The organism is Spirochaetota bacterium (assembly GCA_034190085.1).
GTDB lineage: Bacteria > Spirochaetota > UBA4802 > UBA4802 > JAFGDQ01 > JAXHTS01.
Window position 1 is genome coordinate 38,896 of record JAXHTS010000048.1, and the last position, 89,886, is coordinate 128,781.

Annotated in this window: 81 protein-coding genes, 4 tRNA genes and 1 other RNA gene; 27 read left to right on the plus strand and 59 right to left on the minus strand. The window is 37.1% G+C overall.

The window, feature by feature from the left end; all coding sequences use genetic code 11:
* Positions 1-283: 283 nt before the first annotated feature.
* From SVZ03_08280 to SVZ03_08305, 6 genes are all read right to left on the minus strand, one after another.
* On the minus strand, positions 284-1,501 hold the full coding sequence (locus SVZ03_08280; GenBank protein ID MDY6934205.1) for an acyl-CoA dehydrogenase family protein: 1,218 nt from the start codon (positions 1,499-1,501) through the stop codon (positions 284-286).
* Positions 1,502-1,783: 282 nt separating this feature from the next.
* Positions 1,784-2,899, minus strand: coding sequence for an acyl-CoA dehydrogenase family protein (locus SVZ03_08285; protein ID MDY6934206.1), 1,116 nt, complete (start codon positions 2,897-2,899; stop codon positions 1,784-1,786).
* 189 nt (positions 2,900-3,088) lie between these two features.
* The gene (locus SVZ03_08290) at positions 3,089-4,303 is read right to left on the minus strand and encodes an acyl-CoA dehydrogenase family protein (GenBank protein MDY6934207.1); all 1,215 of its coding nucleotides are present in this window, start codon (positions 4,301-4,303) and stop codon (positions 3,089-3,091) included.
* A 149-nt stretch (positions 4,304-4,452) separates the two neighbouring features.
* Positions 4,453-5,007, minus strand: coding sequence for a GTP cyclohydrolase I FolE (folE, locus tag SVZ03_08295; GenBank protein MDY6934208.1), 555 nt, complete (start codon positions 5,005-5,007; stop codon positions 4,453-4,455).
* Between the two features lie 23 nt (positions 5,008-5,030).
* Positions 5,031-5,396, minus strand: a complete 366-nt coding sequence (gene queD / locus SVZ03_08300; GenBank protein ID MDY6934209.1) for a 6-carboxytetrahydropterin synthase QueD — start codon at positions 5,394-5,396, stop codon at positions 5,031-5,033.
* 176 nt (positions 5,397-5,572) lie between these two features.
* Complete coding sequence (locus SVZ03_08305) at positions 5,573-7,021, minus strand: CoA-binding protein (GenBank protein ID MDY6934210.1); 1,449 nt, start codon at positions 7,019-7,021, stop codon at positions 5,573-5,575.
* 290 nt (positions 7,022-7,311) lie between these two features.
* Here SVZ03_08305 and SVZ03_08310 point away from each other — a divergent pair, with 290 nt between their 5' ends.
* Positions 7,312-8,016 carry a hypothetical protein gene (locus SVZ03_08310; protein ID MDY6934211.1) on the plus strand — a complete coding sequence of 235 codons (705 nt, stop codon included), beginning with the start codon at positions 7,312-7,314 and terminating at the stop codon, positions 8,014-8,016.
* Positions 8,017-8,019: 3 nt separating this feature from the next.
* Here SVZ03_08310 and SVZ03_08315 read toward each other — a convergent pair whose 3' ends face one another.
* Positions 8,020-9,087, minus strand: a complete 1,068-nt coding sequence (locus SVZ03_08315) for a sugar phosphate nucleotidyltransferase (GenBank protein MDY6934212.1) — start codon at positions 9,085-9,087, stop codon at positions 8,020-8,022.
* Positions 9,088-9,209: 122 nt separating this feature from the next.
* Between SVZ03_08315 and ssrA the strand changes: the two genes are divergently transcribed.
* Positions 9,210-9,565, plus strand: a transfer-messenger RNA (tmRNA) gene (ssrA, locus tag SVZ03_08320).
* Between the two features lie 11 nt (positions 9,566-9,576).
* On the opposite strand, the gene SVZ03_08325 is transcribed toward ssrA, so the two are convergent.
* The 8 genes from SVZ03_08325 to SVZ03_08360 all read right to left on the minus strand — a co-directional run bounded on the left by SVZ03_08325 (position 9,577) and on the right by SVZ03_08360 (position 18,738).
* Entirely contained in the window at positions 9,577-10,212 is a 636-nt protein-coding gene (locus SVZ03_08325; GenBank protein MDY6934213.1) for a hypothetical protein, read from the minus strand.
* Positions 10,213-10,324: 112 nt separating this feature from the next.
* Positions 10,325-10,409, minus strand: a tRNA-Leu gene (locus SVZ03_08330).
* A gap of 138 nt (positions 10,410-10,547) precedes the next feature.
* Positions 10,548-10,964: a DUF3795 domain-containing protein gene (locus SVZ03_08335; GenBank protein ID MDY6934214.1), complete on the minus strand. Its 417-nt coding sequence runs from the start codon at positions 10,962-10,964 to the stop codon at positions 10,548-10,550.
* A gap of 115 nt (positions 10,965-11,079) precedes the next feature.
* Positions 11,080-11,427, minus strand: a complete 348-nt coding sequence (locus tag SVZ03_08340) for a transcriptional regulator (GenBank protein MDY6934215.1) — start codon at positions 11,425-11,427, stop codon at positions 11,080-11,082.
* 188 nt (positions 11,428-11,615) lie between these two features.
* A complete protein-coding gene (locus SVZ03_08345) occupies positions 11,616-14,741 on the minus strand; it encodes an efflux RND transporter permease subunit (protein MDY6934216.1) in 3,126 nt (1,041 codons plus the stop codon).
* A gap of 3 nt (positions 14,742-14,744) precedes the next feature.
* Positions 14,745-15,854, minus strand: coding sequence for an efflux RND transporter periplasmic adaptor subunit (locus tag SVZ03_08350; protein MDY6934217.1), 1,110 nt, complete (start codon positions 15,852-15,854; stop codon positions 14,745-14,747).
* Positions 15,855-15,871: 17 nt separating this feature from the next.
* Complete coding sequence (locus SVZ03_08355; protein MDY6934218.1) at positions 15,872-17,227, minus strand: TolC family protein; 1,356 nt, start codon at positions 17,225-17,227, stop codon at positions 15,872-15,874.
* Positions 17,228-17,955: 728 nt separating this feature from the next.
* Positions 17,956-18,738: an enoyl-CoA hydratase-related protein gene (locus tag SVZ03_08360; protein MDY6934219.1), complete on the minus strand. Its 783-nt coding sequence runs from the start codon at positions 18,736-18,738 to the stop codon at positions 17,956-17,958.
* A 337-nt stretch (positions 18,739-19,075) separates the two neighbouring features.
* On the opposite strand from SVZ03_08360, the gene SVZ03_08365 reads away from it, so the two are divergent.
* The 5 genes from SVZ03_08365 to larC all read left to right on the plus strand — a co-directional run bounded on the left by SVZ03_08365 (position 19,076) and on the right by larC (position 23,880).
* Positions 19,076-20,197 (plus strand): DNA photolyase, encoded by a 1,122-nt coding sequence (locus SVZ03_08365; GenBank protein MDY6934220.1) that lies wholly within the window; start codon positions 19,076-19,078, stop codon positions 20,195-20,197.
* Between the two features lie 193 nt (positions 20,198-20,390).
* The gene (locus SVZ03_08370; GenBank protein MDY6934221.1) at positions 20,391-20,690 is read left to right on the plus strand and encodes a flagellar biosynthesis anti-sigma factor FlgM; all 300 of its coding nucleotides are present in this window, start codon (positions 20,391-20,393) and stop codon (positions 20,688-20,690) included.
* 83 nt (positions 20,691-20,773) lie between these two features.
* Positions 20,774-21,934 (plus strand): iron-containing alcohol dehydrogenase, encoded by a 1,161-nt coding sequence (locus SVZ03_08375; protein ID MDY6934222.1) that lies wholly within the window; start codon positions 20,774-20,776, stop codon positions 21,932-21,934.
* Between the two features lie 3 nt (positions 21,935-21,937).
* A complete protein-coding gene (larB, locus tag SVZ03_08380) occupies positions 21,938-22,708 on the plus strand; it encodes a nickel pincer cofactor biosynthesis protein LarB (GenBank protein ID MDY6934223.1) in 771 nt (256 codons plus the stop codon).
* The gene (larC, locus tag SVZ03_08385) at positions 22,705-23,880 is read left to right on the plus strand and encodes a nickel pincer cofactor biosynthesis protein LarC (protein MDY6934224.1); all 1,176 of its coding nucleotides are present in this window, start codon (positions 22,705-22,707) and stop codon (positions 23,878-23,880) included. The genes larB and larC overlap by 4 nt, the downstream gene beginning before the upstream one ends.
* A gap of 26 nt (positions 23,881-23,906) precedes the next feature.
* Here larC and SVZ03_08390 read toward each other — a convergent pair whose 3' ends face one another.
* The 29 genes from SVZ03_08390 to SVZ03_08530 form a co-directional block, all read right to left on the minus strand.
* Positions 23,907-24,371, minus strand: a complete 465-nt coding sequence (locus tag SVZ03_08390) for a chemotaxis protein CheW (GenBank protein MDY6934225.1) — start codon at positions 24,369-24,371, stop codon at positions 23,907-23,909.
* Between the two features lie 353 nt (positions 24,372-24,724).
* Positions 24,725-25,468: a hypothetical protein gene (locus SVZ03_08395; GenBank protein MDY6934226.1), complete on the minus strand. Its 744-nt coding sequence runs from the start codon at positions 25,466-25,468 to the stop codon at positions 24,725-24,727.
* A gap of 211 nt (positions 25,469-25,679) precedes the next feature.
* On the minus strand, positions 25,680-26,576 hold the full coding sequence (locus tag SVZ03_08400; protein ID MDY6934227.1) for a hypothetical protein: 897 nt from the start codon (positions 26,574-26,576) through the stop codon (positions 25,680-25,682).
* Positions 26,577-26,596: 20 nt separating this feature from the next.
* Positions 26,597-26,833 (minus strand): RNA chaperone Hfq, encoded by a 237-nt coding sequence (hfq, locus tag SVZ03_08405; protein MDY6934228.1) that lies wholly within the window; start codon positions 26,831-26,833, stop codon positions 26,597-26,599.
* Between the two features lie 15 nt (positions 26,834-26,848).
* Positions 26,849-27,769, minus strand: a complete 921-nt coding sequence (gene miaA / locus SVZ03_08410) for a tRNA (adenosine(37)-N6)-dimethylallyltransferase MiaA (protein ID MDY6934229.1) — start codon at positions 27,767-27,769, stop codon at positions 26,849-26,851.
* A gap of 190 nt (positions 27,770-27,959) precedes the next feature.
* Positions 27,960-28,160, minus strand: a complete 201-nt coding sequence (locus tag SVZ03_08415; protein MDY6934230.1) for a hypothetical protein — start codon at positions 28,158-28,160, stop codon at positions 27,960-27,962.
* Complete coding sequence (gene gmk, locus SVZ03_08420) at positions 28,144-28,770, minus strand: guanylate kinase (protein ID MDY6934231.1); 627 nt, start codon at positions 28,768-28,770, stop codon at positions 28,144-28,146. Before gmk ends, SVZ03_08415 begins: the two co-directional genes overlap by 17 nt.
* Positions 28,757-29,008, minus strand: a complete 252-nt coding sequence (locus SVZ03_08425; GenBank protein MDY6934232.1) for a DUF370 domain-containing protein — start codon at positions 29,006-29,008, stop codon at positions 28,757-28,759. The genes gmk and SVZ03_08425 overlap by 14 nt, the downstream gene beginning before the upstream one ends.
* A gap of 115 nt (positions 29,009-29,123) precedes the next feature.
* Positions 29,124-29,990 (minus strand): YicC/YloC family endoribonuclease, encoded by an 867-nt coding sequence (locus SVZ03_08430; protein ID MDY6934233.1) that lies wholly within the window; start codon positions 29,988-29,990, stop codon positions 29,124-29,126.
* A 131-nt stretch (positions 29,991-30,121) separates the two neighbouring features.
* On the minus strand, positions 30,122-30,970 hold the full coding sequence (locus SVZ03_08435) for a CheR family methyltransferase (GenBank protein ID MDY6934234.1): 849 nt from the start codon (positions 30,968-30,970) through the stop codon (positions 30,122-30,124).
* Positions 30,971-31,142: 172 nt separating this feature from the next.
* Positions 31,143-32,003: a hypothetical protein gene (locus tag SVZ03_08440; GenBank protein MDY6934235.1), complete on the minus strand. Its 861-nt coding sequence runs from the start codon at positions 32,001-32,003 to the stop codon at positions 31,143-31,145.
* A gap of 8 nt (positions 32,004-32,011) precedes the next feature.
* The gene (locus tag SVZ03_08445; protein MDY6934236.1) at positions 32,012-32,329 is read right to left on the minus strand and encodes a hypothetical protein; all 318 of its coding nucleotides are present in this window, start codon (positions 32,327-32,329) and stop codon (positions 32,012-32,014) included.
* Positions 32,330-32,345: 16 nt separating this feature from the next.
* The gene (locus SVZ03_08450) at positions 32,346-34,334 is read right to left on the minus strand and encodes a FapA family protein (GenBank protein MDY6934237.1); all 1,989 of its coding nucleotides are present in this window, start codon (positions 34,332-34,334) and stop codon (positions 32,346-32,348) included.
* Between the two features lie 5 nt (positions 34,335-34,339).
* Positions 34,340-35,137, minus strand: coding sequence for an RNA polymerase sigma factor WhiG (whiG, locus tag SVZ03_08455; protein ID MDY6934238.1), 798 nt, complete (start codon positions 35,135-35,137; stop codon positions 34,340-34,342).
* Positions 35,138-35,161: 24 nt separating this feature from the next.
* A complete protein-coding gene (locus tag SVZ03_08460; GenBank protein ID MDY6934239.1) occupies positions 35,162-35,680 on the minus strand; it encodes a hypothetical protein in 519 nt (172 codons plus the stop codon).
* A 105-nt stretch (positions 35,681-35,785) separates the two neighbouring features.
* On the minus strand, positions 35,786-36,652 hold the full coding sequence (locus SVZ03_08465; protein MDY6934240.1) for a MinD/ParA family protein: 867 nt from the start codon (positions 36,650-36,652) through the stop codon (positions 35,786-35,788).
* 20 nt (positions 36,653-36,672) lie between these two features.
* Positions 36,673-38,025 carry a flagellar biosynthesis protein FlhF gene (gene flhF / locus SVZ03_08470; GenBank protein MDY6934241.1) on the minus strand — a complete coding sequence of 451 codons (1,353 nt, stop codon included), beginning with the start codon at positions 38,023-38,025 and terminating at the stop codon, positions 36,673-36,675.
* A 35-nt stretch (positions 38,026-38,060) separates the two neighbouring features.
* A complete protein-coding gene (gene flhA, locus SVZ03_08475) occupies positions 38,061-40,160 on the minus strand; it encodes a flagellar biosynthesis protein FlhA (GenBank protein MDY6934242.1) in 2,100 nt (699 codons plus the stop codon).
* A 139-nt stretch (positions 40,161-40,299) separates the two neighbouring features.
* Complete coding sequence (gene flhB, locus SVZ03_08480) at positions 40,300-41,466, minus strand: flagellar biosynthesis protein FlhB (protein ID MDY6934243.1); 1,167 nt, start codon at positions 41,464-41,466, stop codon at positions 40,300-40,302.
* Between the two features lie 35 nt (positions 41,467-41,501).
* Positions 41,502-42,281 (minus strand): flagellar biosynthetic protein FliR, encoded by a 780-nt coding sequence (gene fliR, locus SVZ03_08485; GenBank protein ID MDY6934244.1) that lies wholly within the window; start codon positions 42,279-42,281, stop codon positions 41,502-41,504.
* A 4-nt stretch (positions 42,282-42,285) separates the two neighbouring features.
* Positions 42,286-42,558, minus strand: a complete 273-nt coding sequence (gene fliQ, locus SVZ03_08490; GenBank protein ID MDY6934245.1) for a flagellar biosynthesis protein FliQ — start codon at positions 42,556-42,558, stop codon at positions 42,286-42,288.
* A 62-nt stretch (positions 42,559-42,620) separates the two neighbouring features.
* Positions 42,621-43,298, minus strand: a complete 678-nt coding sequence (fliP, locus tag SVZ03_08495) for a flagellar type III secretion system pore protein FliP (GenBank protein MDY6934246.1) — start codon at positions 43,296-43,298, stop codon at positions 42,621-42,623.
* 82 nt (positions 43,299-43,380) lie between these two features.
* A complete protein-coding gene (locus SVZ03_08500; GenBank protein ID MDY6934247.1) occupies positions 43,381-44,022 on the minus strand; it encodes a flagellar biosynthetic protein FliO in 642 nt (213 codons plus the stop codon).
* Positions 44,023-44,573: 551 nt separating this feature from the next.
* Positions 44,574-45,635, minus strand: coding sequence for a flagellar motor switch protein FliN (gene fliN, locus SVZ03_08505; GenBank protein ID MDY6934248.1), 1,062 nt, complete (start codon positions 45,633-45,635; stop codon positions 44,574-44,576).
* Positions 45,636-45,658: 23 nt separating this feature from the next.
* Positions 45,659-46,189, minus strand: coding sequence for a flagellar basal body-associated FliL family protein (locus tag SVZ03_08510; protein ID MDY6934249.1), 531 nt, complete (start codon positions 46,187-46,189; stop codon positions 45,659-45,661).
* Between the two features lie 306 nt (positions 46,190-46,495).
* Entirely contained in the window at positions 46,496-47,278 is a 783-nt protein-coding gene (locus SVZ03_08515; GenBank protein MDY6934250.1) for an OmpA family protein, read from the minus strand.
* A complete protein-coding gene (locus SVZ03_08520; GenBank protein ID MDY6934251.1) occupies positions 47,275-48,054 on the minus strand; it encodes a motility protein A in 780 nt (259 codons plus the stop codon). Before SVZ03_08520 ends, SVZ03_08515 begins: the two co-directional genes overlap by 4 nt.
* Positions 48,055-48,456: 402 nt before the next feature.
* Complete coding sequence (locus SVZ03_08525; protein MDY6934252.1) at positions 48,457-50,838, minus strand: tetratricopeptide repeat protein; 2,382 nt, start codon at positions 50,836-50,838, stop codon at positions 48,457-48,459.
* 18 nt (positions 50,839-50,856) lie between these two features.
* Positions 50,857-51,573, minus strand: coding sequence for a tetratricopeptide repeat protein (locus SVZ03_08530; GenBank protein MDY6934253.1), 717 nt, complete (start codon positions 51,571-51,573; stop codon positions 50,857-50,859).
* Positions 51,574-51,891: 318 nt separating this feature from the next.
* Between SVZ03_08530 and SVZ03_08535 the strand changes: the two genes are divergently transcribed.
* The 3 genes from SVZ03_08535 (at position 51,892) to SVZ03_08545 (ending at position 53,884) form a co-directional block, all read left to right on the plus strand.
* The gene (locus SVZ03_08535; GenBank protein ID MDY6934254.1) at positions 51,892-52,557 is read left to right on the plus strand and encodes an HD domain-containing protein; all 666 of its coding nucleotides are present in this window, start codon (positions 51,892-51,894) and stop codon (positions 52,555-52,557) included.
* Positions 52,558-52,678: 121 nt separating this feature from the next.
* Positions 52,679-52,749: transfer RNA gene (locus SVZ03_08540), tRNA-Gly, on the plus strand.
* A 1-nt stretch (position 52,750) separates the two neighbouring features.
* Positions 52,751-53,884, plus strand: a complete 1,134-nt coding sequence (locus SVZ03_08545; GenBank protein ID MDY6934255.1) for a M48 family metallopeptidase — start codon at positions 52,751-52,753, stop codon at positions 53,882-53,884.
* 19 nt (positions 53,885-53,903) lie between these two features.
* Here SVZ03_08545 and SVZ03_08550 read toward each other — a convergent pair whose 3' ends face one another.
* Entirely contained in the window at positions 53,904-54,821 is a 918-nt protein-coding gene (locus tag SVZ03_08550) for a hypothetical protein (protein ID MDY6934256.1), read from the minus strand.
* A 429-nt stretch (positions 54,822-55,250) separates the two neighbouring features.
* On the opposite strand from SVZ03_08550, the gene SVZ03_08555 reads away from it, so the two are divergent.
* Positions 55,251-57,095 (plus strand): cytochrome c biogenesis protein CcdA, encoded by a 1,845-nt coding sequence (locus SVZ03_08555; protein ID MDY6934257.1) that lies wholly within the window; start codon positions 55,251-55,253, stop codon positions 57,093-57,095.
* Between the two features lie 86 nt (positions 57,096-57,181).
* Here the strand turns inward: SVZ03_08555 and SVZ03_08560 are convergent, their stop codons facing one another.
* Positions 57,182-57,706, minus strand: a complete 525-nt coding sequence (locus SVZ03_08560) for a hypothetical protein (protein MDY6934258.1) — start codon at positions 57,704-57,706, stop codon at positions 57,182-57,184.
* Between the two features lie 326 nt (positions 57,707-58,032).
* Between SVZ03_08560 and SVZ03_08565 the strand changes: the two genes are divergently transcribed.
* The 3 genes from SVZ03_08565 to SVZ03_08575 all read left to right on the plus strand — a co-directional run bounded on the left by SVZ03_08565 (position 58,033) and on the right by SVZ03_08575 (position 62,503).
* On the plus strand, positions 58,033-58,980 hold the full coding sequence (locus SVZ03_08565; GenBank protein ID MDY6934259.1) for a DUF6599 family protein: 948 nt from the start codon (positions 58,033-58,035) through the stop codon (positions 58,978-58,980).
* A 19-nt stretch (positions 58,981-58,999) separates the two neighbouring features.
* Positions 59,000-60,196 carry an SUMF1/EgtB/PvdO family nonheme iron enzyme gene (locus tag SVZ03_08570; protein ID MDY6934260.1) on the plus strand — a complete coding sequence of 399 codons (1,197 nt, stop codon included), beginning with the start codon at positions 59,000-59,002 and terminating at the stop codon, positions 60,194-60,196.
* An 84-nt stretch (positions 60,197-60,280) separates the two neighbouring features.
* Positions 60,281-62,503 carry a SpoIIE family protein phosphatase gene (locus SVZ03_08575; protein MDY6934261.1) on the plus strand — a complete coding sequence of 741 codons (2,223 nt, stop codon included), beginning with the start codon at positions 60,281-60,283 and terminating at the stop codon, positions 62,501-62,503.
* 93 nt (positions 62,504-62,596) lie between these two features.
* Here the strand turns inward: SVZ03_08575 and SVZ03_08580 are convergent, their stop codons facing one another.
* Positions 62,597-63,760, minus strand: a complete 1,164-nt coding sequence (locus SVZ03_08580) for a DHH family phosphoesterase (protein ID MDY6934262.1) — start codon at positions 63,758-63,760, stop codon at positions 62,597-62,599.
* Positions 63,761-63,868: 108 nt separating this feature from the next.
* Complete coding sequence (locus SVZ03_08585; protein MDY6934263.1) at positions 63,869-65,872, minus strand: adenylate/guanylate cyclase domain-containing protein; 2,004 nt, start codon at positions 65,870-65,872, stop codon at positions 63,869-63,871.
* 351 nt (positions 65,873-66,223) lie between these two features.
* Between SVZ03_08585 and argS the strand changes: the two genes are divergently transcribed.
* The 4 genes from argS to aroQ all read left to right on the plus strand — a co-directional run bounded on the left by argS (position 66,224) and on the right by aroQ (position 72,641).
* Complete coding sequence (gene argS / locus SVZ03_08590; protein MDY6934264.1) at positions 66,224-67,891, plus strand: arginine--tRNA ligase; 1,668 nt, start codon at positions 66,224-66,226, stop codon at positions 67,889-67,891.
* Between the two features lie 112 nt (positions 67,892-68,003).
* Positions 68,004-69,236 carry a CinA family nicotinamide mononucleotide deamidase-related protein gene (locus SVZ03_08595; GenBank protein MDY6934265.1) on the plus strand — a complete coding sequence of 411 codons (1,233 nt, stop codon included), beginning with the start codon at positions 68,004-68,006 and terminating at the stop codon, positions 69,234-69,236.
* Positions 69,233-72,073 (plus strand): tetratricopeptide repeat protein, encoded by a 2,841-nt coding sequence (locus tag SVZ03_08600; GenBank protein MDY6934266.1) that lies wholly within the window; start codon positions 69,233-69,235, stop codon positions 72,071-72,073. The genes SVZ03_08595 and SVZ03_08600 overlap by 4 nt, the downstream gene beginning before the upstream one ends.
* A 124-nt stretch (positions 72,074-72,197) precedes the next feature.
* Entirely contained in the window at positions 72,198-72,641 is a 444-nt protein-coding gene (gene aroQ / locus SVZ03_08605) for a type II 3-dehydroquinate dehydratase (GenBank protein MDY6934267.1), read from the plus strand.
* A 21-nt stretch (positions 72,642-72,662) separates the two neighbouring features.
* On the opposite strand, the gene SVZ03_08610 is transcribed toward aroQ, so the two are convergent.
* Positions 72,663-73,736 (minus strand): hypothetical protein, encoded by a 1,074-nt coding sequence (locus SVZ03_08610; protein ID MDY6934268.1) that lies wholly within the window; start codon positions 73,734-73,736, stop codon positions 72,663-72,665.
* Positions 73,737-73,882: 146 nt separating this feature from the next.
* The gene (locus SVZ03_08615) at positions 73,883-74,440 is read right to left on the minus strand and encodes a hypothetical protein (protein MDY6934269.1); all 558 of its coding nucleotides are present in this window, start codon (positions 74,438-74,440) and stop codon (positions 73,883-73,885) included.
* A gap of 313 nt (positions 74,441-74,753) precedes the next feature.
* Between SVZ03_08615 and mobB the strand changes: the two genes are divergently transcribed.
* The 4 genes from mobB (at position 74,754) to fliM (ending at position 78,222) form a co-directional block, all read left to right on the plus strand.
* Positions 74,754-75,254, plus strand: coding sequence for a molybdopterin-guanine dinucleotide biosynthesis protein B (gene mobB, locus SVZ03_08620; GenBank protein ID MDY6934270.1), 501 nt, complete (start codon positions 74,754-74,756; stop codon positions 75,252-75,254).
* Between the two features lie 281 nt (positions 75,255-75,535).
* Entirely contained in the window at positions 75,536-76,162 is a 627-nt protein-coding gene (locus SVZ03_08625) for a hypothetical protein (GenBank protein ID MDY6934271.1), read from the plus strand.
* A gap of 66 nt (positions 76,163-76,228) precedes the next feature.
* On the plus strand, positions 76,229-77,203 hold the full coding sequence (locus tag SVZ03_08630; GenBank protein ID MDY6934272.1) for a hypothetical protein: 975 nt from the start codon (positions 76,229-76,231) through the stop codon (positions 77,201-77,203).
* Positions 77,200-78,222, plus strand: a complete 1,023-nt coding sequence (gene fliM / locus SVZ03_08635) for a flagellar motor switch protein FliM (GenBank protein ID MDY6934273.1) — start codon at positions 77,200-77,202, stop codon at positions 78,220-78,222. Before SVZ03_08630 ends, fliM begins: the two co-directional genes overlap by 4 nt.
* 123 nt (positions 78,223-78,345) lie before the next feature.
* On the opposite strand, the gene SVZ03_08640 is transcribed toward fliM, so the two are convergent.
* Entirely contained in the window at positions 78,346-79,359 is a 1,014-nt protein-coding gene (locus SVZ03_08640; protein MDY6934274.1) for a peptidoglycan DD-metalloendopeptidase family protein, read from the minus strand.
* A gap of 500 nt (positions 79,360-79,859) precedes the next feature.
* Here SVZ03_08640 and SVZ03_08645 point away from each other — a divergent pair, with 500 nt between their 5' ends.
* Both SVZ03_08645 and SVZ03_08650 read left to right on the plus strand, forming a co-directional pair.
* Positions 79,860-80,705: a flagellin gene (locus SVZ03_08645; protein MDY6934275.1), complete on the plus strand. Its 846-nt coding sequence runs from the start codon at positions 79,860-79,862 to the stop codon at positions 80,703-80,705.
* A 186-nt stretch (positions 80,706-80,891) separates the two neighbouring features.
* Positions 80,892-81,743, plus strand: a complete 852-nt coding sequence (locus tag SVZ03_08650; protein MDY6934276.1) for a flagellin — start codon at positions 80,892-80,894, stop codon at positions 81,741-81,743.
* Positions 81,744-81,970: 227 nt separating this feature from the next.
* Here SVZ03_08650 and SVZ03_08655 read toward each other — a convergent pair whose 3' ends face one another.
* Positions 81,971-83,704: a class I adenylate-forming enzyme family protein gene (locus tag SVZ03_08655; protein ID MDY6934277.1), complete on the minus strand. Its 1,734-nt coding sequence runs from the start codon at positions 83,702-83,704 to the stop codon at positions 81,971-81,973.
* Between the two features lie 292 nt (positions 83,705-83,996).
* Here SVZ03_08655 and der point away from each other — a divergent pair, with 292 nt between their 5' ends.
* Positions 83,997-85,307 (plus strand): ribosome biogenesis GTPase Der, encoded by a 1,311-nt coding sequence (der, locus tag SVZ03_08660; GenBank protein ID MDY6934278.1) that lies wholly within the window; start codon positions 83,997-83,999, stop codon positions 85,305-85,307.
* 3 nt (positions 85,308-85,310) lie between these two features.
* Here the strand turns inward: der and recR are convergent, their stop codons facing one another.
* From recR to SVZ03_08690, 6 genes are all read right to left on the minus strand, one after another.
* Complete coding sequence (recR, locus tag SVZ03_08665; GenBank protein MDY6934279.1) at positions 85,311-85,910, minus strand: recombination mediator RecR; 600 nt, start codon at positions 85,908-85,910, stop codon at positions 85,311-85,313.
* 23 nt (positions 85,911-85,933) lie between these two features.
* On the minus strand, positions 85,934-86,260 hold the full coding sequence (locus SVZ03_08670) for a YbaB/EbfC family nucleoid-associated protein (GenBank protein ID MDY6934280.1): 327 nt from the start codon (positions 86,258-86,260) through the stop codon (positions 85,934-85,936).
* Positions 86,257-87,540 (minus strand): DNA polymerase III subunit gamma/tau, encoded by a 1,284-nt coding sequence (dnaX, locus tag SVZ03_08675; GenBank protein MDY6934281.1) that lies wholly within the window; start codon positions 87,538-87,540, stop codon positions 86,257-86,259. Before dnaX ends, SVZ03_08670 begins: the two co-directional genes overlap by 4 nt.
* A gap of 159 nt (positions 87,541-87,699) precedes the next feature.
* Positions 87,700-87,784 (minus strand) — tRNA-Ser (locus tag SVZ03_08680).
* A gap of 151 nt (positions 87,785-87,935) precedes the next feature.
* Positions 87,936-88,021, minus strand: a tRNA-Ser gene (locus tag SVZ03_08685).
* A 462-nt stretch (positions 88,022-88,483) separates the two neighbouring features.
* A complete protein-coding gene (locus SVZ03_08690; GenBank protein ID MDY6934282.1) occupies positions 88,484-88,627 on the minus strand; it encodes a hypothetical protein in 144 nt (47 codons plus the stop codon).
* A 216-nt stretch (positions 88,628-88,843) separates the two neighbouring features.
* Here SVZ03_08690 and SVZ03_08695 point away from each other — a divergent pair, with 216 nt between their 5' ends.
* Both SVZ03_08695 and SVZ03_08700 read left to right on the plus strand, forming a co-directional pair.
* On the plus strand, positions 88,844-89,056 hold the full coding sequence (locus SVZ03_08695; GenBank protein MDY6934283.1) for a hypothetical protein: 213 nt from the start codon (positions 88,844-88,846) through the stop codon (positions 89,054-89,056).
* A 152-nt stretch (positions 89,057-89,208) separates the two neighbouring features.
* Complete coding sequence (locus SVZ03_08700; protein MDY6934284.1) at positions 89,209-89,550, plus strand: hypothetical protein; 342 nt, start codon at positions 89,209-89,211, stop codon at positions 89,548-89,550.
* Positions 89,551-89,568: 18 nt separating this feature from the next.
* On the opposite strand, the gene SVZ03_08705 is transcribed toward SVZ03_08700, so the two are convergent.
* Positions 89,569-89,886, minus strand: a 318-nt coding sequence (locus tag SVZ03_08705) for a hypothetical protein (protein MDY6934285.1), incomplete at its 5' end; no start/stop codon positions are given.

An 89,886-nucleotide genomic window follows, 5' to 3' on the forward strand; every position in this document is an offset into this window, starting at 1 on the left:
CACTCTCCTCAATCTCCCTTACCTTCTCTGATGGACATTCATTGACAAAAAACTTCGCTGCTGTTTCCCTTAACATCTCTTGTTCTGATGTAAATCCAAGATCCATTTTGCATCCTCCTTTTAAATATCTCTAATTCATTTTTCACAATTTATCAGTATTAAATATTAACTAATTATATGGGAATAATAACTATTACACTCCATTATTAAAATATCCTAATCAAATAATATAATAACTAATCGGTCAGACAAAACAGATGTTCCTATTTTTTAAGCCTTTAGGCTATTTGGCCATAGGTTGATATTTAAGCCTTGGAAGCTGCAATCCCATCCATGCTATTATACTGCGCTGAATCTCAGAGGTGCCTGCTGCGATATTCCCACCCATACAGAACTGATAAGCACCAACCATAGCGCCATCTAAGGGCGCCCATTTTGAATTTTCCAACTGCCCATAAGGCCCCATAATCTCTGTAGCAAAATTGGCTATACGCTGCATCAATTCACTGCCAAATAGCTTGGCCTCCGATGCAAGATGAGCAGCAAACATGAGTCCGGCATTCTCCTGAGTCCATGCAATCTTATAGGCAAGTGTATAACCTACCTGCAAATCACTATAAATCTTTGCTATCTTTTGTCGTACAATAGTATCTTCTGAGAGGAATTTGCCATTGCGCTTTGTAGTCTTTACATATTCCACAAGCTCATCCAGGACATTGAAGCCCTCAGCAAACATCCCAACACCAGATCTCTCAAAATTCATGGTCTCTCTGGTTAGTCGCCATCCATCATTCTCTGGGCCTATAAGATCATATTCTGGAATCCTCACATCCGTAAAGAATACCTCATTATACAGGTGATTTCCATCCATATACAAAATAGGACGCACCTCAATACCGGGGAGATCCATTCTTAAATTGAAGACTGAAAGCCCCTTGCCCCTCTTCTCTGCCGGGTTTGTTCGTGCAAGGAGAAACATATGGTCAGCCCTGTGCGCGCCTGATGTCCAGATCTTCTGTCCATTGACAACATAATGATCGCCATCCTTTATTGCAGTGGTAGATAGGGAGGCCAAATCAGATCCAGCATTGGGTTCACTCCAACCCTGACAATACATAACCTCTCCCTTGGCTATTGGAGGAAGTAATCTCTTCTTCTGCTCCTCATTCGCTGCTACCATAAGGGTTGGCGCAAACATACCTAAACCAAAGATATCCCATCCAGGAGCACGATACTTCTCCCTAGCTTCGCTGAATATCAACTGTTCTGTAATAGGTGCATCCTGACCACCGTATTCCTTTGGCCATGGGCGTGAAAGCCATCCCTTTTCACCAAGCTTTTTAGCCATATTTCGGTGAAAACTCCATGCCTCATCTGTATCAAATAATCCTTCCAGCCCTCCCCTTCCATATTCGGGTGGAGCATTCTTCATTTCCTCCCTGAAAAAGGTCTCAAACTCCTCCTTTAAGGCTTCTTGTTCTTTTGTGAATTTAAAATCCATATCTATCCCTCCTAATTATTAACGATGATCTCTATAATTACATTTTATTTTATTTTGTAGAATTATATAAGGGAACTATTTTACGATGCGGATTAAAAGTCTATAGTTACAACAAACAAATTCAGTTGTAACCATAGACTACTTTATCCGCTTATACTCGATATTGAGCATAGAATTATTAAGTGAGGGTAATCCATAACAAATTGTTGAAAATACGAAGCGTCCTCCACATAAATGTTATATTCCCCCCATTGTATTTTATATTATTCATACAATAAAATATCAAAGTCCAAGAGCCTTGGCAACCTTCTCATAATGATAATCCGTATCTCCCATCACATACTCAAAGGACTTGGCCCTTCTGTAATAAAGACCTATGTCAAACTCTCTCGATGTGCCAACCCCGCCATGAATCTGGACCCCCCTCTCTGTGATAAACTTATAATTCTCATTCACCTGAGACTTAAGCGCTGAAGCCTCCTTATCATGATCCATGCCCTCATCTATCATCCAGGTTACCTTATGCAGATAATTAAAACTCGTGTCATAAGCAAGAAGCATGTTCGCCATATAGTGCTGAAGAACGTCATATCCTCCAATGGGCTGACCATACTGCACCCTCTCCTTCGAATACTCTGCTGTCATATCAATAGAGGCCTTGCAGCCACCTATCATCTCAGCGCTCTTGGCAACAGAGGCCCTACCCCATATCTTCTCTATTATATCCCAGCCTTTGCCTGCTCCGCCTATAATATCACCCTTGTCTACCTTAACATCCTTAAAAATGACCTCACAGCAATTGTCCATACCAATAGTCGGCATCTTAGTGCAGGTTATGCCTGAAGACTTGGCGTCAACGAGAAAAAGGGTAATGCCGGCATCAGCCTTGGCTGCCACTATCAACTTATCTGCAATGTTGGCGTCCATAACAAACATCTTTGTGCCGTTCAGGGTATACTGATTCCCTGATGCCTCCGCTTTCATGTTTATCCCTGAAGGAAGATAGCTCCCATCCTCCTCATGCTGGGCAAAGGCCATTATCAAACTACCCTCTGTTATCTTGGCCAGAAGGTCCTTCTTTTGATCCTCTGAGCCACCCTCCTGAATGAGCATACCACACTGAACAACTGTTGAGAAAAAGGGGCTTGGAAAAACTGCGCGTCCCATCTCTTCCATGATGATAACTATATCTATAAACTGCCCCCCGTAGCCGCCATACTCCTCTGGAAACAACACCCCTGTCCATCCAAGCTCAGCTATCTTGCTCCATAGCTCAGAAGAGTATCCGCTCTCACTCTCCTCAATCTCCCTTACCTTCTCTGATGGACATTCATTGACAAAAAACTTCGCTGCTGTTTCCCTTAACATCTCTTGTTCTGATGTAAATCCAAGATCCATTTTGCATCCTCCTTTATTATAACTGCGATTAGTATTTCTCTTTTCATTCCGTCAAATTTAAATAAATTCTCTTAATAGTTTATATTACATAATCTAATTTAATAATAATAAACATCTAAACACTATTGTGAGAGACACCCCGCTTTCTCAGGTAAAGTCAACACATCTCTCTTCAACGACTCTATGATATTAAGCCATTGGCTGATATTTGAGCCTTGGTAGCTGTAATCCCATCCAGGCTATTATATTTCGCTGAATCTCAGATGTTCCTGCCGCTATATTTATTCCCATGCAGAACTGATATGTTTCAATCATTGCGCCATCCAATGGAGACCATTTGGAATGAGCTAACTGCCCATAGGGTCCCATAATCTCTGTGGCAAAATTGGATATACGCTGCATCAATTCACTGCCAAAGAGTTTTGCCTCTGATGCAAGATGAGCAGCAAACATGAGTCCGGCATTCTCCTGAGTCCATGCAATCTTATAGGCCAAAGTATAACCAGCTTCCAAATCCGCATATATCTTGGCTAATTTCTGCCTTACGATTGAATTTTCTGAGAGATATTTTCCATCACGCTTTGTGGTTTTCACATATTCCACAAGCTCATCAAGGATATTGAAGCCCTCTGCAAACATCCCAACACCAGATCTCTCAAAATTCATGGTCTCTCTGGTTAGTCGCCATCCATCATTCTCCGGTCCTATCCTGTCATATTCCGGTATCTTGACATCAGTAAAAAATACCTCATTATAAACATGTTTGCCATCCATATACAAAATAGGACGCACTTCGATACCCGGAAGGTCCATTCTCAAATTAAAAACAGAAAGCCCCTTGCCCCTCTTCTCAGCCGTATTCGTTCGTGCGAGGAGGAACATATGATCAGCCTTGTGTCCCCCTGTTGTCCAAATTTTCTGCCCATTGACTACATAATGATCTCCATCTTTAATTGCAGTAGTTGCAAGCGATGCCAAATCAGATCCAGCATTGGGCTCGCTCCACCCTTGACAATATACGACCTCTCCCTTGGCTATGGGAGGCAGCAATCTCTTCTTCTGCTCATCATTCGCTGCTACTAACAGAGTAGGCGCAAACATACCTAAACCAAAAATATCTATTCCAGGCGCCCTATACTTCTCCCTCGCTTCGCTGAATATCAATTGTTCTGAAATGGGAGATTCCTGACCGCCGTATTCCTTTGGCCATGGACGCGAAAGCCATCCCTTCTCACCAAGCTTTCGGCTTACATCCCTATGGAAATTCCATCCTTCATCTGTTGCATATATGCCCTCGAGTCCCCCCCTGCCATATTCAGGCGGAGCATTCTTCATCTCCTCTCTGAAAAATGCTTCAAATTCCGCCCTTAATTCTTCCTGTTCTTTTGTAAATTTGAAATCCATAAACTAACTCCTCCTTAATAATTGACTATTCTCTTAGTTTTATATAATTATATTGTCTATCAATACTATTATTAACCTCAGAACAAGTGGGTTAGAATCTACATGATGTACAATAAACCTAAAACGATCCATTATCATATAATATAGGTTTATTCGATTAGCTTTAAAAATTCTTCTCTGGTCTTTATATCCTTCATGAATATTCCTCTAATTGCAGAGGTTATTATATATGTATTCGATTTTTTTATTCCCCTCATCTCCATACAAAGATGCCTGGCCTTTATTACTACAGCAACGCCCTTTGGTTTAAGACTATTCATTATTGTCTCGACAATCTCATTAGTTAGCCTCTCCTGAACCTGAAGCCTTTTACTTAAGATATCTACTACCCTGGCTAATTTGCTTATCCCAATAATCCTATTATTATCAGGGATGTATGCAATGTTGCACATACCCAAGAAAGGGAGCATGTGATGTTCACACATTGAATAAAAGGGAATGTCCTTTATTATCACCATCTCTTCATGCTCAAGTTCATGAGTCCCCTTTAATACTCTTTCAGCATCACTCTTATGGCCAGATAAGATTTCCTCATACATGCTGGCGATTCTCTCAGGGGTCCTCTTTAAACCTGGACGATCAGGATCCTCGCCTATTGCCTTTAAAATTTCAATTACAGCCTTTTCTATTCTTTCCTTATCCATAAATTTAGTTCATTAGTATATCATTATTCATAATAGCTGGCTCTTGAGCTTTCCGATTCCCAAACAGAGACTGATACTAAATAGACAAATGGAGGAATTATAGATTTCAATTGATAATAAATATACCGTGCTATCAATTCTGCACTGGGATTAGGATTCCTAAAAGGCTCTAATGCATTGAGATGTTGATGATCTATCTCTTTCAGCACCCCATGCAATAAATTCTTCAACTCTTTGAAATCTACTAGCATGCCTATCTCATCAAGTTTCTCTCCCTCTGCTTCAACCTCTACCTTCCAATTATGACCGTGTAATCCTTCACATCTCCCAGGATAACCAATCAATTGATGAGCAGCAGAAAAATGATCTATAACCTTTATTCGAAACATATTGATTTATTATAAAATGAATAGAGCAAAATTATTTTTCAAATTAAAAAATGTCAAGGTCAAACAAATAAAAAAGAGAATACAATCCAATAAAATGAAATCCTTTATAATGTCACAAATATGATAAAAACTCATAACCTTTGCATTCAGAATAAAACTCAATAACTTGACTATAGTCACAGTGAACATGCAAATCTATCTCGATTTTTCCAGTATCCATAAAGTAAAGACAATATCTGTGCTATTTCGTCAAGGCGGTTATATATGCGTATCCCATCCTCATTAAGATCCCTGACAGCCTGACTCTCATGATTTGAAAAAAGACTTCCTATAAAAACCGGACACTTCATCTCCTTTTGAAGAGAGCTAACTTCCTTCATTATTTCCTTCTCAAAGTGAGTAAATAATTTCATACTTGAAGATGTATCCTCTTGAACCATTCCAGGTCTCCCCAGACCATGAAGTATTAATGCATCTATCTCTCCTGAGGAGAGGATTACGCGTCCCATCTGGGACAGTATTTCAGCAGAGAGAGTCCCAATACCTGCTGCCCCAATATCCACAGGATTCTTTGTTGAAGCGCGTTGAGGCATACCAAAATCTCTTAACTCTTTTTGGAGATTTGTGCTCAATTCCGGCACCCTTAATCCCTCAATCTCCAAGCTATCCGATAGAGTCACCCCCCATGAACCACCCATTGTAATGATAGCTACACGATTTCCTCTCATCGGTGGGCACTCAATTAGAGCGTGAGCCAAGGGAAGAATAAGTTCCATTGTAGGGGATAGCACAATATTTGCCTGATGGAATGCTCCTTCATATATCCCACCCAACCCTGCTATGGCCCCTGTATGGCTTTGGGCAGCCCTGGCCCCGCCATCAGTTCTACCAGCCTTATGAACGATAATTGGTTTTTTATTAGCAACATGCTTTGCTACTTCATAGAAACGCCTTCCATCTCGTATAGTCTCTAAGTACATAATGATTCCTTGAACCTGTGGATCCTGTCCAAAATACTCTAAAAAATCAGTCACCTGAAGATCGCTTTCATTCCCAGTATGAATAAACTTGCCCACACCCATCTTTCGAGAAAATCCAGAAGCTAATAGATCATAAATAGCATATCCACCCTGACACACACCTGCAAGTGGAGTACAATAAAGATACTCTGCTGGGGAGGCTGCAGCATTGAATCCTGCATGCAGATTAAAAGTGCCGCTTACATTTGGGCCAACAATCCTTAATCCATAGGAATGAGCAAGCTTGGTTAGGGCCTCCTCCCGTTCACGCCCTCCACTTACCGCCTCTCCAAAACCAGACGTAATCATTGTCATTCCCTTTACACCCTTTTCTCCACAAGCGCGAACACACTCCTCAATGGACCCCTCGGGTATAGCGACAACGGCTAAATCCACAGGATGAGGGATATCTCTTACATCTGGGAAGGCCTTAATCCCATATACAGAACGCGCCCGTTGATTCACAGGGTAGACTTCACCACCATAATCCATTGCCCGTAAACCCTCCATCATGAATGATCCCCATGATCCAGGTCTTTCTGATGCTCCTATAACAGCTACGCTTTCAGGTTTAAGAAACACATCTAAATTCGCTTCAGCGCTCATATCTGCCTTCAAAAAAAAATCCGATTGATTAAAGATTCATTAAAATTTAAGAATTCAAATTCAAGATTAAATTTACTATGAATGTAAACGACGCTAGTAATTTAACTTCAGAAAGTCAAGGAGAATACTCATTTTGAGTCATCAGTATGAAAGAATTAGGCAACCATCACAATTTAAGATTATATGATTATGCGGACTCATTTTACTTAAATCAATATCATTAGGTATAACCAATATCTATACTAAATCATCATTGACATACCCGCCCAATCAATCAAAAAATATCAAGTATGTGTAATGAAGAAATAATACTCTGTCAAACCGACTCCCAGAAGGGATGCTGTGCTTGCTGTGGTCTTTTTAACTTTAGAGATGTTTCAAGAGAGAATCTTACGAACTTTCTAAGGCTCGGGAAAGAGAGGTTAAGGCAAACATCAAAACGCACCAATGATAATTGGGAAGAATACATTGAATCAATTGGGATAAGAGATCAGACATCACATATATGTCCCTATCAGGGATTAATTATTAGTAACAAGCCTGGGTGTATGCTACACCCTAAGATAAACGATAGAGAGATGAGAGACATTTCACTCTTCGGATCAAAAATCTGCAATGATTTCCTTTGTGCAGCTCATTACATCTTGAGTAACGAGCAAAAAAGAATACTAATCAGATATATAGAAGATTGGTATCTTTATTCAGTCGCGATTATCGATCCTGAATCCTTTATATGGATATTGAGATATATTGAAAAAAAGTATAAAATGAATGATAAAAACAACCAACACAATAACAAATATCTACAGGACATCCTCTGCACAGCCCTGGAAATACATTCAAGATACCTGAAAGATATCACATGTCCAATTTTCTATTACTCAAACTCAGAATATGATGACCATAAACATCTATTTTCCCTAAAATCCAGATCAAAGAAGATATCAAAGCACAGGAGGTTAATAGAGAATGAGATAAGCAGGCTAATGAAATAAAGGTTATCCCCTATCTTTTACTATCTCCACAATTCGTCTTACCTCCTGAGCCCGACTCTTATCCATTATAAGAATGTCACTCCCCGCTTCAACAACAACAATATCCCTCAATCCCACAAGGGCTACCCTTCTACTCTCAGTAAAGACCGAGCACTTCTCTGAATCTAAAAAAATCACCCTATCCCCTACCGGAGTTCGATTCATATCTTCATCAGGATCCAAAACATCATCAACAGATTTCCAACATCCCAAATCCGTCCATCCTAATTCAGCCGGCACCACCACCCTCTTATCAGCACATTCCATAATACCATAATCTATTGAAATTGAATCCAAGGATGAAAATATCCTCTCCTTGATATCCCATACTTCGTCTTCATTGGACTCCATCTGCTCCAAGCTGAGTCTCTCAAATTGATTAAAAGCACTATAGTGTTTAGGCATCAACCTTTTAAAGTTCTCAATAATAACAGATGTGCTCCAAATAAACATTCCGCTGTTCCAGTAATAATTACCATCATTTAAATACTCCCTTGCCTTTTCAATATCTGGCTTCTCTACAAATCTATCGACCTGTTGAATACTCCCCTCATTATCAATGGATTTAATATATCCATATCCAGTCTCAGGATAGCTTGGTCTTAATCCGATTGTTACTAATTTATTCTTCTCTGCCTCCTTGATAGCAATCTTTAATATTCTAATAAAATCCTCCCTTTTCTTAATATGATGGTCAGCCGGAAGGACTAACATAATGGAATTATCATACTTCTTTGATAAATAGGTAGCAGCATACAGCACAGCAGCAGCAGTGTTTCTAGGATAGGGTTCAGCAAGTATCCTCCCCTTAACTCCAACCCTCCCCAACTCATCAAGGCTTTTTTTCGCATATTTCATCCCAGTAACAATCAAATAAAATTCTGGTCTCAATGGGGAGAGCCGTTCTATTGTATTGGATAAAAGAGTACCATCCCCCGTGAGATTATGAAACTGTTTTGGTTTATCATCACAACTAAGTGGCCAAAGTCTTGTCCCAGCCCCCCCAGCTAATATTACAGGTATTACCTTCATTTTAAAAAACTCCTATAAGAAATCGATTTACTATACCCCATTATCACTCAATCAACAAAATATTATATTACACAAATAATCTTCTTGACGTTCTGGCAGAATACCCCATATTTTAAGATAAAGGGGACGAATATGGTTTCGACTGTAATAATATTTCTGCAGTTGCATGCCGAGTATGCTGCCACTCGTTAAAATGACAGACTTTAAAATAATCGCAAACAATAATTTACCTCTGGCAGCCTAATAGGACTGTCAGCGTCTTTTGAACATCTGCTCCTCTGGGAGTTTATAAAGACGTCATATACAGGGGATAGCTCTTACTACCGTTCCCGATGTAAGAGCGAATAATAAGGGAACTCAGGCTTTGAAGTCGATGCCCATTCTTGACTAAAAAGCTTAAACTTAAGAATGGGATAAGCATGTAGAGGCTTCAGATGTATATTGCAGGACGCGGGTTCGAATCCCGCCGTCTCCAAAAGAGGCTTCATTCTATTTTTTCATAAATTTCAGGTTTAACAGCTTTCTAATGAACCTCTCGCTAATCTTATCCATTAAGTAATTCTTTACCACAGTATAATCAATCTCTCGACTCTCGTATCCATTAGACTGATGATCTAAATATACTATATTAAAATTTTTATCCACAATAACAACAACTGAATCAAAATCCATATACTGCATTGCTGCAGAAATAACATCATATATTTCATATATTACCAAACCATCAAGATTGTTCTCTTCAATGATCTTTCTTAATTCACTCTCATTTTTTCGAAGATAGAGATTGACCACTCCAATAGACTTATATCTTAAAAATCTTTTATTATCGGAGAGTTGATAGAACCTCTCTTGCATAGATCCATATAATATAACCTCTTCACTGCAATCAGATATGATACTGATTTCCTTAATGGATTTGTAGTCACCCATCCAGGAATTGATACTATTGATCTGTTCATCAGCAACAATACCACCATCCCTCGAAAGCCTAATCACAATGCCAACCCTCTTTAACTTAGAGAGAGATTTATTATTTTTTAGCTCAGTTTTTACTGAATAACTCGAGCAGGCGAGAATGGTAAATAAACAGAAAGCAAATATATTGATAACTAATTTCTTTTTCATTAATTCACGTTTTTGTATTTATCTGTAAACAGACATACCTTATCATAATAATATTCTAACAAACTTCTATGTTAGGAGCTATCATCATCCTGCACAGCCCCTTTAAAATTTTTGCCCAGGACGGGACTTGAACCCGTACAGGATAATTCCCACATGGCCCTCAACCATGCGTGTCTACCAGATTCCACCACCTGGGCAGATGTTCATATGTACTATATTTATCGGGAACAACAATTAAGACTATGAGCTAATAATAAAGGCTGTCCCCTCTGATGTAATTGAGCAATCTCAATTCCCATATAGTACAACCACTCCTTCAATATGATTCTCTTGTGTTAAAGTTTCCACTTCTCCTGAAAATAGGTTTCCTTTACGCTTTTGGCCTTATCCATCGCCCATGACTCTAATCCCATCTTCTTGATTAGACATAGATTATAAACTTTAGTATTGTGTGGAACAACAGATGCCATATCTGCATATGGATGAAGGTGGTCACAAGGGAATTCAGCACACTCATTACAGAATTTAATTCCTTTTCTCACAATACACTTATACACATTACACGGCTCGCTCATCCCCAGGAAAGCAATTTTCCCGCTTTCATTCCTACACCCATCACAGGATGCATCTTTAATGGGAATACCGAGTTGCTGTGAGATGTTAGCTCGTAGATCTTCATTATCTTTTGCCAAATACATGGGACAATTAAAACAATCTAATCCACAGGGCGCTGTCAATTGAAGATAGTCCATTTCATCACCCCTATAGGTACAACGACTTAAATATAAAAGCCTATAATAAATATAATTTGTCAACAATAATAAATAGTCAGAAAAAAACTACAAAATCAAATCTTAGATCAAAATACTATATTACTTCATGAAGCGGTAGCGTGAAGAGCTTCATCCCACTCCCATTATGTTTATTTATCAGTTCCATAATTTTAGCCTTCAACTCTTCTTCAATCTCGTCAGTTAATAATGCTAAAATAACGCTATTATGACCTGGCCAAACTGCTGTATCCATCTTTGGATCTGAGCTTTTACCCGTACCCTGAACCTTATCCCACTTAGTAAAGCCAGGCACTAAATCTGAGGTGAATAGATCCATAACCTCATCATCATAATCGACATCGTATATTAATAAGGCAAGCTTTGGTTCACTCTTAATTTTCTTTACTGATTTGCTCCTCTTCACTGTTTCACTCTTCTTCATAACCTAACCCCAATTCTAATTATATTCACTATACTAAATAAGAAAAAAAAAGGATTATACTCTAATCTCATACACATATGAAATCCCACCCCTGCTCTATATGAGTAGCATCTTATTCAAATCCTGGCTATTGATCCATGATATAAATATCATTTCAAATACTTATAACACAAGCGCCTTGAAAGATCTTAAACTGTCTGTAGGATTTGACGGGTTTTTCGACTCTCAAATAGATAAAAGATTGTCGGTATTAAAATAAGCGTCACTAATGATGAAAGCGTAAGTCCCCCAATAAGGGTAACTCCCATTGCATTCCAGACTTCAGAACTCTCTGCTCTGGAAAGCACCATTGGAAGCATGCCAAAAAGGGTGGTTAATGTTGTCATCAAAACCGGACGCAATCGATTTTTCCCTGTCTGCACTATAGCTTCATATAGAGGGACACCTCTTTTCAAAAGAAGATGCATATAATCAACAAGAACAATCGCATTGTTTACAACAATTCCCATCAGCATTATTAGGGACATTATTGTCATTAAACTAAGCGGAATACCTGTAATAAATAAAGCGATGGAAACACCTGTAAAGGCAAAGGGAATAGAAAACATAATTATTAAAGGATCTCGCAAATTTTCAAAGAGAGCAGCCATAACCATATAAACCAGCAAAATTCCAACTATTAGCAGAAGGAGAAGGTCTCCATAAGTCTCTTCCTGATCCTTTAACAATCCGCCAAAACCTACAAAAATTCCATCAGGGACTCCTATGCTGGCTATAATTTCATTCACCTTCTCTCTAGCATACCCAAGATGATATTCTTCCTGAAGATCAGAGCCCACTTTAACAATCGTTGCTCTATTCTTTCTCAATAGCTGAATTGGCCCCTCTGTCCTCTTTATTTCTGCAATACTGGATAGCATAATGGTTCTTCCATCAGGAGTCAGAAGTGGCATACTCATCATTCTGTCAATATCATCCTTCAGGTCATCGTGAAGACGGGTAAATATCTCAAAACTCTCTCCAGCATCCTTCAATTCAGTAGATTCAACACCATAATAATAGTTTCTCAGAGTACTCGCTATCATCGCTACATTGAGTCCCAAGGCTGAAGCCTTTCTTCTGTCAATCTTTATCCATACCTCAGGTCTAGGGTCCCTCTGGCTAAGTGAAACATTTACAAGTCCAGGCACCTTTTTCATCAATTCAGATAATCTATGTGCATACTTCATCATCTCACCAAAATCATAACCACGGATTTCAACCTGAACACCCTTTTCACCACCCAGCATCATTGATGACATCATTGACGCTGCTCTCACCTGAATATCAGATATGCCAGGGAGTTCACGTACCTTTTCCCTAACCACATCCGCTATCCTCTTTACACTTCTCTCTCTTTCATTCTTTTCAACAAGGAGAAAGGAGACCTGTCCAATGTTTGGACCTTGATCGAACCCAAAAGCAATTGCAAATCCCCCTTCACCGGTTCCATCCATGGCATACTTCAAATCTATCTCTTCTTTTTTTACAACTGAATTAATGTCATTAAATATATTAGTAACAACCCTATCTGTCTCTTCTAATTTGGTTCCCTCAGGGAGTCTGAACTTTACACTCAAATCCCCTGTATCAGTATCAGTCATTAATGTTGAGGATAAAAAGGGTATTATAAGCAAACTACTAAAAAAGATAATAAGGGCAATAACAACCGTCTTCCACCTATTTGTTAACGCTAATATTAGAAATCTCTCATAAACCGTTTCAACCTTGTTAAACCAGCCCTCGCTCAAAAGATAAAGCCTCTCCAGTCTTCCTCCTCTGGAAGAAGTCTGAACCGGATTATATTCAACCCATTGAGAGGCAAGCATGGGAGTTAATGAAAGTGATGTAAAAAGGGAAGCGAGCAATGTAATCCCAAGGACTATAGCAAGCTGGTTAAAGATTACTCCAGCTAAGCCCTTTACAAAAATTAAGGGAAGAAATATTATTACTGTGGTTGCTGTTGAGGCAGTAATGGCCATACCCATCTCGCTTGCGCCATAGATAGCGCTGGTTCTTCTATTCCCACCATGCTCAACATGACGAATAATATTCTCAAGAACAACAATCCCATTATCAACGACCATCCCTATGGTGATCACAATAGCCATAAGTGAGATGAGATTGATTGTAAAGTCTGCTATAAACATAAATATAAAAGCGACAATGATTGAGAAGGGTATAACCAGAGACACAATCCCGGCTGTTCGCAATCTTCTTAAAAATATTATAGTTACAACAATAACGAGGAATAACCCAGCGAACAGTGTATTTCTCAAATTATTTATTGCGTTTCGAATCTGTTTAGAATTATCGATTGCAATCTGTATCTTCACATCATCGGGCAGTCGGTGCTTAATCTGATTCAGCCTTTCCTTAACTCCATCGATCACTTCAACAGCATTCTTGCCTGACTGCTTTTGAACCATCATTATCATAGACTTGACACCCACATCCTCCCATGCATTCATCTCAACTGGAGCAAATGAATCAGTAACAGTAGCAACATCCCTCAAATATATTATTCTTCCCTTAAAGTTTCCTACTACTGTATTTTTTATATCTTCAACAGTCTTAAATCTTGCCGGAATCCTAACATAATACTCCATTTCCCCAGTCTCTATGCTTCCAGCAGGAATATTTAAATTCTCCGCTGCCAGAATTTTATTTATCTGAAGAATTGAAAGATGATAAGCCTCTAATTTATTGGCATCAAAATACACATTTATTCTTCTGATAAGACCGCCATCAACCATAAAAGCGCCAACACCAGGAACCCTCTTCAACTCATCAACCACATTCTTCTTCAGTATCATCCTCAAGGATGGCCACGATTGCTCAGCTGTCACAGTCATTATAAGAATAGGCATCCTCTCAGATTTTATCCTCAATACCATTGGACGCTCAATATCCTTGGGAAGCCTCTGTTTAATCACCTCAAGGCTATCCCTGATATCATTAGTGGCTATGTCTAAATCAGCCCCCCATTCAAATTCACAGCCAACAACAGAGAGATTATCCACCGATTTCGATGAAACCTCTTTTAAATTATTCACAGTGCTAACCTGATCCTCAATAAGTTCTGTTACTTCTGACTCGACATCGGATGCGCTGGAACCAGGCCAGGCTGTAATAACCATAATATTTGGAGGTTCAATCTCAGGAAGCATATCTATACTCAACTTTGAGAGCGCTATTGCTCCTAATAAAAAAACAGCAATAAATAGCATTAAAATAGCTACTGGATACTTAACTGAAAACTCAGGCAGTTTCATCTTCTACAACCCTCCATCTGAAGAATTGACTACTTTAACCAACATCTTATCTTTAAGTTGATGTTGTCCTGTTTGTACGATCAATTCATCCCTCTTAAGACCACCCCTTATCTCCCTATACTCTTTATATGTTAATCCGACTGCTACACTTCTGAGCTCAGAAACACCCTCATTTACGACAAAAAGGGTATAATCTGCTGTTCCGGGCGCCTTCATTAAGGCCATCTCAGGCACCATCAAGAGACTTCGTCTTTCCAAAAATAACTCAACATTTGCAAACATTCCAGGACGAACCAATCCATTCTTATTATCAATATGTATCTCAACATTACCGGTTCTAGTGCTGGGATCCAAGGTAGGGCTGATTACAGCCACTCTCCCCTGAAACCTCTTGTTGGGATAGGCATCCAACATTATGATTGCAGTAGTTCCCTTCTTTAAAGAAGGGTAGGACTTTTCAGGAACCCCCACAATGATCTTAACCATATCCGTTTTGGATATCCTGACAATCGGCTGTCTTGGATTTGATAAGGCCCCCTTATCAACATACTTCATTGACACATAACCATCAATTGAAGCATAAACCTTATGATTTTTATGCAAAATCTCAAGTTGTTTAATCTTCGCCTCTATGCTCTTTACTTGAGCCTTGGCTAACTTATATTGCGATTCTATATGATCCAGTTTTTGTTTTGGAACAGCGTTCTGTTCATATAGTTTTTGCAGTCTGTTATAATCCTTTTCTGCAATATCCCTCTGGGTTATAGTCTGTTCAAGTCCGGCTCTTGCCTCCTCAAGTTGTGCAAGTACTGTATCAGTCTCCATTTCAGCAATCACACTTCCCATTTTCACATATTTCCCAGTATCGACAAAAATATCCTTAATAATATATCCGGGTATTTTCGGATACACACTAACCTCAAGAAATGGCCTTATCTCGCCTGTAAGCCTTTCAATCATATCAATCTGTTTGTACTTCGCTTTATATACTTCAACCGGAATAGCCTGGGTAATTGAACCCTTCTCTTCACTTGAACATGTCAACTGTTGAAGTAATGTCATCAATACTATTGTAAATATAATAATACCTTTAACATCTTCCCATTTCCCCATTTTATTACCTCGTTACATTATTGTTCATTAATAGCTTTAACTCCAATCTCACCAATAGCCCTGTCCAACCTTGCAAGAGCAATCCTATATCCATAAAGACTGGAATAATAGCTTATCTTGGCGCCAGAAAGAAAGGTAGTGGCATCAAGAACCTCTGTGGAGGTTGTCATCTGCTGTTTATATTGAACATCAGTGATGCGATAATTCTCCTTTGCCTGCTCTAGTCCCTCCCTTGATGTATCGATATTCTTTTTAGAAACCTCAATGTCTAAGAGAGCGTCTTTTACATCCAGCGCAATATTTCTCTTCACTAATGTCAGCTTCTCCAATAAAGACCGCTTGGTGTGTATCATCCTATCCACATCATTCTTCGTTTTACCCCATTCAAAGAAGGTCCATTTTGCCATAATTGATATAAGTGCGTTGTGATCATTCATATATTCATTCTCAGTGGCCGGAAAATTCTCACCCTCCCTCTCGAATCTACCAATAAGCATAAGATGTGGATAATATTGACTCTCTACCAGTCTGATTGCATTGTTGGCGTTCTTAACAGCCAATGTCAAAGCCTTTACCTCTGGTCTATTATTCAATCCCTTCTTAATGAAAAGTGCCTGATTAAAAGACTTGGCGCTTGCTGGCTCAGTCACATCTTTTACAGTTATTGCTCCATCTATTGGTCGATTTAAGAAAAAATTCATACCCTCTATTGCCATTCTATAATTCTTTAAGGCTTTTTCCCGCTTTAGCTTGGCATTTGCGAGAGCAACCTTTGTCTTTAAAAGATCATTGGTGGATATTAAACCCTGCTCCAAAAAATTCTCTGCATCAGTATGATGATGTTCCAACAACTTCACTTCATCCTGTGATACCTCATATACACGTTTAGTAATAAGTATTCCAAAGTATGTCTCCTTTACCTTGAGCACAAGGTCTATGACGCTGATCTGCTTCTCAATTTTTCCTATCTTGACACCAAGTTTTGCCATCCTCCTCTTTGTCGAAAGAGCAAATCCCGTAAAGAGGGGTTGAGAGACTGTGACATTCCATTTATAAATATCCTTACCGCTCATAGGCAATTCGCTGTCATGCATTTTAACAATAGGTTGATCCATCAATTGAGTGAATGAGTATGATGCGGAGAATTTAGGCCACATATCTGCCCTTGCTGATTTGTATTCACTTCTTGAAGCCTCGGTCTTCTCTCTTGCTTCCTTTATGAGCGGGCTTCTAAGGATTGCCTCATTTATCGCTTCCTCTAGTGAAAGGATTTCACCCTGCACTTCTTCTGCTCGAACAGGGTTGAATAATGATGAAATCGGGATCAAACCTATTGCGCAAAAAATTAATATCATCTTGTTAATTGTTAACAATCTGCAGCACCCCCTTTATTTGAAATATATTCCAAATCTGTATTTAGGATTTCTCTATCAGAGATAAATCAACATTATTTATCTCTGATTAGATTGTACAGATGGCTACATTCCAATAGCACTAATTATAATTAAATAAAAAAATATGTTTCTGAAATTGATTAGCATAATTGATTTCATCAATCATCAGCATCTTGAACATATATAATAATGAATCATCTCAATTGCGCTACTTCTATTAGAATCTGGAGAAGAAACAAAAATCCCCTTAAACATATGGAATGTCTAAAACAATAACAGACAACAATCGAACCAGCTTAAAAGTATTATTTGGAAGAGCCCTCATATATACTCATTGACTTTTCTATATAATCAGAGATAAGGTAAAGATTAAAATTTATTTAATATCAAATTAAATTAAATTAAATATAATAATCTTATTATTAAGTCGAATTAATTCACATATTTGATGATAATATCTGTCAAGAATCTTTTAATAATTTTTAATAGCCATTATGTAAGCTTTATATGTAATAATAATTACAAATGATTTATTGTCTGAATTATTTAAAAGGGATGTTACAACTAAAAATTACGATGACACCATCACATAAGCAGAAGCATAAAAATCAATAATAGGCAAAACATATACTATTGCTCAAACCTCATCATAGGTAATATAACGTAATCCCCTGTCTACAGAATGATGAATATAAAGAACTACCCCCTTATTTACCGATAAACCTAGGCGTTCTCTTTTCAATAAATGCTGCCATACCCTCCTTTTGATCTTCTGTTGAAAAGATGAGTCCCAGTGATTCAATATCCCTGAAAACACCATCAGGATCAGTAGATCCTTCACCTTCAATTATCGCCTGCTTAGCATATTTCAAGGCTATTGAGCTCCGATTTGCAATATTCCTAGCCAATGCTTTAACCTCATCTATAAAACTATCAGCAGGAATAACCCTATTAACCAAACCAATTTTCTGTGCAGTCTCTGCATCAATAGGGTCCCCAATAAAGACTAATTCCTTTGCCATTCTAATGCCAACAGCCTTAACCAAACGATACATGCCACCGGCTCCAGGAAAAACACCAATTTTTATCTCCGGAACACCAAATTTTGCTTTATCTGATGCTATTATAAAATCACAGGCTAATGCTAATTCACATCCCCCCCCCACGGCCATACCATTTACCGCCGCAATCACTGGCTTTGGCAACTTACCAAGGGCCTCGAATGAATCGAAAAGGTTTCTCACCCAATCCCGAGCACCCACAGGTGTAGCGTCCTTAAGTTCCTTTATATCAGCGCCAGCAGCAAATGCCCTCCCTCCACCAGTGACAATAATGACTCTCACCTCATCATCAATCCTAAGATTATTAGCAGCCTTCCGAATATCATCCGCAACAGCAGAACTAAGGGCATTTAATGATTCAGGCCTATTAAGGGTCACAGTGGCTAATCCATCATCATCTTTAGTTACAATAATGTTATCATATTCCATAATCACCTCATTTAATATTTTCTCATCACCTCAGGGTATCTCCAAGGTCTCATCAAATTACATTGATGCATTGTGATACACCTCTATCTATTTTTTCAACTCATTTAATATAATAATACACTTATACAATCAGCTTGACAAGAAACGACTTATTCCTCATTAACAGCTTTGCCATACTATTCAGTTTACAAAATATTTGACTCTTGGTATCTCAACACTTATGATGATACGATTGTAGAATCAAAATTCCCAGATATAGCCAACTCATACAATACTTATCATCCAAAAGAATAATAAGATATATCGAAAGCCATTACTAAAGAGGAGCACATCGAGGTTGAAGACCATTGAAGACATTAAAGCAATCTTATTCGATGAAAGTGAATCTGAATGCAGAATAGTAAAGAGATTTACTTCCATCTTAGAGGATAAAATCTTTATTCAATATAAAGATGAAAATAACCTAATCCATCATCTTAACTCTCTACAAAGGGGGGGATACAGCCCCAAAGAGGTTATAATACTGAAAAAATATCAGGGTCGATCTTTTCAACTTTGCCCCGGTTCACAGAATATGATCTGCTGCAACTATAGGATTATAAATACCTCCTTCAATTGCATATATAACTGTACATACTGTTATCTAAATTCCTATCTAAATTCATTTGGAATTATGCAGCTTACGAATATTGAAGGTGTTTACAGGGAAATTAATGATTTTCTTAAAAAAACTCATACTGATCGGATATATAGGATAGGAACCGGTGAGTTTACAGATTCTCTTATGATTGATGAAACGACAGGTATTGGCAGAGATTTGATTGAGAGGATGAGTCCATTCAAGAACGTAATGTTTGAATTAAAGACTAAATCGAATAATATCGATCATCTCCTGAATATCAAGGAAAGGGGAAATGCGGTGCTGGCATGGAGCCTCAACACAGAAAGAAATATTTTACGGTATGAGAAGTATACAGCTCCACTTTTGGAAAGAATTGAAGCCGCAAAGAAGGCAGATGAGGCTGATTTTTACTTAGCTTTTCACTTTGATCCGATAATAATCTACAATGGTTGGGAGGATGATTATAAAAATACTATTGATCTACTCTTTAAAAGCATCGATCCTGAGAAGGTGGTATGGATTTCGTTGGGGTGCTTCAGGTACAGCCCAGGTTTTAAAGATATACTGAGGGGAAAATTCCCGAATGAAGATTTGACTATAGAAGAGATGTTTCCCGGTCTTGATGGAAAATTCAGGTATCTCAAAAAAAAGAGGATTGAAATTTACAGAAAGATGAAGGAATATATAAATCATCATACAGATAAACCCTTTTTATATCTCTGCATGGAAAATAGCGAGATATGGAACTCAATTTTCAATAAATACTATTCCTCATCTGAAGAGCTGGAAAGGGACTTCAATGAACATCTAAAAATCAATTTTCTATCATCTCAATAATTAAGGGAATTATAAAGATATTATATGGAATTGTATTTATAGTAACTAATTACTACTATAATTCAGCATGACATATTTTTTACTTGATCATTTATTGTTTTTTTTATATTTTATAACCATAATATTAAATTTTAATTAAAGAATTGACATATTTTACCGAATATTATAATAGATTAACAGAGGTATGGGAAAAATGGTTATAGATAAAATTGGAAATATCAACAATACTATTGATTCTAAGAATACAAAATCCATTTCGAAAGGAACAGAGACCAAAAAGAGTGACTCAATTGAGATCTCATCAGAAGGTAAAAAGGCTGCAGAGATTGCAAAATATACAAGCATTGTAAGAGAGACACCTGACATCAGAAGAGACAAAGTGAATGAGATCAAGGAGCAGATAAAAGAGGGCAAATACGATAAATTCAACGATAACAAGGTTCTTGAAATGGTTGCTGATAAAATAGCTAAAAATCTATTGAGAAATAGTTAAGAATAAATACCACATCTTCTTTGAATACACAAAGCGGAAATCCAGTTATCCGCTTTTTTTATATCTACAGATTGAGGAAAAAATTGAAAGGTGGAATTTTTCCAGATTTTCATATACCAACAGAAATATATATAAAAAAAAACATAATCGCTGATATTGGAAAGTTAATCAATAATTATGGATCAAAGGTTGTATTAGTCACAACAACGACCGATTTTGCAAAATTTTCAGATACAATAGAATCGATCTCAAAAAATATCTCCAATCATGATTGTGGATGTATAATATATGATGAAATCCCAGATAAACCTGATACAGAATATGTCGACTCTGCAGTTCACTTTATTAAAAAGACCAATTGTGATACTCTTATAGGTTTTGGAGGTATAGAATCCATAAATGTAGCCAAGGCAGCTTCACTACTCACAAACAATCATTTATTCTGTGAGGACCTTTTTAACTATCCCAAAGTAATTCCCCCTATTTCACTTATAACCATTCCAACACATCCAATTTTTGGTTTTGAAATTTTACCCATGCTTTATATAAGTGAAATTCGTGAGATGAAAAAGAAGTGCTATTCTGACAAATATCTTTTTCCAAAGGCTACTATTATTGATTCACAAATTGCCACAGCCACAGATGATGAAACAACCGCAAATAGCGCAATAAGCGTATTAGCCCTATCTACTGAATCAGTCATTTCAAAAAAGACTAATGAATTGATAAATACATATGCACTGAAATCGATGGATCTTGTATTTAAAAATCTTCTAAATGCCTATAGAGAACCACAAGATCCAGTCCACCGGAAGCAACTTGCCATTGCATCTATAATGTCTGGAATCGCTTTTGGAGTTACCGAACTCTCAGTTACCCTTGCTATCTCTCTTGCATTATCATCTATAGTGGATATTTCAGTTGACAAAGCAATGGGCTTAATTCTCCCACATGTAATGGAATACAACCTCACCACTTCATCCGGTAAGTATGTGCAGATGTCCAAGATTATGGATGAAAATATTAAAGATATTACAGTTATTGAAGCCGCAATAAAAGCTGTTGAGGGAGTAAGGAAACTTGAGATTGATGTCGATATTCCTCAGAGATTATCACAATTTGATATCCCTAAATCCGAGATGGCTAGAGTAGCAGAGATAGCCTTTTCTTACCCCTTTATTGAAAATGCTCCAAGACCATTAAGCAGGGACGAAATTGAGACAATACTAATTGCAGCCTATTAAACTATGTCAAGAGATACAATAATAGAAATCCTTAATAGATTTAAAAATGGAAAGATCTCTGATGATGAGGTATTAGATTATATTGAAAAACTCCCCTATGAAGATATATCCTTTGCTAGAATTGATCACCATAGGGCGCTTCGATGGGGATTCCCTGAGGTTATTTACTGTCCGGGTAAAACTCCCCAACAGGTCAGAGAAATCGCTAAAAAAATTACTGATAGAGGTTATAACCTTCTTGCCACTAGAGCTTCTCAAATAGTATTTGATGCTGTTAAGGAAAGCCTGCCTGAGGCTCAGTATAATAAAACCGGCAAAACCATCACTTATATAAAAAATGATATAAAAAAAATTGAGGGAAGAGTAACAATTGTAACAGCCGGTACATCAGACATCCCGATTGGGAATGAAACACTTGAGACAGGGAATATACTGGGATTAGATACGTCTATCATTATCGATATAGGGGTTGCAGGTATTCACAGGGTTATGGATCATAAGGATGAACTTGATTCATCCTCCGTGATCATCGTTATAGCCGGTATGGAAGGAGCATTAGCATCAGTTATAGCCGGTATGGTAAGTTCTCCTGTTATTGCTGTTCCCACCTCCACGGGTTATGGGGCAGCCTTCAATGGGCTGACACCCCTCCTTGGCATGTTGACCTCCTGTGTACCGGGTGTCGCTGTTATGAACATCGATAATGGATTCGGAGCTGCGTTTCTTGCCTTCAGGATTCTAAATACCCTTAATAAACTAGAGACATCCAGATGAGTAATTGCATTATTTTTGATATACATCAAGGGGCTTCTGGCGATATGCTGCTTGGATCGATGTTAGCCCTGGGATTGGATATTAATAAATTAAAGAATGAATTGAATAAACTAACCCTTCCAAAGTGGGATATCTTCTCGAAAATAACTGTCAAAAAGGGCTTAAAAGGCACCCTCATTAAAATATCATACCAGGATGATCAACAAGTTCGATATCTCAGCGACATTGCAGATATTATCCAGAAAAATAATCTCTCTGAAAAAATCAAAAATAATGCACTTGCAGTATTTCAAAAATTAGCAAGCGCAGAGGCATCAGTTCATGGCACTAGTGTGGATCAAATTCATTTTCATGAGATAGGAGCAATAGACAGCATTATAGACATAACCGCCTTTTGTATCTCTTTAGATATCCTGAAAATTGACAGTTTTTATTTCAATGAATTTCACTTTGGTTCTGGCAGTATTCAGTCAAGTCATGGAGAACTCCCAATTCCTGTGCCAGCAGTCCTTGAGTTAACCAAGGGATTCAAATCAAGATTGACTGAAAGAAGAGGGGAGATTGTCACGCCGACTGCAGCAGCGCTACTCACATCCCTTGGCACACAGATAAATGAATTCCTTGACTTTGTCCTCCTGAAAAGCGGTATAGGTTTTGGGACAAGGGATTACCCCGTCAACAGTTTAACTAGATCCTTATTGATCAATATTGAAGATAGCGATATTGAAGATATCTTTCAGATAGAGTGCAATATAGATGACTTGAACCCTCAGGCTTATCCATATGTCATTGATAAAATAATAGCCCAGGGTGCGCTTGATGCCTATTTTACTCAAATATTCATGAAAAAAGGCAGACCTGGTATCCTCCTTACAATCATTTCAAAAAATGAGACCCTGGATTCACTAAAAGAAACAATATATAGAGAAACAACAACATTAGGAATGAGAATTCAGAGGATTAGCCGAGAAAGGCTCGAGAGAAGTATTGATACAATCCATCTTGATAACAACCTTATAAGAATAAAAAAGGGATACTATAAAGACAAGGTGGTCAATATTCAACCCGAGTATGAGGACTGCAGGAAAGCGGCAGAAAAAAATGATATACCTCTCAGGGATATAATGGATAAAGCTATTTTTGAATACTGCCGAAAGCATGTAATTGATTGAGTATTGCCAATGAGAGTAATATGGATTTACATAGATTCAATCTCCTGAGAAGAAAAAATCTGATCAATGTCGAGTATTACGACAAAGGTATCTTCGACCTTGGCTATTCCCGTAATATACCTTCCTGATATTCCCTTTATTACTGGAGGTGGCGGTTCAATATCACTTTCATCAACCCTAACTACATGACTTACGGAATCTATTGCCAGGCCTAGATCTTTTCCCATAATGTTGACCACAATTGCCCTTTTACTCTCTGTATTTCTATTAGACTCGATGCCAAACCTTTTACTCAAGTCCACTACAGGTATGACCTTGCCTCTAAGATCAATAACACCCCTAATATAATCAGCCGATTTTGGTAAGGTTGTTATCTTTGGAGTCTTTAATATCTCCTGAACCTTTAATATTTCAATGCCATATTCCTCATTCTCAACTTGAAAACATACAATTTGAATTGAGTTATTAGCTCGACCCTTCTTATCCGCCATAATTACACCATCTGGATAAAATTATACTCTCAATTATTTCACGTCTTAAAAAAATACTATACTATATACTAGTGCTAATAATTTTAGCATAACTAACAGGAGATGAAAACTCTTTTTTAACAATACAAATATTTTTATTATTAATAGCTTAATAATATTAAGCCCCCTCACCAGTATTATGGGCGAGGGGGCTTAATATTTGCAAAAAGTGTTAATTGGAAATTATCTATAATATATAGTGATGTTTATTAAGTAATTCATTATAGGAGTATTCTCATCTTTGAAGTATCTGAACAGGAATTAGGTAAAATCCTCTGAAACTAAATTACAATTGTCACAGTGGTGGGTTTTACTCAAAGGGAATAATATCCATAGATATAAGAGGCTATCCCAAAAATAACAAAAAAAACCATCTTCATAAAGAAGGGTAACCTTTTCCTGTAAAATATATCAACAAATCCCATAATTATGCCAATTACCGCAGATAACATACCAACAGCAATAATATTTCGATTATACATATAGAGAGATACACACAGGAAAATGCCAATAGTAAAATCTAATAAATCAATTAACCCCAATCTTCTTTCTACTTTACTTACTTCACTAATTGTATTAACATAACGAGAAGCCTCTTCAGGTCTAAAATATTTTCTTCTTGTCCGTTCTAACTCCTTTTTTCTCTCAATCTCTCTTCTTGTTATATCCCATTCATTATTGTAGAACTCATTAGTGCTACCCGCTATGCCATAATTATTGTTGATTAGCTTAAGCACCTCACCATTGGGAATGGTTGAAAACACCTTTGCCCTCTTGCTGAACTTATCATACAGCTTCACAACCCTTCCAGTTGTAGCATTCCTCTCTACTACAACTTTACCATTAGCGATCACAGCATAATATGGATTTCCACCTTCATCGGAATCCTCAATATATAGCCGAACCCTCTTCTCCTTCATATTATAATCAACTCTGATATAATCACTATCCTCAGTAGTAACATATAGAGTCCTATGATATCCGCTGATTTCCGAAGGCCGTCTCTTCCAGAAGATTTCTCTCGTGTCTATGCTTCTCTTTAATCTATATACTCTCATTCTCCATATTCCCAACCATAAATAAGTCTAAGGGGATATATAATTACATTGGAATAGAGTAACCTACTTGTATAAGTATAATGCTGATTATTTTTTCTTATGACGATTCAGTCTTCTCTTTTTTCTTCTCTTATGCTTAGCTATCTTCTTTCTCTTTCTTTTCCTACCGCAAGGCACATTAAACTCCTAATTATAGATATATATACTGTTATTACCGAAGATTATCAATCTCTCGTTCAGTTCTATTTGTGTTTGAATCTTCATCGAAACCTAAACCAAAGGGCATACCAGTATCAGCTGAAGATATTATCAATTTTACATTCTTTGCCATCTTGTCAATATAAATATACTTTAAAAGATCAGGATTCCTCTCTATCATCTTGGATATTTTATTCAATTCATCATAATACTTGTTTTTAAACAACTTTTCCTTTTGCAATTTATTACTCAACTTCAACAATTCCTTCTCATTATCCTCTTCAATCCTTCTCAATTCATTGTAAAAACGAAGGCCATTATAATACGTTTTAGAATTAGGAAGTTCAAAGCCGCCTAATATTTCAATATTGTGTATTGTAATCCCATTACTTAGGGATTTCTCTTTTAATGTATCTGCAACCCTACTTATGATAAGTTCTTTATCTCTATAAAGGGCCTCTCCTCTATAACTTGGCAAAAAATATGAATATAGCTCCCTCTTGAGATAACCCTTAAAAATCCTATCAATCTCTTTATTAAAGGCCTTACTACCATCTTTTATACTTGCAGTTGTAAAAGGAAATTTAATAGGATCTATAATATAATCAATGTTAATTGGAACTTGTATTGAATATAAATCTCCTTTCATCTCTTCAAAAGGAGGAATTGGAATTTTTAAGTCGAAAAAAACATTATTTTTTTTTCTATAAGTATTTAATTGAATTCTTCTAGGTATTATCCCCTGCCATACAAAATTGTACTTATCCTTTAAGATCCTGATTGAATCATTTTTCTTATCAATCAATATAGAAAATGTACTATCTTCAATCTTTACAATACAGTTTACGATTACATAACCGACAAATAAAATTATTATAATAAGGAAAAATGTATATATGATCTTCTTCATAAATATTATTATATCAAAGTCTATTGATCCTCATCTTCCCTGTATTGAACAGGTTTTAGAGGTACAATAGTTGATACAGCATGCTTATAAATCATATTTTGCTTTTTGTCTACCTCAAGTAAAATCGTAAAATTATCAAAACTTAATACTTTGCCTTTTATTGGAACTCCATTCATAAGAAATACAGTTATCTCAATCTTTTCCTTTCTAACAGCATTCAAAAATGTATCCTGTAAATTTGTAGTTTGTTTTGTCATCTTCTCCTTCCTAATTCAATTATCCAATAATATAGTATCTAACCATTTATCGATTAACTCTCTCATTCGCTCAACCTCAAAACTTGTAAACCAGTGAATCCTCTTATTTTTTCTAAACCAAGTCATCTGCCTTTTAGCATATTTTTTCGTGTTCGCTTTTACATTATCTATCGCCTCTTCAAGTGCTAATTTCCCATCAATATAATAATTTAATTCATTGTAACCTATTGACTTCATAGAATTCAAATCTGATCCAAACCCCATACTTCGAATGTTAATTACTTCATCAACAAAGCCTGTTCTAATCATTTTATCTACCCTATTATCAATCCTCCTGTGCAGAATATCCTTTTCCTGATAAAGCCCTATATATAATGTATCTTTCGTCTCGAATCCCTTTTTTTGATTATAAAAACTACTTATGGGCCTTGCTGTACTCCTATAAACCTCGATACCTCTTAATATCCTCTGTTTGTCATTGAAATGAATTTTACTTGCAAAAATGTTGTCATATTCAAGAAGCTCTCTATATAATGAACCCACACCTCGCTTCCCTAACTCTTCTATCAATTGCTGCCTTATTGATTTATCTATTGCAGGGATCGAGGACAATCCTAAAAAAAAGGAGTTTATGTAAAAGGGTGTTCCGCCAACAAAGAGAGGAATCCTATTTTTTTTATAAACCTCTTCACATGCCCCAAAAGCTAATTTGCAGAATTGGCCTGCAGTAAACCAATAGTCAGGATCAACAACATCAATCAAATAATGAGTTGTATGATTCCTCTGCTCAATTGTAGGTTTACCACTTCCGATATCTAGATACCTATAGACCTGAACTGAATCAGCAGAGATTATCTCAAACACGCTATTAGCTATCTGCAAAGATAAATCAGTTTTACCAACTCCAGTTGGTCCAACTAATACTATAGCTTTGATATCCCCTTCACCTTATTTCAATTTTTCTATACAGGTTAGGCTATTTAGATATCTATTCCTTCTACTCCTATAATTAACCCAAACCTGTTAAATCTTATATAAATGTTAATAGAAAAAGCACTCTTATGAACTCAAAAGCGATAAACCTTCTGATTAATTCAAAGGAGGAATGAAGCGTCTTGAAAAAAGATTATTGCTCCATCTCTCCTAATTCATACTTTACTCTATCAGATAAGATCAGATTTAATATATGTGAAACGACCTTTGTTGTGCCATCTTCTTCAGGATAACCCTGTATATTCCCCTTTTTCCCTACAGCATTCATTGCTGCCCTACAAAGTATATATCTGTTTCCCTGAAAAGCGACCAATTTATCAAGGGGTAATATCACTACGAACCTCCAAGATGTCTCTAATTTGCAGAGCTAAACTCTTATCCTTACAGGACTCAGCCCTAATTATTGCCCTTAAATCCCCAAGGGCATTACTAACAACATCATTCACAATAATATACTCATAATTGTGTATCTCTCTTAGCTCATTTCGTATATTCTTTAACCTTTTATTTATCTCCTCTTCGGAGTCAGTCCCCCTATCCATCAACCTCTCTCTAATTGCCTCAATTGATGGAGGAAGAATAAAAATAGAAATATGTTCTCTCAACTTTTCTTTTAGTTGCCTGGCTCCTTGAACATCAACATCAAATAAAGGGATTTTCCCAAGGGAATTGATCCTGTCAAGGTCTTTTTTTGTTGTCCCATAATAGTTTTCATGTACAATGGCCCATTCAACAAATTCATCATCATCGATCATCTTAGAGAATTCATCAACTGACACAAAATAATAACTATTCCCATCAATCTCACTTGCCCTTTTAGGTCTTGTTGTAGTAGAAACAACAAATGCAAATCGGTCATCTTCAGACACTAGTCCCTTGATAAGAGTAGTCTTACCAGTGCCAGAGGGAGCAGAAATAACTATTGCCTTATTAAGATTTTGCATTACTGGCCAATCTACCAGCTAAGGTCTCTGCCTGCATTGCAGAAAGAATAACATGTTTACTATCCATAATAATAATTGCCCTTGTCTTCCTACCGTGTGTGGCATCAATTAACATATCATTCCCCTTTGCCTCTCCTCTAATCCTCTTTCCTGAGGCAGAGGTGGGAATTATTACAGCAATCACCCTCTCTGCAACAACAGCATTCCCAAAACCAATATTTATCAATGTTGTCTTCATAATATGCAACTCAACTTTTTATAAAAATAGGTATTAACAATGATGACAAAACAGAGATGAATATTTGTTCATTAGATAAAACATATTCAACCTCTATTTTTTATTCGGATGATCCTCATACAATATTTCGGCAATGCTCACGAATCTTATCTATATGATTTTTTATATCTACTACAAGATGTGACACCTCAGAATTATTCGATTTTGCTGAAATGGTGTTTGCTTCCCGAAACATCTCCTGAGCCAAAAAGTCAAGCCTTTTGCCTATCTGCTCATCCTCATTCATAATAGATTTAAATTTCTTTAAATGATCCTCTAAACGAATTAGCTCCTCATTTATATCCACTTTATCAGCAAGAATTGCAACTTCAGTATACAACCTCACATTATCTACATTTGATTTAATAAGCGACTCAATACTATTCTTTAATCTCTGGTATAGCTTTTTGGAAATATTTTTAGAAAGATTTTTAATCTTCTTGGAGTGCTTATAAATTATAGATAGTGATCTCTGTAAATCCTTCCTTATTGCATTACTCTCCTTCATCCTCATATGCAACATTTCTATAATTGTCGTTTCTAATGTATTTTGAATCTCGAATCGTGAATTCTCTGAAATCTCTACCCTATCTCTAAGTATTACATTATCTAGTCTAATCAGGGTATCAATTGTAAAGCTATTATTTATCCCTAGTTCTGTTTCAATCTTAGAGAGTTCTTCATAATACTTTTTTAGCAGCGGTGTATTTATTGAAACAGATCTATCTTTTTTCCAATCAAAGATATTTATAATAAGCTCAATCTTGCCCCTATTGAGCCTTTCCTTTAATAGCTTAGTCAGCTTATTCTCATCATTTCTTAATATGTCAGGTAAACTTGTGTAAACCTCTAAATACCTTGAATTCAGTGACTTGAGTTCAATTGAAAAGGAGAATTGCTCAGTACTCTTTTCACAATATGAATATCCTGTCATACTTTCCATAAAATGTAAACCTAATAATCTATCAGGGTTTAGATGTGCATCAATACTTAAGAATTAATCATTACCATATGGGTAAGGTTACTACATTGTGTGTCGGAAACTCAAGTAACAATTAATAAAAATTGTCAAATTTATTCCCTAACAACATAAACAGGGGATTCAAGGATTTTTTTATAAACAAAATTATTGGATATTGAATGCAGGGTCTCAGAGTGACCAATAAACAGATATCCATCCTTTAATATTGAATTATAAAATCCGGCAACCAATTTTCTCTGGTGCTCTCTGTCAAAATATATCATTACATTTCTACAAAAAATAATATCTAATTTTAAAGGATATTTATCCTTAAATAGATTAATTTGGTAAAAATTCACCAGCTTTTTTACATTATCCTTTACTGTAAAAAACTCTGGGTGGTGGGGATCCTGAATAAAATATTTTTGAAGAATATTCTTAGGGACTTTCTCAATCTTCCTACCAGAGTATACTCCCTTTCTAGCAAAGTCTAATACAGAAGGCGCAATATCGGTTGCAATTATCTCGATCCCCCATCCCTGAAAGAGATGGGGATGCTCCATTACACATATTGCTAATGTATAGGGCTCCTCACCACTCGAACAGCCAGCACTCCATATCCTCAACCTCTTCTCGATTCTCTTCCTCTTTGAAATATCAGGTAGGCAATGTTTTGTCAAGGCCTCGAAATGTCTGTCATTTCTGAAGAAATATGTTTCATTCGTGGAGACAACATCGATTAGATTCTCGATCTCCTCTGTCTTGTCAGATAGGCTGTTTATATAATCATAATAGTCAGAATAGGTATTTAATTTTAATACCTTTAATCTCTTTCTTAATCTATTAGATAAAAGGGTAATCTTGATATCCTTCAGGAATATTCCGCTCTCCTCATAAATAAGTTTTGCAAACATTTGAAATTCTTTATCACTTAGTTTAACTATTTGACTAAAATCTACCATTATTTATTATCCCTTGGAATGATATTTTCTATAGATCAATACAACTCTATTGTGATACTTAATATCCATCCTTTAAAATTACATTCTAAATAAAATAATTATTTTGCAGGGATGACACGAAATATCACTACTACTTTTCAGGTGATAATTCATTTTTGATAATATTATTATATTATATCGAATTATTAAGGTCAAGAATAAGTTTAACCTCTCCTATGGGAATTCCTGAACATTTTGATAGGGTGTCGATGGGACATCCCTTATTATGCAGTTCAGGTATAAGAGAATACTTATCCCTTGAAATCATAAAAAGACCAGATATATAATCCTCACTCAAATCCAGATTATCCAACCCATCAGAATCCAACGCTATAATCCTCGCTGAGTCAATGTAATCATCATCCTTAAGATTTAAATCAGGATTATCATCACATCTGCTATCGATTATATCAGCTCCCCTTCCATTCCCTGTTATCCCTCCCTTATCCAATTCTTCATACCCGTTACCTCCCTTCCCCCTATTTACCTTAAATCCTTTAAACAAATCCTTCAATTGCTTTGATATATTACTCAGGGAATCAGGAACCAAAGACAAGAATTGATTGAATCTATTTAAACAAATCCTTCTAAACTGCACCATACCATGACTTCTTCCCGCCTCATAATTAGAAATAACTGAAAGGGCATCGTCATTATTTTTATCTATATTTTCAGCCTTATCTAATCTCATTGTTGCCTTTGACAAGCTCTCTTTATCAACATTATTACTAATACTATAATCCTTAATACTAAAATCAATAGCAGTCAACTTTTCTGCTTCAAATAAAATCCTTTTCATAACCGCTATACGGTTCTCAAGTATCGAGATATTCCTCTCAGCCGTTGCATCGAATTCCCTGATAATCTCATCCATCTCCCTTCTAAGCTTTATCTCTTTATAAGTTGTAGTCGACTTCTCTAATTTTAGTCGAATAATTAAGTAGAAAAAAAAACCTATTGTAAAGTTGATAATAACTAAAAAAAATATATTCATAATCTCTCCTACTTCCTAACATCAATAACTGTTCCCAATCTCTCATCCTTATAGGTTTCTCCCTTCCCTTCAATCTCTTCATCTTCTTTATTGCTTCTACTCCAGCCCTTGCCCCTTTTTTTATTCTTCTCCTCCCTTTTAATCTCTGTTTTTTCAAGTTTCTTGTTTTCCTCAAGCCTGCTATTCACTAACCTCGATTTTTCACCCGATTCCTTCTCCATCACATTCTGCCCCTGTACAAGCGCAGCAGACCGACCCCCCTCATTCTTGGCAACTTCATGCATCTGGGATATGTTTGTTTGAAGATCTATTGGTTTAACAGACATCTCAAAAACCTCGCCCTTAACGTCTTGTTCTTGAAATCGTCATTATCTTTCTTTCCTCATTCCCTAACTCAGGCACCTCATACTCGGAAAGTCTGATATCATCATTCTCCAGTGTAACCTTAATAAAGGTATAGGGATCTTTAACAGAAAATCTCTCATCCTTAATATGAATATCAACACCGGGAAACATGTTTCTTTCAACGCATACCTTCCCCTTTTGTCCGAGCATCTGTATATAAGCCTTCAACTCATCCAATTCAAGTACTATCTCATTCAGTTTTCCAGTCAATTTCTGTTTCTGTTCTATCAATTTATTATGTAACTCTTCTTTATCCGGCGGCAAATAACCGCCTGAATTTTTTTTCTGAGTATCAATAGTATTAATATCCAACTTCACTTTATTTAATTCCTCATTGATATTCCTATTCATACTTTTAAGTTCAGATATTTGCTGTAACACCTTGGGATTTGTCCCAACCCTAATCTCAGTTTTAGTAAAAGAATCAGATCCTAAATATCTAGCATTAACCTCCCCTCCGGCCCTAATAACACCACCCACGATTCTAGCCCTTCTACCATTACAGAGTATCCTGTCTCCAGCATCAACATGAGAATGAAGTATCCCTTCAGACACAATCACATCCTTTTCTGCTATTACATTGGATGTCTGTATAAACTTGGCATACACAGAACCGCCCGTAGACTCAATCTTAGACTCATCACGTCCAACAATTCCCTGTCTAACGATTATATCCCCTTCAGATTCAAGAAAGGCCTTCTGAACCGATCCCTTCACCTCGATATTTCCAGCAGCCCTTACAATAAAATTATCCTGAACGTTACCGGAAATAACAATTGAACCTAGAAATATGATATTTCCAGTTTCTAAAGACACATCCCCCTTAACTATATAAACAGGCTCAATACTAATCTTATTATTTTGAAAAACAACCTGTCCGTTAATTTCAGCAGTCAACTCCAAACCATCTTCAGAAAGGATTGTGCCCTTTCCATACTTCATTACTATGTCCTTTCCTGATTTAGCAGGAAGAATCCTATTTTTTACGGTTCTTCCAGGAGTACCCTCATCAGCCGACACCTTAACCGCAAGCAACTGACCAACAACAACATTTTCTAAGAGATCAAGATTTCTGAAGTCGACCTGACCCTTCTCATCCTCCTCAAATAATGAATCAGATTTATCTATTCTAACCTTATAATCTATTCTTGCATCCCTCCCATGCGTTGGGTTCCTTCCTTCAGCAGCGCATAGTGACTCCCTATAATTCATCGCATCTAAATATGTCTTTATTCTATCCTCTTCTATCCCTGACACAACACCAACAGCATCTAATGCATCAAGTACCTCATCCAATTCTAAATGCTTTCCAGAAAAATGTGGGGGAGAAAATATTGCATAGGCCTTCATTTCGTCTTCCGCAACCTCTATCGACACTGATCCATCATATTCAGGATTTGGTATCCAGTCTCCAATACGAATTGACTTCAAGGAGGGACTCTTTACTAACTTCTCAAGTTTCTTCACATCATAGTTTGCAATCCTGAGTGATGATATTTCATGCATCGCATCAGAAATCTCTATTTTCTTTCCCCTTCCCCGCGGAGGAGTGACCGTCAACCATACCCCTGATTTCGTTACTCTCACCCTGCATTCCCCATCTACATTTCCATCAATCCTCTTTAGTTCTATTTCATCCGCTGCGGATCCATGCCCAAGCCTCTTCTCTATCTCCAATATATCATCATGACTATCATCTAGCTTAATCGGTTTCACCAATACTCGATAGGGTTTCCGACCAAAACCCCAAAAACCCTTCACTCCCTTTTCAATTATCTCATAATCCAACATTGAAATATCCACTTGCAATTCCTTTGACGTTAGCTCAAGCGCCTGTTTTACTGAATCAGCATACACCTCTACCCCATCCTCATCAAGTATCTCCTCATCCTCGATACTTCTTAATATATTCTTAAGATCACTCACCCGACTCAACCAACAATATTGGATTTAATTCGGCCTAACCTACCCCTAAGCCGCATAATTGCCTTTGTGTGTAATTGTGAAACCCTACTTTCTGTTACCTCTAATACCTCCCCAATCTCCTTAAGTGTAAGATCTTCATAATAATATAAGACAATTACCTTTTTCTCCTTATCTGGCAGTTTTTTTATTGCATCTACTATATAATCACAAATCTCCTCTTTCTCAATTAAAATATCCGGCTTCATATCCTCAGGCGCTTCCAATGTTTCCAGGAGTGATAACTCATCACTCTCATCTCCCATATAACATATATCATTCAACGACAACACTGAGGTCCCACTCAACTTATTTAAGAGAGCTTGAAATTCTTCATTTGTTACACCTAACTCCTGTGCAATCTCTTCATCCTCCACGGTCCTGCCAAGCTTGTTCTCCAAATCAGATATTACCTGCTCAATCTGTTTAGCCTTCTGCCTAATAGATCGAGGTACCCAGTCAATTGACCTGAGCTCATCAAATATGGCTCCTCGAATTCTAGTCATTGCATATGTCTTAAACTTTATCCCTCTATTGGGATCATACTTATTGATTGCATCTATAAGCCCAAAAATTCCATATGAAACTAGATCATCGAATTCAATATTCTGAGGCATGCCCATGGATACCTTTCCAGCTACATACTTAACAAGTGGGGCATACTTGATTACAAAGTAATCACGTATGCCCTGATCCCTTTCCTTAGCATACTTCTCCCATAGATCATCCTCTTCTGAATTCTCAAATTTATAATTATTATTATTCATAAAATACCATACCCCTAATCCCTTTTATTCATCATCCCTTTTCATCATAGTCCTTATGGCTTGGGCCATAATTTTAGGTTCATATCTTATATTCTTATCATTCATATCTGCTTGAGCACTCTCCCCCTTCCCTCCTAAATCCAAAAAGGTTTCAGTAGGGGTTACAGTAGGCTCCTTTAATGAAAGGGCTTCATCATCAGCAATGAGTGTCTCCGCGTCCTGAGAACTTGCGTCAACCTCTTGAAGAAACTCATCTGTCATCCCTTTATCCTCACTACCACTTGGGAAATCAATATTTTCGTTCTCTTTAGAGGACTTCATTATGTTTAGGGCTTCATAAATCTCGGGAACATATTTCTTCACTATTATTAGGTTAACATACCCAATAATGCAAAAGGTAATTGTAAATATTATAGATCTAAAGAATACCGTTCCTATTGCATTCCCAGCAAATAACCCAATAAGGAATGATAAGACTAAGCCAATAACTCCAAATAACACTCCAAATATATACTCAATGTTCAATTCCTTTAAGCTTATCATTTCACAATCTTCTTAAATAAGGATGCAGGATTGAAAGGTTTTCTTATTAATTCTCTCCATAAACATAATTTATCAGAAATAGACAACAAATCAAGATAATTTCACTTAGGGAATATCTTCATTTCCTAAAATCAACATTCTTCTAAAAAAAGATACCATTCCTGATCCCTTTCGATTATCCACATCCTTGTTCGATATCCGGTCTGCAATCATTGATATACAAATTGAAGCCTTGGTCTTTGGATAACTGACAATGAATGGTTTCTGGTTTCTGACTGATCTGCCGACATATATATCATCAAACACGAATCCTAAATTCTCAACTTTAATGTTTAGGAATTGTCCAGCTATATTTATCACCCTCTGGGCAACCCTCTTACCCTCTGATACAGACTGAACTCGATTAACAACTAGTTTTACTGATTTATCCGGCGATTGAGAGGCAATGGATTTGATAATCCCATAAGCATCTGTAATTGCTGTTGGCTCTGGAGTAGTAATCACAATCACCTCATCAGAAGCGATTACAAAACTCAGGACATTTTGGGATATACCTGCACCGGTATCAATAATCATATAATCATCAGAACCAAGATCTGACACCGCTGCAATGAAGTCGCTTCTCTGCTTTGCATCAAGATTAGCCAACTGATGAAATCCTGAAGCGCCAGCAATAATCTTAATGCCCTCTGGAACCTCTATCACAATATCCTTTAATCTCTTCTTCCCCTTGATAACATGATAGAGATTATATTTTGGAATTATCCCCAGTATAACATTGATGTTGGCCAAACCCAGATCTGCATCAAGCAGTGTCACTGAGGAACCATCTTTGGCAAGAGAAATCGCAAGACTTACTGCCAAGCTTGTTTTACCGACCCCCCCCTTTCCACTGGTAATCGCTATTGTCTTCGTTTTTCTTTCAAGATCGTTCTTTATTACTAATTTTCTTAAGTTGGATGCCTGATCCAATATCATCCTCCTATTAAGTGTCAGCCTATGCCTTTAACAATCATATCAACTATTCTATCAGATTCTGCAACTTCAATATCATTAGGCACCTCCTGCCCATTAGTAAAATAGGATATAGGTTTTTTATACTTATTCGCAATATCTATTACACTACCGATATATGAAGTCTCATCAACTTTTGTTATGATTATACTATTAAAATTAATCTTATCAAATGCTCTGAAAACATTGTCAAGATCATTCTTCTTAGTATTAGCGCTTACGCATAATATCTTTTCAAAGTCACACTCAATAACATCCGCATAGCTTTTTATCTCTGATATCTTTAGTTCATTTTTATGACTTCTCCCTGAGGTATCCACCATTATCACCTCAGCAGGCTCTTTCTCTATTACATCCTTAAAAGCATGATGGTCATTGATCACATGAATTGGTATCTTCATAATTCCTGCATACTTCTTCAGTTGTTCCGTTGCCGCAATTCTATAGGTATCTATAGTAATAAAGGCTACATTATAACATTCACGTAAAGCATAAATTGCACCCAATTTGGCCATTGTAGTGGTTTTTCCGACCCCAGTGGGTCCAATAAACATGATTATCTTCTTTTTTAAACTCTTTTTAAAGGGTCCTGAAGTTACAATCTTGTTTTTCAGAAGCTCTTTTAGTGTCTTTTCAATCTTATACCTATCTCGCAGGTCATCCTTACTAACTGAATTTTTAACCTCATTAATCAGCAAGTTGCAATCCTCATTGGTAAATTCATTTTCTCTCAGCATATAAAGATAGGGGTCTAGGGTTCTATCCTCTTCAGAAACAGACTGATGTAATCTCTCCCCTGTCTGATTCGCCTTTAATAAAGTGGTTAATGAATCATTAATCCCCTGAAACTCCTTCTCAAATCTCTTCAAAACCCTAAATTCATCCATGTTAACCTGTATCGTACCTTCGGTTTCCTTTTTAGGAGTTAAAGCAGCTGATAATGAATCATTATTTATTACACTACCCTTTCCAGTATTCATATAATCAGGGGGTTTGTTTTTGATCTCAAGAGTTTTTTTCAATTCATCAAGTTTATTTACATTGGTAACCAGGGAACTAATGTTAGCGCTTGCGTTACTCTTCTTCATCTCAGTATCACCCACAGTAAAATCTACTTTATTATTTTTCATCTGCTTATCCTTCATTAAATTCTTTTTTTCTGGAATAGCCGCTGTCAGTTCAACCATATCCTTTGCAAAAAGAGATGTATTGAATAATCCACCCTCCTTTATATACTTATGACTGACTGGGATTGCATCATCGCCATACTCCATCTTTAACTTCATCATTGTTTCATTATAAGTCTTGGCCTTTATTTTTACATACTTCACTTCTCTACTCCTCAAAATCTAATGTCTTTCATTCATCAAGCTACTGTCTTAAGTATTGCTGACACAACGATATTTACTTCCACCTCAGGCGATATCTCACTATATGATAGGACAACCGGATCAGGGATCTCTCTTTCCAATAATGAAAATAAAACGCTCCTCTCTCTTGGAGAGACTAAAAAGATAGGGAGATATCCCATATTTCTTGATCTTCTATAGGCATCAACCAAGGAATCGATTACCCTTCGGTATGTTTCCGGATCCATACTGGATATTTGCCCCTCAATCGGATCTTCATATAATGAAGAGAGGATCATATTTTCAATCTCAGGATCAACGGTGATAACGGATAAAACATTATCTTTATCAAGATACTCTTTGCATATCTGTCGAGATAGTGCGGCCCTTACATACTCTGTCAATACTCCAATATCCTTAGTGTAATCTGAATAGCTGGCTAAAGTCTCAAGGATGGTTACCATATTTCTTATGGAAACCCTTTCTCTCAGAAGGTTCTGTAAAACTTTCTGTATTTCGCCCAGGCTCATCTTCTTGTCTGTAATAAGTTCATCAATAACAGCAGGATAATCCTTCTTGATGTTGTCGATCAGCTGTTGCACCTCCTGTCGTCCCAATATCTCATCTGCATGTCTCTTTATAATCTCGGTAAGGTGAGTGGCTATCACTGTAGGACAATCAACTACAGTATAACCGTTTCTATCAGCAATATCACGTCCCACAGGATCAATCCAAATTGCCTTTAATCCAAATACAGGCTCAACAAACTCTACCCCATCAATTTTATCTTCCACATCCCCGGGATCCATTGCCATCAGCTTCCCTACTTGCAGCAGACCGCTTCCAACCTCAACTCCCTTAATCAATATGGAGTATGACTTTGGTTCCAGTTCCATATTATCCCGTATACGTACTGGTGGCACAATGAGACCCATATCCAAAGCGCTTCTTCGCCTAATATTTGTTATTCTATCAAGAAGGGTCCCTCCCTGTTCAGGATCTACAAGGGGAATAAGACTATATCCTATCTCCACCTCTAGGGGATCAACCTGAATAAGTGGTATAACGGACTCCGGCTTCCGCTCTTTTGAAGATTCCTTCTCCTTCATCGCCTCCCTCTCCTCCCCTTCCCTCTGGGTCTGCTGCAGGAAATAGGCAAGTGTAGCAAGACCCGCTGCAATCAATATCATTGATACCTTAGGAAATCCAGGGATAAAAATCGACCCCCCAATCGCCACTGCTGTAATGAAGAGCGCTCTTGGTTGTGATCCAAGTTGAGTGGCAAGATCCTGTCCAAGATTCTCTTCTGAAATAGCCCTTGTGACTATGATACCTGTTGCTGTTGTTATGAGGAGTGAAGGAATCTGACTAACCAATCCATCCCCTATTGTAAGGATTGTATAGGTTTTCAGAGCAACATCAAAGGTCTCCCCCCTCATAGCCATGCCGATTATAAATCCCCCAATTATATTTATCAGGGTTATTACAATCCCAACCTTTACGTCACCCTGCACGAACTTTGATGCTCCATCCATGGCCCCATAAAAATCAGCCTCCTTACGTATCTCATTTCTCCTTATAATTGCCTCCTCCTCTGTAATTATGCCATTAGAAAAATCAGAATCTATACTCATCTGCTTCCCTGGCATAGCATCCAATGTAAACCGCGCAGCGACCTCTGCTGTTCGTGTAGCCCCCTTAGTTATTACTATAAACTGAACAGCAACAAGGATAATGAATATGATAAAACCTACAACATAATTGCCACCAACAACGAAGTCCCCAAAGGTTCTTATTATTTTGCCATCAAAGGAAGATCCCATAAGCAAAATCAATCTTGTGGAAGAAACATTCAGCGCCAATCTAAAGACAGTGGAAACTAAGAGTAGCGATGGGAATATTGAAAAGTCAAAGGACCTCTGAATGAACATCACCACCATCAGGGTCAACATTCCCACCATAATGCTTATAGCCATCAGAAAATCGAGAAAAAAGGTAGGCAAGGGGATTACAAGCATCACTACAACTGTAATTATTCCAAGACCCACAAGGATGTCATTCTTCTGCATCCAAGCAATATCATTAGTTAAAAAGGAGAGCCCCCCCTTAGAATCCATATAATATATTCCTCACAATCATTGGAAATAATCTAAAGCAAATAGCTCAATGCGAATTTGCGAACATATCCTTAAACCTATAATCTCAATTCAATCTAGGCTATTAAAATTTAACCTTTCCCTATTCCAGCTATAACGCTCAGACCGCTTCTTGAAATCTCTTCTTTTTATAGAGTTCAGCATATACCAAGGATACTGTATAAAAAAGTTCCTCAGGGATAATTGATCCAATATCCAAACGAGTATAGAGTTCTTGAGCTAGAGGTCTGTTCTCGACAATTAAAATATCATTCTCCCGGGCTATTTGCCTAATCCTTAATGCCATGCTATCAATGCCCTTTGCTATCACCTTTGGCGCCTCCATGGTGACATTGTCATACTGAAGGGCCACTGCAAAATGAGTCGGATTTGTGACAACAACATCCGCTTGTGGAACATCCCTGATCATATTCCTCATCGTTATCTGCCTTTGCATCTCCCTCAATCTTGATCTAATATAGGGATCACCTACTGTCTCCTTCAACTCCTCTTTCAATTCCTGTTTTGTCATCTTTAGGGACTCGATAAATTCACTCTTTTGGAATATGTAGTCAGGGATCGAGAGTATCAATAAAAGAATAGATGTATACAAAATCACCTTTAATGCGATCATTGCCACAGATTTAAATGCAAGCCCAATAGATATATCGGGAGTCTTCATTATCACATCATAATCACTCTTTATAATTATTATAGCTACAATACCGATCGATATTACCTTAAATAACGACTTAAACAGATTCATACCGATCTGCTTTGAGAAAATCACCTTTTTAAAGATTGTTGCCGGATCAAATTTGATCCTCTTCCAGTCCAGCTTCAGTGGATGAGTTGAGAACATAAATCCAACCTGTGCAATATTGCCCAATAAGGCTGCGATGAAAGAAACAGTAAAAATTGGTAATAGGATTTTACTGCACTCCCAGGATAAACGATATAATTCATTCAGGATACTCCTCTCTGTTAATACAAATCCTGAAAAGGAATCCATATAGAAGCTCATCATTCTCACAATAATATGATAAATCCACGAACCCAAAAAGAATATAACCAGAAATCCGAATATGACAACTATAGATTGAGGAAGTTCCGGTGTCCGGGCAACCTGACCCTTTTCCCTTGCATCCCTAAGTTTTTTCTCAGTTGGCTCTTCAGTTCTGCCTTCATCCTCAGCAGCAAATAGCTGCAGATTAAACCTAAAGCCACACAGATATTGTTCTGTCTTGATTACCCCATCAAGAGGATGTAATTCCTCATACTTCATCATTTTTTTCCCAGATAACAGACGTCCTAATATTGTTTTTAGGCAGGCCAATATAATAAAACCTTTGTAATAAATTTAAAGGTCCTCTCTAAAGATACCTGCATTATCCGTATTATCAATGGCGATATAAGCAGTAAAATTCCAAAGGCCGTAGCAATCTTCAATGGAAAACCAAGCATCATTATATTCATCTGTGGAGCAGCTTTAGCCAATATACCCATGCTGACAGAAACCAGAAAGATTGTTGCGACAACCGGCAGGGCAATCTTTAATGCAATGACAAACATTCCACTCAAGGAATGCACAAGAAACTTCAAAAGCGTCATCGATGATTCTCTTTCAAGACTGATGATCGGCACTAACTCGTAGGATCTAAAAATCGCCTTTATCAAGAAGTGATGGCCATAAATAAACATAAAAACAAGCAATCCCATCAAATTCTTCAACTGCCCAACAATTGGAATAGACACCTGTCCGAGTGGGTCCAACACCTCATTAATGCCAAACCCGATCTGAACAGAAAAGTACTGCCCCGCCAACTGAAAGGCCGAAAATATTACCCCAATCAAAAAGCCTAAGAAGAGCCCAATTGTAATCTCTCTCAAGATAAGCAATGCAAATTCACCCATATTACCTGGTAGGGCGTAACCCTTGGTTGCTACTACTGGAAAGATAACAAGTGTAATAAAAAAAGATAGAATTGCCTTTATCCTGAATGGTATTACACCACTGGAAAAGAAGGGAGCAACCACAATCATTGAGTTCATCCTTAACATTATGAGCAAAAAAATATGAAATTGATATACAAAATATTCCACTAGATCATCCTGGACCAATATTTCCTATTATTAAAAATATATTCTTTGTATAGTTTACCAATGTATGAATTATCCATGCAGCAAACAACAGTACCATCATAAAAATTGCTACAACCTTTGGCACAAAGGTTAATGTCTGTTCCTGGATAGAGGTGGTAGTCTGAAATATAGAGATGATCAGTCCTACTATCATACCGGCCCCGAGTATCGGAGCTGAGACAACCATGATAGTCATAAGCGCCTCCCTCAATATTCGGATAACCTCTACGTCAGTCATCACTCTCCTCCTGAATTATATGCCACTGCTTTCATAGTTGTATTACAATTATTACCATATCTCTATCTGAAGGACCTCACAAGTTCATAAACAAGAAGATTCCAGCCATCTACAAGGACGAATAGCACAATCTTGAAGGGAAGGGATATCATAACTGGTGGAAGCATGATCATCCCCATGGCCATAAGTGCGCTAGCCACAATCATATCTATTACCATAAACGGAATAAAGAGATATATACCCATCTCAAAGGCCCGTTTCAATTCGCTAATCATAAAGGATGGAATAAGGCAATATGTTGGGATATCTTCCTCACTCTTTGGTTTATCCAACTTCGCAAGATCAATAAAAAGGGCAATATCCTTCTTTCTTGTCTGCCTAAACATAAATGTTCTTAAGGGTTGAATAGCCTTATTAAAAAACTCTTCATTATTGATCTTCTTGCTAAGGTATGGTTGAAGGGCTTGCTCATTTATCTCGCTAAGGGTAGGCGCCATTATAAATATTGTGATGAATATTGCCAATCCCACAATAACCTGATTTGGCGGCATCTGCTGCAAAGTTAGAGCCCTCTTAACAAAATCCAAGACTATTACCACTCTTGTAAAAGATGTCATCATTATTATTATTGATGGCGCAAGTGTGAGGATAGTTAACAAAAATAGCAACTGAAGACTAAGTGCAATATCCTTTGGAGTCTCCGCCTCCTTAACATCAAAGGTAATCCTTGGAATGGGCATTCTTACCCCACCAACATCCTGCGCAAAGAGGGATGAACAGGAGATAATCAATAATAAAGTACAAATCGCAATAATCGAATATCTACTTTTCATGTTCAATAGAACCTAAATTCTTCAATCTGTCCCTTTGTCTTTTAAGATAACCTGATCTACTATTCTCTCTATCATGTGCGCTAACCCTATAATCATCATTCCCCAAGGTTGGGCTCCCACTTCCACCAAAGATTCTCACAATATGCTTTGATATGTATTCCTGAAATCCCCCTACCCTTGCTGGGGATGAAGATGAGCAAAGCAACCTTATCCTATCAATCTCATCCCTATCCCTTATCTCGGTAATAAGACTAATACTAGCATCCGAGACACCAATAACCAGAATTTTACCGGCAAGATCAATTACCTGTATAAATTTGTTCTGACCTATTGGCACAATCGACAGGACCTGAACAACGTCCCTGCCAATCGTCTGTATTCCAGCCTTTTTCGTAACAAACCTAAAAAAATAGTAAAACACTCCTATTAGTGCGCCAAGAACAAAAATTGTCTTAAAGATCAACCATACATATGACTCTTCAGGTGCTGAAGGGCTTTGGTATTCATAGAGGGAGGCATCATCCCTCTCCCCTCGATTAGACTCATCACTCTTATCCTCCCCCTCTGATCCCTTACCTTTAATGAATCCCTCCCCTTTCTCGCCCTGCTTTTCTATCCTTGAATTAACCAACCCCTCCTTATGAATTCCCTTGTCATCCCCCCCCCATGAGGGGGATAAAATGGGACATAATATTATAAAAATGAAAAAAATAATAACTAGGGTACAATTCGTAATCTTAAATGGATTTAGGTGTTTATGATTACGAAAACTGGACATGAAGTTAAAGAAACAATGGGGCGACAAAGGCCATTGATCTTTATCTTTGTATATTATCTTCATACATGTGAACCTATTTAATAAATAATTATACATAGATGTATTCAATTCATCCAAAAAAATCCTCCACCTATTGCCTTTAGGAATCCATTTCATTAATATAAATATGATGCAAATTAATAATAGTGTTATGTCCCTTTAGTTTTTGTAGTTATTCCTTTCATAATCTTTACCAAACACATTCTACACATTTTCATGGGTTAAAAAAATATTGAGAGACAGATAGCATCTATCTTGAAAAATGCTATTATCACGCGAGAAGCGAGTGAGGAATATCATAATATTTTATCCAAAATAATAATGTGTTGCATTTAGTATATTCTGCAACTAAAGGATACTTATATCTATTGAATCTTGCTAAGTCTTTCAGCAGGACTAACGATATCTGTCACTCGAACGCCAAAATTTTCATCTATTACTACAACTTCACCCTTCGCAATCAACTTCCCATTAACAAGAAGATCAACCGGTTCGCCGGCCAGCTTATCCAATTCTATTATTGATCCCTCCCCCAAACCTAATATATCCTTCACCAACTGCCTAGTCCTACCCAACTCAACAGTCATATTCATTGGGACATCAAGGAGCAATGATATATTCCCACCTGAAGCATAAGGAACCCCATCCCCTAAGGGAGGGAATTTGACCTGACTCACTCCAACCTGTCCACCGGATTGCATACCATGCTGATCGGTTTGTTGGGGGGGAAGTGAAGTCTGAATTTCTGACATTGAAGATCTGGCCAAATCAGCCGCAAGAGGCAATTCCATTAAGTGATAAAATTTTGAGTTTACAAGCCCCTCTATGCTAAAATTATAGGTAATCTTGGCAATCTCATTCCCAGGAGGCAATTGCAATTGGGAAGCATCATTAACAATAGAAAGAACCGGAGCGGATACACCTACAGATCTCCCAAATCTATTACTAAATTCAGTGGCATTTGAAGACAGCATTTGACTTACAAATTCTTGAATAGTACTCTGATGCGCTTCTGTCAACTCTTCACTAGGCGCACCCGTTTCATCTCCCATCATAAGCGAAGAGATTATGCCTGCATCATCATTATTAAATAAGATAAGATTCTTTCCACTGAAACCATCTGTATAATCAACAGAAAGCTGGACGTATTGCTTTGTGAAATCACTCCTCACATCATTCTGAGATTTCACCTCAATAAGTGCGCTGGAGATGTTAATGCTCTTCCCCAAATAACCGGAAAGAGAAGGAACAACAACCTCCATGCTCGCATTCAACAAATCAGCAAGAGAATCCCTCTCAATCGGTGATAGGGCTCCACCCCTTTGTGCAACATCCACTGGAGGGGCTGCATCTGGCGTGGAAATTACATCATCGGTCCCCTGCAATAGGGCATCAATCTCATCCTGAGACAAAGAACCATCGCCCATAATTCCCTCCAATCACTGGACAATCAATTGACAATAATCTCTCGAAAATAAACTTCCTTAATTTTACCTGCAATAAGTATAACATTAACATGAGCCTTAATCTCTTCAGCAAGGTTTATTTTATCCTCAACAGAATCCAACTCATCGTATCCCTTACCACTTAAGATAATATTTATTATATGACGAATCTGCACGCTCCTTCTCACAAGCTCTGCATTCAACTCAATATTCTCCTCATATCCCAAAGATACAGTTGCTTTGACAAAATGTGGCTCCTTATCCCTCGTTGTAGCCGAAAAGGTTGGGATATCGAAATGTGCAAGTGGTGGCGGCGGGGGTGCTACTACAATGGCCTGTTCCCTCTCATATTTCATTTCCTGGACATATTTGGTAACGAGATAAGAAACCCCAATCACAATAAATAATAATAATATTGCCCCTATGCCATAGAGTAATATTTTTATTAGCTTCGATGGAGATGCGCTAGCAACAGCCTCTTCAACAGATTCACCCTCCTCTTCCGCAATAACATCTACGCTCTCTTCATCTCCCATGATCTATTCCACATATAACCATTGATTGATATAACACCAGCTTAGCCTCCAGGCTAGCCTCTCTACTTAAGGAATAGGACTCCCCTAATTCATGATTAAGGGATCCATAAAAATTTCTAAATAAAATTAATATTTTGTCTACAACGCTATTACAGCAATTATTATATGTCAATTATTTTTTTTTGTTTAAATAATGTTGTGTGCTAAACATATGGATATGTATCGCATCTAAAAATAGATGCGACTATTTTCATTTCTCCAAATATAATTTAATATCCACGTTACTTCCGACTTAGGGATTTAGCGCTATCTCCATTCCTCATCAGGAAGGGGCCTATTTATCCTATCGCTCTTACTCGCCTCTAATCCCTTATCCCTTACAATTATTATATCGACACGCCTATTATAAGCCCTGCCTTCAGGAATATTATTATCATCAATTGGTCGAAATTGACCATATGCGACTGATGATATTTGCTTGGGATTTATGCCCTCTTCATCTGCGAGATAACGTAAAACACTCAGACTCCTTGCTGAAGACAGCTCCCAATTGGTCTCATAGCCCTCCCGTACACCCTGTGGCGGTATTGGCCTATTATCAGTATGCCCTTCGATCCTAACAAAATTTGGAATTGAATTAACAATGGTTCCGACCTTTTTTAACACACCCCTTGAGTTCTCGCTCAACCTTGCACTGCCAGGGGCGAAATAGGCATCGCCTGAAAGAGTAATCACCAAACCCCTTTCATCCTCCATTACCCTTACCTTCTTAGCCTGAATCTCTGGTTTAAAGGCCTCAATCGCTCTTTTCAAGCTCCTTGCTAAGGCTCTACCCTGTTCACTGGATGGTAGATTTTGAATATTCATTCCTAATTCCTCAAGTTTACCCTTGGATAATGAAAATCCTCCAGTAAACATCCCCAAAGATCCGCGAAATGACGACAGAACGAGAAAAAAATCCTTTGCGCTAATATCAGCGATATTAAACATCAGAATAAAAAATGTTAAAAGGAGGGTGGTCATATCCCCATAGGTCATCATCCATGCTGGGGAGCCAGCCTTTGCCTTTTTTTCCTTCTTTTTTATCACTCTCCTACCTCAGTTGATATGGCTTCCCTCTTAGCGGGCTCAAGGAAAGAAATCAGCTTATCCTTTACAATTCGAGGATTATCACCGGACTGAATTGAAAGAGTACCCTCAACCATAATAAGCTTCAATAAAACCTCTTCATTTCCCACAAGCTCAAGTTTATTGGCTATAGGCTGCATAATAAGATTAGCTACAATCGCTCCATACAGTGTTGTAATTAAAGCAGCCGACATACCAGGACCAATAGCTGACTTATCCTCAATATTTACAAGCATGAGTATCAAACCCATCAGGGTACCGATCATACCAAATGCAGGAGCAAATAAAGCCCAGTCCTCAAAAATCTTTCTCATCTCATCGTGCCTGGACATTATATTCTCCAGTTCCGTCTCCATTATTCTCCTTACCAACTCAGGATCAGTGCCATCAACAACAAGCTGTATTCCCTTTCTTAAGAATGGGTCATCAACCTCATCGAGATCATCCTCAAGCGCAAGCAATCCTTCCCTTCTTGCCTTCTCGGAAAAGGATACAAGTGTTATTATCAGTTCATCGGGATTTGATGCGGGTGAGAAGAATGTAAAACGTGCAACACTCCAGATTCTCAGTATCCTTGCCAAGGGATTTGATATACAGAGAGCCGAAAACGAACCTCCAATGGTAATCATAACGGACGCTGGATCTATAAACATCGCAGGATTACCCTTTGCAAATACAATCCCCAATGCAATAAAGACAAATCCTCCTATTAGACCACCAATGGTTCCTATATCCATACATTTACTCCATTATTTCTAAAATCAACTTCTAACAACCGCTAATAATAATCAATCTTGGATAATAATTTAACGATTATGTTATAAATATACTGACACCCTTATTCTTTTATCGGTAAGACTCAGTAATTTACTAAATACTATAATTCATGAATTAAGGAGGAATAAACTCGAAATAGGCTTCAATCCTCACCCTTGTCTTCCTAGCCAATAGTGTTATCAATCAATAGAAGTTCATTTAAATTATAAGCCAAGGGTATCCGCTCTGTAATATTGTTTATAAAAGCGCCTATTTTCGAATAGTTTTGGAAGTGAAGAAAGAAGCAGCTTAGTCGAAGGTCTATGCAATATGTAGGGCATAATATTGTTTTCTCAATCCCACATACATCTAAAGGCATCACCCTATTCAGATTTATTCTTCTTAAGCATGTTGATGATATTATGAATATCATCAGCCTTCGGATGATCAGGCTTCATTGATAATAGCTTTCTGAAATGATATATTGCCTTTTTCTTATTCTTGATCTTTCTATAATAGATTGTTCCAAGCTCTTCGTGAGCCTCTGGAAGCTTTTTGTTAATCTTTACCGCCCTTTCAAAGGACTTGGCTGCGTCGCTGTATCTACCCTTATCCTTATAGGTCATGCCAAGAAAGAAGTGTGCTTTAGAGTTCACCGGTTTAATATTTATTGCGGTATTGTACTCCTCAATCGCCTCATCATACATCTTCGATTCCCGATAGGCCTTGCCAAGGTTGAAGTGAGCGTCAAAGGATTTTGGATTGTTTATGGTGGCATTCTTGTATTGCTCAATCGCCTTATCATAGAGCTTGTTTTGCGAATATATAGCCCCAAGATTTATATATGCCTTTGTATAATTTGGATTTACGGTTATCGCCCTTGAGTAATATTCAATGGCTTTATCGTCATTATCGTATGCTTCGTAAGCCTTTCCAAGCTCATATAGAGTCGCATGATCATCATTTTTTAATTCTAGCGCTCTATTATAAAAGCTTATACCCTCTGCATATTTTTTCTTTAATGAATGGATCAATCCTAGATTATAAAAGGCTTGAAAATATTCCGGATCCTTTTCAATTGTCTTGTTATAAAAGAGAATCGCATTATTGTATGACTTCATCTCATGATAGGTCTCGGCAATTTTAAAGAGCGTGTCAGCGTTATTCGGACGGAGTCCATTATCCTTTGTAAAATAATCCAGCGCAACCTTATAGTTTTTGCTCTTCAGATAGATGTTTCCTAAATTGAAATATGCCCTGTCCAATTTTGGATCCTGTTTGATGGAGGTCTTAAAATCTCTTATCGCCTGCCTCCTATCTCTTAATTTATTATATACTAGACCTCTCGAATAGTATGCTTTTGGAAAATGTGGCTGAAAACGAATAGCATTGCGAAAGGACTTGTTTGCTGATTTATATTTTTCTTCCAGATAATAGATGAGGCCTAATCTGTAATGTGCATCCCCATTCTTGGGATTAGATATAATGGTATTCTTAAAGTGTCTTTTCGCCTCTTCATTCATTCCATTATGATAATATATTCTGCCCAACCAGTAATTAGAATGCTCATCATTTTTGTCGATATCAACCGCCTTCAGGTAGGCATTGATGGAATTATCATAATCCCTCTCCTTTCTATATTTATCCCCTAACTCCCTCCATTTATCGACCTTTGATTTCCTATCCCTCTTTTTGTTCATTAAATTAGTAAGCTGTTCATTTAAATCATCAATCTGGATCTCCTTCTTTATCTCCTTTTTAGCCGGCTTTTCAACGACTGGCTTAGAAACCTTCCTAGCCCTTTTGGCAAGCATCTTGCCTTTCTTCAACATTTTACGAGCTTTTGCGTATTTTCTCTTTAAATTCTTACCTCTGGGATTGTATTTAAGCGCTTTTTTGTAATACTTAACAGCATTATCGTAATCCCCTATCTTTGCATAGATATCCCCAAGACGTTCATATGCCTTTGCGTCTCTTGGATTGACTTTAGTCGCCTTCTTAAATGAAGCAATTGAATCATCTATTCTGTCTAACCTGATATTCGCCTCTCCCTGGCCTCTGTAATACTTGGATCTATTTGGATTTAATGAGATCGCTTTATCATAGTTTGATTTGGCCTTCTTATATTTCCTGGCGCTATGATAGATATTTCCGAGATTATAGTATCCTTCAGGATCATTTGGATTTGCCTTTATTCCCTTTTTAATAATCGAGATGGCCCCCTTAATGTCTCCCTTCTTTAATCGCTGTTTGGCTATGTTCCAATAGCTCTCCGGGTCCTCAGGGGCGACCTCCTGAGCCATCATATATTCACGTAATGCCTGACTAATCTTCTCCTGTTCATCATACATATTGCCAAGCTTGTTATATGCCGCTGCATATTTGGGATAGGCCTTCTTGGCGCGTGTAAATGTTTTGGCTGCCTTCTCATAATCGCCCTTTAGGGCATAGGCATGTCCGAGTTTATTTAATGCCGGGTAATTATTGGGGTCAATCTCTAGGGCGCGGTTATAGTACTCGATTGCCTTATCGATATCGCCGATCTCCTTATAAAGATCCCCAATTTTTATAAGTATTTCAGTGTTATTGGGATCAGTATCCAGGAGTTTATTATAGATACTAATCTGCTTTTGGCGAAGATCAACTCCCTCACTTATTTGATCACCGCGTTCATAAAAGAATTGATAATAGCCAAAAAATAGTAAGAGAATCAAAGCGGTAATACCGCCATATTTAATAACTCGATCTCTATTATAATACGTCATGAGAGAATCCCTCCACAATTACAGATCATCGTCCTTGTATATGCCCTCAAGCTTCTGTTTTGTCTTTTTCGACTCATGATCCGCCTTTTTTTCCTTAGCCCTTCGTTCCACATCCACCAACACCTCGCCGCCAAGATGAAGAGCCTCCTCTATTGATATCTCGCTACCAATAGGAGGTATAACGAAATTCGGATCTTTTAATAACTCAACTGCCCTTCTAATCTTTTCATATTGGGAGTCCTCAGGAGCGATCTCCAAAAAGGTTTCCCAATTCTTAATTGTATTATCCTTATCCCGAATCAGCATCAGGTAGGATAATCCAACATGATAAAAGGCAAATTTAAGGTTTGGATTTAACTTATAGGATTTTTCAAAATTTACAATCGCCTGATCACCTATCTTTTTATAATAGTAGACTTGGCCAATCCTATAATAGTTTTCAGCAATATTGGGATTGATATCTAATGATTTTCTATATAGCTTTAGTGCCCCATCATATCTGTTTTTGTTAAAGAAAATATCGCCGAGATAAGAATATGCCAACTCATTTTCAGGATTATTCTTCAATTCTTCCTGAAAAAGGAGTTCCGCCATCTCAAACTTCTTCTGATAAAAATATCTTATAGCTTTTTGAAATACTGGATTATCTCTCTTCTCTTCGCCAAGGGGAGATACCGGACTCTCTGTATAGAGAATTACAGAAGATAGCAATGATAATAATAGAACTGCCTTCATATAATTATACCTAACATGAATCTATTTTATTATATCGACATCCTTTTTATATATTGCATCGGATTTTTATAGTTTTCAACAAACTTATAACATTGCAGTAGATTTTTTTTCAACCAATTTCTGGATAAACATCCCATTTAATAAATTCTTATTGAACAATATACATTCCTGGAAAATGAATGGTTATCAAATTCTATGCTAATGAAATAGATCATGATATATCCCTTATAGCATGAGGAATACATTTACATGGCATTATTTCTAAAGGAAGAAAGAATTTTCATAACTTCTGCTATCCAGTGAGATTACTATACCATCATGGCGACCTATCCTGCACAATTTGAGGAAAAAATCATTGAGAGCAGCATTCTCTTTGCGAAAGAGAGGATGAAGAATCTACGTCCCAGTCATGGATGGGATCATGTTCAAAGGGTTCTTTCCCTTTCAAAAAAAATTGCCCTGATTGAAAAAGCGGATTTTTTTATCATTGAAGTCTCAACGATTCTGCATGATATCGCAAGAGAGATTGAAGATAATACCGGTGGCGATCTATGTCATGCAGAACTTGGAAGCAGAATAGCATATGATTTCCTTCTAAAGGAGGGTCTTGATGAGGATAGGGCAAAAAAAATTACTCATTGCATTAAGACTCACAGATTTAGGAACAATGAAACCCCCAATTCAATTGAAGCGAAAATTCTGTATGATGCTGACAAACTCGACTCAATTGGCGCGATAGGCATTGGACGAGCATTTCTCTTTTCAGGTGAAATTGGCGCAAGGCTCCATAATTCAGACATAGATATACTCACCACAACCGCCTATACTGAAGAAGATACCGCCTATAGGGAGTATATTGTAAAACTGCAATATATTATTCAGAATATGCTTACAGATGAGGGGAGAAGATTGGCCCAGGGTAGGCACAATTTTATGACTATTTTTTTTAATCGTCTAAAAGCTGAGGTCAGTTGCATAGAGTAAAGATAATTCACACAAACAAGTCCTTAATTCATTCACCCTAATCTAAATGTTATGAAAGGAATACTACATTTTTTTACTTGACTCACTCCGCATATCTACTACAATCATGACAATATCGAATGCGGGTGTAATTCAGTGGTAGAATTCCAGCCTTCCAAGCTGGTAGCGTGGGTTCGATTCCCATCACCCGCTAATGAAAACGAATGAACCGGTGAGCAATATAATCAAAAAAGAAGAAGATGTAAAGACATATAACAGAATTAAAATTATAATAAACATTTTTGACCTAGTATTCAATATTATATTTATTACCCTCCTAGCCTTTAGTGGAATTTCACAATACATCCTTGGTCATATTGAAGTATACTCGCAAAACCCCTACATTCAATTTTTACTTTTCCTCTTCGTTGTCGGCCTCATAGCTGCCTTAATAGACTTCCCCATCGATCTCTACTCAAGCTATTTCCTTGAGCATCGATACGGATTATCAAACCAGAACATCTTCAATTGGTTAATCGAAAGAATGAAGTCGCTTATAGTAGGCGTTTCCCTTGGCATACCTGTTTCGCTTATATTTTACTATCTCTTAAGGATAAGTGGAGATAATTGGTGGCTCTTCTTCGGAATATTCGTATTCATTTTTGCTATACTTCTAGCAAGAATCGCTCCAATACTTATTTTTCCCATTTTCTATAAATATAAACAACTAGATAACGATGCACTTAAGGAGAGGATATTTGGAATCATAAAGAAATATAACATCGGGATCAAGGGGATATACACCTTCGATATGAGCAAGGATACCAAAAAGGCCAATGCTGGATTTACGGGGATTGGTAAGAGTAAAAGAATAATTATCAGTGACACCCTAATTGACAACTTCACACTGGATGAGATTGAAATAATATTTGCCCATGAACTTGGTCATTATATAAAAAGACATATTGTAAAGAGCATATTCTTTAGCGGAACTATAATCTTTCTCTCTTTCTATATATGTGGAATTCTATATTCCAAGACAATATCTATCTATGGGCTTGATCATTCCTATGATATTGCCGCAATTCCAATCTTATTCTTCTATCTTTCCCTATTCAGCCTGGTTCTAATGCCAATAACGAATATTATTTCAAGGAGGTTTGAGAGGGAGGCTGATCTCTTTGCTATTCAATTAATCGGAAAGAATGAGCCCTTTATCTCAAGCATGGAAAGGCTCGCTGAGTTAAATCTGACAGACAAGGAACCAAATAAAATAATAGAATTCCTTTTTTATAGTCACCCCTCAATAAAAAAGAGGATTGAGTTCGGAAGGAATGTCATTATATAGATAGTCTCTTGCGTTCCAGTCAGTTTTTAAAATATAGTCTATGATATATTGAACGTTCAAGATTGTTTATTATATCCTCATATTCACTCAAATTCGGATCCTTATCCAAGTTTATCTTAACCTTGCGAAGCATATCACGCAAAAGCAATAAATCAGATCTTTTGAATACGTTACTTTTCTCAATAACTCCCTTCAAATAAGAAAATTTGTACTTTCTAATATTTATTCGAAAATAGAAATCAACACCGTATATCTTTAGAATTCTATCAAGAGGATAGCTTTTACTCCTTGAGATATAATCAACATATTGTTTTGAATCTACAGCCCTCTGAGATTTCTTCTCACCCTCATCTACTATGTCATCTGCCTCTTCTGTGGTCTTCTTATAATTCTTCTCAAATATATCGCTTAAATTTGCCTTACTCAATTCAATCTTTAGATGCTCTTCTTTCCACTCATCAGTAAATTCATCATATTGATTCTCCAACAATCCCTCATACTCTCCTAACATTATTGCCTTGTTCGCAATCTTCCCAATAGGCGTGTTATTCAAGCTCTTTATTATGGGGAATACTGCCTTTATTACCTGATGAATTGACAGTCTTTTATGAAATTCAGTCTCATACTGAATTATAAGCTCATTCTGGAAATAACTCTTTAAACGTTTAATTGTATCAAGGTTGGCCTCAACGTATCCCTGAACCGGAGGAGACTCACGGAGTTTATCTTCAGCGACAATTTCAAATGTTAATATCTTATGAGAATTGTGTAGAATACCAATAATCATTTTAGCAAGATCAACTGTTATGGCTATATTCGCAGTAATTTGATTAATAAACTCATCAGAATGAGGAATACAGTTTGGCCCCTCCACTGAATTAGCCTTGCTTATTTCCTCAAATACCTCTTCAATAATATTATTGATACTATTCGCCATAGGTATTCCTCAATGACTCCATTTTCTCAATAAGATAGGTGACCAAATGTATTCACCCCTCCCAACAAGCATATCAAACTTAATGAATATTGTGATTCATCCTGATTTCTTTCACGCTTTTATAGGATATCCCAATTCTATAATTAATGCAACTCTTTATTCTGATTTAGATAATGAGTTGAATAAATGATGGGAATAAGGTATTTATTGAACAAATCAAATCCAAAATAAATACAGGTATGCAGTATACACATTCCAAATGGATGTATCGCTTTACATAATCCTAAAACCACCAAATTGGACTGTTTTTATGGACAATTTACATTTAATGATTTTTCTACTTGAATAATTATTATCTAAGCATAATTATGTAAGGTGATAATTATAGTTATCAACCCTCAACAGTATTATGGAAAAGTGTATATTCCTATGCAGATATTTTCAATATTCATTTCATTACTATTGATACTAACCTCATGCTCCTGCAATAAAGAAAGGCATAAGGACTTCAGGGCCTACCCCCTTAAGGATGTAGTAGAAGTGAATAAAGGGGGATCAGGATTTATCACCTTAAAAATTGAAATTCCTCAGGATTCTTACATATATGGCAATCCCAAGGGGCCTGGTATTGGTATGCCCACGACAATAACAGCATTCGGACCAAATGAGTTAATAATTGAGCCTGCGCGATATCTGCCACCTAAAAAATATATTGCCCCTGGAGAAAAGGAATTTGTATGGATATATGAGAATGGCACAAAGATATTTGTTCCCTTGTCTGCAAAAGATGACTCACCCTCCGGGGTGTACAAGACAACAGTTTCATTTAAGTCTCTGCTATGCCGCGCTAACTCATGCACTCCATTGGACTTTAATATAGAATATAGCATCAAAATACTTGGCCAAGGCGATAAGTTGAGTAGTGTTGATAGCGGTTTATTATCAGAATTCATGACCTCTTCTCCAACTGAAAAGTACTCAAGCACGAATAAAATGTCTAGCAGGCAGGGGGATAACAAAGGGGCAACATCTAACGAAGAGGAGATATTCAAACCGATATACCTATCCTATATCAATGTTACAAACATATTGCAGGCCATACTATATGGTCTAATTGCGGGATTTTTTCTCAATTTTATGCCCTGCGTTCTTCCAGTTGTAAGCTTAAAAGTTATGAGCTTTATCAAATATGCAGGCGAGGACAGGAGCAAGCTAATTAAGCTTGGAATTCTATTTACCCTTGGAATTTTGACTACTTTTTTTATTCTAGCATTCCTCTCATCATTCTTTGGATATAACTGGGGAGAACTATTCAAAAAGCGATTATTTCTTATTACCATGATAGCCGTTGTATTTGCCTTAACCCTTTCCATGTTCGATGTCTTTACAATAAACTTGCCCTCTTTTATAGGAAGGGCCTCAAAGGATGTTTCCAATCAATATGCTGACGCATACATGAAGGGTCTTCTCGCAACCCTACTGGCAACCCCTTGCAGCGGCCCCTTCCTTGGCGGCACCCTGGCATGGGCATTAACCCAGAAGCCAATTATAGTATTCATAATATTTATGAGCATTGGTTTGGGGATGGCCTTACCCTACATTATACTCACTATAAACCCAAGGTTTATGAGTATCATTCCAAAACCTGGGGATTGGATGATCGTCTTTGAGCGGATAATGGCCTTTCTACTTATGGCAACTGTCATCTACCTGATCGGGATTTTAGAGCAGGAGGTCGTTATGCCAACCCTCTGGTTGCTACTCTTCATTGGAGTGGCTCTCTGGCAATATGGCAGATTTGGCGCGATATTTCAGACTAAAAATAAAAGAATATTCTCAACAATTGCATTGTGCATAATTATTATATCAGGATATTTATTTCCATTTCAGTTCCTTCGCAATGAGAAAGAAAAGCCTATAATTACAGATACAAATGCATTCAGTATCGAGAGGTTATATGAAAATAGGAAAAACGGCAGAATATCAATCATAAAATTCACTGCTGACTGGTGCCCAAACTGCAAGCTTGTAGAAAGGGTATCACTATACACACCAGATGTTTTCGAAGCAATGGATAATAATAATGTAGATCTATTGGTAGCAGACATGACTCGCGAGAATCCAATTGCAGAGGATCTTCTATATAGATTGGGCAGCAGTTCCCTACCCTTCCTCGCTGTGTTCCCAGTGGGTGAATCCTTTACTAAACCCATATGTCTCAGGGATATATATTCTGATGACGATGTAGTTCAGGCAATAAGTATGGCAAAATGATTTAACTGATTTCATTTAAGGGCTATTACACATTTTTAGTACAGGTGTAAGGGGTATAGATCAGTGTAGTATAACGAAGGAATAGCCTATGTGCCTTTATTTATCGCAATGATCTCTGTGATACTGAATGAGATATTTCCAGGTATTAACTCAGGGGATCCGCTTTCATCTGAGGTTATTCTATAGGAACCATCTGATTCATTGTACTCAAAGTTTAATATTATTGATCCCCCTGTTAGCGAATACTCTACTTGATTTATCTTGATAACTACATCATTATCAGTGAGATCCTTGTCTGATATTTCAGCACTTTCATCGTTTTCATTTCGATAAAAGTATATCTTCATATTGAATGATTCATTAGAAGGATCATCACTTACAGCGATCCCTACATATTCCTGATCATCAATACTTATGCTATCAATAATTGCAATGTCCCCGGTCCTCTGGGCCCCATTAAAAATAATATTATAAGATGTTGAAGTTAGGGTGTATTTTGTCAGAGTGCCAGGTTGGATCTTAAATAAAGGCAACTGAGTGCTTTCAGACTCATCACTCCCGCAGGAAGTGAATATGAATAATGTTAATATAAAAGATATAACGTTCTTCATGTTTCTGACTCCAATTTAATCGGATAATCCATACTAAAGATGTAGAATATGTCAAGATAAATAATTACATTATAATTAAGAGAATCCCTTAGTCTACTACTTTATTATTAGCAGGTATGCTATTAGAAATCACTATCTTGAAATTCCCCTTACTGAAGAGATACAAACACAATTTCTAAAGTTGCCTTTTTTTGTTGCAAATATTATAGAAGGGTTTTACCTTTGCTAGAGTTTTTAGCTCCTGGCTAAAGGTGATATTCCTTCATAGAGATAACTATATACTTATTAGTCAATTTTTTATCTAAAATCTTTTATAGAGGTTGTGCGTGAAGCGAAATTTAACCAAAATCTTAATCTTATTCTCAATAATATCATTTCTCTCATGTCGAAATATAATCCATTCTGTAAATAACATACAACTCCTCCCTAGGGAGAGTGATGTTCCTGGCTGGAGATTGAATTCTGCGCCTAAAGAGTATACTGTTGATAATGTCCATAGATATTTACACAATAAGGGAAGAATTTTCAAAAAATACGGCTTTAGATCTGTATCCGTAGCAAAATATCATTCAATCAATGATCAGAGTAGATTAACGACAGTTGAAATATATAAAATGGACTCCACACTAAACGCCTTTGGTATAATGGGCATTGAGAGAGGATTCAATCATATAGAGGATTCGGTCTTTGAGAATTCCTATACTAAAGGTGCTGGATTCTATTTCAGAAAAGGCATATATTATATCAGGATTGAGGCCAGTAAAACTACAGATTCATTTACAATTCAAAGGGATAATATTATTTTCGCACAAGTAGTACATGAAAATATAAAAAATCCTAATGAGCCATTGCAGGACTATGTCGCCCTATTTGGGGATAACAAAAGGGTGTCGGATGTAGTATATTATATTGATGGTCACCCTCAATTGCCTGAAATTGATAATCTTTTTGTTAGGGGCAAGAGGATATCAGGAAGAATAAAACATATTATTTATTCCAAAAGGGATTCCTGTTATGAATCATTAAAATATATCTCGAGTCTAGTTCAGGAGATGGAACCCCCTTTCGTCCTCAGCAATGCAGAGGAATTTCAAATTGCTTTTAACCGATCTGAAAATAATAACTATATTTTTATTGCAGTGTACAAGGAATGGATATTCGGGATAATAAATGCTGATACAAAATTCGAAGGGAAGAAGATTGTTCATAGGCTGTACACTGAGCTGATTGAGTTTCTCAAAAGTAGCAACAAATATTCATTACTAATCCCTTGATGAGTATCAATATTGAGCCATGATCGAATTAACAACTTTTAAAAAGACCTTTTGGTTAGTTTTTTTGATAATACTGCTTATGCCGGTCCATTCAATAGAATTGAAAATTTATGCAAAAATAGATTCAATTAGAAAAGGCAATATTGTAACCCTTCTATTTTATGAGAAGCCGTATAAGGATGTATATTATATTATTGAAAGCAACAATATTATTGGGGAGATCAGAATACATGCTATAGAAAAGCACATTTTAAACAGCAAGATAACCTATAAGGCCATAGCAGAGTATAATCTTGAAAGAAGAACCTATGAAAGGACGATAAAAGCCGGAATGGATATAGGTTTAGTTGAGGGGAAAAAGATAATAAAGGCACAAGCCAGGGAGAGAAACAATCGGATTCAAGATGTATATAAGAAACAGATTATCACGCCCAGGGATCAAAGGATTATGATATTGATACCTGAAGGGAAATTTGTATTTGGCAACAACAATGATGAAGATGATGAATACCCCGAACAGATAATATATTTGGACAACTTCTATATCGATAAATATGAGGTCTCAAATAGGGACTATTTAAAATATATAACCTCTACTGGCTCAAAACCACCAATATCCTGGTATAATGGAAAGTATAAAGAGGGTGAGGAGGATCTACCTGTATTAGTATCCTATTTTGAAGCAACGGCTTATACAGAATGGGCGGGTAAGAGATTACCCACTGAGAAGGAGTGGGAAAAGTCTGCTAGAGGTGAGGGTATTAAGGTTGTAAAGGGTAAGGAGGATAATTACACATATATTAAAGAACCTATTATCTATCCATGGGGGAATATATATGATCCAGAAAAGGCAAATTCATTAGACTTTTGGAGAAATAAGGGTGTTGGTTTGAACATCAAGAAAAAATTCAAACAGGGCTTACTCCCGGTCAATCTATTCTCTGATACCGGAGGTTCTCCCTATGGGGTAATAAATTTATCCGGCAATGCCGCAGAGTGGACTTCAAGCTGGTACAAGGCCTATTCAGGAAGCAGATTTACAGACAAAAGATATGGGGAGCAAGTGAAGGTGATAAGGGGCGGAGCCTGGTATTCCGATAAGAAGAGGCTTAGAGTAACCAGCAGAGAGATAGGAGGAATACCCAATCTATATGAGGACCCTATCGCAGGTTTCAGATGTGTTAGAAAACCCAAAGTTTTGGACAGAATACCCTAGAACGATTAGCAGGCAAGATGATCGCCATAGGCATTATACATCTATGGATAATATATTGAAGGTAATATAAAAAGGAGATATATAATGAAATATTTTTATTATATCAGCGGAAAAATAGGTTATACCTCAGCAATTGCTCTCATAACATCTCTCGTTGGAGGCGTTTGTGTTATCTTTGGTTATTATTTGGGTACATCATTTATTATTGCCTCTTATTTTCAGATTACTTCTAACATCATTAAATGGCTTCCCTGGGCTCTATCCTTCACTGCTATCCTCTATTGTATACAATTTGGTTTACTTACACCAATAAAGATTCCAGCCCTTTTCAGATCATTTAGGGACATTAATCATAACCTACATGGAGATAGGTTGAGCCCTGATATTAGTGATGACGAGCTAAAACACTTATATAATCATATTGTGCTATTCCCTTTATACAACACATTTAGCTGTATATTATATGGTATTATTTCTGCAATAGCCCTGATCGCATTAATATACCTTGATAATATGAAATCAGGTAATTTCAATATCCAGAATATGTATATGATCATTAAAATTGTTTCCATCGGAGGAATGACCAGTGTAATCATTTTTGCAATGTCAACATATCTATTAACAGACATACTCACAGGTCGTGAGAGGGCTACATGCTATAATGAATTACGCAGAAGGTTTATTAACATACGGCCAAGGGTTCTTGTAGGAGTAAGGTTTAAGTTTAGCCTTTTTGCGGTTTTAATGATTATTACTTTGCTTACCTTTGGAGCCTTAATTGAGAAGGGTCGTTTTTACAGTGAAGCCAATCTCACAGCAATTGTGATCTATTTTTTTGTATCTGTTGCAGCAGGCTTTTTGTTGATGTTTGTTAATACAAACTCCATTGTTCGAATATTTACAGACATTACCAGAGTAGCCAGAGAGATAGCCTCTGGAGGCGAGGTGCATTTTAAGGTGCTTCCACTTGAAAGAGAATTCTCAGCGATTGAATACGCTATGATGGAAATGAAGGTGGAGATAGATGAGCATAGGAAAAATCTCGAATTGAAGGTTGAGGAGAGAACCAGGGAATTACAGGAAGCCCTGTCAGACCTAAAGGATAGGGATAATCTGATCCAAAAACAACTGGATATGGCAAGCACTATTCAAAGAAGCATATTACCCAGGCATTTAGAAGATTGGAGTGAGTTAAAATTTTCAGTTAAATATCTGGCTATGGAAAAGATCGGTGGGGACTTTTATGATGTACTGAAGCTTTCAAACAACAAGTTGGGCATATTGGTCGCAGATGTGTCCGGTCACGGAATTCCTGCAGCTTTAGTCACTTCAATGGCCAAGGTCTCCTTTAGCAACGCCTGTAGAAAACACAGTTCTCCAAAAAAAATATTTCAGGAAGTAAATCAAGACATACTTGATAATGTAAAGACTCAAGATTATATGACTTGCTTTATGGCCATAATAGATGATGAGTACAATGTAACCTATACCAATGCCAGTCATCAAAGGTGTATAATTCTTCGAACAGATGAGGAGAGGATAGAACTACTGGATACTGGGGGATTGTTTATTGGAGCCTTAGAGGATGCCAGGGATACTTATGAGGAAAAGATGACAACACTAAATTATGGCGATAGAATGATAATGTTTACTGATGGTATTTCGGAGGCTACAAATGAGAAAAGGGAGGGATATTCCACCGAAAGATTGGAAACATTGATATTGGAGAATAGACACGTGTCATTAGATGATTTTACAAATTTAATAATAGAGGATGTTAAGGGATTTATTGGGAATGCGCAGGTAGAGGATGACATAACACTACTCGTCGTTGAGCTATCGAGAGATCATACAATTGAAATAATAAAAAATGTGAAAAAGATGATAGCTGATGGGAAATATAATGAATCAATTGATACCTTAAAGAGGGGACTCATCCTCTACCCGGATGATCCGAAACTCCTATACAATCTTGCAAAGACCTATTTTAAGGTTAATGATTTTGAACAAGTAGTTGAGTATATCAGCAAATATATAAAAAGGGATAAGGGGAATAGGTATGCCCTATATATTGGCGGGGCTGCTTACTATCAGTTAAATGATTATACCAATGCGATCGATTTGCTGGAACAGGCAATTAGTATAGATCCAACATTTATAAACGCATTGTTCGCATTGGGGATGGTATATAAAAAGCATGAAATAACTGATAAGGCTGTTCAATATTTTGATAAAGTGTTAAAGATTGACACTGACAATATGAGAGCGCAGGCTGAATTAAAGGAATTAAAAAATATTGGCAGCTAATCATCATATAATCAAAAATAATATATTGTCTCCTCCCAGGTTATGGATGATGAGGATAATAATAACTTGGGATAAAGTTAAACATGATGATCTTTACAGCTTAGCGATGGTATTCACAACTCCATCTATTATCTCATTGGTATACTCCTCCAAATTTTTAATATCCTTCCTGGGGAATCTAAACCCAATTGCCCCTTCATGCCCCCCGCCATCGTGAATAGTAAAGATATCAAGGACCCGCCGTAAATCAAATTTTTTATAATCATGACATCTTCTCATTCGAAATTGTATCATATCAGATTTTCTTGAATTATCATAATATACCAGAAGGCTTACCTTTCCGCTTCTCTCAGCCAACTCATTGGCGATATGTTTTGAAACGGATACAATAATATCTTCATCAAACTCCTTACACAGATAATCCATATCTCTCTGATTTAGGATTATATAACCCACAGAGTCAATATAGTTCTGTTTCTCAATAATATAATCATAGCATTCCTCTTCCTGCACAGACAATTTTTGAAGTTCCTGAAATATCTCATCAATTTTAGTAAAATTGGTTTCCTTTATCGTAACCTTCATGAGTATATCGTTATACATGTTAGCAAAAATATCATAATATATTTTTTCTCTTCTCGATTTTAGATACTGGCCCATATTTGTATCACCCACTATTCCTGTGAGAATACTTAGGACAAGATTCCTTGAAAATGGATCTGATATCAGAAATCTCCTTAATATACGCCTCTTATTTCTCAATTTGAGGGCAATAATGCCAATCAATTCACATGTCGAAGAGGCATCAGTGACTAAAGAGTAACCCTCATCGCCGATGTATTCCCCATCACTTGCTATATGGTGATCAATTTCTATTTTCAGGATATCCTTTCTATCTACTAATTTAGCTATTTTCTTATTCATATCCACCATCTTGCGTTTGGGGGTATCACATATTACAATTGTATCGATCTTGGAGTTAATCCTATCAGTATTATTAATTATATCAATGGAATTAAATTTACAGATATCTAACAGATAGACGATATTACCAGGGATATGACTATTGATATATATTTGAGCAATCTTATCAAATTTAGTCAGTAGAATTGCGAAGGCAATCATAGATGATACACAATCTTCATCCGGATTTATGTGACCGAGAATTAAGAAACTTTTTCTATCAGCCATTGCATTTATTATATTATTGATTATTTTATTCTTCTCGTGAATGGTTTTTATCTTATGCTTAATCATCGTTTCCTTGTATAATAAGGGCTGAAGTTAAATATTCTTTGCCTCGTATTGAGCGGGGCTGATCTGCGAAGGGTTTAATGCGATAATTGTACAAGAGACAAAAGGGTGTTACTCTTTAATATCGATCAACTCGTATATCTTAACAGGCAGTTCCTTACCCTTTACCCTTATAACATCCAGCTCGCGTACAATTACACTATCCTTTACATATTCATAGGTGAATTCACTTATAATTATGTTAGTCTTATATACCTTATTAGTACCCTCAAGTCTAGCTCCGAGATTAACATTATCACCCATCAGGGTGTAATCCATTCTGGATGAGGATCCCATATTTCCAACAACCATATCTCCAGTGTTTATGCCGATTCCTATATCTAATTCAGGTTTACCCTTTCCTCTCCATTTCTTATTCAAATCATCTAGCTTAATCATCATCTCAAGCGCGGCCTTACAAGCCAATAGGGCATGATCCTCCTGGGAAATTGGGGCACCCCAGAATGCCATAATCTCATCACCTACATATTTATCCAATGTGCCATAATATTTAAATGTGATATCAGTCATTGATTCCAGATATTCATTAAGATGCTCAACAAGACCTTCAGGAGTCATCTTTTCAGAGATTGAGGTAAACCCTCTAATATCTGAGAAGAGCACTGTTAGTATCTTCTTTTCACCTCCTAGCTTCAATTTCTCCGGATTCTTGAGAAGATCGTCTACAACAGATTTTGAGACAAATTTTGAAAATGTTTGTCTTATATATTTTTTCTCCCTCTGTTCAGTCAACACCCTATAAGCAATAATAACTGAAAATGTTACCCCTATCTGAATAAGGGGTGTGGCAAAAATACAAATGAGGCTAATTGTGTCAAAGAGTATGTATACTCCAATAATATAGCCTATTATAAAGATTACGGTAAGTACGATTGATTTAACTATCGATATCCTTACTAATATTATACCTAATAATAATGCTATTATAAGAAGGATCAGGATATTCTCGAAATCGCTCAGTTCAACAATAAAGTCCTGATTGAGTATGGTATTCAACATATTAGCATGATGTTCTATCCCATAGGTTTCACCATAGGGTGATTTATGAATATCTGAAGCAATCCCAGTGGCTGCATAAGCGGCTACAAGGATAATCTTATTCTCCAGAGATTTGTTTGTCATTTCACCATCCTGATAGAAATAATAATAAGGATAGTGCTGAAAGCTCCCATATCCACCAATATAATTGATGTTCATGAAGCCCTCCCTGTCAATGGGTATGGATATCTCTCTTGCCTCATTAGGTTTGGCCATCTTCTCGATTGGTAGATTTTTTAGCTTTATATGCTTGCCTATCTTAATCTCTATATCATTTTTGCCAATCCCATAGTAATGCATCACAATAACCATATCCACAGAGGGATAATAAAAACCATTGAATTTAATAATCATTGGCAGCTTTCTTATGGTAGGGTCGGTTGGATCTGGCCGAATGTTCGCACAGCCAATACCCCTTGCCGCGCTGGATAATATCGGTATTGGCGGTTCTACATCCTCTACCCATGGCGGGAGGTTATCATTTGGATCCAATGGGAATCTTAATCTATCTAGCAATTTCTTACGTTCCTCGATATCAGAGATCTTCTTATCTACCTCTTCCGATTCAAATGCATAATCCAGGAATACATTTTTTGCAGATCTTATTGAACGCGCAAATTCCTCTTTATGTGGTTTATGATCCACGAACATAATATCAAAAAATATTGCTAATGGATTTCCGCTTCCCACATACCGAGTAAATTTTGCGTGAATATTCCATGGAAAGGGCCAGTAGTTTCCCTCTTCAGCAAAACTTCTTATGGTATTTAAATCTATTCCCAGAATTATTATATCATCCCTTGCCCTGGGATTCTTTTTATATCTCCTTACACCCTCACGAATCTTCTTCGATTTTTCTGAGGGGTCTCTGAGAAAGTATCTAAAATCAATGGCCCCCTTTTCCAATCCATCAAATAGATTGGTTTTGGAATATATGAAGACAAACATTAGAAATATGATTAAGGTTATTAAAAGGGCTATAAGTTGATTTTTTGTAAATTTAAATACATTATTCATTATATTAACCTGTTATTACAATCGTTAGCTTAGATAGAATCGAAATCAGCCCACAAAGGGCATCCAGAATTCTGATATATAGGGAGATCAATGAAAGCTATTTATCCCACCTGAAGGGATGATACTTTTTTATTCATTTAATCGAATTATCCTTGAATCTTTATGTCTTTTCAAGTTTTTTATTGTAATAAAAAATAATTATTTGTATAACTATTTAACAGGGATTAAAGTTAATTCACATCCCCTGGAGGATGCCATTATCCAATTTTATCCCTAATTATTATTGCAATTTATATGATCTAATGTAATCTGACCGATTTCCCAATAAATTATTTTATTATGAGGTGAGTGTTGCTTATTAAGGAAAGGATAAAGGATTTAATTGAACATTCTTGCATGAAGGCTGTAAGTGATAATCGAATTAGCGCTATCAGTTTTCCTTCAGTCAAAATAGAATACCCAAAAGACGAGAAGCATGGAGATTATTCCACACCACTAGCTCTTGAATCAGCAAAAATTCTAAAAGAATCACCTATGGGAATAGGATCAATTCTTAAGGAATATATCGAAGGTTCAGAAATTATTGAAAAAATAGAGGTTGTGAAACCGGGATTTATTAATATTTTTTTATCCCTTGATTTTCTGCATAAAACCCTAATCTCCGCGATAGATGAAGGCGAAAACTATGGAAAGTGTGGAAGGGGTACACCCAAGATGGTAAACATAGAGTTTGTATCAGCCAATCCCACAGGCCCTCTCAACATCGTTTCAGCTCGTGCAGCGGCATTAGGTGACACACTGGCAAATCTCCTTGAGGCAAGGGGTGATGTTGTAGACAGAGAGTATTATATAAATGATTATGGCAACCAGGTGTATCTGTTAGGTAAATCAGTGCTCCATCGATGTAAAGAGATAATGGGTGAGCGCATTGATTTTCCAGAGGATGGTTATCATGGAGAATATATTAAGGATATAGCCAGATATTTATGTGAAAATCATAAGGAAGAGACTTTGTCATTTGACAATGAGGATGATCAAATTGATTATATTTCCCGCAAGGCAGTTGATTATAATGTCAGGGGACATAAAAGCGATCTTGAAAGGTTTAATGTGAGATTTGATACTTGGTATAATGAGAGATCCCTTCATGAATCTGGCAAGGTAACAAAGACCCTTGATAACCTAGAGACCAAGGGTGTAATCTATAATGATAATGGCAAGAGGGTATTTGAAGCTACAGCATTTGGTGATGATAAGGATAGGGTTGTGGTAAGAGATGATAACAGACCTACTTATCTTCTTGCTGATATAGCCTATCATAAGGACAAGATGGAAAGGGGTTATGATCTATTAATTGACATATGGGGCCCTGATCATCATGGTTATATCTCCAGAATTGTCGGAGCCATGAAGGCGTTGGAATTCGATGAGGACATGTTTCGCATATTGATCGCTCAGCAGGTTAACCTGATTATGGATGGCGAGCTGGTCAAGATGTCGAAGAGACTGGGCAAGTTCTCCACAATGAGCGAATTGATTGACGAGATTGGCGTTGATGTAGCCCGTTATTTTTTCATAATGAGATCTTTAGATAGTCATCTGGACTTCGATCTCGCCCTTGCTAAAAAGCAGAGTTCAGAAAACCCTGTCTTCTATCTGCAATATGCTCATGCAAGAATTTGTTCAATCTTCCGTGAAGCAGAAAAAATAGGCACAGAGTATTTCCCATCTGGATCGACCGCTGAATACTTGAATAACCCTGAAGCTATTGCATTGCTTAAGCGGTTGGCTCTATTTCCTGAAGAGATTTTTGACGCTGCCTTTTATTTTGAGCCCCATCGGTTGGCAAATTATCTATTAAAATTAGCTCAAGGATTTCATAAATTCTATACTGAACATAGAGTCCTCTCAACAAATAGGGAAATGACAAATGCCTACCTATCGCTATGCGATGGAGTTAGGATTGTATTAAATAATGGACTGAAACTGCTGGGGATTTCAGCACCTGAGATGATGTGACTCCATGGATATTGATCTTTGAGTCGCAGTCATACAATTCGCTCACTAACTATAGTGGCATTATTTATCATAACTCTGGTGCTGATTAGGATTAATATTAAGGAATTTCTAAATGAAGAGAGTTGCAATTATCTCCACTGGAAATGAGTTAATCTATGGCAGTGTTCACGAATCTAACTGCTTTTATCTATCTGGGATGTTATTCCAAAGGGATTTCAAGGTGGTTTTGCACATTACTGTTGGGGATGAGATAGAGGAATTGCGATATGCATTGGGAGAGGCTCAGAAGAAGGCTGATATTGCAATCATTACTGGCGGATTGGGTCCTACGGATGATGATTATACCCTTGAGGCGCTGAAGAGTATATTTAACTTTAACACAACAATTTATGAGGCTGGGAAGCAGAGAATGGAATTTTTTTTCAATTCAGTAGGCAGAACAGTGATGAAGAATGATCTAAAGCAGATTACAGTGCCAGAGGGCGCCCATATCTTTGATAATGATGTTGGATTAGCAGCGGGTTTTTGTTACTCAGTGGATAAAAAGATAATTATAGCCATGCCTGGCGTACCGACTGAGATGAAGAATATGTTTGAGAATAGGGTTCTTCCCTTTCTGTTAAAGAAATACAGCATCGGAGAAAAATTGTCTATTGTGATAAGGACAGTCTTGATGAGAGAAGCGGATGTAAATGAGAAGATTAAGGAATTGAATATAGATTTTAATAAAATTGATTGGGGTATTACCACTGATTGGGGCATGAATACTGTGACCTTTGTCCTGAAGAGTGGTTATAATCTGTCCAAAGACGAGATTTTGCAGGAGTCTAGGAGGGTTTTTGGAGACCGATTGCTTTCTCAGAAATCAACAAATCTAGAGATGGAATTAATCGACCTTTTAAGGGAAAGGGGGATGACAATATCAACTGCTGAGTCCTGTACCGGAGGACTAATCTCAAAGAGAATAACGGATATTCCAGGGGCCTCGGATGTTTTCATGGGCGGGATGATAACATATAGCAATAGTTCCAAAATTAAGCAACTCGATGTATCAGCAGAGTCTATAAATCAGTTCGGAGCCGTAAGCGAGGAGGTGGCAAAGGAAATGGCAAAAGGGATCAGGGATAACTTCAATTCAAGTATTGGCCTCTCCGTTACAGGGGTGGCCGGGCCAGGGGGAGGCAGCGAAGGGAAGCAGGTGGGCACAGTATGTTTTGGTTTTGCTACCCCAGAGGGTATAGAATCTTTAAAATTAGACATAGGATCTGATAGAGATAGAGTAAGATTTTTTTCTTCACAATACGCCCTTGATCATGTAAGAATTTATCTAAAAAAAAGATTATGAGAATTTTACTATACCTTATCATTACATTCCTGCTGGCAATTTCAGAAGAGACTCTGTTATTGTCGCTTGACTCTAAAGCTCTCTATGAGCAGGGGATGGAAGCATTAAACTCAGGCAATTTCCGCTCTTCAGAGCTTCTTTTCAGGAAGATAATCGAATCAGACAATGAAGAGTATAAAGATAGGGCCTGGTTTAATCTGTCTCTTTCAATATTTCATCAAAAAAAGTACAAATCCGCAATCTTTGAGTTCAACAGATTTCTATCAATTTGTACAACATCAAATCTATGTCCTGAAGCAAGATACTGGATTGCTGAAGCTCATTTCTTTCTTCAAGAATATATCAAATCTATTGAGGAATATAAACGATTTATCTCTCAGAGTAAAAATAAATCATTAATAGCCTTTGCCTATGACAGGATTGGGCAGGTCTATTTTATCCAAAAGAGATATGATGAGGCAATTATTGAGTGGGAGAGGGCACTCAAGCGAAGCAGCGAAAAGGATCAAAATGAGATACGAACCTTAAATATAGCTGAGGCGCTGTTTCTTAATCAAAATTATAATGGCGCCATAAATTTATTAAGGCAGTTTATTCTATACAAAGTGGATATAAGGATATCGGCCCGCGCTAGGTTGATTCTTGGGAGATCCTATCAGCTAAAGGGTAATCATGCTGAGGCAATGACAATCTTTAATGGCGTTAATGATTCATTATTGAGCGAGAAACCCTTTTACGATATTAATTATTACAAAGCAATATCCGCTATCGCTCAGAACAATCTTAATGACGCTAAGCTCTATTTCAATTCATTTATCACAGTTGGGAAGGATTCAGTTTGGTATTATGATGCAAAATATGAGTTGGGTAATATATATATAAATGAGGGGGAGGAGAGTGAGGCGATTGATCAATTAGAGGAGGTGAAACAATTTGCAGACAAAGAGGAGATAAGGGGTAGAGCATTAATAATATTGAGTAAAATATATTTAAAACGAAATCCCAAGAAGACCATAGCCTATCTAGAGGAGGCTATATCAATAAACAACCCTGATAACAGAAAGGAGGTATTATTTCTATTAGGAAAGAGTTACATTGATGTTAAGAGGTATAAAGATGCAAAAAAGACACTGGAACTTTTAATCAAGGATTATCCTTATGATAGAGACATTGATCATGCCCATTTCTTTCTCTCCATGGTGTATCTTGATGAGGGAGATATGGACAAGGCTATTAGAGGATTCGAAAAGATCAAGGAGATAAATCCCTTTTCAAGGTATATAGATGAATCATACTATTATCTAGCCCTTGCTTATAATAGGAATAAACAAACTGGAAGGGCAATCGATCTATTAAAAAAATATTTGAGTCTTAAAAACTCTCAAAAAAAATATGAAGCTAATGTTCAACTCCTCGAACTCTACTTGATTGGGGATGATTATAAAAATGCTAAAAAAATAATGAAAATAGTAATTAAGCGTTATATCAAACAAGAGGGAGTTGATACAGTCCTATTAAAATATGGCAAGGCATTGAAGAAAAGGGGACTTAAAGCTGGGAAATATTTTAGATTAATAATCAAGAATTATCCAAAATCTGCTAGCGCTGGCACAGTATATCTAACATGGGGCGATGAAGCCTTTGTAAAAAAGGAATTCAAAAAAGCGGAGTGGTTTTACAGAAAATATCTATCAGTAAAGGGAAGAGAGAACGCAGCTTCAGTATTTCTCTATAGAATAATTTCACTCTATAAGATGAGAAGATATAAAGAGATTATCTCAGTTCTAGAGAAAGAGGATATACCAAGAATGGATGATTATACATCAAAACAAATTTCTCTTTGGGTTGGGAGGAGCCATTATCAGATCGGCCAATTTGAGGAGGCATACAATGTAATGTACAATTGGAATATAAGGGATTATTCTATAGGGGATCTTCTTATTATTACTAAAATCTCTCTTAAGGTTGGGGATATAAAATCAGCAAAGGAGGCATCAGAATTACTCCAAGGGGATAAGGATGCATATGCAGAATCACTATACGCTTTTGGAAAATATTATCTTGAGGAAGATGAAATTGACATCTCAATAGGATACTTCTCAAGGATTATAATTGAGAGTCCCACCTCTGAATATACCGACCTTGCAAAAGTGGAGATTGCTGAGATATATATCATTCAAAATAGACTATCTGATGCCATTCAACAATTGACTGAGATAAAAAACCAAAAGATAGTGAATAGAAAAAATGCAATGTTAATAGTGGCCAACTTCAGAGCAGGGAATAACAAGAAGGCTATTTCGCTTACCAAGACACATCTTAAAAAATTGACTAAAACAGAATATGGCGAGATGGCAATAAAGGAGAACCTATTATATTATTTCAATAAGAATAACTTAAAAGAATTTAAAAAATACTCCTGGTACTTAAAAAAATATAAGGGTAATAATTCATATATCAATTATCTATCCGGGAAGATATACTTTGATCAGAATAAATACAAGAGTTCATACTATTTTTTCTATAAATTGGCCCAAGTTAAAAATGAATATACTGAAGAGTCACTCTTTTATCTTGGAATAATCAGCCTTTTTCAGCAAAAGAATACTGAGCGTGCGGTTGGTTACTTCAATAGAATAATAAAGGAAAAAAATCCTACAAATCAAGACAGTAAATTTTTAGTACAGGCAAAGATATATCTCTCTATTATCTTGAAAGAGAGGGGTAATATGGCTGACTCAAAAAAAATACTCAAGGATATTCTAAGAAGCTCTGAGAATATGATGTGGAAGACACAAGCGGAAAATCTCTTTGAATATTACGGTTATTCCAAATAAACTAACATCATTAAATTGATTTCAAGGTATATTACAATCCCTGCTATTATATTCCAATTCCCATTTCTCTACTCATATGAGAAGGATTTTAAATATAATTGTGATATTGGAGTGAACAATGAAGATGAGATTATTGGTAATTCATGGTCCTAATCTTAACATGCTGGGGAGTAGAGAGACAGATATCTATGGCGATTGTACCCTTAATGAAATAAATAAGATGATTGAAGATTTTGGCAGGGATAATAGGATCGGAATTGAGACCTTCCAGTCAAATAGCGAAGGGGAGATCCTAAATTATATTCAAAGGAATATCGATTCAGATGGGATTGTCATAAATCCAGCTGCTTACACCCACACTTCGGTTGCGATAAGGGATGTTATTAAAGCCGTCAAAATTCCAACAATAGAGGTCCATCTGTCCAACATCCACGCAAGAGAGGAATTCAGAAAAAGGTCCCTCATTGCCCCGGTATGTATAGGACAAATATCCGGATTTGGATATAACTCCTATTTGTTAGGCATCTCAGCCATGATGTATTATGTAAAGAGAAACAACAATGATTGAAGCATAATTTTTATTTGAGACCTATATGAAATCAAGTTCCCTTGAAGCGAGGATGAACATTGAATGGCTCCAACACAGTGGAGATATTGATTGTTGAATGTCATTGTCAAATATCTGTTCTGGAATAAATTCATTATATGTAGAATTCACCACTTTTTTATAGTATTGTAAAGCCTTGTCCCTATTGCCATTCTTACTCTGCACAATACACATCCAGAAATTGAGTATGGGCCAGAATCCTGCCCCCTTATTTCTATGCAAGGTTTGATACATCCAGCCATCATACTCATCCTGTTCATATCTATGTACACCAAAATCCCTCACCAATCCCTTCTCAATAAGTCTAATAGTCTCTTGTGCTAGAGGATCTTTAACATCGACTATATCAAAGGGCCAGATTAGCCCCAAGGCGCTTGCGTCAATTCTTTCATCATTCAGCACGCCAAAGGACCTGCAGAAATACCCCCTTTCCTCTGAATTCCTGAAAAGGACTCCCCTCATCTCCCTTGCCACATCCACATATCGCTGATCAGGATAGAGTTGGTCAGCTGATAGCAATCCACGAATACATGCGCCGAGAGAATAGGAAAAATTCTCTTTCATATCCGGGAAGGTCATTCTCTCCTCCCAGAGGTCATTGGTTATTATCGAAAAATGATCCTGATCCCAAAATCTGCACAATCCTTCCGCTGAATGAAGGACTAAGTCCTTATGCCTATCCGCTTTGGCTGGATCATCCCTATAATAATGCCAAAGCGCATATAAGATTGATCCTGTTTGATCGGGTTGGAATCGCTTCAATGCCTGTAAGCCATTAGGATAATACTTTTCATAGAATAGGCCAGTCTCTTCCCAACCCTCAGCTCTCATCAATAACCAGTCGAAAAATTTTTCTTGAATACCTCCTATACCTGCCACCTCACCAGCGATACAGGCAAATAGGGCATCCCTGGGCCAGACATAGAAGTAGTTCTTAACATCCTTTGAATAATAGGGTTTAGTAGAATTTGCAGCTACTATAGCACCATTCTCAAGGCAGCAGTCCTGAATCACATCTTTGCTGACTCTTTGTAAACATTGTATCCGTTCTTTCATAATTATTGAAAGCGACTGTACAGCTCAGTTGTATAGGTATGAGCCTAGATTTTATATCATAGTCTCGATTGCGGCTTCTGAATTATATAACCCTTAGATGCAACATACTCAATGAAAGAAAAATTAAATCTTGGAGAATTATGATACTATTCATCTCCCTTGAGCGTGTAATTACTCTTTAAAAAATTATAAATGGTGTCAAGGGCGGGATCAGCAGTTCCTCTTATGTCCGTATCTATTAAAACATCCTTTCTGTTCTTAGATAACCAATTATGCAATCTTCGTGAGGCATCCTTTTTATCTTTAGAGAGATGACAAATCTTCACTAACTTCCTCATCTCATCCAAAGCAAAAAAATTTCTGGCTTTATTAATCACTATTACAAAATAGCTATTGTCTTCACCCTCCTTCACTTCGATGGTCAATTTAGTTGATACTGGGCCTTTTTTTGCTTCATCCTTGATATATTCTTTATTTTGAAGCTTCTTAACCTGCTTTTTAACCTGCATATTATGCAAAATTATCTCTGCTTGTTGAATCAAGAATTTCAATCCCTCCTCGTTAAGATCCTTAATCATAATTTTTAGATGTTTTATTAATTCGTCCTTTTGTCTATTATGCGTACCCTTTTCCCTTTTGGGTATTCCGCTAACTTTTTTTGCTGGTGATTTCTTATCAGTTCCTGTTTTGGTCTGCTTTTTCATCGGATTATCCAGATAGTTTAACCTTCATAGATGTTTAGTATACAATGACGCACCCTCTTCTGTATGTTTATGAAGTGTAGGCAATATTGAAGTAAGGAAAGGATGTCTCAATTTACTATACTTAATCTATTCTGTCAATTTCAATATAATAATCCCTTCTATCATTTATATAATATAATTTACTCCCTCTAATTCAATGAGTCATTCTATTTTACATCGTTAATTCTTGACAGCAATTCAGTTTATCATAAATTTATTGCAATCAAATAGTGAAACCATTAGAAAAAAATAGGTCAATTAGGATTATGGGAACATGCCTTCAATAATAGCAATAGTTGGAAGATCAAATTCTGGTAAAACCACTCTAATAGAAAAGCTTATTCATTATTTTAACATGAAGGGGAAAAAACTATCAATCATCAAGCACATGAAACATGAATTTGATATTGATTATGAGGGGAAGGATACCTTTAGATATAAAGAGGCAGGCGCCTTTTCAAGTCTCATTACTAATGATATGATGTTCGCAATTGTCTCAAAAATTGATGACAATAGTACGCCCTTGGACCTTGCTCATAATTATCTAAATGATTCTGATCTTGTTATTATTGAGGGATTTAGAGAGGGAAATATATTTAAGATTGAGGTAATTGGAAATTCTGAAGAAAAGCCTCTCTATATATCAGGAGTAGAAAATATTGCAGCAATAGTGACGGATCAAACCATTGAAACAGAACTACCTATTTTTCAAAGAAATGACATTGAAAATATTGGCAAATTTATCGAAGAATATATTATGAATAATTCAGCATAACATCACACCTAAAGAAAGAGACAAAAATGATTTTTTCTCTATCATGCAATTTGTAACAAAACTCTTACTGGCTGTAAATGAAGTAAGATACAAATAATTTAGTTTTTGGTTAATCCATTTTCAACCGATAATAGCTATAGTATACTAATAGTCATAGCCCACAACCCTGTTAGGTCATTGCTTCACATCAGAGAGGTGCTGTTGGATATGAAGATACTATTTCCTGCTACCTGCAGGTAACCTATATAATCCTAATCCATTTGCAAACCAAGGTGTATAATATGAAAAAATCATTTATTACTCTTACAATATTACTAACAGTAATTAATTCTTCAATTTTTTCACAAGTTAGTAATAAAAAAGATAATGTCAGGATGAATATGAAGGATGTGAGTGGATATGGCGATGTAAAATGGGGGGCAAGGTTTAGTGATGCAAAAGAAAGGGTGATTGGGAAAATAGTATATCATGATGATAAAAAAGTAATTATTACAAGAGATGAAGAGATTGAGTATCGATATGGCTTCTTTTTTATGGATACTTCTATATCATCACCGGAAGAGGAAAAGAGTGAAAAGGAGACGACTAAACCAGTGGAATCATCACTTGAGGCAATTCTATTCTATGTATCAATACAGTTCCCCTATTTGACGATGGTGGATGTAAGAAAAAAAATTGAGGAAAAATATGGGCAGCCAACAGGTGAAACTGTTAAGGATAGTCAGGGGGCCATTATTTGGGACTTCGATAAGACAGCAATAATTATGTGGTTAGATAGATATGAGAATAATCCCTTTTGCAGAAAGATAAATTATGTTAGCAAGGAATTAGCTAAACAGCTAAATGAATATCAAATGCTCATATTCAATAAAACTGAAATTGAGATATTAAAGAAATTATCGCTATGAGGCTTCTACAATTTTACTGCTAATAACCAGTAAAATTGTGCAGGACACATTCAATCAATTCTAATTATGAAAGACTTTAATTTCAATGTATGCAAAAGAATAGCTTTGTTAAGGGGAATGCTCCTATTCCTGATAACTTTTAATTCATTTCAACCTCTTTTAGCCTCCCCAAAAAACGATCATAAAACTGGGTTAAGGGTTTTTCTGCATATGGACAGGCTCACTTATGATTTTAATGAGATTCCAATTCTTAATATATGTATAAAAAACAGCTCCACAACAAATGCATCTCTTACTGTTTATGATATTCTGCATACAACATTTCAGGTAATTGTATATGACATGAATGGAAGAGAGGCTGAAATCATTGTGCCATATCGATTGATGAATAAAAATATTGAAGATGTAATACGAGACATAAAACCAAGGGTTATTGAGCTTTCCCCAAAGGAGATAATATCCCATTCTATAAACCTAAAAGATGTTTATAATCTGATACCTGAAATGGAGTATCGCGTGAAGGGATATCTCTTTTCTGATCTGAAGAGATTTGATGCTATTCCCAGTGAAAATATATTGACCTTTAGAATCTTGAAATCCTTAGGAATTAAAAAAGAGATCAGAATAAAGGAGATTGACCGTAAGATATCAGCATCAGAAATAATTTTGCTTGCTCTGACAGCAGAAAAGAAGAGGGATTGGGATAATTATTTTAAATATATAAAGGTCGAAAGCTATATAAATGCCTTTTCTGATTATGTTAGGGTTTACAATGAGGCAGATGAAAAAAAAAGATTGAATATTATAGATAATTTTATTAAGTTTTTAAAAAGGGATAGAGTAGACCATATTCTTAATTTTAAAATAATTGAAGAGTCAGTTTTTGAGGATCAAAATATTGCTCATGTTGATGTCGAAGTAATCAGATTTGGACCTATAATTCCATTTACCTATAAATATAAATACGTTTTAGAGAGATATGATAATTTCTGGTTAATAACAGATGTTGAAGCAACCGTTAGAAGGGGAAAGAGATCATGACAGAGATACTTTCGCAGGATGAAATAGATGCCCTATTGACTGCCATATCCACTGGGGAGATGGACACAACGGACTACTCCGCCACAAAGGAGCAGAAGAAGGTTAAGATATATGATTTTAGACGTCCTGATAAGTTTTCCAAGGATCAGATCAGAACGTTACAGATGATGCATGAGACCTTTGCCCGTTTAACAACAACAGCCCTTTCAGCCCAGTTGAGGGCTCTTGTAAGCGTTCATGTGGCCTCTGTTGATCAGTTGACATACGAAGAATTTATAAGATCCATTCCTAATCCCACTACAATCGCTGTAATTAACATGGATCCTCTTAAGGGTTCCGCAGTGCTTGAGATAGATCCATCAATCACCTTTACTATTATTGATAAACTCTTTGGAGGGACTGGAGAATCAGCCAGAATCAGCAGGGAATTGACTGATATTGAGCTTTCTGTAATGGAGGGTATAATTGTACGAATCCTGGGCAATCTTCGAGAGGCATGGTCAAATGTGATCGATCTCAGGCCAAGACTGGGAAATGTAGAGACTAATCCCCAATTTGCTCAAATCGTTCCCCCCAACGACATGGTTGTACTGATTACACTGGAGACCAAGGTTGGAGAGGTAGAGGGAATGACAAATCTCTGTATTCCCTATATCACAATTGAACCGATAATCTCAAAGCTTTCAGCCCAATATTGGTATTCAAGCATCAGGAAAGGCGCAACCGATGAGAATGCCTTAATTATACAGAACAGATTAGAGACAGTGGAACTTCAAATTGTTGCTGAGATAGGGGAAGTTGAGGTTACCATGATGGAGGTATTGGAGCTTAATGTTGGGGATGTAATTAAATTTCCTGATGCAAAGATCAACTCGGATATGACTTTAAGGATTGGAGGCAGGAAAAAGTATAAATGCCGGCCTGGTCTCATTGGCAATAGAATTGCTATTCAGATAGGTGAAAGTATAGAAGAGGTGCCTGATGAATTACTCATTACCAAGAGGAGCGAGGAAGAATAAGATAAACCATCCATGGATTATTTTGGCGCTAAATAAAGTCAATTTTGAAAAATCACCTCAGTGTATTTTTTCAAAATTCCGATGCGCTAAAATATAGGCGCAGACTAAAGCCCATCCACTAAATCATCTGGCTAGTTTATTCAAGTAAGGAAGGGGATTAACGAATACAGTCCCAATCTTGATCTGATAAAAACATAAATGCCTTTTTGCTTTTCCTGTTTTACCGGTATAACCTATAACATCTCCCTTTGATACCTTTTGATCAGCTGAAACTGTGATCCTTTGACAGTGTGAATAATGAGTGGTATACCCATATTTATGCTTTATTGAAATGCTAAGCCCATGTTTTGAGTTCCATCTTATGCTCTCCACCTTGCCCGGAGCTGTTGCCATTATCTCAGAGCCGGGGAATGTCGCAATTTCTAGTCCTTTTTTGAAGTGCGCATTAGTCGAATAGGGGGATGAACCCATTCCATATTTCTGTATTATATATCCTTCCACAGGCCAGATTGAAGGCGTATTTTCGATTATTTTTTTCTGCCTATCCATAAAGCTTTTTATCTTATCCAGCACAATATTTATGGTCTTCAACTCCTGTTCCATCTCTTCGACATTCAATATCTCCATAGGAGGAACCACCCCCTGCCCTGCCACATCGACCGCTTTCACTACACCGCCTGAACCTTTAGCCCAGAGAGAGTTCGCGTCCTTTGCATGTGTGAGTGAATATAGATATGTTATTTCAGGTTTAAATCTCTGAAACTGGGTGTAGAGCTTATTTATCTCTTCCTTATATTTTTCAATTTGAATCTTTGAGTTCTTCCCATACATTTTTAGCTTACTTACACCTTTTATGGTAGATGCATGGTTGATTACAATTACTGATGTAATGGTTATTGTGGTTATGATGATACAGATTAGCAGGAGTATTGTGTAGATTCTGATATGGAAACTACCTATTTTTTTTTCTGAATGGGGGATAAGCATTATCGTTATGCGCTCCCTCCCCTTGTTTACACATAAACTAATGCTCTCTTTAATTCGATAATATAAATCACCGAAGTGATCTCTTAGAAATCCGCTAACATTATTTTGGAGATCGTCGAGATTTGAGTCCTTAAAAGGATTTAAACCCATATTTATCCATTAGTATAGTAAGTATGACAATATGTTTTTATCTGTTATAAATAATATAGTCAAATTATGATAAAGGGATCATATTGAATTTGTCAAGTTTTTATTATCCGATATTGCAATAAAAGTGTTATCACCCTAGCCCTCATAATATACAAATAAAAACTATACATTGTATGTTAACTTCTGTAAGTACTGAAGAATAATCATTAAAGGTTTAGGCAATATTAATTATTAGTCAATAAAAATAAAAAAATTCTAATGGAAAATTTTAATATACCGAAATAAAGATAAGGGAGAACAATACACAAATATTAAAAAATGGTTCTATATAGATGCATATGTGCCATATATTACAATAAACACATATATTCACTAATAATCGCCCTACAGCACCTTCAATTTGAACCTGCCTTTAACCGATTCTTTTAGAGTAAGATTTACCATCATTCATGGTTGGCATGGAGGCCAATCAAGGGTTATAGATTCATGGAGGAATCGGAATGATTATCAATCACAACCTATCAGCTATTAATACCCACAGAGTGTTAAAGTTCCAGCATTGGAGTGTGAATAAAAATATGGAGGCCCTCTCTTCTGGAATGAGAATCAACCGTGCCGGTGATGACGCTTCAGGTCTGGCTGTTTCCGAAAAGATGCGGACACAGATTCTTGGACTTAGACAAGCGGAAAGGAATACAGAGGATGGGATGTCTCTAATTCAGACAACTGAGGGTTATCTTCATCAACTCACCCAAATTATTCAGAGAATGAGGGTGCTTGCTGTTCAGTCCGCAAATGGTATTTATACTATCAATGATAGACAATTGATACAGATTGAGGTTTCAGAGCTAGTTGACGAGGTTGACAGGATTGCCTCCCAAGCTGAGTTTAATAAAATGAGTCTGTTGCAGGGCGATTTCTCTCGAATTAGCAGAAGCGCATCGATGTGGTTTCATATTGGCCCAAACATGCATCAGAGGGAAAGGGTTTATATACAGACAATGACAGCATTGGCCTTAGGAATAAAGGATATCACTGGTCAACCCATAACCCTATCAACACCGGATTTCGCGAACAGGAGTATAGGCATCTTCGATGAAGCGCTTCATGTCATTGCGAAACAGAGGGCAGACCTAGGCGCATATTACAACAGATTAGAGCATACGGCCAAAGGGCTCATGTCTGCCTATGAAAACATTCAGGCAGCGGAGAGCAGGATTCGAGATGCGGATATGGCTGAGGTTATGGTTGACCTATCAAAGAACCTGGTTCTGGTTGAGAGCGGCACAGCCATGTTGGCACATGCCAACATGAAGACAAAGGGTGTGCTAACCTTACTCAGATAGCAATATATTATTGATCGGTCAAACGCGTATAGAATTGTTCTTTGAAAACTAAGCCGCATATTACAGATTTCTGGTTATCTGTAATAGCGATTAGGGAAATATAAAAGGTATCCCCTTAATTTTACAACCTGGTATAAATGACCTGATAGGGAGATCAGGCAAAAATTTAACAAAGGAGTGTTTATTATGATTATCAATCATAACATGAGTGCTATAAATTCGAACAGGGTTCTGAAATTTAAGCACTGGGATGTAAACAGCTCGATGGAGAAGCTCGCTTCTGGAATGCGTATCAACAAGGCGGGAGATGATGCATCAGGCTTAGCTGTTTCAGAAAAGATGAGAACCCAAATTCAGGGTCTGAGGCAGGCTGAGAGGAATACAGAGGATGGCATGTCCTTTGTTCAAACAACTGAGGGTTATCTACAGCAGTCTGCAGGGATTTTACAAAGGATAAGGGTTCTTGCTGTACAATCTTCAAATGGTATATACGCCCAGGAAGACAGACAGCTTATCCAGGTGGAGGTATCAGCCCTGGTTGATGAGATCGATAGGATCGCATCTCAGGCGGAGTTCAACAGGTTTAAGCTATTATTGGGCGAATATTCCAGAGTGAATCCTAGGGCAAGTATGTGGTTTCACATGGGGCCAAATATGCACCAAAGGGAGAGGGTGTATATAGGAACCATGACCTCTGAGGGATTGAATCTTACAGAGCGTACTGGAAGAATAATTGCAAATGTGAGCACTGCTGACAATTCCAACAGGACAATTGGAATAGTAGATGATGCTCTTCACAAGATTGCGAAGCAGAGAGCTGATCTCGGCGCCTATTATAACAGGCTTGAGTATGCTGCAAAGGGCTTGATGACAGCATATGAGAACATACAGGCATCTGAGAGTAGGATCCGAGATGCTGACATGGCTGAGACAATGGTGAATTTCACAAAAGATCAAATCCTTGTTCAGAGTGGCACTGCGATGTTAGCTCAAGCAAATATGAAGACAAGAACTATATTGCAGTTGCTTGGTGGTTAATACAAATTTCACTTACCCCCCTCCCCTTCATATATAATCATAGCTTCTGGGGAGGTAAAATAGAGAGATAATACTTAATTTGATAGGGAATACCAGAAATATATAACCCGCTCCTTTTGAGCGGGTTTTTTATTGTATAATCAATAGGGGATAACATAATCCCTGTCCAACTAAAATATTTTCTCCTCACCAATTAAATTGATCTATTCATATTAAGAATATAATCACTACATGCCATACTTCTCTTTAACATCAGCCCTTCGTATCTTCCCTACCGGATTTAGAGGGATATTATCTACAAATACAACTGTTTTAGGTTTCTTAAATCCTGTCATTTTATCTCTACACCAATCTATCAGCTCGCTTTCATTCATCTTTTCTCCCTCAACCAATTCAACAACAGCCCTGACAGCCTTCCCCCAGGTTTCATCCGGCACACCAATTACACATGAATGCAACACCTTCGGATGGGACTGCAATATCTCTTCAACCTCATGCGGATACACCTTCTCGCCCCCGGTTGAGATGGTCTCCTTTTTTCTATCAACAATCATTAGATCACCATCCTCATCAAAATATCCAAGATCGCCGGAATGAAACCACCCTCCTTCCATCACCTTTGCAGTCCCCTCTGAGTCTTTATAATATTCCCTCATTACAGTGTCACTCTGATAGCAAATTTCTCCCACCTCACCCGGAGCCGCCTTCTCTCCATTCTCATTTATAATTTGTACATTAACCCCTGTAAGAGGCGTCCCGACAGCTCTATCCTTAAGTCCATCAACAGATGAATCAATTCTCATAGAGGTTACAGGCGTCATTTCAGTCTGTCCAAATCCATCAATTATTATTGAATGGGGGAAGGATTCCAATATTCTCCTCTTCAGTTTAGCTGGATTTATACCGGCCCCTGTCATCGCCATCTTTACAGAGGTCGTATCATATTTTCCAAATTCAGGATAATCCAGCACCATTTTCCATTGAGTAGGGACAAAACCAACCATATGAGGCCTCTCCCTTTCAATTATCTCTAGGGCCTCCTTCGGATCAAAACTGGCCATACTTCGCAGTATACACCTGGGAGGTGATCCAGTGATTGGACCTACTATCAACATTACATAGTTTGCCATATGAAATAGCGGCATATTGGTAAATGCTGAATGACCACCCGTCAATCTCTGTAATAATGGCGCAATGGGGGTTCCAAAGGTTTTCGGCATTGTGCTTGAAATCATCTTCCCAATCATAGACCTTACAATAGTCAAGCTCATCACCTTTAATAATAGTTTTCCAATCAAAGACTTTGGTTCGCCAGACATTCGCTTGAAATCAACCCTCGGATCAGCAATCAGTCTAGCTAAGAGATCGCTAAACATAAATTCAGCCATCTTCCAAAAATTATCATAGGTCAGCACCACCCCCTTTGGCATCCCTGTTGTCCCCCCAGTAAAGGAGATCGTGCAAATATCATCCCCAAAAACCTCCACTGATGGATCAGTGGAGGGATGTTTGCTGATCATCTCTTCATATTCTAAAAAATTATCGGATATTTTGGTTTCTCCCCTTTTTATACAGATAAAATTTTTAATACTACCTAATCTTGGCAATGCCTCTTCGACAACCTCCATATATTGATCCTCAAATATAAATAATATAGAGTCGGATTTTTCTACTTGATATTCGATCTCCCTTGCCACAAATTTAAAATTCATTGGGATCGGTATTGCCCCGATCTTTTGGAGAGCGTAATTAGCCTCAAAAAACTCGGGACAATCATGAAACATTATAATAGCATGATCACCCTTTGCAATGCCCAATTCCCGTAAGGCATTCCCTAACCTATTCACCCTTTCATCCAATTCCTTCCAGGTAATGTTCCTATCCCCATAGGTCACTACAATGCCATTGGGATTATACCTAACCATATTGGAAAGCAACTTACCATAACTCTTCTTAGACATATTTCCCCCCGCAATATTATAATCAACCACCTAGATGAAGTACTTTTTAAATTATACTAACTATTTCACAATAGAGAATGATATAATTATAGACAATAATTTTACTTGTTAAGTAAAATAGCAACAATATAATTTTATATTGTTTATATATGATTTTTCTCGAAAATTACTCTTCATACCTAGAGATCTATGGACTGTAATTAACAATGTTGAGTAACAATATTTGAGAGATCTATCCTTGTCAGGGACCACATCAATATTATCATTCTATTCTTGAAGTAAGCTTATAAAAATGTCAAAGAAGTTACCCATAGCAACAATCATAGGCAGACAAAACGTAGGGAAATCAACCCTGTTTAATGCCCTAATACGAGAGAGAAGGGCAATAGTCGACCCCCTACCAGGATTAACCAGGGATATTATCACCTATTCCATAAACTACAAATCAGTCTCCTTTATTATTTCAGACACGCCTGGTTTAGATATTAATAAATCCTCTGAACTATCTCAATCAATAATTGAAAATGCCAGAAATCATCTGAAGAGATCATCTGTAATTATTTTTTTAATGGAAAATCCATCCCCATTCCCCTTTGACCTAGATCTTTCGAGATTTATCAGGAAGCTCTCTCTTCCCACAATTGTAACAGTAAACAAGATGGATACAAATACTGATCTTGAGAATATGACAAATTTTTATGAAATGGGCTACACCGATATCCTCCCTATCTCCGCCCTTAAAAAGATGAATATAGATATGCTTCTTGATAAGATAACAGATATCCTACCTGTGAAAAGGTTATCCACTGACAATACAGATTTAAAAATATCTATTGTAGGGAGGCCAAACTCCGGAAAATCAACACTACTAAATTCACTATTAGGATATGAAAGGGCAATAGTTTCTGATATACCAGGCACAACTAGAGATGCGATTGATGAGGACATATCATTCCATGGGAAGAGGATTCGGGTTATTGATACGGCGGGTTTGAAGAAAAAAAGCCGAATAAAGGGGAATGAACAATTCTATTCAATGAGGCGCACGATCGATTCAATAAATAGATCCGATGTAGTAATTCACCTCATTGACGCGACCATTGGACTGACAGAAACAGATAAAAAGATATCAGATGAAATACTAAAGGCAAATAAACCAATAATTATCTCTATAAATAAATGGGATGCTGTGAATAAGGACACAAAAACCTTTGAAGAGTATAAGGAAAAAATAATCTATCAATACTATAGGGCAATTGACTTCCCCATTATGTCAATCTCAGCATTGGAGAGGATCCGAATTCACAAGCTAATGACAACAGCCCTGGAATTATCTGAAAAATCAAAAATGAAAATTGAGACCTCCAAGCTTAACGACATTATTCAGAATATCCAGAAGATGAGGCTTACCCCCCAAATAGGTAGATCCATGAAAATATACTATGCAACTCAAATAAGCACAACACCCCCTCAGTTTAAGTTATTTGTGAATAATCATAAACTCTTTAAAAGGGATGTCATAAGATTTCTACAAAAGGCGCTGCAGGAGAGATTAGACCTAAAGGGGATACCGATCATACTAAGGATTCATGACAGAAGATGATGATCATATCTCCACCCTCCCAATAAGGGATTTGACAATCGTAGCGCTATCAGCATACTCCAATTCAGAACCAACAGGAAGGCCGTGAGCAATCCTCATAACCCTAACGCCTATTGGTTTCAACACCTGTGATAGATATAGACTGGTCGCATCCCCCTCAATGGTTGGATTTGTCGCTATAATGACCTCCCGCACCCCCCCATTCTTGCATCTATGCAAAAATGAATCTATATTCAGTTCATCAGGCCCAATGCCATTTAACGGAGATATTACCCCCCTTAGCACATGGTAAACCCCACGATATTCCATTGTCTTTTCGATCGTTAGGATGTCCTTTGCTTCCTCAACAACGCATATCAGATCTCCATCCCTGCTTGCATCCGAGCATATTGAACACACATCCCCATCCGATATTCCGCTACAGATCTTGCAGGAGGTAATATTTCTCTTCAACTCAACGATAGCCCTTGATATTCTCTCCGCATCATCATAGGGGATTTTCAGAATGTGAAAAGCGAGTCTACTGGCACTCTTTGGACCTATTCCAGGAAGCCTTGAAAACTCCTTAATCAATTCATCTAAATATTTAGAAGGACTTTTCATAAGTATATTCTATTATAAAATATCTATTTCAAGAAATCACTAAGGCCAGGGATGTTAATTCCTCCAGTAATCTTTGCCATCTCCTCTTCAGCGTATCCCTTACTCTTATCTATTGCAGAATTAACCGCTGACATTATGGACTTCTCAATTCTATCTTTATCCGCATTATCAAATAGCTTTGAGTCAATCTTAATATTCATCAGCTTAAACTCCCCACTCACAACCGCTCTTATAGAACCATCATCACTCTCGCCCTCAATCTCGATCTTTTTAAGTCTCTTTTGTATCTTTTTGAGTTCCTTTTGCATCTTCATAATTTGACCAACGTCTCCCAATCCCTTTAACATCATTTATCTCCTTTTTCAATTATTTGACCTTGAAACACTTCCCTTATCCTTTCAACCACTGAATTGGATTTATCCAATCCTGTCTCCATTTTATCCTTTTTATCCTCTCCATGAGAGGATGGAGGAGCGCCAAGAGACTCATTGCCCTTAGATGCTTCCTCAAGTTTTTTTAGAATGGCCGCAATCGATGGCCCCTTCTTCACATTGATCATATCAAGAAGGGCCATCTCCAGGCTTATCCTCTCATTAAATGAAAACCTTAAATCACTCATGAGTTCGCTTGCTATCCTGAACAATACGCTCAACTCCTCATCGCAGAATAGGTTTGCAGCATCCTTTATTCGATCCATCTCGTCATCAGAAAACCCTAATATATCCTTAACGGAGACTCCACAGCCTACCAGTCTCAATGTTCTCAAGATATCGATAAATCCTGTAACATACCCATTGATGTCAGCCCCGAGTGTTACTATACGGTCAACCTCACTCATTGTCTGCTTTGCATCCAGGCTTCCGATATACCTCAATAGGCTAAGATAACTCTCGAGCGGCATCACCCCTAGAATAGCTAATGCGTCAGACTCATCAATCTCACCCTCAGAGAAGGCTATTAATTGATCAATTAGAGACTGGGCATCACGCATGGAACCCTCTGATGCCCTGGCTATTTGATAGAGGGCTCCCTCAAGGATATTATATCCCTCACTCTCCACAATACGCTTCAAGTGATCCACAATAAATTCATTGGGAATTTTTTTAAATGAATACTTCTGGCATCGCGATAAAATTGTCTCAGGTATGCGATGGATCTCTGTTGTCGCAAACACAAAAACAACATGCCGCGGAGGCTCTTCAAGGGTTTTCAAGAGAGCGTTAAAGGCCTCCTTAGTAAGCATGTGAACTTCATCAATAATATATATCTTGTATCTACATTTGATTGGGGCAAAATTTACATTCTCCCTCAACTCCCGTACATCCTCAATCCCTCTATTGGATGCCCCATCTATCTCAATAACATCAAAGGAAGAGCCTTGCCTTATCTCTACACAATTTTCACATTTGCCGCAGGGGGAATCTGTCAGGCCAGTATTACAGTTCAATGCCTTTGAGAGCACCCTCGCCATTGTGGTTTTTCCAACACCCTTGGGCCCAGCGAATAGATAAGCGTGAGACACCCTCCCCTTTTTAATGCTATTTCTTATGGTTCTTGAGATATGATTCTGGAAGATAATCTCATCGAAATTTTGAGGACGCCATTTTCTGGCAATTACCTGATATGTCATGTACTTTCTTTGATGAATTTAGCCAAAATCTTGTTATATCAGAAATATTGATCTACCCTATCACATTGCACATTAGCATTGTAATTGAGATTATGCCTACAGGTGCAGTTCTGCTGCTACTATGCCCGGCATATCAATAATCCTAACTGTAAAATGATTCGGAGAAGGAGGGATTCGAACCCTCGGTAGCTTGCACTACACACGGTTTCCAACCGTGCTCCTTCGACCACTCAGACACTTCTCCATTTGGTAAATTCTATAATAATGGCAGGAAATCCCTGCAATTTATTTAGAACTAACATCATCTGTTCTGTAAATAAAAAAAAGCATATGTGGTTTATTAAAAATACTCAATAGCATTGTCAACAAACAAACATCCACTTTTAAGGAAAATACGGAGAGAGAGGGATTCGAACCCTCGGAGGAATTACTCCTCAACGATTTTCGAGACCGTCCCATTCGACCACTCTGGCATCTCTCCACAGGTTGTTTGAATTAGCATGATGATTGACCAATCTGTAAAGAATTTTTTGATAAAATAATCCTATGTTAAGGGATACCTTTATCCACTAGGCGCATATTTTCAGGCTATCCTAGAGATACTATCAAGGGCTATCCCCCCTCCACTATCTCTACTAAAATAGACCCATAATAATTACCTTATGATTGCTAAATCAATAATACTTTGATAAAGATGTATACTAAAAGATAAATATTCTCCCTGCTGAAGGCGCAGAGGAATATTTATCTTTTAGTCTGATGTGTTAGTTACAAGATATTCTTCTCTTTTTGAGTACTCAACATAAATAGACCAATACTGGAAAGCTTTCTTCCATCATTTTATAAACACTCTCACTTGAAAATGAAGGAGTTATGGTCTATAGGTTGTAGTAAGTAAAATCTTTGAGGTAATAACATTTCAATGAGGTTAATTTAATAAATTTTAATAAAATCCTTGATATTCATCTCTAATAATTCGATGTTTTCTTCGATAATACTTGACAATAGTGGGCTTGATCATTAAATAGTTCGCTATGATTCTATCAGGCCAACCAAATTCTAAAAGACGTAGAATAGATCTTTTCATAATCCAACCTCCATGTATTTTTGTATATAGTTCCTTCATGTTGAGTATATCTAATAAATCATAAAAATCAATCATTTTTCAAAAAATTTTTTTTTAAAAATGTCACAACTCAAAAAGTGGCTATAGTTTTGCATATGAGAAAGGAGCGATTCTGTGTATGCATTAATTACAAATATTCGCACAAAGGCGCAGAGTCACAAGGAATTGTAAGAGAGAATGGAAGGGAGATATAAAACAAAATCTTTGTATCATTGTGTGAGAATAAAAACTTATTACCCGACAACGCATACAACCTCTACTCCGGGACAGGGAGGCTGGCTCACATGTTGTTCTGAATGGCGTTTGCCGGGATGCATTGCTCCCTTGCAGGATGATAGAGTTGAGAGATCGGGTTGCAAAGAGGACAAGGGAGAGAAGCATGGCTATTGACAGATACCGGTTATTGTGATACACTATTTACCTAATAGTCTAATTACTTCCGTGCTTATGTACACTGCCTCATAGAGGATAATCCTTTATCTTTTTCAGATAAGGATAAAATAAAAACCCTCGCAAAAGTATATAAAAGGAGGTGATTAAAGATGGCCAAGAGATCCTTTGCAGATATAATCAATCAATATCAAATATTGATTTCCGGATTAAAGAAGAACGAGAACGAGCTTTCCCTGCCAATAGCGATTCCGGATTTTGAGGAGCATGTATCAGATGCCGTGGAAAAAGACAGGCAGCAGGAGGATTTAAAGGCACAGTTGCAGCAATCCACAGAACAGCTTACAAACTTGATAAAGGACCTGAAAGAGGAATCATCAAGGCTGACAAGCGCTATTTATTCCTACTACGGCAAAAAGTCTGAGAAGCTCGAAGAATTTGGCATAAAACCATGGAAAAAGAGCGGCAGGAAGGGTAACAGAAGGGCTCATTAGAATAATATGTGGGGTTGTCTAAAAGTATTTCATTCCGGTTACAGAAAAACGGAATGCCGGAATCAAAATAAGTAAAATAATGTATATATTTGAGATTCCTGTATTCTTAGATCCCGCACAGGTGAATGACTTTTTGTACAACCCCAGTATATAGTAACTAAGCCCATCCTTACACAGAGCCTGGTATTCCTTACACAGAGCCTGGTATTCCTTACACAGAGCCTGGTATTCCTTGCACAGAGCCTGGTATTCCTTGCGCAGAGCCTGGTATTCCTTGCGCAGAGCCTGGTATTCCTTGCGCAGAGCCTGGTATTCCTTGCGCAGAGCCTGGTATTC

What these genes read in the sequence shown, in the direction of transcription:
- SVZ03_08325 (MDY6934213.1), bottom strand. Translation starts at nt 10,212, where the DNA reads ATGAAAAAGAAATTAGTTATCAATATATTTGCTTTCTGTTTATTTACC.
- SVZ03_08430 (MDY6934233.1), bottom strand. Translation starts at nt 29,990, where the DNA reads ATGGAAAGTATGACAGGATATTCATATTGTGAAAAGAGTACTGAGCAA.
- SVZ03_08625 (MDY6934271.1), top strand. Translation starts at nt 75,536, where the DNA reads ATGAAAAAATCATTTATTACTCTTACAATATTACTAACAGTAATTAAT.
- SVZ03_08645 (MDY6934275.1), top strand. Translation starts at nt 79,860, where the DNA reads ATGATTATCAATCACAACCTATCAGCTATTAATACCCACAGAGTGTTA.
- mobB (MDY6934270.1), top strand. Translation starts at nt 74,754, where the DNA reads ATGCCTTCAATAATAGCAATAGTTGGAAGATCAAATTCTGGTAAAACC.
- SVZ03_08460 (MDY6934239.1), bottom strand. Translation starts at nt 35,680, where the DNA reads ATGATAAGCTTAAAGGAATTGAACATTGAGTATATATTTGGAGTGTTA.
- SVZ03_08530 (MDY6934253.1), bottom strand. Translation starts at nt 51,573, where the DNA reads ATGAAGGCAGTTCTATTATTATCATTGCTATCTTCTGTAATTCTCTAT.
- queD (MDY6934209.1), bottom strand. Translation starts at nt 5,396, where the DNA reads ATGTTTCGAATAAAGGTTATAGATCATTTTTCTGCTGCTCATCAATTG.
- hfq (MDY6934228.1), bottom strand. Translation starts at nt 26,833, where the DNA reads ATGACAAAACAAACTACAAATTTACAGGATACATTTTTGAATGCTGTT.
- SVZ03_08425 (MDY6934232.1), bottom strand. Translation starts at nt 29,008, where the DNA reads ATGAAGACAACATTGATAAATATTGGTTTTGGGAATGCTGTTGTTGCA.
- SVZ03_08615 (MDY6934269.1), bottom strand. Translation starts at nt 74,440, where the DNA reads ATGAAAAAGCAGACCAAAACAGGAACTGATAAGAAATCACCAGCAAAA.
- SVZ03_08290 (MDY6934207.1), bottom strand. Translation starts at nt 4,303, where the DNA reads ATGGATTTCAAATTTACAAAAGAACAGGAAGAATTAAGGGCGGAATTT.
- gmk (MDY6934231.1), bottom strand. Translation starts at nt 28,770, where the DNA reads ATGCAAAATCTTAATAAGGCAATAGTTATTTCTGCTCCCTCTGGCACT.
- SVZ03_08640 (MDY6934274.1), bottom strand. Translation starts at nt 79,359, where the DNA reads ATGGGTTTAAATCCTTTTAAGGACTCAAATCTCGACGATCTCCAAAAT.
- SVZ03_08555 (MDY6934257.1), top strand. Translation starts at nt 55,251, where the DNA reads ATGCAGATATTTTCAATATTCATTTCATTACTATTGATACTAACCTCA.
- SVZ03_08310 (MDY6934211.1), top strand. Translation starts at nt 7,312, where the DNA reads ATGTGTAATGAAGAAATAATACTCTGTCAAACCGACTCCCAGAAGGGA.
- SVZ03_08655 (MDY6934277.1), bottom strand. Translation starts at nt 83,704, where the DNA reads ATGTCTAAGAAGAGTTATGGTAAGTTGCTTTCCAATATGGTTAGGTAT.
- SVZ03_08370 (MDY6934221.1), top strand. Translation starts at nt 20,391, where the DNA reads ATGGTTATAGATAAAATTGGAAATATCAACAATACTATTGATTCTAAG.
- SVZ03_08285 (MDY6934206.1), bottom strand. Translation starts at nt 2,899, where the DNA reads ATGGATCTTGGATTTACATCAGAACAAGAGATGTTAAGGGAAACAGCA.
- SVZ03_08345 (MDY6934216.1), bottom strand. Translation starts at nt 14,741, where the DNA reads ATGAAACTGCCTGAGTTTTCAGTTAAGTATCCAGTAGCTATTTTAATG.
- der (MDY6934278.1), top strand. Translation starts at nt 83,997, where the DNA reads ATGTCAAAGAAGTTACCCATAGCAACAATCATAGGCAGACAAAACGTA.
- SVZ03_08690 (MDY6934282.1), bottom strand. Translation starts at nt 88,627, where the DNA reads ATGAAAAGATCTATTCTACGTCTTTTAGAATTTGGTTGGCCTGATAGA.
- SVZ03_08400 (MDY6934227.1), bottom strand. Translation starts at nt 26,576, where the DNA reads ATGAAGAAGATCATATATACATTTTTCCTTATTATAATAATTTTATTT.
- whiG (MDY6934238.1), bottom strand. Translation starts at nt 35,137, where the DNA reads ATGAATAATAATAATTATAAATTTGAGAATTCAGAAGAGGATGATCTA.
- SVZ03_08350 (MDY6934217.1), bottom strand. Translation starts at nt 15,854, where the DNA reads ATGGGGAAATGGGAAGATGTTAAAGGTATTATTATATTTACAATAGTA.
- folE (MDY6934208.1), bottom strand. Translation starts at nt 5,007, where the DNA reads ATGGATAAGGAAAGAATAGAAAAGGCTGTAATTGAAATTTTAAAGGCA.
- SVZ03_08550 (MDY6934256.1), bottom strand. Translation starts at nt 54,821, where the DNA reads ATGGCGAATAGTATCAATAATATTATTGAAGAGGTATTTGAGGAAATA.
- SVZ03_08360 (MDY6934219.1), bottom strand. Translation starts at nt 18,738, where the DNA reads ATGGAATATGATAACATTATTGTAACTAAAGATGATGATGGATTAGCC.
- SVZ03_08520 (MDY6934251.1), bottom strand. Translation starts at nt 48,054, where the DNA reads ATGGATATAGGAACCATTGGTGGTCTAATAGGAGGATTTGTCTTTATT.
- dnaX (MDY6934281.1), bottom strand. Translation starts at nt 87,540, where the DNA reads ATGACATATCAGGTAATTGCCAGAAAATGGCGTCCTCAAAATTTCGAT.
- SVZ03_08700 (MDY6934284.1), top strand. Translation starts at nt 89,209, where the DNA reads ATGGCCAAGAGATCCTTTGCAGATATAATCAATCAATATCAAATATTG.
- SVZ03_08445 (MDY6934236.1), bottom strand. Translation starts at nt 32,329, where the DNA reads ATGTCTGTTAAACCAATAGATCTTCAAACAAACATATCCCAGATGCAT.
- SVZ03_08390 (MDY6934225.1), bottom strand. Translation starts at nt 24,371, where the DNA reads ATGGCGGATAAGAAGGGTCGAGCTAATAACTCAATTCAAATTGTATGT.
- SVZ03_08630 (MDY6934272.1), top strand. Translation starts at nt 76,229, where the DNA reads ATGAAAGACTTTAATTTCAATGTATGCAAAAGAATAGCTTTGTTAAGG.
- SVZ03_08580 (MDY6934262.1), bottom strand. Translation starts at nt 63,760, where the DNA reads ATGATTAAGCATAAGATAAAAACCATTCACGAGAAGAATAAAATAATC.
- SVZ03_08305 (MDY6934210.1), bottom strand. Translation starts at nt 7,021, where the DNA reads ATGAGCGCTGAAGCGAATTTAGATGTGTTTCTTAAACCTGAAAGCGTA.
- SVZ03_08585 (MDY6934263.1), bottom strand. Translation starts at nt 65,872, where the DNA reads ATGAATAATGTATTTAAATTTACAAAAAATCAACTTATAGCCCTTTTA.
- SVZ03_08560 (MDY6934258.1), bottom strand. Translation starts at nt 57,706, where the DNA reads ATGAAGAACGTTATATCTTTTATATTAACATTATTCATATTCACTTCC.
- SVZ03_08315 (MDY6934212.1), bottom strand. Translation starts at nt 9,087, where the DNA reads ATGAAGGTAATACCTGTAATATTAGCTGGGGGGGCTGGGACAAGACTT.
- SVZ03_08545 (MDY6934255.1), top strand. Translation starts at nt 52,751, where the DNA reads ATGAAAACGAATGAACCGGTGAGCAATATAATCAAAAAAGAAGAAGAT.
- fliP (MDY6934246.1), bottom strand. Translation starts at nt 43,298, where the DNA reads ATGCCCATTCCAAGGATTACCTTTGATGTTAAGGAGGCGGAGACTCCA.
- SVZ03_08595 (MDY6934265.1), top strand. Translation starts at nt 68,004, where the DNA reads ATGAAGAGAGTTGCAATTATCTCCACTGGAAATGAGTTAATCTATGGC.
- SVZ03_08395 (MDY6934226.1), bottom strand. Translation starts at nt 25,468, where the DNA reads ATGAGAGTATATAGATTAAAGAGAAGCATAGACACGAGAGAAATCTTC.
- fliN (MDY6934248.1), bottom strand. Translation starts at nt 45,635, where the DNA reads ATGGGCGATGGTTCTTTGTCTCAGGATGAGATTGATGCCCTATTGCAG.
- SVZ03_08435 (MDY6934234.1), bottom strand. Translation starts at nt 30,970, where the DNA reads ATGGTAGATTTTAGTCAAATAGTTAAACTAAGTGATAAAGAATTTCAA.
- SVZ03_08670 (MDY6934280.1), bottom strand. Translation starts at nt 86,260, where the DNA reads ATGATGTTAAAGGGATTGGGAGACGTTGGTCAAATTATGAAGATGCAA.
- SVZ03_08340 (MDY6934215.1), bottom strand. Translation starts at nt 11,427, where the DNA reads ATGAAGAAGAGTGAAACAGTGAAGAGGAGCAAATCAGTAAAGAAAATT.
- SVZ03_08335 (MDY6934214.1), bottom strand. Translation starts at nt 10,964, where the DNA reads ATGGACTATCTTCAATTGACAGCGCCCTGTGGATTAGATTGTTTTAAT.
- SVZ03_08440 (MDY6934235.1), bottom strand. Translation starts at nt 32,003, where the DNA reads ATGAATATATTTTTTTTAGTTATTATCAACTTTACAATAGGTTTTTTT.
- SVZ03_08695 (MDY6934283.1), top strand. Translation starts at nt 88,844, where the DNA reads ATGGAAGGGAGATATAAAACAAAATCTTTGTATCATTGTGTGAGAATA.
- SVZ03_08600 (MDY6934266.1), top strand. Translation starts at nt 69,233, where the DNA reads ATGAGAATTTTACTATACCTTATCATTACATTCCTGCTGGCAATTTCA.
- larB (MDY6934223.1), top strand. Translation starts at nt 21,938, where the DNA reads ATGTCAAGAGATACAATAATAGAAATCCTTAATAGATTTAAAAATGGA.
- SVZ03_08525 (MDY6934252.1), bottom strand. Translation starts at nt 50,838, where the DNA reads ATGACGTATTATAATAGAGATCGAGTTATTAAATATGGCGGTATTACC.
- larC (MDY6934224.1), top strand. Translation starts at nt 22,705, where the DNA reads ATGAGTAATTGCATTATTTTTGATATACATCAAGGGGCTTCTGGCGAT.
- recR (MDY6934279.1), bottom strand. Translation starts at nt 85,910, where the DNA reads ATGAAAAGTCCTTCTAAATATTTAGATGAATTGATTAAGGAGTTTTCA.
- SVZ03_08570 (MDY6934260.1), top strand. Translation starts at nt 59,000, where the DNA reads ATGATCGAATTAACAACTTTTAAAAAGACCTTTTGGTTAGTTTTTTTG.
- SVZ03_08610 (MDY6934268.1), bottom strand. Translation starts at nt 73,736, where the DNA reads ATGAAAGAACGGATACAATGTTTACAAAGAGTCAGCAAAGATGTGATT.
- aroQ (MDY6934267.1), top strand. Translation starts at nt 72,198, where the DNA reads ATGAGATTATTGGTAATTCATGGTCCTAATCTTAACATGCTGGGGAGT.
- flhA (MDY6934242.1), bottom strand. Translation starts at nt 40,160, where the DNA reads ATGGATTCTAAGGGGGGGCTCTCCTTTTTAACTAATGATATTGCTTGG.
- fliM (MDY6934273.1), top strand. Translation starts at nt 77,200, where the DNA reads ATGACAGAGATACTTTCGCAGGATGAAATAGATGCCCTATTGACTGCC.
- fliQ (MDY6934245.1), bottom strand. Translation starts at nt 42,558, where the DNA reads ATGACTGACGTAGAGGTTATCCGAATATTGAGGGAGGCGCTTATGACT.
- SVZ03_08280 (MDY6934205.1), bottom strand. Translation starts at nt 1,501, where the DNA reads ATGGATTTTAAATTCACAAAAGAACAAGAAGCCTTAAAGGAGGAGTTT.
- SVZ03_08575 (MDY6934261.1), top strand. Translation starts at nt 60,281, where the DNA reads ATGAAATATTTTTATTATATCAGCGGAAAAATAGGTTATACCTCAGCA.
- SVZ03_08535 (MDY6934254.1), top strand. Translation starts at nt 51,892, where the DNA reads ATGGCGACCTATCCTGCACAATTTGAGGAAAAAATCATTGAGAGCAGC.
- SVZ03_08650 (MDY6934276.1), top strand. Translation starts at nt 80,892, where the DNA reads ATGATTATCAATCATAACATGAGTGCTATAAATTCGAACAGGGTTCTG.
- flhB (MDY6934243.1), bottom strand. Translation starts at nt 41,466, where the DNA reads ATGATGAAGTATGAGGAATTACATCCTCTTGATGGGGTAATCAAGACA.
- SVZ03_08510 (MDY6934249.1), bottom strand. Translation starts at nt 46,189, where the DNA reads ATGGGAGATGAAGAGAGCGTAGATGTTATTGCGGAAGAGGAGGGTGAA.